A 115,343-nucleotide genomic window follows, 5' to 3' on the forward strand; every position below is an offset into this window, starting at 1 on the left:
TGACTGCTGCGTTGGACACGGTGCGGTTTGTTCCCCCGGTGGATCCCAGGGCTGATTTCAGATTGGGGGAGTCGGATGTTTCACCGTCGGCGTCCCCAACGAAGTGAGGAAGGTGTGATCCCAACCCTGAGCCGCTGGTCGAGCCGAGGGAGCTCGGCCCTGGACGAGCCGCACGGAGGGGGCGTGAACGATGCCCCGTCTTCTGAGGGTCTCGTCAGAGATCCCCTGTTCCGGGGTGCGATCTGTGGATGGAGGAAGTGCGTGAAAGCAGCAATGAACAATGCTCTGATCTCAGCGCTCTGTGTGGCTCTGCTGGCCGGCTGTGGAGGTTCACCTGAGCCGGTGCCGAGCCAGGAGTTCGACGACGTGGTGGCTCTGGAGCCGCCCCCGGGGTATGAGTTCATCGCGGTGGGCGACAGCGAGCCAGTGCATGACTGGGAGATCAGATTGTCATCGGACTGGCCTGATCTGATCGACTACGACCCTGGTGTCGGGGCCGGGATGGTGATCCAGTCGGGGATGGGGGATCGTGATCCCTTGAAGCCCAGCATGGGGCGGTTTGATGAGTTCTGTGCTGAGGTGGCAGCTGCCGTTCCGCTGGAGGAGGGGGTGTCTCGGGTGGAGGCGTTGCCGCGTCGGTTGATCGATGATGGTCCTGCGTGTGGGTTGGCCTGGCAGCAGGGTGAGGGTGAGACCGCCCAGGTGGTGATGCGGTGGGACCTGTGTCGTCGTGACGGCTGCTGGCGGATCGTGATCAAGGGAGCGGAAGGGCGTGACCATGTGCGGGGCGAGTTCTTGACCTCGCTGGAGACGCTGCGTTTCGTGCCCCGGCCGGTGGTCGGGGATGACGTCGTGGTGCCGTCACCGGAGCCGTCGCCGTCCGCGACGAAGAGCTGACATCGATGGAGGTTGGAAGCATGACCGAGCTGTACGTGCCGCCGGGGGATCTGGGGCGGCTGGCTGCTGCGTTGCACGTCAGCGTCGACGAGCTGGGGAAGGTGGACCAGATCGCGACCCCGAGCCCGGAGGCGGTGATGCCGGGGGGCGAGGCTGGTCGTCTGCTGCGGGATCGCTGCGCGCTGTTCGAGGTGCGGGTCCGATCGATCGCGCGTCGACTGGAATGGATGGCCGATGACATCGCGGAGGCCGACGCCCGGTTCCAGCAGGCTGACGTCCTCGTCGAGGAGGAGCTGCGTGAGGCCGGGCTGCGGCCCACCATCCCGATGCCCGGCCTGCCGCCGAGCTCGTTGCTGTGAGGAGAGAAGAGAGATGGGACCGAGTTGGCAGGACATCGTCACGTGGCGACCTGAGGCACTCAATGACGCGACGGAGGAGTTGCGGAGGGTGAGCGGTGTCGTCGCTGCACAGACAGACGAGGTGGCGGCGGCACTGGCAGGCTTCCGGTCCACGGGAGAGACGGCAGATGTGGTCCGGGAGCGGCTGCAGGAGCACCAGGAGGTGTTGGCGGATCTCGCCAAGGACGTGGACCGGGCCTACCGGGGAGTGGCGGCGGCGGTGGACCAGGTGCGTGAGGTGCAGCGTCTGGTGGCGGAGGTGCTGGACCATGTGGCGGTGCGACCCCACGTGGTGATCGATGCCCACGGCCACCTGGCGACGGTTGACCTCGGGCTTCCGGGGGAGGACCTGGGGCCGGTGCAGGAGCTGGTGCACCGGGCCCTGGCCTTGGCGGTACAGGTGGACACGGACCTGCTGGTGGCACTGGGTGGGCAGCCGCAGCAGGCCAGGCCCACACCCAGGACGGAGCCGACGAACTCACTGATCGGGCACGTCCTGGAGAGCGGCCGTGCCACACGGCCACCATCGCTCCGGGAGCAGTACCCGGACCTGGAGAGGAGCATCCCACGGCCCCCGGTCGGTGGTTTCAGTGAGCGAAAACTGGGCCCGCAGGACCCGAGCTCGCTGAGCTGAGGCCATCCAGGCGGGTCACCAGTCGTCGTCCTTGTCGGGGTCTGGTGGTGCCGGTGTGAGCGTGGTGACGTCCCCGGCGGCGAAGTGGGAGGGGTCGACGGGTTCCGGTTCGGGGTCGAGCCGGGTGACGTCGTAGCCGACGAGGGAACGTCGGCCTTTTTCCTTCTCCTCGTCCTTGCCTGCGGCGTGTGGGGCGTGCCAAGCACCCGGGGCGGTTCTGGCCCCGGTGGCGCCGCTGGTGTTGGTGGGGGCGGGGGAACCGGCTGGACGGAGGGTGCCGCCGTGGGTGGGTGCTGTCCCCGGGGGGAGGACGCCGACGGGGTGGCCGGGGAGGCTGGCACCGGTGCCCGGAGCGGGGATGGCGCTCAGGCCGCGGGCGGCTGCCGCCGCGGCTCCGGTGGTGAGGGTTCCGTTGACGATGGCGGCGTTCGGTGTGGTGGGTCTGGAGCCACCGAGGGCCGGGTTGTGGTAGTCGTCACGCCAGCGGGGGTCGTCGATGTGGATCCCGGGTGGCAGGTAACCGCCGACGGGGCCCTGTGGGGTGAGGCGGGCGTTGATGGGGTGGGTGAGGGCATCCCTGGGCCATTCGGGGTTCTCGATGACAGGGGTGGGGTCTGGACGGATGCTGCCGCCGGGCCCCGGGACCCACCGCACCGGGGGATCGGTCGGGGAGAGGCCGGGGCCACCCACGACGCTGCCGCGAAGGGGGGTGCCGTCGTCGGTGAGCGGACGGATCAGAGCAGACGAGGGGAGCGCAGAACGTGGGATGGCATGATTGCTTCCCGGAACGCCACTGCGATCACTGGGGGCATGGCTTCTGCTGCCGTTACCCGTGCTGTTGGAACCATCCCCCTGTGCCGGAGAACCAGGACCTTTGATTGGGTCAACTGAAGGAAGCCCGATGAGGAGACCGCTGAAGGCCTCATTGGTCTCGTCGAGGATGGCCAGGGCGGCCTTCTCGCGCTCTTCGTTGCGTTGTCTGGCGACTTCCTGGTTGTGCTCGAGCTGGGACATGTGGACCTCGCCGTTGAAGTCGACCACGTGCAGTTCCTGGACGGCCCGGGTCTCGGCGGGGGTGTTGAGGTGGGTGATGAGCTCACCGAAGCGGGTGTTGGCCTGGGAGATCAGGTCGCGGGCCCGGGTGTACTGGTCGTGGAGGTATTCGGCGTGGTGGGCGCACTCCTGGATCACGGCGATGCGTTCGTTGAGGTAGGTGTTGATGCTGTCGCGGATCTCGCCGATGAAGCCGGGGCTGCGTCGGATGCCGTTGACGGTCTGTTCCAGGGTCGTGAGGGATTCCTGGATCTGCTCGTAGATGGCATGGTCGGGTTGGTCGGCGTGGGCCAGCTCGGCCAGGTCACGCAGCCGCTCGTAGTTGGGGCTCTGTGGCATGGTTCAGACCTCCTTGGGGGCATTGGGGCCGGTGACCGGGACGACAGGGTGAGAGTCGTCCGGGGCTGCGGGTGCTGCGGTGATGGAGAGCTGGAGGGCCTCCTGTCCGGCCTGGATGTCCCCCTCGGTCTCCTCCAGGCGGCTCTGGCAGACCTGCAGGCCTGTGGCGAAGGCGGTGAGATCCTCGGTGAGGGCGTCGAGGCGTGCCTTCACCTCCCCCAGACCCTTCAGGTAACGCTCCTGGAATCCGAGGGGACCGAGCTCACTTTGTCCCCACTGCGGTGCGCCCTGGACGCCAACCAGACCGTCGAACTGCTGGGAGCAGCCCGTGCCCTGATCGTAGGCATCACCCTTGGTGGTGTTGATGGCGCGGTTGGCCTGCTCCTCGTCGTAGCCCAGATCATACTTTCCCATGGTCGTCCCTCTCGGCGTCGAGTCCCCTGCTGCATGATACGGCCTCTGTGGGGTTGCGCGCGACCACATCCAGCAGGCAGGCCCGTGAGGCTCATCGGTGGTAGCGGGGTGAGGTGCCGAAGTGTGAAGTATCTCGGTGGAGGTAGGCGGCGGTGGGGTCGAGGCCTCGGTAGTGATAGGTGGGGTCGCCGATGGTCTCCGGTGGAGGGAGGAGGCCGTCTTTGTAGTCGGTGATCTTGTCGGGGGTGATGCTGGTGTCTCGGCGGTGGAAGAGGGGGTTGGTGTCCTCGAGGGTGGTGGGGTCGGTGTTGAGGAAGGATCTGCTTTGCATGATGCCGTAGCCGTAGTAAGGGTTGGGTTGTTCGCCGACGGGGTGGGCGGTGGCGATGAGGGCGCGGATCAGTTGGTTTCCGGTGGCGTTGGGCCATTTCTGTTTGCCGAGGGCGAGGAGGCCGGTGACCATGGGGGTGGCGAAGGAGGTGCCTTGGGCGGTGGTGATGACGGTGAGGTCGCCGTTGGGGTCGGGGTCTTTGAGGGTGATGTCCTCGCCGGGGGCCATGATGGTGACGAAGTCTCCGACGGAGGAGAATTTGGATCGTTCGATGTCGAGGGTGAGGGAGCCGACTCCGACTATGGTGTTGTAAGATTTCAAATTGGTTGTCACACTGGGACTTCGTTCTGGGGTTTCTTCTCCGCTGTTGCCAGCGCCGACGATGAGAGGGACTCCTAGGCTGGCGGCTCTGATAATAGCTGAGGTCTCATGGGAGTGGACATATGATTCTGCGGAGAGGTTGATGATGTCGGCGCCGTCGTCGAGGGCTTGGTGAATGATGGCGGAGAGGGTGGGGGCTGCGGGGCAGCGTTCGTCGCTGGCTGGGTCATAGGTGGTGAGTGTGGTGTAGTTGATGATGTGGGCGTCTGGTGCCCAGCCCCAGTTGCGGTTTGCGAGGATGCCTGCGATGGCGGTGGAGTGGGATCGTGATTCGGGGGTGTTGGTGTAGTTGCAGGGGTTCTTGATCTCGATGTTGGCTCCCTGGAGTTCGGGGACGGTGAGGTCGGGGGAGCCTTCGATGTAGGCGATGGTGACACCTTTTCCGGTGAGTCCGAGGCTGCGGAACTCGTCGAATCTGGTGAGGGAGGTGTATTTCTGGTCGGTGATGGTGTCCTCGGCGTGGGCTGGTGTGGTGGGGGTGAGGAGCAGGGTGGTGGCCAGGGTGAGGGCTGCCAGGTGCGGGGGTGGCGCATCAGGGTCTCCTTCGGGTTCATCGGTGGTAGCGGGGTGAGGTGCCGAAGTGGGAGCGTGTTGGGTGGTGGTAGACGGCGTCTGGGTCGAGTCCGCGGTAGCGGTAGGTGGGGTCGCCGAGGGTTTTTGTGGGGAGGAGGAGGCCGTCTTTGTAGTCGGTGATCGTGTCGGGGGTGACGTTTTTGTCTCTTCTGGTGAACAGGGGGTTGGTGTCCTCGAGGGTGGTGGGGTCGGTGTTGAGGAAGGGGGAGATCTGCATGATGCCGTAGCCGTAGTAGGGGTTGGGTTGTTCGCCGACGGGGTGGGCAGTGGTGATGAGGGCGCGGATCAGTTGGTTTCCGGTGGCGTTGGGCCATTTCTGTTTGCCGAGGGCGAGCAGCCCAGAGACCATGGGTGCAGACGCTGAGGTGCCTTGGGCGGTGGTGATGACGGTGAGGTCGCCGTTGGCATCGGGGGTTCTGAGGGTGATGTCTTCGCCGGGGGCCATGATGGTGACGAACTCTCCGACGGAGGAGAATTCGGAGCGTTCGAGGTCGAGGGTGAGGGAACCGACTCCGACCACGGTGTTGAGAGATGCCAAGCTGGTTTCGTCCTTGAACCCCGGATTCCGTGCTTCTTCCCCGCTGTTTCCTGCGCTCACGACAACAGGGACCCCCATGCTGGTGGCTCTGATGATGGCTGTGCTCTCGTGGTAAGGGAAGTAGGCTCCTGTGGACAAGTTGATGATGTCAGCTCCATCGTCGAGGGCTTGATGGATGATGGCGGAGAAACTGGGTGCTGCTGAGCAGTATTCGTCAACAGAGGTGTCATAGGAGGTGAGTGTTGTGTAGTTGATGATGTGAGCGTCTGGTGCCCAGCCCCAGTTGCGGTTTGCGAGGATGCCTGCGATGGCGGTGGAGTGGGCTCGTGATTTGGGGGTGTTGGTGTAGTTGCAGGGGTTCTTGATCTCGATGTCGGTTCCTTGGAGTTCGGGGACGGTGAGGTCGGGTGCTGCTTCGATGTAGGCGATGGTGACGCCTGTGCCGGTCAGCCCGAGGTCGTGAAGGGCTTTGATACCAGCGACTGAGGTGTATTTCTGGTCGGTGATGGTGTCCTCGGCGTGGGCTGGTGTGGTGGGGGTGAGGAGCAGGGTGGTGGCCAGGGTGAGGGCTGCCAGGTGCGGGGGTGGCGCATCAGGGTCTCCTTCGTCCGGTGCCTGCCATGGTAGAACAGCTGCGGAGGCGCACCAGCATGGAACCCTCCGGTACTCCGGTCGGGCTGAGGGCGCTCCACGCCCGATTGTCGAGACCTCGTGAGGGTCCACTGATGCTCACACCCCAGCCGATTGTCGTGGATCTGGGTCTGGTCAGAGGGTCTCAACCCGGCTAGTCTTCGCGGTACAACTTCTTCAATGAGGCAGGAGCAGGGATGACAGCAGCTGAGGCGGAGTTGCCGACTCCAGAGGACACACGTTCAGATGCGTACCGGCTGGCGGCCGACCTGCAGGGCTTGGCGAGCGCATCGCGGGCAACCCAGCTGGGGGAGTGGAACGGCGAAGGTGTGCCCGGCTGGGTGGGGGAGGCTGAGGATGCCTACACCTCGTCGATCCAGTACCTCGACGGGAAGTTGAACAGCCTGGTGGCGGCGCTGAACCATGCCGTCTCGCAGGCCTGGGCATGGGGAGATGCCCTGGGTAGGGCGATCAGCGAAATCCCGAAGCTGCACGAGGCCTGGGAAGAGGTGATGATCTGGGAGGCCAAGGAGAAAGAGCGATACAGCCACGCAGTGGAAACAGGGGAGATGGATCCGGGGTTGGCCTGGGTCGGAAAGCAGAGCGTGGAGGAGGAGGCACGCCAGCAACAAAGTGACCTGCGCAAGAAGCACAAGCAGCTGATGCAGGACCTCGACGACGCGGCTGCTGAGCTGGCGGGGCGGGTCAACGAGGCGCGAGCGATGATCCTGCCACCCGAGACGGGGAACTCACGCGACGAGATCGCAAAGAACCTGTTCGATGACGGCTCCATCCTCGAGGCACAGGCCAAGTGGGAGTGGAGCGAGGAGCGGGCCATGGAGATTGCCGAGGAGATCCGGGAGGGAATCGATTCGAGTGACACTCGGGAAGTCAGCAAACGAGTGGAAGAATTCCTCGACAAATACGGAGAGGACCTGGCGGACCCATTGGTTGCCACTGCTCTGGGAAAGTTGATTCCGCCTGATGAGTTGACGAACTACTTCTTGGATACGGTCCACCGTATCGGTGACAACAAAGTGAGTGACCAGTTCATGGGAGCCATCGGGACGGCGATGGTGTTGGCATCGGGAGGCGTGAACCTGTCGGCGGAGGCAGCAGAGAACCAGGACCTGTACCTGCGCTTCGAGAAAGCTCTTCCGGAGACGAGTGACGGCGCTCTCTCAGCCCATGAGAGCTATGCGCAGCAGATGCTTCAGGCTGGCAGGTCAGAATACACGCGGCCATGGTTGACGGGACCTGTTTCCAAGGGATTCGAGGTGATGTCCCAGATGATGGGGCAGGCTGGACTGTCGAACCCGCACCTTGCGATGGGGGACGAACTCCTGCTTGCGAAGGATGACAGCGGCAGTTTCATGCATGATGTGTTACGCCATGATGCAGATGTCATGCATGATCTCCGCCACGGGGCGGAAAAGTGGCACTGGAGCGGGACGCGACGGATTTTTGTTACCTTTGATGAGAGGCTGGAGGACCCGATCTATGCACTGTCAACGTTGATGAATCATCCAGAGGGCTTCCCGGGCAGTCCCAGCGAGGCGATGTTGGAGAAGGAACGGGATCGGTTGGATGCAGTACGCGAGTTCTTGGGTTCCGAAGTTGATGGTGTGGTGTCAGAGCCGATCAACGTGACCGAGCACATCATGGGGGGCAGGACCATGAGCATGTCGTTTCCCTACGGTCTGGGAAGCAGGTACAACTATTCAGGTTTTCCTGATGGTGGCGTGCAGTTCAGCATGGTGGCTGCCGAGGCCGCCTTTCCGGAGTCGGAGGAGGGTTACGATGAGCTGAGCAGCACGGAGCAGGAGGCTTGGCTGCGTCGAGACACGCTCGGAACCACCATCGTGGAGGGTTACGTGCGAGGCTACCAGAAGGGGCTCGATGTCTACAGGCCGTCAGGAATCGGCGACATCGACGGCCAGCTGCCGTATGGGTACGAGAACCAGGCGATGCGCTCAGTGGCGGCTGACGTGATCGGACCACGCAGCAAGGGCATCTCGCTTTCCCTGGGAGGCATCGACCGGATGTCTCCTGGGATGCAGGATGGAGAGAAAGCCCGTCACCTGGTGGTGCTGGACAAGGATACCACGGACAAACTGCGGGGCACCGGTGGGGTGTTGGTGGATCTGGCCTTTGATGGTGCGACTCCTGAGGAGGGAAGTGAGGGTGGCAGCCGCAGGATGACAGCGACGGACAAACTGCTGCTCTGGGCGAGCAACGGCTACGCGGATGATCTGCGGTGGACCATTGACCAGGATGCTCGTCCTGCCAATCCCACAGCAGGGGTTCCTGAGGTGACCCGTTCGTGGACGCCTGTCGTCGAGACTCTCTTCGAGACTCCAGAGGGTGCCTCGGAGCAGCTCCAGGAGATCTTCAAGAAACGCAATGAGACCTGGAAACCGATTGCTGGAGCCGCCGGTACGGTGGGCGCTGGTGCGGCCACCCTCATGACCGGTCCCACTGGAGGGTTCGTCGCAACCTCGGCAGACGCAACGTACCAGTCGATGTTGGACTCCCTCCTGCCCACCGACCAGGACACCACGCCGGGGCAACAGTATGCCCCCACGACAGGTCTGATGATGGGAACACTGGCCACGGTCGCAGCCGAGGAGCTGGACTTCTCCAAGGCGCCCCAGGTGCCAAGTTACTTTTTGAGGCGCAGTGAGCGGTCATCCGAGGTAGTAGGCCCAGGTGAGACCATTCTTCCGGTCAGTTCCATGAGTCCTGAAGCCATGACAGTCTTCCAGCAGTACCTCACGAGCGGCTTGCGCGAGTGGGACTTTGACGAGGCGCTGAGTGTGATGGGGGACAGTGCGGATAGTACCCACACCCAGAACAAGGAAGCGGCTGAAGAGAAATGATGAGCTGTGGAGTGCTGTCGTGAAACAAAAGCGCAGAGATGGTCGAGGTGGAGGTCTGATGCGGAGGGCGAGTTTTCTGTCGCTGGCTGTGGGTTCTCTGGCGGCGACTCTTGGGCCGGGGGTGTGGGGTCATCTGTTCGGGGAACCTGAGGTGGATCGGGGTTCTTCGAGGAATCGCGAGCTGATTGAGATGCCAACGGAGTTCGCTGACACCTTTTCCGTTGATCTGGTGGAGGGGTGGGTTTCTGAGATGTACCCCGATAAAGCGGGTGCTTTCTGTTGGGTTTGGGATGCGGTGGACACCGTTCCAGATCCTGGACCGGCCTTGAAGATCGAGCACATCCATAACTCGACTGCGGAGCATATCAATTCAGCGCGGCATTCTGAAGTTCCAATGCTGAGCTATGACGAGGTTGTGAGGCAGCGGAGCGCGATGTATGGATCAGGCGGTTACAGGGGTTTTGTGCTCATGCCTGAGCGGATCATCGGGGGTGAGGCCGCCGTTGGGATGGGCTACCGTAGTGTGGCGGTGGGGCGTAGAGTGGTCAGGGTTGAGTACTATATCATTCGGCATGATGGCCTGTGGGTCTTCACCTTGTTCTCCGGGATCAATCGAGATGTGATTGATCCTGACACGTATCGAGTGTTGGACACGTTTCATTGGACCGGGCCGTATGTTGAGCCTTCTCCTGAACCCAGTGCCTCTGAGGATGAGTGAGGTGTACCCGGTGGAGCATCAGGGCCCTGGGACAGGTGTGTCTGCCCGTCGCCGGGTCTCGACAGGACGGCTCGCTGGCGCCCACGGCCCGCTGTCGGCCAGTGTGAAGGCTGGTCCTGCGCACACAACTCACGAAAGGAAGGAACATGACTGACCTGGAGTTCTCTCGCGAGGCCGTCGGGGTCAAGGCCAAGCAGAACTGGCACGACTCCGAGACCTTCGCCGTCATCGGCGGACAGGCAGGGCGGCTCGACCCCGTTCCGGCGTTCGTTGACCTGCCGGTCATCCCGGCAGGCGGCGTCGCCTCCCTGCGCAAGACGTTCAGCACCTTCTGCCTCGACATGGAGAAGGTGCTCATGGAGTTCTCCGACGCCTGCGCCATCCTCGGCTCCGGGACCAACAGCGCCGTCAGCAACATGGACGACACCGAAGAGACCACCTCCGAGCAGTTCATCGAGCTGAGCCGTCGCATGGGCGGGGTTCCCAGCTGACATGATGGACCCCTGACCGCCACTGGCCCTGGGAGACACGATGAGAACCATGCTGCGCAGGCTGATCGCCACCGGAGTGACCCTCCTCACCGTCGCCGGGTGCACCCCCGGCGACCCGCCCTCCGACCCGTCATCACCCGCGTCGACCACCCCCACGGCCTCCCCCGAGGACACCAGACCGCCCATCGAGCAGATCATCGACGTCCCGTTCAGGATGGACCACAGCGTCCTGCCCGACGGAGTCACCGAATCACCCACCTGGGGCAGCGTCACCCTCAACGGCGATGGCACCGTCGTCGGTGATGAATGCCTGACCTTCATCTCCAACCCCACCCACTGGAGGCGCGACGGTGACATCCTGAAGTTCTGCACCAGTGAGGACTGCGAGTTCTGGTCGGAGTGGACGGTGCGCAAACCCGAACAGGAGGAAGGGAAACCAGCGGTCTTCGAGCTGGTCTTCGCCAACGCCAAGGACGACCAGGGCAACGAGATCATCCGAATCCTGCGCGCCAAGCAGTGAGACTCACCGCAGCAGGTACAGGGCCGAGACGACGGTGAGCACCAGCACGATCCGGTTGAACCAGGTCTGGTTCAACCGGCGGAACACCGCCCGCCCCAGCCACGTCCCGAGCAGCACCACCGGGGCCAGCACCAGCAGCGGCACCACCATCTCGGCCCGGAACAGCCCCAGCCCGGCGGAGAACGGCAGCTTCGCCACGTTGACCAGGAAGAAGAACCACGCCTGGGTCCCCATCAACCGGGCCATGTCGAAACCGGCCGCCATGAAGTACAGCACCATCACCGGTCCCCCGGAATTCGCAGCCATGGTCGTGAAACCCCCGAGCGTGCCGTAAGCGGCACGACCCCCGGTCCCCGTCACCACCAGCGAGTCCAGCCCCCGTCTGATCCCCCACACGGTCAGGCCGGTCAGCGCCAACAGGATCACCCCGATGGTGCGACGCATCACGACGTCGTCAACCCAGGCCAGGAACAGCGCCCCCAGCACCAGCCCGGCCACCACCGTCGGCACCAGACGACGCAGCGCCCTGAAATCGGCCTCCCGGCGGTAGGCCCAGATGGCCACCAGATCCCCGGTCAGCAGCAGCACCAGCAGCATCGCCGTCGACTCGCGGGCGGGCAGCACCGTCGCGAACAGGGCGACGGCCAGAGTCGCCAGCCCGGGCAACGCGGTCTTCGCGATCCCGACCAGCAGCGCCCCCGCCACCAGTGCCGGCCACACCACCTGGGAGTCGATCATGTCTCAGAAGTTTCCGGTGCCGCTCGGCTGGTTGGTGAACCGGCTGTAGTGGCCCTGGAAGAGCGCGTCGATCCGGTCGAGCTGCCCGTTGCGGTGCTTGAGGATGTGGAAGTTCGCCAGTCCGCGTTCCTCGTCGGCAGGGTTCTCCTTGTACATCTCGGGGCGGTGCAGCATGATGACGATGTCCGCATCCTGCTCAAGCGAGCCGGACTCACGCAGGTCACTGAGCTGTGGGACGCCGTCCTTGCGTTGTTCGGTGTTGCGGGACAGCTGGGACAACGCGATGACCGGCACCTCCAGCTCCTTCGCCAACAGTTTGATCTGCCGCGAGAACTCGGAGACCTCCAGCTGCCGCGACTCCACCTTCTTGCCCGAGGTCATGAGTTGGATGTAGTCGATGCACACCAGTTGCAGGTTGTGGTGCTGTTTGAGACGACGGGCCTTCGCCCGGATCTCCATCATCGTCAGGTTGGGGGAGTCGTCGATGAAGAACGGTTTCGGCATCAGCTGGACGTGCTTGTCGGTGATGCGTTGCCAGTCGGCCTCATCCATCTTGCCGCCACGGATCTTCTGCAGTGGCACCGACGCCTCCGCGCTCAGCACCTTCATCACGATCTCCGTGCGGCTCATCTCCAGGGAGAAGAAGACGGTGGCCAGGTCGTGGTGCAGGGCGGCGGAACGGCACACGTCGAGGGCGAAGGTTGATTTCCCGACGCCGGGACGGGCCGCGACGATGACCATCTGGCCGGGGTGGAGACCGTTGGTGAGTGCATCGAGGTCGATGAACCCGGTGGGGACACCGGAGAGGGCGTCGCCGGAGTTCTGGATGCTCTCCATCTCGTCGACGGTGGGCTCCAGCAGCTCCCCGATGGACTTGTAGTCGTCGCCGGCCCGTTTGCTGGAGACCTCGAAGAGGGTCTGCTGGGCCTCGTCGACGATCTTGTCCACCTCACCCTGACCGGCGTAGCCGAGCTGGGCGATGCGGATGGAGGCCTCGACGAGTCGTCGCAGGATGGCCTTCTCCCGCACGATCTCCGCGTAGTAGGAGGCGTTGGCGGCGACGGAGATGCTGGAGAGCAGGTCGTGGAGGTAGACGGGGCCTCCCACGCGTTGCAGGTCGCCGGTGCGGCCGAGCTCGGCGGCGACGGTGATGGGGTCGGCGGGTTCGCCCTTGCCGTAGAGGGTGACGATGGATTCGTAGATGGTCTCGTGGCGGGGCTGGTAGAAGTCGCGGCCCTTGACCACCTCCACGACGTCGGAGATGGCGTCCTTGCTCATGAGCATCGCACCCAGCACGCTGCGTTCGGCGGGGTCGTCCTGGGGCGGGGTGGGACCGGCGGGTGTACGTTCCTCGTACTCCTCGTACGGCTCTGACATCTGTTCCCTCTCCTCCTCCGCTCGGCCACCAATGTAGACCAGACATCCGATGGGTTCTGCCGGACAGTGCAGCATGCTGTGGAAAACTCTGTGGAACCGTGTGGGAAGTTGTGGGGGCGAGTCCGTGATTGCGAGCCGAGGGTGCGGAAAAGTGCCCTTGATCTGTTACGGAACCGTTATATCAGCAAGGATTGTGGGTAACTTCTGGGGATAACTGTGGAAAATGTGGAAAACCTGGGGGAAGAGTGCAGGGCGGGTGGTGGGCTGTCCGACAGCGCTGGCTGATCGGGTGACCTCGAGGGGGTTGCCGTCGGTGATCCTGTGGCCGCTAGGCTTCATCCGAGGAGGTCGCCGATGCCCACTGCCGAAGAGATGATGCCGTCCCCGGCTGACACCCGCCCACAGATCAGCGTTCTGGTGGCTGATCTCCGCAGGATCGCGAGCCTCGTCGCCACCGGGACGCAGGTGGGTACCTGGGACGGAACGGGCACCCCCGGCTGGGTCGGGGAGGCCGCGGATGCCCACATGGCCTCCATCTCGAAACTGCGCTCAAAACTGTCTCCGTTGGTCAATGGAGTCCAGAACGCGGCCGATGAGGCGGCCAGATGGGCCGAGGCGTTGGGCGCCGTGTTGGACAACAGGATCCCGGAGCTGCACGAGGAATGGAACCACGTCCAACGGGTGGTCGAGGAGGAGCAGCGCAAGGCGGCTGAGGTGCCCTGCAGCCCTGACGGCCACCCGGTCCCCTCCGCCCCGTCGCGAACCGGTGAGATGGACCCATGGGCGCATGCCCGCAGACAGGAACTGCTGGAGGACTACAAGAAGGTCATCGACGAGCTGAACGTGGCCGCACAGGACGCGGCCAAGGCGGTCAAGGTGGCCCGTTCGCTCTTCCTGCCCGATGAGGTGGGGACCTCGCGCAATGAGATCGGTCTGCACATGTTCGAGGACGAGGACTCGATCCTGGAGGCGCAGAACCGGTGGGAACGGGGCGAGGAGATCGCCAAGGAGATCGAGCAACGGTTCGACCAAGGATTCGACAACTCGACGGAACTGCAGGAATTCCTGGACGAGTACGGTGATGACCTCGAAGATCCGTTCGTCGCGACGGCACTGGGCAAGGAGATGACGCCTGATCAGTTGACGAGTGGTGTGCTGCAGAACCTGCGGCACATCCATGATCCGGAACTGTGCAAGGAACTGGTGAGCAAGATGGGTACCTTCCAGGTGCTTGCCGGTGGCGGTACGAATCTGTCCCCAAGGTACGCGGAGAACCAGGAGCTCCTGTTGCAGTTCGAGGATGCTCTGCCGGAAACCCGGGTGGGGGACCTCTCGGCTCACGAAGCCTTCGCGACAAAGATGTTCGAGGCCGGCCGGAAGGAGATCGCCGTGCCGTGGGCACCCCACACGAAGATGAAGGGGACCGAGCTGATCGCCCAGCTCGTCGGTCAGGCCGGGCTGGACAATCCCCACCTCGCCCTGGGTGAACCGGTGCTCAGGGTTGAGGATGAGAAGGACTCCTTCGTGAAGGAACTGCTGCGTCATGATTCCTGGAGACTCCGCAACTACGACGGGACCGAGCGCCGACTCATCTTCCCGTGGCTGGACCCGAAGCTGGAGGACCCGGTGTTCGGGCTGACCACCCTGATGGATCAGCCGGAGGGCGCGGCGACGCATGACAGCGAGGCCGTGCGGCGGCACGAGGCCAACCGTATGGCCGGGCTGAAGAGATTTCTGGCCTCCGAGATCATGGGGGTGGACACGAATGGCGACGGCGTGATCGACGGCGCAGACCGGAAGATCAACATCACCGAGTACATCATGGGCGGCAGGACCGTCAACGAGAGGGAGATCATTCTGGATGGCTCGTTTCAGTCATATTCCGGTTTCCCGGATGGAGGGGTCCAGTTCACGACGGTGGTGGCGGAGGCCTCCCGCCCGGAGTCGGACGAGCTGTTCGATGTGATGTCCAAGGAGGAGCGGGAAGCCTGGCGCGAACGGGATGAACATGCGGTCAGGATCGCCAAGGGGTACCTCTTGGGCTACCAGAACGGGCTGGATGTGTACCGTCCGGAAGGGCGCCACGAAATCGAGGGGCAGCTTCCCTTCGGTTACGAGAACCGGGCTGCCAGAAGCTTGGCTGCAGATGTGATCGGCCCTCATCTCAAGGGGGTCAGCCGGAGCATGGAAACTCCCGTTGGGGCAGGGCAGGATCTGTTCCAGGAGGATGAGGGGAGCAAACGGTACCTCATCGCTCTTGAGGGGGATGACGTGAACCGGCTCCGCGGCACCGAAGGAGTCTTCGCCGACCTGGCCTTCGATGGGGCCTCCGAGTACGGCAAGGCGGCCGAGGACATGGCCCGAGGCAGGATTCCGAGCATCCAACAGCCCTCGGCAGTGGACAAACTGCTGGCGTGGGCTGCCACGGGGTACCAGAAGGACCTCGATGCGTCGTTCGCGGCGGCTCCGGTCCCGTTGGCCGATGATCCGAGATCGAGGATCACGGAGGCCAGCAAGGACTGGACTCACATCACCCACACCCTGTTCACCGCCCCGCAGGGTGCCTCGGCCCTGCAGATGCAGGCGGTCAGCGAGCAGAACGAGATGTGGCGGCAACGGATGGAGACCGGGGTGGTGCTGACCAAGGCGGCTGCCGGGATGTTGAAGTACCCCGGGGTGGAGGCCGTTGCCGAGATCACGGATCATTTCTTGGTGCAGCCGGGGCTGGCTGACGCCTTCCCCGCGGACTTCAGGGCGCAGGACGTGACCAGATCCGGGAGAGGTATGACCGAGGAATTCATGAAGGGCATCCTGATGGCCACGGCAGCCGAAGAGGTGGACTTCTCCCAGGCCAGGATCCCGTTGAGCAAGCTCTACGACTCGGCGAGGGGTGAGATCAAGGTGGTGGACGAGAAGGGCACCCTGTTGCCGTTCGATTCCATGAGCCCCAACTCGCGAGGTCGCTTCTTCGACTACCTGACCCGTGAGCTTGCGGACTGGGAGTTCCAGTATGCGGTGGATGCGGTGAGTGACGAGGTCACCGCTGCGAATCAGGAGCGCCAGTACGTGGTGAGTCATGAGGACGCCAGGCGGGCTGGAGGTCTGGGGGCGCAGGAGCTGGAAGAGGAGGAGGAAGAGTGAGAGGTCTGTGGTTCCGGGGAGTGAGTGTGGCGCTGTTGATTGGGGCCATGCTGTGTCTTGGCTGCGCTCCTGACAGGGAACCCTCGCCTCGGCAGAGTTCGCTTCCTGTGATGCCGACTCCAACCTCCACGTCTGCGCAGATTCAGATGTCGTCGAAGAGTACGGACCTGTACGACGTGGTTATTCCTGAGGGATGGGAATTCAGTCGTTACGGCTACCCATCCAATCCTGCTTTCACGGCCGAGTTGATTGGTGACCCTGCCCCTTCGGCGAGGGTTTTCCTTGAATCTTTCCGTGGTCTTCAGGTTGGCGGGTCAAGGGCCAGTGAAATCAGCCCGGAGGAGGTGTTGGAATTTTATCTCAGCAAGTACTTCGACAAGGGGAGCATGGATCTTGTGGTCCTGCCTGAGCGTGAGATCGGTGGGGAGCGGGCTGTTGGTTTGAGGGTTTGGAGTCAGAAGGAGGGGCACTCGTGGGTGCATGAGGAGTGGTTCGTGGTTCGTCACGACGGGGTGTGGCGTTTCGGGCTGAGTTCTGGCACCTCGCGGGATGTGATCGGGCAGGATGCGTATGCGATTCTTGATTCGTTCAGGTGGACGGGGCCTCAATTGCCTGAGCTGCCGGTGGAAGAGAGTGAGAACTGATGGGGTGGTGTTCTGGATTTGTTGGCGGGCTGGCGCTGGCCTTGTTGGCAGGGTGTTCTGCTGCCAGTTCTGAGAGTGTGTCCTCGCAATCCGCTGCCCTGACGCCGATGCCGACCGCATCGTCTTCGCCGATCCTCGTGTCGTCAAAACAGGCGGACTCGTATGAGGCGGAGGTGCCTGAGGGGTGGGAGCTTGTCAGGTCCAGCCGTGCGGGGGTGGCGAATTTCACCGCGAGGAAGCTCGGTGGGCAGATTCCCTCGGCCTCGGTGGACCTGGAGCACTGGGGCGAGGACTGGGCGCTGGAACGCTACGGTGGGGATCAAGGTGGCGTCTCCAGGCTGAGCCGGGAGAGCGTCTTGGAGCACTACCTGTCAATCTACTCTGACCCCAGATTCACCGATCTCACCGTCCTGCCCGAGCGTGAGATCGGTGGGGAGCAGGCTGTCGGGCTCTCGGTCCGCGCTCCGGCGCCGAGGTCACCAGTGGGCAAGATACTGGGGGAAGAGCTGCAGTGGGAGCAATGGTACGTGGTGCGTCATGACGGGGTGTGGCGGTTCGTCATCAGCTCCGGGCTGGGGCAGGACCGGGCTGACGAGGAGGCCGCGGAGATCCTCGACTCGTTCCGATGGACAGGGCCTGCCGGGTCTCAACCCTCGGCGAGCGAGAGCTGACGTGCTGACAACGATGAACAGGAGATGGCATGAGTGATCTGGAGTTCTCCCGGGAGCGGGTCGGGGTCAAGGCGAAGGAGTCGTGGACCGATTCCGACACCTTCGCCATCATCGGCTCCGAGGCGGGGCGCCTCGACCCCGCGAGTGCGTTCAGTCAGGAGCCCCTCGGGGACAGGCTGGCAGGTGTGGGCGAACTCCGTGCCGCCTTCGACCTGCTGTGCGTCAGTGCAGCGGGAACCATCATGGAGCTCTCCGACGCCTGTGCGGTGCTCGGCTCGGGCACGGACAGTGCCGTCTCGAACATGGACGAGACCGAGCAGCGAAGCTCCTTCGACTTCGAGGAGCTGCATCGGCGCATGTCCGGCGGAGATGAGTTCGAGGGACCTCGATGATCTCCGAGGGACGGTGTGGGACATGCGGTGCACGGGCGCTGTCCACCGATGTGAGCTGCGCCAGGTGCCGTGTCGAACTGCAGGGCTGGAAGGGCCAGTCGGCATGCCTGAACGCCGAGGAGACCCTGAGGGTGGAGAAGAGGGTGCCTCGGCCCTGCAGATGCATGCGATCAGCGAACAGAACGAGATGTGGCAGAGGCGATTGGACGACGGGATGGTGCTGACCAAGGCGGCTGCCGGGATGGTGAAGTACCCCGGGGTGGAGGCCGTTGCCGAGATCACGGATCATTTCTTGGTGCAGCCAGCACTGGCTGACGCCTTCCCTACGGGCTTCAAAGCGCAGGACGTGACCAGGTCTGGAAGGGAAACGACCGAGGAATTCATGAAGGGCATCCTGATGGCCACGGCAGCCGAAGAGGTGGACTTCTCCCAGGCCACGACCCCGCTCATCAGCCTCTACGATTCGGCAGGTGGGAAGATCAAGGTGGTGGACGAGGAGGGCAACCTGCTGCCACTTGAGTCCATGACCCCCAATTCGCGAGGGCGTTTCTTCGACTACCTCACCGGAGATCTTTCGGACTGGGAGTTTCAGTCTGCCGCCGAAACAGTGAGTGATGAGATCACCGCTGCGCATCAGGAGCGTCAGGATGCGGTGCGTCACGAGGAAACCAAGCGGGCGGGAGGCCTGGGTGCGCAGGCGCAGGAGCAGGAAGAGGAGTGAGGAACCTGTCGTGTAGGAGAGTGCTCGGCGCGCTGCTGTTCGTGGCCGCGCTGTGTGCTGGGTGCACTCCTGCCCAGGAGTCTTCGTCTCAGCAGAGTTCGGTGAAACCGCGTCCTACTCCTACGTATGCGCGGATTCAGATGCCCTCTGAGCATGCGGACCAGTACGAGGTGGTGATTCCTGAGAACTGGAAGTCCGACAAGGATGAGTATCCGGACAGCCCGGATTTCATCGCCCAAAGGGTCAGTGATGTGTCTTCCGAAGCAAAGTTTCATCTGGTTCATTCTCCCGGTGGGAAGAGTGGGCTGCGTTCTGAGGGAGGTGATGAGATTCCTCGTGAGACCAGCTTGGAGGAGGAGCTGGATCGTGACATGAAGAGTTATGCTGATCTGGGGGACTCGGTCAAACTTGTGGTGTTGCCTGAGCGTGAGATCGGTGGGGAGCGGGCTGTCGGTTTGAGGGTGCGCTTCATTCATGGGAACTCCTCGTGGCTGCGGGAGGAGTGGCATGTGGTGCGTCATGACGGGGTTTGGGGTTTCAGGTTGACTTCTGGCGCTTCTCGGGATGTGATCGGGCAGGATGCGTATGCAATTCTTGATTCGTTCCGGTGGATAGGCCCGTCGCCGTCGCCGTCGGCTGAGGAGAGTGAGGAATGATGAAGTGTTCCGGTGTGCTGGCCATGATGGTTGCGGTCTTGGTGCTGCTGGGTGGTTGTACGCCCGGTGCGGGGGAGCCTGCCGCATCTGCGCCTCCGACTCAGGTGGCTTCATCCGCCTCGGCCTCGCCGATCGTCAAGCTGTCGGAACAGGCGGACTCGTACGAGGTGGAGGTTCCAGAGGGGTGGGAGCTCGTCAGATCCACTCGGCCGGGGGTGGCGAATTTCACCGCGAGGAAGCTCGGTGGGCAGATTCCTCCGGCTTCGGTGGACCTGGAGCACTGGGGCGAGAACTGGGCGCAGGAGAGCTACGGGGACGAGCAGGGTGGGCTTTCCAACCTGACCAAGGAGACCGTCTTGCAGCACTACCTGTCGATCTACTCTGAGCCCAAGTTCACCGATCTGACCATCCTTGCTGAGCGTGAGATTGGTGGGGAGTCGGCTGTTGGGCTTTCGCTCCGCCCGCCGAAGGTTCTGACAGAGCCAGCACCGGGGCACTGGACAGAGCTGCAGTGGGAGCAGTGGTACGTGGTGCGTCATGATGGGGTGTGGCGGTTCGTCATCAGCTCCGGGCTGGGGCAGGACCGGGCTGACGAGGAGGCCGCGGAGATCCTCGACTCGTTCCGTTGGACAGGGCCTGCCGGGTCTCAACCCTCGGCGAGCGAGAGCTGACGTGCTGACAACGATGAACAGGAGATGGTATGAGTGATCTGGAGTTCTCCCGGCAGCGATCGGTGCGACGGTGATGGTCATCATCGCTGTTCTCATCACAGGAGTGAACTGATGAACGACGAAACACCGGTCAATGACGGCCCTGACAAGTGTGACAAGTGCGGGTTCTACCTGCTCTCCTTCGATGAGCACTGCGGGGAGTGCGAGGCACCGGTTCCGCGGCGCGGATGTGGAAGGCTCCACGATCGTCTCCCCGGCCAGAACCAGTTCCGCTGGGTTCTCGACAGCCGAGGCGCTGGGGTGGACAGCGCCTGCGCGACGGCCGCGTTCCTGTCCCTGCTGCCCTGGCAGCTTCCGCTGGTGGGTCTCTGGGGCCTGCTGGCCTTGTTCGAGGCACTCGCCGCGTTCTGCACGGGCTGTGTGGGGCTGTGGAACGTGAAGGCCAGTGGGCGTGGCGGGAAGGTGCTGGCGGTGCTCGCCCTCATCATCTCAGGGAGTTTCCTGGTGCTGTTCTTGTTCGTGTTGAGCCAAACCGGGACTCCGTCCAGGTCTCGATGAGGCGACCAAGAAGACCCGGAGGATGAACAGGGCCCGTCGGCCGGTCAATGGGTGTCACCTCGACGTGACCGTCTGCACATCAGGGGCCATGAAACCCTCGACATCACCGTCACCCCCTGCCCCGTGTCCGGACCGGGCAGGCCGCCGGGCCCCGGAAACCGGAACGAGCAGGCGAAAGGGCTCGTGGATGGCTTCCCCACCCCTGCCTTACCCCCAGGGGGTATAGTGGGGCGCGTGGAGGAGACCAGGAGCAGCTGCGCGGCACAGCACGGCTACACCGCGGCCAAGGAGGCCTACCTGCGGCGGATGCGCCTCATCGAGGGGCAGGCCCGTGGGGTGGCACGCATGATCGAGCAGGACGAGTACTGCATCGACGTCATGACCCAGATCTCCGCCGTCGCCAGCGCCCTCAAGGCCGTCTCGATGGCTCTGCTCAAGGACCACCTCGAACACTGCGTCGCCGCGGCGGCCCGTGAGGGCGGAGACGTGGCGCAGCAGAAATTCGACGAGGCCATGTCGGCCATCGCTCGACTCGCACGCTGAAACACCCCGGGAGGAACCATGCGAACCACGTACATCGTCAGCGGAATGACCTGCGGCAACTGCGCCAAGCACGTCACCGAGGAGCTGGAGGAACTCGACGGAGTCACCGGCGTCCAGGTGGACTGGGAGAGCGGCAGGACCATCGTCGAGTCCGAGAACCACATCCCCTACGACGCGGTCATCGCGGCCGTTGCCGAAGCGGGCGACTACACCGTCGTCGAGGCCTGACCCGCCTTGACCACTGACCTCACCCAGCAAGAACGCCGGAACCAGGTCGAGATCTCCCTCGACCTCGAGGGCATGACCTGCGCCGCCTGCGCCAACCGGATCGAGAAGAAGCTCAACAAGGTGGACGGGGTGGCGGCCACCGTCAACTACGCCACTGAACGCGCCCAGGTGCTGGCCCCCAGGGGAGTCACCGTCCAGGACCTCATCCAGGTGGTCCAGGCCGCCGGGTACGACGCCCGCCCCACCGCCGAGGAGCCTCGGGAGGAACGGGCAGAGGTGCTGTGGCCCCGCCTGAGGCTGGCATTCCTGCTGGCCGTGCCCGTCATCGCGGTCTCCATGGTCCCGGCCTGGCAGTTCCCGGCCTGGCAGTGGGTGGCGCTGGCCATGACCTGCGTCGTCGTGCTCTGGTGTGGACGCAGTTTCCACGCCGCCACCTGGAAGAACCTCCGCCACGGCACCACGACGATGGACACCCTGGTCAGCCTCGGCACCCTCGTGGCGCTCGGCTGGTCCGTCATCGCCATGACCATCGGCCATGCCGGGACCATCGGCATGAAGCACGGGTTCAGCCTGACACTGGGGCACTCCGACCCGCTCGGCAACATCTACCTGGAGGCCGCCGCCGGGATCGTCGCGTTCCTGCTGCTCGGCCGCTGGATCGAGGCCCGCTCCAAGCGGGAGGCAGGGGCCGCGGTGCGAGCCCTGATGGAGGTGGCCGCGAAGGAGGCCACCGTCTTGCGCGACGGCGTGGAGACCACCGTCCCGGCCGACCGGCTCGCCGTCGGGGACGTCGTCGTGGTCCGTCCCGGTGAGAAGGTGGCCACCGACGGTGAGGTCATCGACGGCACCTCCGCCGTCGACGCCTCCATCATCACCGGGGAGTCCCTGCCCGTCGAGGTGGGCGTCGGTGCCCACGTCGTCGGGGGTTCCGTCAACACCACCGGGCGTCTCCTGGTGAGGGCGACGGCGGTGGGCTCGGCCACGCAGGTGGCGCAGATCGCACGGATGGTGGAGCAGGCGCAGACCGGCAAGGCCGAGGCCCAGCGGCTGGCGGACCGGATCACCGAGTTCTTCGTCCCCGGGGTCCTGCTGGTGGCCCTGCTCACCTGCATCGGACAACTGCTGGCAGGGGCCGGGTTCACCTACGCCCTCACCGCGGCCATCGCCGTGCTCATCATCGCCTGCCCCTGCGCGCTCGGCCTGGCCACCCCGTCGGCCCTGCTCGTGGGAACCGGTCGGGGTGCTGAGCTGGGGATCATCATCCGTGGCGCCCAGGCGCTGGAGAAGGCCCGGGCGGTGCAGACCATCGTGCTCGACAAGACCGGCACCCTCACCACCGGGGTGATGACCGTCCTCGCCGTGGAGCCGGCGCCGGGTCACACCCGCGAGGAGCTGCTGCGGCTGGCCGGTGCCGTCGAGTCCGGCTCGGAGCATCCCATCGCGCGCGCCGTCGTGGCGGCCGCGGGCGAGGCCCTCCCCGCCGCGACGAACTTCGAGGCCCTGCCGGGACGGGGTGTCGTGGCCGAGGTGGAGGGACGCCCGGTCCACGCCGGGTCCCGACGCCTGCTGGCTGACCTCCAGGTCACGGCCCCGGAACGGTGCGGGCCGGTCGGCAGCGAGGTCCTCGTCGTGGCCGACGGTGCACTCATCGGCCGGATCGTCGTCGGGGACAGCCTCAAGCCGGGGGCCGAGGAGGCGGTCACGCAGCTGCGTGGACTCGGGTTGGAGCCGGTTCTGCTCACCGGTGACGCCCGCGAGGTGGCCGACGAGGTCGCAGCGGCCGTCGGCATCACCCATGTCCACGCGGAGGTGCTGCCCGACGGCAAGGTGCAGGTCATCCGCGACCTCCAGGCGGAGGGGCGGCGCGTGGCGATGGTCGGCGACGGCGTCAACGACGCGGCCGCCCTGGCGACGAGTGACCTCGGCATTGCGATGGGGGCCGGGACCGATGCGGCGGCGGCTGCCAGCGACCTGACCCTGGTGCGGGACGACCTGGTGGGGGTGGTCGACGCGGTGCGGCTGTCCCGCGCCACGGACCGCACCATCCGGGGCAACCTGTTGTGGGCGTTCGCCTACAACGTCGCGGCCATCCCGATCGCGGCACTGGGGTGGCTCACCCCCATGATCGCGGGGGCCGCGATGGCGTGCTCCAGTGTCTTCGTGGTGCTGAACTCGCTGCGTCTGCGCACCTTCCGCAGCGCCAAGCTGGGCTGAGAGATTCTCAGGTTTCGTTTGGCTTTGAGGGGGACGTGGCCTAGGATGCTGGGGTCGGGCATCCCCGGCGAAAGTCAGACCAGAGTTCGACCAGGAGTCGTTGATGGCCAAGAAACACATCTGGATCCCCGCAGCCGCAGGAGGACTCGCGTTGACCCTCGTGGGAGGGGCCGCGCTGGCGACCGCCATGCACAAGAACGACGTGTCCCTCGTCGTGGACGGGGTTCCCACCTCGCTGTCGGTCCGTGAGGACACCGTCGGGGAGGTGCTGGAACTCGAGGGCATCAGCGTCGGGGAACACGACGTGGTCCTGCCCGCCACGGATGCCGAGGTCACCGACGGGATGGAGATCAGCGTCCTCTACGGTCGCGAGTTGAGCCTCACCGTCGACGGGGAGTCCCGCACCGTGTGGACCACCGCCCGTACCGTCGAGGAGGCACTGGCCTTCCTCGGCATGGACGCCTCGGATGCGAAGCTGTCCGCGTCCCGCTCCGACGCCATCGGTCGTGACGGCCTGGCGCTGGAGATCTCCACCGCCAAGAACGTCACCCTCACCCACCAGGGGCAGACCACCCCGGTGAAGATCGCCGGCACCGTCGGCGACGCCCTGGCCGAGGCCGGGATCGCGCCCGATGAGGACGACATCCTCACGCCCACCGCCGACACCGTGCTGACCGAGGGCCTCGAGATCAGCGTCGTCGTCGTCGACCAGTCCACCTCCACCAAGGAGGTCGCCATCCCCTTCGAGAAGACCGAGAAGGAGAGTGCGGACCTGAAGAAGGGCAAGAAGAAGGTCGAGACCAAGGGTGAGGACGGTGTGAAGACCGAGACCTACCTGGACGTCTACCACGACGGTGTGCTCCAGTCCTCCACGCTGCAGGGCGAGGAGGTCACCAAGAAGCCCGTCGACGAGGTGACCCTCGTCGGCACCAAGGAGGAGGAGAAGAAGGAGAAGGAGAAGAAGCCGGAGGAGCCAGCTCCCGGCGACGACTCCGGCGGTTCCGAGGACCTCACCCCGGCCACGGGGAACACCTGCAAGGCGTCGTACTACTGGCAGGGCCAGATGACCGCCACCGGTGAGCGTTTCAACCCGAACGACCTGACCGCGGCCCACAAGACCCTGAAGTTCGGGACCAAGGTCAAGGTCACCAACCCGTCCAACGGCAAGTCCGTGGTGGTGCGGATCAACGATCGTGGCCCGTACGTCGGGGGTCGTTGCCTCGACCTCTCCAAGGCTGCGATGGAGACCATCGGCGGCACCTCCGCCGGGGTCATCACGGTCAACTGGGAGATCGTCTGATCCCACAGATCTCCGCGACGGGCCAGCCAACCGGCTGGCCCGTCGTTTTGTTCTGATCTCGCCCGCGGGGGGGGGATGGAATGGGGGCAGAATGCCCCATGACCAGGGCAGGGGAGACGACGTCCGACGAGCAATCCGTGTTGACCCTCCGGTTGCACTGGCTGAGGCCCTTCCTGATCGGGCTCTCCGCGATACTGGGGGCTGCGGGGTGGTGTTCGGGGGCTTGATGATTCTCTCCGGCGGAGACAGCGAGGTTTCGTAGGTGCTGCCCGTGGCCGGGGTGCCCATGACCATCGGGGTGCTGTGTGTCTTGTTCGGTGTTGCCAGGACGTTCGGTCGGGCCATCTCCGTCGTGGATGGGGTGCTCGGCTTCTTGGCAGCGGCAGTGTTCTTCCTCTGGGGACGTGCCAGGGTCCGGGAGACTGTCGCGACCAGTGTGCAGGTGGACCTGGAAGCCGATCCGACGGCGCTGTGGGCGAGTGCGGTGATGGGTTGTCTCGGCAGTGGTTGCTTGTCGTTCATGTTGTTCGTGCTGCAGAGAGCCTCCGAGGTGGGAGTGGTGCCGAGGGAGTGCGCCCGGTGGCGAGGTGCGGCGGCCCTGTTGTGTGGGTCGTGGCGGCCCCGAAGGGTACGGCTGTGGCCTTCGCCAGCTGCATGGCCGAACAACGAATTCCGATCCAGGAGATCGAAAGTGGTGGGATGGGGGGCTGGAGAACGGACCCCCGGCCTTCGAGGCCCTGAGGACCGAGGCCGAGAAAGGCAGTCCGTGGACGGCCTGTCGTGTGCTCGATCCGTGGACGGGGGAGAACGGGACCGTCACACTGGAGCAGTTCAGTGACAAGCATGGAGCCTTGGGAGTTGGGATCTGGCTGAGGGGCGGGGACGCGGAGGAGGCCCTCAAGCTGGTGCGCCCGGAGGGCACCCTGGTGGGAGAGCCGGTCAGACCTGCTGTGCCGCCTGGAACCACCGGGGAATTCATGTGGAGCAACCGCACTCCGCACGGGATCGTCTCCGATTTCCAGTGCCGGAGTCAGACCGGGGCAGGGTTCTCGAACGTCATCGTGATGCACCGGTGACCCGGTGAGGTGACAGAGTGGGCTGCATGATGCGGGACAACGTGGATGGGAGTTCGGTGGTGGCTGCTCGGGTGCCGTTCGTGTGGCCTTTTCTGGTGGGCGTCATCGCGATGTTGTGGTTGTGTGGTGTGGTGTGTTGGGGGTTGGCTGTGGTGACCCGGCCGGGTGACGGGGCTGATCTGTTCGGTTTCTGGGTGCCTCTGGGGTTTCTGGTGTTGTTCGCTGCGGGTGCGGTGGCGGTGGAGCGTTTTGGCGGCCAGTCGTCGTTGTGGCCGGGGTTGTGCTGCAGTCTGGTGGCTGCATTTTTCCTGCTGTTGGTGGTCCGGAGTCTGCTTCGCGATCCGCCTCGGGGGCGGCGTGTCGATGTCGATGCTGATCCGTCGGTGTTGTGGACCGTTCTGGTGGCGGGGTGTATCGGGGTGGCGAGTCTGGTGCTGGCGTTGTTGGTTGTGCTCCGGGCCAGGGGATGGGCTGTGGTTCGGGTGGGGCAGCCCCGTGGGCGGGTGGTGGCTCTGCTGTGTGGGGTGCTGGTGGCGGGTCTCGGTACGGTGGGTGGGGCTGTCCTGGTCCGGGGGGAACTGGCATTGACCAGGGCGGTGACCACGACGGTACCGGATTCCCTGCCGGTGATGGCTCCGGTTCTTGATGTGAAGCAGGCGACGGGGGAGGTGGTGTGGACCCACGAGTGGCCTGAGGCGCAGGGGAATGTTGAGCTGCACGCAGGAGTGCGAGGGCCGATCGCGGCCGACCGTGACACCGTCATCGGGCTCGACGGGGCCACCGGAGAGGTGCTGTGGCGCCATGAGCTCCAGAAGCAGAAAGAGCTGAAGGGCCTCTGGAAGTCCTACGGGGAACCCAGGAAGTTGCTGGTCTCCCTCGACGGCGCCTCCACTGCCTTCCTCATCTGTTCGGAAGACATGGGAAGGAAAAACGACAGGGAAGACGAAGCAGCGCTGGTGGTGCTCGATGCCGTCACGGGCAGGCAGCGGTTCGCACTCAACCTTCCGAAACCGGCGGACCGGAGTGGACGCTGTCACCCACAGGTGGCGATGACCGATCACGTCGTGGTGGTGGACGGCATCGCCCACGACCTGGTGACAGGAGAACAACTCTGGAGCGTGGCCCCTGAACCCGGTTTCGTCAAGGGAGTCAACGGGGCCTCCCATCTGCTGGTGGCCTCGGACGACGATACCACGGTGCTCACGGAACAGGAACAGGAGGCCTGGATCACGGCCTGCTCCTCCTGCACCCTTGGACCGCAGGAGATCGTCTCGGATCAGGACCCGACGGCGGTGCTGGGAAAGGTGAGCCGGGTGGTCACCCACAGAAAACACCACGACGCTCCGATCATGGCGCGGGGCTGGTTGTTGGAGCACGATCAGGCAACGGGTGCCAACAGCTGGTTGAACCTTGACACGCGGCAGCGCATCCCGACAGGGACGATCCCTCAGGCGAACTACTCGGACTGGAAAACCGACACCCTGGCCGTCAGTGCCCCCGATGAGACCCCCGAGGAGGTGGCAGCGGACTCGCGCTGGGCCTTCCACGTGCTCGACCCCTGGACCGGGGAGACGGGCACCGTCATCGATCCCGGGGGCAGTCGCAGTGATGGGCCGCTGGGGGTGGGTGCCTGGGCCGTGGTCTCGTCCTACCACGCCCCCTTCGAGGTGCAGGGACCGGATGGATCAGTGATCGGGGCCCCTCTGGTGGTGCCCGTGCCCTCGGGGTACGAGGAGGACTGGTACCACATCGGCAGCATCCGCACCCCGCACGGGATCGCGACCGGTTTCACGTGGGGGCTGGACAGCTCCGTGATCGTGATGCACCGGTGAGAGGACTACTCTGAGGGTCATGGACGACGGGCACATCAGGGTTGGTGACGACGAGCGGAACGAGGCCGTCGCCAGGCTCCAGGAGTTCCACGTGGAGGGGCGGCTGACCTTCGAGGAACTGGAGGAGCGCATCCAGGCCGCGCTCGTCGCCAGGACCGGGGCGGACCTGGACCGGCTGTTCACCGACCTGCCCGGCGGGGCCGCCTGGCGACAGCCGCTGCCGGAGCCGGTGCTGCCCGTGATGCGGGACCGCTACGGCTCCCCGGACTCGGCCGGGTCACCGGATTCGCCGAACCCTGTCGAGTTCATGCAGGGCTCCCACCATGCTGCACGACAGCACCGGGGGAACGCCATCTGGTGGATCTCGACGGTGTTCGTGTTCGCGGTCATGTTCGGTGCACTGCGTGGCAGAGCATTCCTGTTGATCCCACTGTTCCTGGTCGGGATGGCGATCATGTCCAAGTGGACGAGCACCTCCCGGGCCCGACAGCAGGCATCGACACCCCAGCTCTCCCACCAGCAACGCAGCCAGGTGATGCGTGAGCTGGCCTCGGGCAACACCTTCCAGGCCATCCGGCTCTATCGAGGTTTCACCGGTGCCGACCTGCACACCGCCAAGATGACCATCGACGCCTGGCGCCGCGGCCTGCCGGGGTGACCCGAGGCCGTAGCAGAATGGGCCGGCATGGGGACGTCGCAGCAGGTCACGCATGGACCCACCACGGGGCAGTCGTGGGTACGGCCCACTCTGCTGGGTCTGGGTCTCGGGCTCGGGACCATCGGTGTGGGGCTGATGGTCGTCACCGGTGCCGGTCTCGGACTGCGGAAGGCAGTCACCGATCTCTCCCCGGTGCTCTCGGTCACCGCTGAGGCTCCTGCCACGCTGTCGGGAATGCCCGGGCCGCTCCCGGATGACACGGTGACAGGGGAACTGGTGGCCACGTTCACGTCCTCGGACCTCACCGGGGACGTGCAGGTCAATCCCGGGGCGCGGGGCCCGATCCTGAGTGATGACAACACAGTCATCGCGGTCGACGGTGCGACGGGGGAGCAACTGTGGCAGCACCAGCTCCAGAACTGGAAGGCCCATCTCACACCGGCGGGTCGCCTCATGACGGAGGGGTGGGATGACCGGTTGGTGCTGTCCCCCGACGGAACCGCCGCCGCCCTCGTCGTCCTCGGCGAGCATGAGTGCGTGCTGACGGTCCTGGATGGTCTCACCGGGCAGGTTCGCTTCACCCGCTCCTTCCCTTGCCACAAGGAAAGGATCTCGGTCACGGATCATGTCGTGGTGGTGGGGCGGACCGCCCATGACATCCATACCGGTGAGCAGAGGTGGAGCACCGAGGACTCCCGGGAGTTCCTGCCCGGTACCAACACCTCCTCCCGGCTGGTGGTGCTCCCCGACATCTCGGCGGCTGACGATCCGGTGCCGGGGTGCAAGCACTGCATCGTGACGCCGGTGCCGGTGGTCTCGGACCAGGACCCAAACGAGGTCGTCGCCCAGCTGGATCGAGCGGTCAGGAACCCACCGGAGCAGCAGCTGAAACTGCACCGGGGGTGGACCTTGGTCCATGACCCCTCGGACGGGTCGAACAGCTGGGTCGACATCGAGACCCTGGAGAGCAGGCAGGCTCCTGCCGGCGATCCAGAACTCGTGGGCTCGTACACCGGTTTCCCGAAGTGTTTCGGCTCCTCAGGGCCGGCTCAGGTGCTGGATTCGTGGACTGGCAGGGTCTGGGAAGCCCCTGAGGCGGATGATGGTGTGGGAGATGACCCATTGGCAGACAATGCAAGGGTCTCCCGTCGGTCCGGCACGAAGGAGCTGACCCTCATCAGGGGCGACGGCGAGCCCTTGGTCACCCCGATCCCACTACCTGCCCCGGAGGGGAAGTCGTACAGCTCCGGGTCCTGGGACATCAAGACGACTGTCCGTACCCGCGACGGCGGGGCTACGTTGCTGAGGTGGAAGGGCGAGTCGAACGAGGAACAGCCCATTCTGTTGGCCATCCATCGCTGATCGTCCGGTGTTCTCTGCCATTCCTCAGAGCTGCCCGGGCCTTCCGGAATGGCAGAGAACACCGAACTCACACTGCCCGGTCCGCCACCCGTTCGTAGAGCCGCAGCATCTCATCGGCCTGCGAGGCGATGCTCCACTGCCCGGCCAGGCGCTTCGACGTCGCCGTCGCGTTGCTGCGCCACTGCTCGTCGGGCAGCCGGTTGATGACCCGCATCAACGCCGCCGCGAGTGAGGCCGGGGTGGGGCGGGCCAGCTCACCGTTGACTCCCGGCTCCAGCACCAGCTGCAGACCGGGGTCCACCGAGACGATCGGCAGCCCCGCCAGGGCGGCCTCGTGCAGCACCAGCGCCTGGGTGTCGGTCTGGCTGGGGAACGCGAAGACGTCCGCCATCTGGTAGAACGCGCCCAGCGCGTCGCGTTTCTGCTCACCCGGCAGGATGATGTGTCCCCGGTCACGCCCTGCTGCCAGGATCTTCTTGATCCTGGGGTATCGCTGCCAGTCACCGACCACCATCAGGCGGGCATCGGGGCGCTGCGCGACCACCAGGTCGAACGCCTCCACCAGCAGCGGCAGACCCTTCTCCGGGGCGATCCGGCCGATGTAGAGCACGAGGGGTCCCGGCTCCCGGGGGAAGGGGGGCGGGCCGTCGGGCAGGGGGTCCACCCCGTTCGGCACCACGATGATGTTGGCCTCGGGGGCCAGTTCGCGGCAGCGGGCAGCGGTCTTCGGCGACGGTGAGGTCACCAGGTCGGAGCTGTCCAGCATCTTCTTGCACAGCCCCAGCAGGGTGGCGGTGGAGCGGCCCCGGTCCCCGAACCGGATGGCGGCCTCACGCAGGTCATCGGCGTCGACGATCTCACCGTGGGTGATCCTGGCGAAGGCCATCAGCACCCCACGCAGCAGCGGTAGGACCGCCGAGTAGTGGTCGGCGTAGGCGTCGAAATCGGTGTGCCAGGTCATCAGCAGGGGCTTGCCGAGCCGTTTCGCGGCCCACACCCCGAGCGCCCCGACGGTGCCGAGACCGTGCACGTGCAGCAGGTCGGGGTCGAGGGCCCGGATCTTCTCGATGGTTCTCTCGAACCGGGCACCGCTGGCCACCCTGGTCGGCATGTTCGGGACCCTGACCGACGGCAGCCGGATCTCGACGCGGCCGTCGCGCCCGAGATGGGGGTTGGGTCCCTTGGCCTTCGGGGCCACGACGACGACCTCATGGCCGGCGTCCAGCAGGTTTCCCTCCAGCTGCTGCACGGCGAACATGAGGCCGTTGCTGCCGGGCCCGTAGTTGTCCGTGAACTGGGCCACCTTCAGACGTCGGGTGGCTTGGGGCGGTTCATCCGTCACAGCGCAACTCTAGCCGACGTCCGGTCAGGTCGAGGTGGCTCGGGCAACGCCCGACCCGGCCAGACCCCCGGGGCGGCAACCACCATCCCATCCCACGTGGCATGAATCGCAGATGAAAGACGCCGGGCCGTCGTCACCTGCCACGGACGCTCTGTCGTCCTTCGTCTGCGATTCATTCCTGGGGGCGGCCTGTCAGGAGGACGTGGCGTTCCAGGCGTCGATGAGGGCAGGGAACAGATGACGCGGGTCGTCGCCAGGCATCGGCTCGAGGGCAGTTCCGGTGGCGGTGGAACGGAACTCACCCAGCGGCTCGACGGTGATGGTGAGCTCCCCTTCCCAGCCAAGGCTGCGTACCGCCAACGCGACCTCCTGCCAACCGTGCTGAGAGCCAGGAGCGAGCCTGAGGGTGAAGCGGGTGTCCGCATCCTGTTCGGATATCCTGCGGAAGCTGAGGGAGACGAGGCCGTGATCAAACGCCTCCCGGAGTCGTGGGATCCAGGCGCGTAACTGGGCAGCCGAACCGGTCAGGCCGAGAGAACCGGTGATGTCATCCTCAGGACCGCAGCTGATGAAGAAGTCGTCGGTCCAGGAGGAGGACAGCTCCACCAACGGAAGACAGCGATCCAAGCTGGTCTCGAAATTCACCGCGCGCAAGGAGAACTCGAACTTTCGCAGCTCATCCTCCCTGAGGAGAGCCGGAAGGATGTCGAGTTGATCTCGCTCAACACCTACGAGATTCAGTTGGAACCTCCCCGCCTTCAGCTCACTGATCGCGGATGGACCAGCGAGGGTTTCAGCAGCCAACACGAGGTCAGATTCCTCTGCGAGCACGATGCTGATGTCGCGCACCTCGAGCACCTCCACCCCTACCGAGGTCAACAGCTCGGCTGCTTCCCTGTTCCGGTCCAGAAACGAGTTCATCGCGGAACTCATCGGGTCCTGAGGCGACGACACCGTGCATGCGGACAACACGACGAGAACAAGGGCGGCGACGATGCCACGGAGGGACTTCATGGCAACAGGGTAGTGGTCAGCTGAGGCGAAGTTCCCGATCGCAGGCTGAAACCACCGACGGGTCGTGCGTGATCACCAGGACCGCGCGCCCCGTCGAGGCCTCCCACACATCGGCCATCAGCGCCTCCGCCGTCGCCTGGTCCAGGTGCTCCGTCGGCTCGTCCAGGATCCACAGGTCCCGATCCGCCACCAGCAGCCGCGCCAACGCCAGCCGACGACGTTCACCACCCGACAGGCTCGCCCCGTCCTCGCCCACCAGACGCTCCGGCTCCAACGGCAACCCCGCCCGCGCCAGGGCCCGGCTGATCTCCTCGTTCGAGGCGTCCTTGTCGCCGATCCGCACGTTCTCCGCCACCGACGTGGCGAAGATGTGCGCATCCTGGGCCAGGTACCCGACGCGCCCGCCACGCTCCACCACACCGGAGCGCGGCGGGATCAGCCCCATCGCCGTGGCCGCCACCGTCGTCTTGCCGACCCCGGAGGCCCCCGTCAACGCCACCCGCTCACCCGGGGCGACCCCCAGGTCCAGCCCCTCCTGCACCACCGGGCCACCCGGCCAACCAGCGTTCACCCCGCTCAGCCGCAGCCCCGGAGCCGCCTCACCATCAGGCACCACGTCCCCGGTGCCGACCGGATCGGCCTCCAGCACCTCAGCCACCCGACCCAGCGCGGACCGTGCCCGGGTCCACGTCTGCGCCGCCGACGCGAACGTCGCCAGCACCTCGTGCAGGGCCAGAGGGGTCAGTGCCAGCACCGCGAGGAACGTCGGATGCATGGCCCCGGAGACGACGGCGGGTGCCCCGATGGCCAACCCCGCCACCACGGCGACCCCGGCGGCCACCACCTGCACCGCCCCTGCCACGCCACGGACCCACGCCCCACGCGACTCCTGCTCCCGCAACTCGGCATCGAGCCCCAGCAGACGCTCCAACGCCGGGGCCTCGGCCCCATGGGCCACCAGGTCCGGGGCCGTCCGGGCCACCTCCCGCACCGCGTCCGAGAGCCTGCCCCGGGTCGGCACGGCAGCCGCATCGACGGCGAGACTCGCCCGCTGCGCCCACCACGGCACCACCACCCCCGCCAGCAGGGCCGTCACCAGCAGCACCGCACCCGCCCCGGGCGAGATCACCGCGACCCCGGCCGAGGTCACCGTCACCACCAGCAGCGCCGACGAGAACGGGATCAGCACCCGCACCAGCACATCCGTGACCGCCTCGGTGTCCGCCATCACCCGGGACAACAGGTCCCCGCGCCTCGCCCCGATCAACGTGGTCCGCGCCAGGGCGTCGTAGGTGCGCACCCGCAGCGCCGACTGCATCCGAAGCGCCACGTCATGACCCACCAGCCGCTCCAGGTAGCGGAACACACCGCGTGAGATGGCGAAGGTCCGCACCCCCACCGCCGGGGCCTGCAGGTACAGCACCGGCGGCATCAGGGCCGCAAAACTGATCAACCATGCCGACAACCCCATCAGGGCCACCGACGAGAACGAGGCGAGGAAGGCCAGCAGCACCGCAGCCGCCAGCCGCAGCCGGCCCCGCGGCACCTCCGCCAACAGCGCGGTCACCAACCCCTTCACAGCTGCACCACCTCATCGGCGGCCGCCAACACTGCAGGGCGGTGCGTCACCACCAGGGCCCCCGCGCCCGAGTCCCGCACCGCGCGGATCACCGCCTCCTCCGTCGCAGCATCCAGACCCGCCGTCGGCTCATCGAGCACCAGGAGTCGCGCCCTCGAACCGTGGATCCGAAGCAACGCCCGCGCCACCGCGACCCGCCGTCGCTCACCCGCCGACAACCCCTCACCGTCATCACCCACATCCTTCGAGGCCGGGAAATCCGCCCCCGCCTCACGCAACGCCCGGTCAACCTGCTCATCCGTGGCCCCGGGATGACCGAGCCGCACGTTGTCCCCGACGGTGCCCGCCACCATCCCGGGGTCCTGTGGCACCCACGCCAGCCGTCGACGCCACGCCGCAGGGTCCAGCTCCGCCAGGTCCACACCGTCCACCAGGATCCGCCCGGAATCGGGGGTCTGGAAGCCCAGGACCAACCCCAACGCGGTGGACTTGCCGCACCCCGACGGCCCGGTCAGCGCCACCACCCGACCCTCCGGCACCGTCAGGGACAGCCCTGACACAGCGGGGGAGGCCGCATCCGGCCACGTGAACCCCACCGCGTCGAACCGCACCGACGTGCCCTCCGGCAGGTCGCGGGAGGGCGGGGCGGGATCATCGCCGATCAGGTCCAGCGCCGCCCGCGCCGCCGCCACCCCGTCGGCCGAGTCGTGGAAGTGGACCCCCACCTGACGCACCGGCAGGAACGCCTCCGGGGCCAGGATCAGGATGAACAGGGCCGCCTGGAACGGCATCTCCCCGAAGGCCAACCGGAACCCGACGGTCACCGCCACCACCGCCACCGACAACGACGCCAACAGCTCCAGGGCGAACGAGGACAGGAAGGAGATGTAGAGCACCCTCATCGTCTCCGAGCGGTACTGCTCCTCCGTGATCACCACGCCCTTGCGCTGCGCCCTGGCCCGGGCGAAGGCCTGCAGCGTCGGCAACCCCTGGATGAGGTCGGCGAAGTGGTTCGCCAGCTTGTCGGCCCGGGTGAAACTGCGCTTCGTCGCGGCCTGGGTGGTCCAGCCGATCAGGGCCATGAACACCGGGATCAACGGCAGGGTGAACGCGACGATCAACGCACTCGGCCAGTCCGCCCACAGGATCACCCCACCCACCAGGAACGGCACCGTCGCGGCCAGACCCAGCTGCGGCAGGTACTTCGAGAAGTACCCGTCCAACGCGTCCAACCCCGTCGTGACGATCCGCACCAGCGAGGCCGACGACGCCGTGGGGTGTCTCAGGTGCGCGGCCAGCACGTCGCGCCTGAGCTGCGACTTCACCGTCGCCGACGACCGGTGGGCCAGCACCGAGCTGAACCACCCCAACACCCCGCGCGCGGTGAACGCTCCCAGCAGCAGCACCAGTGTGAGCACCCAGTCCGGCGGCAGCGCCCGGTAGCTGAAGACCACTGTGACGGCGTGGGCCAGCAGCCACGCCTGCACGATCACGAACAACGCCGTCGCCACCCCGACGACGACCGAGGCGGCCAGGTGAGTCCTGGCCGCCCCGGCACGTTTCAGGAGCCTCGGCTCCACCGGTCCTGCCATGAGGTCAGGCTACCGGTCAGGTCAGACAATTCAGTACACGATCCCGTCGGGGATGTTCTTCGTGCTGACCCGGCGGCTGAACACCCAGTAGCTCCATGCCTGGTAGGCCAGCACGATGGGCAGGAAGATCACCGTCGCCCACGTCATCAGGGTCAAGGTGGTCTCCGATGCGGCCGCGGTGAGGATGTTCAACCGCTGGTCGGCGGCCACCGTGACGTCCTGGGTGAAGCCCAGGTTGCCGTAGAGCCGCACGAAGATGCCGGAGAACAGCGCCACGATGGACAGACCACCCAGCACGAAACCCCAGCCCTCCCGTGACCTGTGACCGGTCATGAACACCGACCCGGCCAGGGCCAGCACCGCGACCACGGCCAGCAGCCATCCGACGAGCGTGAAGTCACCGAACTCGCTGTTGGCGGGGTGGAAGGTCTGCTGGCAGAACACGAACAGCGCCATCAGCGCGACCGCGGCCCAGCCGACCCGACGGACGAAGGCCTCGGCCCGGTGCTGGATCCTGCCGCGGGTCTTCAGCCCGACGAAGGTGGCCCCGTGCACCAGGAACAGCACCACGAACAGCACCCCACCCAGCAGGGCGAACGGCCCGAACAGCCCGAAGAAGTCGCCGTTCCACAACAGGTTGTCGTTGGCCAGCCCGATCACGAAGTTCGCGAACCCGACCCCCAGCACCAGGGACGGCAGGAACGACCCGACGATCGCGAACCAGTCGAACATGCGGCGCCACTGCGCATCAGGGCTCTTCGAGCGGTACTCGAAGGCCACACCGCGCAGGATCAGTCCCACCAGGATCAACAGCAACGGCAGGTACAGCCCGGAGAACAACGACGCGTACCAGCCCGGGAACGCGGCGAAGGTGGCGCCACCGGCGGTGAGCAGCCACACCTCGTTGCCGTCCCAGTTCGGGCCGATCGTGTTGACCAGGACGCGACGCTCCTTGTCGTCGCGTCCCAGGATGGGCAGCAGCATCGCCACACCGAAGTCGAAGCCCTCCAGGAAGAAGAAGCCGATCCACAGCACGGCGATGAGCAGGAACCAGATGGTGTTCAGCAGCGGAACACCCGTGAGGGTCGTGGCGGTCTCGAGAAGGAACATGGGAACTGGCACCTCAGTAAGCGAACGACATCGGGGCGTCGGGGTCGGAGGTCACCTTCGGTTCGGTGACATCGGGCAGTCCCTTGACCGTGTAGTGCAGGAACAGTTTGACCTCGATCACCGCCAGCACACCGTAGAGCAGCGTGTAGACGATCAGGGAGAACAGCACCTCACCGACGCTCGCCGTCGGGGAGACGCCAGCCGAGGTCGGCATCACACCGGTCACCAGCCACGGCTGCCGTCCCATCTCGGTGAAGATCCAGCCGAACGAGATGGCGAACAGCGGCATCAGTGGCATCGCGGCCATGAGGGTGGTGAACAGCTTCGACGGCTTCGGGGAGCGACCGCCACGCAGCGCGAACAGCAGGTAGACACCGATCAGGAGCCCGGCTCCACCGAGCGCCATCATGGCGCGGAAGCTCCAGTAGGCGACGTTGACGTCCGGGATGGGGTCGAACTCCTTGCCCCGGGCCTCCAGGTCCGCGATGTAGGCCTTGACGTGCTCGGCGTACTGCTGCTGCAGCTGGGTCTGGTTGCCGTGGTAGTCGACGAAGCCCTGGTTCCGGTACTCCTCGCGGATCGTGTTGATGCCCTTGATCTCGGGAACCCCCGCGATGAACGACAGCACGCCGGGCACCGGGGCCTTGATCTCGACGGCGGCCTCGGTCTGGTCGGCGTTCGGGATGGTGAGCAGCGAGAAGTCGGCGGTGTCCTCGAAGGCACCCTCGGCGGCCGCCAGCTTGTACGGCTGCATGATGGTGATGGCCTTGGCCTGCGCGTCACCGGAGAAGAAGGTCAACCCGGAGGCGACGATCAGGACCCACGCCCCGAACTTCGCGGCCCAGCGGTAGGCCAGCACGTCGTCGGCGGGGACGTCGTCGTTGCCGTTGGCGCGGGCCAGGTGCCATCCGGCGATGCCGGCGATGAGGCCACCGGCCACCATGTAGGAGGCGGTGACGACGTGCGGGATCGCGGACCACAGCAGCGGGTTGGTGAGGATCTCCACGAATCCGCCCACGCCGTCGAGCTCGGCCCGTCCGAGGGCCTCGTTGTACTTCGCGCCGATCGGGTTCTGCATCCACGAGTTCGCGGCCAGGATGAACACCGACGAGATGACGGTCCCGATGGCGGCGGCGTAGATGCACAGCAGGTGGATCTTCTTCGGCAACCGGTCCCAGCCGAAGATCCACAGCCCGATGAAGGTGGACTCCAGGAAGAACGCGATGAGGGCCTCCAGGGCCAGGGGGGCACCGAAGATGTCGCCGACGAAGCGGGAGTACTCGGACCAGTTCATGCCGAACTGGAACTCCTGGACGATGCCGGTGACCACACCCAACGCGAAGTTGATGAGGAACAGCTTGCCGAAGAACTTGGTCAGCCGGAGGAAACGTTGCTGGCCGGTGCGTACCCAGATCGTCTGCATGACCGCCACCAGCATCGACATCGCGATGGTGATGGGCACGAAGAGGAAGTGGTAGACAGTTGTGACGCCGAACTGCCACCGGGCGATTGTGACCGGATCCATGCGCGAAAGCTACTACGGCTGTTCGTGCGACGCAAGATTCGGACTACATGTCCCCTACGCTCAGGCATAGAATGCCGCCCATGGCATCGAGGGGAGAGCTGGAGCACCGGGTGATGGTGCTGCTGTGGGGGGCGAAGCGGCCACTGTCCGTGGCGGATGTGCAGGAGATGCTCGCCCCGCAACGCGAGCTGGCGTACACGACGGTGATGACGGTGCTGGACCGGTTGGCGAAGAAGGGCCTGGCCAGTCGCCACCGCGTCGGGAGGAGCTGGAGGTACGAGGCGGCCGAGCCCCAGGCCGTCGTCCTGGCCAGGGAACTGGGGGAGGTCGTCGCAGGACTGCCGGAGCCCGTCCTGGCCGAGACCCTGAGACTGTTCAACGTGTCGCTGCAACGCCCCTGACGCGCGCCTCTCGCTCGCGTCGCCCCTGCACGTTATGTCATTTCAGTGAGTTTGCGGGCATGTTATGGACGAAATGCATGACTGATGCCCGAAATCCCTATCAATCCACAGCTTTCGTCCTCGATGACCGATGACAGATCCGCGTGCCCAGAGTGTAGGCATGAGGACCACACCACTTCCCCACACGCTCATGGAGCTCGCCACCCAGCAGGCCGGGGTGCTCACCGTCGCCCAGATCACCGCCAGTGGTCTCAGCCACGACGTCATCCGTCGGCTCCGCCGCAACGGCTGGCGTCGCCTCGGGCAGGGCATCGTCTGCGCCATCGAACCGACCTGGGAATCCGCGCTCTGGGCGGGACTGCTCAGGGGCGGCGACGGTGCGGTCGCAGGTGGTGAGGCGGCGCTGCGGCTGCACGGGATCACCCGCGGGGCACCCGCCCTGATCCCGATCTGGCTGCCCAGGGGCAGGGTGCGTCGGCACTTCTGGGTGGGGGAGCACTGGATCCAGTTCTGCCAGGGCAACCGCCCGGGGATGGGCAACCCACGACGCCTCCCGGTCCCCGAGGCGCTGGTGGACCACTCGCTGCGGGTCGGCCAGGACGAGACCGTCGCGGCGGTGACCCAGGCGCTCGCCCGGGGCCGTACGACCTCCCAGGCCGTCGTCGAGGCCTTCACCTCGGCGACGAGGGCTCACCACCGTGACACCGTCATGGACCTGGCCGGCCAGGCCGGTGGTGGGATCCACAGCATCCTGGAATGGCACTACTGGATGTGGGTGGAGCGGGCCCACCGGCTGCCGACCCTCACCCGACAGGACGCCCGGCTGCGCGGTGCCGTCTTCGACGGCAGCTATGCGGAGTACCGGCTGGTGATCGAACTGGATGGTCGGGAGTTCCACGACGACGACCGCGATCGTCGTCGCGACAACCGGACCGTGCTCCGTCTGGGCTGGGCAACGCTGCGCTACGGCTGGCGCGACGTGGTCCAGGAGCCGTGCCGTGTCGCCCGTGAGGTGGCTGATGCCCTGCGGCAGCGAGGCTGGCAGGGGGAGCCGAGGCCCTGCCACCGGTGTCGGAAATGATAGGGATTTCGGGCATCTGTCATGCGTTTCGTCCAGAACATGCCCGAAAACTCACTGAAATGACATAACGTGAGGGAGACGCACGCGTGGGACGGGGCTCAGGGCTGCGACGCGTTGGTGGAGACCCCCGGACGGCCCTCGTGGACGATCTTGCCCGGATTGAGGTGGCGTCCCGGATCCACGCCCTCGAACAGGGTGCGCTGGATGAACACCCCCGCCGGGGAGATGTCCTGCTCCATCCACGGCGAGTGCTCCTCACCGACACCGTGATGATGACTCACCGTGCCGTGGAAGTCCATGAACGACTGCTGGATCACCCGCTTGACGTGGTCGTAGCTGGCCATCGCGGTCTCGGAGTCGTCAGCGATCGCGAACGTGAAGTACTGGCAGGCCCCCGAGTGGTACGAGTGGGACAGGTGACAGAACACCGCACCCCGCTTACCGATCTCCGCCAGTGCCTCATGGACCCGGGCGACGGTGCGCTCATGGATCTCGGCGGCGTACCGCCACGGCGTCGTGGTCTCCGAGACGTCGCAGACCATGCCGTGGTCCAGCATGAAATCCCTGAGATAGGGGGTGTCGTACTTCTTCTGGTCGTACAACGTGCCCGGGCCCTTCCCGACCCCCATGCCGCCGTTGGCCCGCACGATCTTCCCGACCAGCCCCTTGACGTAGGTGACGTGGGCGCGCGACCCCTCGAAACCGATGAAGCTCATCGCGATCTGCTCCAGATCCCAACCCTTGGCCTCCATGAGCTTGCTGATGCCCTTGCTGAGCCACGACGACACCGTCGACGACTTCTTGCCGTTGGCCATGATGTACTGCGTCTCCACCGCGTCCGAGACCCTCGCCATCATGACGTTCGCATCGGAGGAGACGATCTGTTCGCACGCCTTCAACCCGTCCTCGTAGGTGGGGAAGAAGTACGCCTGGATCTCCCGCACCTCCGGGATGCGGTGCACGTTCACCCAGGCCGAGGTGATGATCCCCAAGCGGCCCTCCGAACCGATCACCATCTCCCTGACCGAGGGGCCCGACGACGTCGACGGCAACGGGCGGAGCTGCAGCACCTGACCCGGCATCACCATCGTCAGACCACGGCAGATGTCCGCGATGTCGCCGTACTTGTCGGACTGCATCCCCGACGAACGGGTCGCGATCCACCCGCCCAGCGTCGACCACACGAACGAGTCGGGATGGTGGCCCATCGTCCAGCCGCGCGCCTGCAGCTGCTCCTCCATGTCCGGCCCGAACACACCGGCCTGGATGTGGGCCAGACCCGACTGCTCGTCGATCTCCAGCACCCGGTTCAACCGCCCCATGTTCACCGAGACGACCTGCCGCTGCTCATCCGGCATCGCCTCCAGGGCCGCGACGATGTTCGAGCCACCACCGAACGGGATCACCACCGCATCGGCGTCGACGACCGCGTCGACGACCGCCGCGACCTCCTCGGTGCTGCCCGGGTAGACCACCACGTCCGGCAGCCTGCCGAAGTCGCCGGCACGCACCCGCATCAGGTCACGCACCCCCTTGCCGTAGCCGTGGACGACGCGGGTCTCGTCGTCGGTCTGCACGAAACCTGCCCCACAGATCTCCTCCAGCCGGGACCGCAGCTCGGCACCGAGCTGCGACGGTGGCACGTCGAGTTCGGCCAGGGCTGGGTGCGCCTTCGCGGGAGCGTTGACGTCGACCCCCGTCAGCTTCATCACGAAGGGGGCGAACTTCGGCTTGTCCGCGTGCTGGTAGGCGCGGCCCTCCTCACCCCAGCCCCACCACTTCTGCTGCTTGACGCCGTCGATCATCACTTCTCCTCAGGCTGGGGATCCTCGGGCAGTTCGGTTCGGTTCGCCGCCTCCAGTGCGGCGCTGCGTGCGTACTCCTCCAGGGTGCGGGCCCCGTAGGCGCGGGCCGTGCCGTCATGCAGCTCCAGCACGCGACGGCGCATCCGCTCGCTGAACTCGTGGGCGATCTCCCCGGGGTACGGGGTCATGGGATGGCCGATGATGACGTGCACGCTCGGGCGGCCCTTCGGCAGGCCCTTCTGGGAGCTGGGCCATGCGTCGTGGGCCCCGATCAGTGCGATCGGCACAGCGGGTACCTTCCGCGAGATGCACAACGAGGCGACCCCGTGCTTGAACGGCCCCATCGCCCCGGTGCGGGACCGGCTGCCCTCCGGGAAGATCAGCAGCGGCACGCCCTCGTCGAGCAGCGCTCCCGACAGGCCCCGCACGTTGCGTTTCCCGGGGCCGTCGTCCTTGCCGCGGTCGATGGGGTAGCCGTTGAAGAACAGGGTCATCGGCCCGGACTTCCACCACTTGTCGTAGAAGTAGTCCTGGGCGGCACCTGCAGCCAGGAACTTGGAGATCCGGCGCGGCAGTGCCCCGTAGATCAGGGGGGTGTCCAGGTGGGAGGAGTGGTTGGCGAAGACGACGCAGGCGCCCTGCAGGTCGTCGAGGTTCGACTGCCCGTGGACGTGGACCTTGAGCAGCCGCCACATGGTCGGTTTGAGCAGCAGCATCTGCGCGGCCTGCCGGGCGCTGGCGTTGAAACCGGAGGAGTACTTCCGGTGGTTCTTGGAACGGGCCATCTCAGCCCTTCTTCCGACTGGCGGAGAGCTTCCGGGAGAACCAGCGGATGAAGCCGCGCGGACCGTGGTCGGCGATGAACAGGGCGATCTTCCACTTCAACGTCGGCACGGACTCGACACGACCCTTCGCGGCGTCGGCGAGGCACTCCCTGACCAGTTGATCCACGTCGATCCACACGATGCCCGGCAGGTTGTGGGCCTTGATGCCTGCGCGCTGGTGGAACTCGGTGCGGACCCAGCCGGGCAGCAGGGCCGTGACGGTGACCCCCGTGCCGCTCAGCTCCAACGCCAGCCCGGTGGACCAGGTGCGGGCCCAGGCCTTGATGGCGGAGTAGTTGCCGGTGAAGATCGCTCCCGAGGTGGAGGCCACGTTGATGATCCGGCCCTGGCCGCGGGCCTTCATGGCCCGTCCGGCAGCCCCGCCGAGGATGAGCATCGCCAGACACATCACGTCCAGGGCACGTTCGTGGAGCTCCAGCTGCGAGGGGTCCAGCAGCGACGAGTGCAGACCGAACCCGGCGTTGTTGATGAACAGGTCGACGGGGTGCTCGGTGTCCTCGAGACGAGCCGCGACGGCGAGCACCTGGTCGCGGACCGAGAGGTCGGCCTGGAGCACCTCCACCTCGACGCCGTGGACCTGCTGGAACTCCGCCGCGATGGCGTCGAGCCGCTCGAGGTCCCGGGCCACGAGCACGAGGTCGTACCCCCGGGCGGCCAGTTCGCGGGCGAAGGCGTTGCCGATTCCGGCGGTCGCTCCGGTGATCAGTGCTCGTGCCATGGGGTCAACGGTATCCCCCTTGGTGGGCTGGAGGAAATGCCCATCGGCTCACTGGTGGGGAAGTGACAACTCATCGACCCGCTGCTTGTCGTCATCCCACCCCGATCGGGATGACGACACCTCAGCCCTGGTTCGCGACCCCGAACGGGATGTGGACGGCGGGTGTGCCCTTGAGGCCCTGGAGGTTGCGCTCCTGGTCATCGAAGAAGATGTGAGGACGCAGCACGTCGAGAACCCGTCCCTTGTCGCGGCCACCCAGGAAGAATGCCTCGTCGACCCGCAGACCCCAGGCCAGCAGGCTGTTCACGGCCCGCTCATGGGCGGGCGCGGAACGCGCCGTGACCAGCGCGATCCGCAGCAGGGGGGTGTGCCCCTCGAGCCCCGCCTCCGCAGCCTGGATCCGGTTGAGGCCCTGGAGGAACCCGGCGAGCGGCCCCTGGGGCAAGGGTTCGGTGGACATCGCCGTCTCGTGTGCGGTGAAACGGGTGAGGCCGTCCTCCTGGTAGATCCTCTCCGAGGAGTCATCGGCCAACACCCCGTCGAAGTCGAAGGCCACCCGTAGTTCCTCGCCGCCTTCGTCGTCGACCTGCCCCGCGACGACCCGGCCCGCTGGATGGCCCGCACGGAGGGCGGCGGTGACGTCATCGGCGTGCGAGGTCAGGAACAGCGACATCCCCAAGGAGGGCATGAACTCGAAGGAACTCCTGCCCTCCCGGAACAGGGCGCGGCTGATCGGCAGACCTGCGGTCTCGATGGAACGCATCACCCTCAATCCGGTCTCGGGGCTGTTCCGCGACATCACGATGACGTCCACCGCATCCTGGACCACACGGTTCAGCCCGAGCAACCGCCGGATGAAAGGCTGCGCGGATCCGGCCGGGAGCGGGTCGTCGAGATGTTCCCGCTGATGATGCCGGTACGCCTCCGGTCCTTCCTGCTGGAACACCGCGTCGGACTCGGAGAGGTCGAACAGCGCACTGCTCGCGACCCCCAGCGTCAACAGGGGCAAGATTCAGGCCCCGATCACCCGCAGCGTGTCCTGGGCCATCGCCAACTCCTCGTTCGTCGGGATGACGAGCACCTTCACCGGGGAGTCCGGGGTGGAGATGGCTCGGGGCTGCTTGCTGCGCACCAGGTTGGCCTCCTCGTCCAGCCGCAGACCGAGGTGGGCCAGGCGACGCACCACGGGGCCGCGCACGTGCGAGGCGTTCTCGCCGACCCCGGCGGTGAACACCACGGCGTCCACCCCACCCAGCACCGCGACGTAGGCGCCGATGTAGGAGATCAGCCGGTGGACGTAGACATCCATCGCCAGCCTCGCGTCCTCGTTGCCCTTCTCGATCTCGGCCTCGACGTCACGCATGTCGGTGAACCCGCACAGCCCCGCCATGCCGGACTGCTTGTTCAGCAGGGTGTCGATCTCGTCGACGCTCATGCCCTGCCCCGCCAGGAACTTGAACACCCCCGGGTCGATGTCCCCGGAGCGGGTCCCCATCACCAGCCCCTGCAGCGGGGTCAACCCCATCGACGTGTCCACGGCGACCCCGCCGTCGACGGCGGAGATCGAGGCGCCGTTGCCGAGATGGCACACGATCAGCCGCAGCTCCTCGACGGGACGTCCCAGGAAGACGGCCGCCTGCTTCGAGACGTAGCCGTGGGAGGTGCCGTGGAAGCCGTAACGACGCAGACCGTACCTGTGGCTCAGCTCCTTCGGGATGGCGTAGGTGTAGGACTCGGGCGGCAGCGTCGAGAAGAAGGCCGTGTCGAAGATCGCGACGTGCGGCACGTCCGGGAGCAGGGCCATCGCCGCCTTGATCCCGGCGATCCCCGGCGGGTTGTGCAGCGGGGCGAGGTCCGACAGCTCGGTGAGCTTGGCGATCACCTCGTCGGTGATGAGTGTAGACTCGCGGAAGGTGGAGCCACCGTGGACCGTGCGGTGCCCCACCGCCACGACGTGGTCCAGCGACGGTCCGTGCGTGGTGAACTCGTCGATGACCCCGGTGAAGGCGGCGGTGTGGTCGGGAAAGGGCTGCTGGGTCTGGAACTCCTCGCCGTCGACCTTGTGGACCAGGTTGCCCTGTTCCTGACCGATCCGTTCCACGATCCCGGAGGACAGCGGCTCACCGGCCTCGGCGTCGAACAGCTGGTACTTCATGGACGATGAGCCGCAGTTCAGCAGCAGGATGTGCTTCGACACGTGATTCCCTTTTTCCTGTCTTCGATTTCGTCGACCCGCCGGGCTCAGTTGCTCTGGGCCTGGATGGCGGTGATGGTGATGGTGGAGACGATGTCATCGACCAGTGCTCCACGGGAGAGGTCGTTGACGGGTTTGCGCAGCCCCTGCAGGACCGGTCCGATCGCCACGGCACCGGAGGTCCGCTGGACGGCCTTGTAGGTGTTGTTGCCGGTGTTGAGGTCGGGGAAGATGAACACCGTCGCCCGGCCTGCGACCTCGGAGTCCGGCATCTTCTTCGCCGCGACGACCTCGTCGACGGCGGCGTCGAACTGGATGGGGCCCTCCACCTTCAGCTCCGGGGCCTTCTCCTTCACGATGCGGGTGGCCTCCCGCACCAGGTCCACGTCCTCGCCGGAACCGGAGTCCCCCGTCGAGTAGGACAGCATCGCCACGCGCGGCTCCACACCGAAGTTGGTGGCGGTCTCCGCCGAGGAGATCGCGATGTCGGCCAGCTGCTCGGCGGTCGGGTTCGGGTTGACCGCGCAGTCGGCGTAGACGACGACCCGGCTGGACATCGACATCAGGAATGAACCCGAGACCACCGAGACCCCCGGCTTGGTCTTGACGAACTCCAGCGACGGACGGATGGTGTTGGCGGTCGTGTTGACCGCGCCCGAGACCATGCCGTCGGCCATGCCGAGGTGGACCATCATGGTGCCGAAGTAGGACAGGTCGGTGAGTCTCTCCCGCGCGGTCTCGATGGTGACGCCCTTGTGGGCACGCAGTTTCGCGTACTCGTCGGCGAACCGCTCCACCAGTTCCGGGGTGGTCGGGTTGACCAGTTCCGCCTTCGACAGGTTGAGGCCGAGCTCCGCGGCCCGGCGCGCGATGACGGCCGGGTCACCCAGCAGGATGATCTCCGCCACGCCGCGTTGCAGCACGATGTCGGCGGCCCGCAGGATGCGGTCGTCGGTGGACTCCGGCAGCACGATCCGCTTCAGGTTGCGACGCGCCATCTGCATGAGCTGGTGCTCGAACATCGTCGGGGTCCGGATCTCGGAACGCGGCAGGTCGATGGCCTTCAGCAGCGCCTCCTCGTCGACGTGCCGGTCGAACAGGTCCCGGGCGACCTCCACCTTGCGCGGGGAGGAGGTGGAGATCCCGTTGACCCCCTGGAGCACGACGGCGGTGTTGAACGTGTCGAGGTTCGTGCGGCCGATCGGCAGGTCCACCTCGGAGGAGCTGAGCAGGTCGGCGACACTCCTCGGCACCTCGAAACCGCCGGTCATGATGATGGAGGCGAGCGGCCCGTGGCTGGAGGAGCGGTGCGCCATGATGAGCGGCGGCAACAGGTCCAGGCGGTCCGCCGGGACGATCACCGTCGCCTCCCGGGTGAGGAAGTCCAGCACGTTCGGCAACGTCATGCCGGCGACGATGGTGTGCAGCGACTCCTTCGCCAGGAACTCCGGGTTGCCACGCCACAGCTCCGCATCGACGGCGGCGAACTGTTCCCCGACCGACGGGGCGGGCAGCACCGGCTCCCCGGGGAAGACGGAGACGGCCACGTCGCGGACCTCGTGCAGTGCGGTGGCGAGCTCCTCGGCCCGGGCCCGGTCAGCGCGGGTCGCCATGATCCCGACGACGGTGTTGTCGCGGGACTCGAAGACCTCGATGGCCTCCTCCGCCAGACGACGCATCTCCTCGATGCTGCGGTCGGCGGCGCGGCACACGTAGATGACGGGTGCGTTGAGGTTGGCGGCGATCTGGGCGTTGCTGTCGAGTTCCGTTCCCGTGGTCAGGTCCGCGAAGTCGGAGCCGATGATCACCGTCACGTCGTGACGCTCGGCCAGTGCGGCGTGCTTCGCGACGATGAGGTCGAGGCTCGCCGCCGGATCGGCGGCCCAGTCCTCGTAGGTGACACCGACCGAGTCCTCGGCGGTCTGGGCCGACACCGCCTTGGTGTTCAGCAGGGCGGTGGTGATGGGGTCCGCTGTGAGGGAGGGCACCAGGGGGCGGAAGAAACCCACCGATTTGACCCGGCGGGCAAAGAGATCCACAACACCCAGCGCGATGGCGCTCTTGTTGACCTGACGCTCCGATGCGGCGATGAAAACACTCTTGGTCACAGGGCCAGCCTATGCGATCCTCGACGTCCGGGCAGTCCCGGGGCCGGTGCGGCGTGTGAACATTCGGACAACACCCGCTGAAACGGTGCACGTGGGGGCTGGGCTGGGATACCTTGGAACCCAGCCCGACGAGGTGCGTCGGGATGATGCTCGAAGGAGAGCGATGACGCGTATCGAGACCGATCTGCTCGGGTCCCGGGAGATCCCTGACGACGCCTGGTACGGCATCCACACCCTGCGGGCCGTCGAGAACTTCCCCGTCTCGGGGCAGCAGGTGAGTTCCTTCCCCGAGCTGATCCGGGGGATGGTGCTGGTGAAGAAGGCGGCCGCCCTGGCCAATGTGCAGCTGGGGGCGCTGCCGGGTGACATCGGCAAGGCGATCCTCGGTGCCTGCGACGAGGTGCTGGAGCAGGGCCGCTGCATGGACCAGTTCCCCATCGACGTGTTCCAGGGCGGGGCGGGCACATCGGTGAACATGAACACCAACGAGGTGCTGGCGAACCTGGCCCTGGAGCGGCTGGGGTTGCCGAAGGGACGCTACGACGTCGTCGATCCCAATGATCACGTCAACCGGAGCCAGTCCACCAATGACGCCTATCCGACGGGGTTCCGGATGGCGCTGGACGTGAAGTTCGGGCGGCTGGTGACCGCGGTCCAGGCCCTGGCGGAGGAGTTCCTCGCCAAGGGACGGGAGTTCGCGGGGATCGTGAAGCTGGGACGCACCCAGCTGCAGGACGCGGTGCCGATGACGTTGGGGCAGGAGTTCACGGCGTTCGGGGTGACCCTGGCGGAGGAGGTCCGGCACCTGGAGTACGCGCGAGGGTTGCTGCTGGAGGTGAACCTGGGGGCGACGGCGATCGGGACCGGCTTGAACACCCCGCCCGGGTACCGTGAGCTGGCGGTGGTGCACCTGGCGCGGGTGGCGGGTCGTCCCGTCGTCGCGGCCCCGGACCTCATCGAGGCCACCTCCGACACCGGTGCCTACGTGATGGCCCACGCCACCTGCAAGCGGTTGGCCTGCAAGCTGTCGAAGGTGTGCAACGACCTCAGGTTGCTGTCGTCGGGGCCGAGGGCCGGGTTGAACGAGATCAACCTGCCCGAGATGCAGGCGGGCAGCTCGATCATGCCGGCGAAGGTGAACCCGGTGATCCCGGAGGTGGTCAACCAGGTGACGTTCAAGGTGCGGGGCAACGACGTCACCGTCGGGTTGGGGGCGGAGGCCGGGCAACTGCAGCTCAACGCGATGGAACCGGTGATCGCGCAGGCGAGCTTCGAGTCGGTCGGGCTGCTCAGCTCCGCGTGCGACGTGCTCCGGGAGCGTTGCGTGGCGGGGATCACCGCGAACCGTGAGGTGTGTGAGCGGTACGTGAAGGACTCGATCTCGGTGGTGACCCTGCTCAACGACCACATCGGCCACCGGGCCGGTGACGAGGTGGGCAGGGAGGCCGCCGCGACCGGGCGGACGGTGCGCGACATCGTCGTGGAACGGGGCCTGCTGGACGAGGCGACGGTGGATCACCTGCTGTCGTTCGAGAACCTCACGCTGAACTCCCACTGAGTCGACCGGCAGGAATCGCAGGCGAGAACCGCCGTCGGCCGGTGGCGTCCTCCGCCTGCGATTCGCGCCGGACCGCGCCCGCAGGGGAGGGTCCGGGTGCGGCCCGGTGCAGGTGGGGGTGGTCCGTCGAGGTGGTTCAGGCCATCAGGAACCGGGCGTAACGCTCCTCGAGGCGGCTCGGGTCCGGGTGCTGCGTCCTCGCCCGGGGCAGGATCTCCAGCCGCTTGCCGTGGACGCCCTGGATGCCACCCGCCAGCATCCAGCCGTCCTGCTCGGCCAGGACGTCGTCGCGCACGTGCAGGGTCAGGTCCGGGCGGATGCCCAGGATGTTCGCGTCGTAGGCGGCGTGGTGGATCTTGCACAGCGAGATGCCGTTGGGCACAACGGCGTTGCCGCGGGGCAGGCCGTCCTCGATGATGTGGGCGGCGTCGAGCAGCTCGGTGTGCCTGAGACGGCAGATGCTGCACCTGCCCTCGTAGGCGAGCAGCACCCGGGCGCGGAAGACCGGCTGGTGCAGGCGCTGTTTCGTGATCCGCTCCGCCCAGGCCCGTCGATCCGGTTCGGTCATCCCCGGGGTCAGGTCTCGTTGAGCGGCGTCGAGGGCGAGGGTGAACTCGTGCCGGGCCGGATCGTCCCCGATGACGTGGACCGGGTAGATCGCCTGGTAGCGGGCCTTCGCGACCCCGACGAACCAGATCAGTGGCAGCCGGTCCAGCATCGCGCGTCGCAGCGCCACGTTGTCCGGGGCCTCGGGGTCGGTCCCCTGGTACTTGTAGCGCTGCAGCCCGTCGGGGCCGATCGTGTCCTCGTAGGGTGGGTTCTCCCCGTCGGGGGTGTGGACGGTCTTGATGGACAGGGCCGCGCCGAGCCCTTTCGGGGCGCGGATGCCGCGCACCCGGTCCACCAGCGGGATGCGCACCCCGTCGAACTCGAAGGAGGTGAGCCAGGTGAAGTCCACCAGCGGGGACGGATGGGCGTCGAGCCACCTCATCGCGGCTTCGCGAAGCTCGATCTCCGGAAGGGCCATGGGCCCAGGGTAGCGTGGAGGTCACCCGGTCGTGTGGTGAGATCAGCTCCTCCCCGTCGGCCGTCCGGGCCGCGACGACATGGCTGCTGAGAACCGGATCGGCGCGCTGCCCGGCCACATGGTGGTGAACCGGCATGGTCGTGTGATGCGTCCCGGGGTCGCTGGTGGAACAATGTCCCCATGCAATCCCTGCCTGCCCTGCTCGACTCCCGGCTGCGTGCCCTCACCGGCATCGACCCGGAGATGCGTCCCGCCACCAAGCCCCAGTTCGGCCACTTCCAGTCCAACGTGGCGCTGCGTCTGGCGAAGGAGCAGGGACGTCCCCCGCGCGAGGTGGCGACGTCGATCGTCGAACAGCTCGACGTCAGCGACATCTGTGAGCCGCTCGAGGTGGCGGGCCCGGGGTTCATCAACTTCCGGATCCGCGCCGACGTCCTGGCCCAGGCCGCGACGACGGTGCTGGAGGACCCGCACCACGGGCTCAACCGCACCGCGCACCCGCAGCGGATCGTCATCGACTACTCGGCGCCGAACGTCGCGAAGCAGATGCACGTCGGTCACCTGCGCACCACCATCATCGGCGACTGCTTCAACCGGTTGCTCACCGCGCTCGGTCACGAGGTGATCCCGCAGAACCACATCGGGGACTGGGGCACCCAGTTCGGGATGCTCGTCGAACACATCATGGAGCACGACATCGACGTCGCCGAGCTCGACCTGGCCGGTGCCGAGCAGCTCTACAAGGACTCCAAGAAGCACTTCGACGACGATCCCGACTTCGCCACCCGCGCCCGCGCCCGCGTCGTGAAGCTGCAGGGCGGCGACGAGGAGACCCGGGCCATCTGGAGGCAGCTCATCGACGTCTCCCTCAAGGGCTTCAACGCCGCCTACCAGCGGCTCGGGGTGCTGCTCACCGATGAACACCTGGCCGGGGAGTCCACCTACAACGACGCCCTGCCCCAGGTGGCGGCCGACCTGGAACAGCGTGGCATCGCCGTCGTCGACGACGGGGCCCTCGTGGTGTGGGTGGAGGGGTTCGACGCCCCCATCATCATCCGCAAGTCCGACGGCGGCTACGGCTACGACGCCACCGACATCGCAGCCATCCGGTACCGGATCACCGCGCTGAAGGCGGACCGGATCATCTACGTCACCGATGTGCGCCAGTCGCAGCACTTCCAACAGGTCTTCGGCGCGGCCCGCAAGGCCGGGTACCTGCCCGACGACGTCCGGGCCCAGCACGTGGGCTACGGGATGGTGCTGGGCCCGGACGGCCGCCCGTTCAAGACCCGCGACGGTGGCACGGTCTCCCTGACCTCGCTGCTCGACCTCGCCGAGCAGGAGGCTGCACCGGGCATCGCGCTGGCGGCCATCAAGTACGCCGACCTGTCCGGGGCGCTCCACAAGGACTATGTCTTCGACGCCGAGCGCATGGTGCAGACCACCGGCGACACCGGCCCCTACCTGCAGTACGCGCACGCCCGGACCTGCCAGATCCTGCGGAAGGCGGAGGCCGAGGGCTACGGCTGGGGTGCGGTCGTCGTCATCGACGAGCCCGCCGAGCAGACCCTGGCGCTGCTGCTCAGCCGTTTCGGGGAGGTCGTCGACGAGGTGGCGGCGAAACTCACCCCGCACAAGCTGTGCGGCTACCTCTACGACCTGGCCGGTGCGCTGTCGGCGTTCTACGAGGCCTGCCCGGTGCTCAGGTCCGAGGGCGAGGTCCGCTCGTCGCGTCTGGCACTCGTCGCCGCGACCCGCGCGGTACTGGCCACGGGCCTCCAGCTGCTGGGTATCGAGGCGCCCGAACGCATGTGAGTGTGGTACGGGGCGTCGGGTGACATCACCCGACGCCCCGTACCGTTGAGTTTCAGTGTCCCGGGTGCTCGTTCGCGTCGCGGGCGGCCAGGGCCGCACCGATGATCCCCGCGCGGTTGCGCAGCACCGCCGGGACGATGGGGGTCTTCAGGTCGAGCAGCGGCAGGAACTTCTCCGAGTCCTTGCTCACCCCCCCGCCGACCACGAAGAGATCGGGGGAGAACAGCATCTCCAGGTGGGCGTAGTAGGGCTGGAGCCGTTCCTTCGCCCACACCTTGTAGCTGAGCTTCTCGCTCTCCTTGATCGACGAGGCGGCCCGGGTCTCCGCGTCGTGACCGTTCAGCTCCACGTGGCCGAGCTCGGCGTTCGGGACGAGAACGCCCCGGTGGATCATCGCGGTGCCGATCCCCGTCCCCAGGGTGGTCATGAGCACGAGTCCCTCGTTGCCCTTGGCGGCTCCGAAGTGCACCTCGGCCAGCCCGGCACCGTCGGCGTCGTTGACCAGGGTCACGGGGCGGCCCAGCGCGTCCTGGAAGAACTCGTCGGCCTGCAGGCCCGCCCACGACTTGTGGAGGTTCGCGATGAACGGGATCCGGCCGTGCACGACGGGGGCGGGGATGGTCAGTCCGATGCGGGAGTCGGTGCCGATGTGGTCGGTGAAGTGCTCGCAGATCTGACCGACGACCTCGGCAACGTTCTGGGGGCTGGACTTGCTCGGGGTGGGGATGCGGAGTCGGTCGACGGCGAAGTCGCCCTTGTCGAGATCCACCGGCGCTCCCTTGATGCCGGAACCACCAACGTCGATGCCCAGGATGTTCATGCGGCACAGCCTAGTGGGTCGGGGCCGATGTGGACCACCGGGCCCGACCCTTCATCGAGGACGACGGCGCTCCAGCCAGTCCTGCAACCGGGTGCCGAGCCGGTTCCGCAGCGATGGCGGCCGTGCCGGTCGCAGGTCGCGGGTGTGGGTGAGGGGGTCGTCGGTCAGCAGGATGCCGGGCCCCAGGATCATCGACGGGTCGAAGGTGTGCTTGACCTCCCGCATCACCTCGAACAGCTCGTCACCGAACTGGTCGAGCATGAACGGTGACATCGCCCGCCCGGTGCCGTGGCGGGCCCGGAGGCTGCCGCCACTGGCCCGGATCAGGGCCACCGAGTCGCGCCGGTAGCGGCGGAACCGCCGTCTGCTGGCAGCGTCGTCGAGATCGAGCACCAGTGGGTAGTGGATGCAGCCCTGTGGGGTGACGGTCATCTCGGGGACGTCGAGGTCGTACCTGACCAGCAGTTCCTTCAGCGCCCCGACGACCTCGTCGAGGACGTCACCGGGCACGGCGAAGTCCTCCAGCAGCACGTGCCCGGGAATGCGGCGGCCGAGGGCGTGGTACGGCGCGGCGAGGTCACGGCGTCGCTGCTCGGGTGCGTCGGGGACGGTGCGGAAGGTGGCCTCGGCGACGAAGCCGAGGGTGCCCTCGCTGCCGATCAGCAGGTGGCGGGCCATCTCGACGGGGGAGGGGAACTCCAGCAGGGCGTCGATCCGGTACCCCATCGTGTTGGGGAGGGCGAACTGCTGCTGCACCTCCTCCCGGGTCTGCGGGCGTTCCAGACGACGGCGGAGGGTGAGCAGGCCCTGCACCAGGTGAGGGTCGGTCAGGCGGAGGGTGACCTCGGCGTTCTTCTGGGCGGTGTCCAGCACCACCCCGGTGGGCAGCGCCACCACGAGGTTCTCCAGGGTGTCCCACACCCGCTGTCCGGTCAGTGGCGCCAGGGTGTCGGCATCGGTCGCGACCAGGCCACCGATCGTCGCCGTGCGGGCGCTGGCCAGCTGTGGGCCGAGGCGACGTCCGTGGCGGGCGAGGCGGGCGTTGACCTCGGCGAGGGTGGTGCCGGCCCCGGCCCGGACCCGCTCTCCGTCGTCGAGGACCGTGACCTGCCGGAAGGACCGGGAGACGTCGACGACGACGTGTGGGGTCTCCGCCTGGCCGGACAGGCTGCTGTGACCGCCCCTGAAGACCAGGTGGCCGCGGTGCTCCCGGGCCCAGGTGAACAGGTCGAGGACGTCCTCGATGCTGCGTGGCCGGGCGATCTCGGCCGGTGTGATCCGGAAGGGGGAAGGGGAGGGGCGTGGCCGACCGGTCATGCGCTGCACGATGCGCCGGGGCAGCCCTGTCCTCACCTGAGAACCGTACCCCGTCGACCCGGCTCCGTGCGGAATCGCGGTGAAGTTGCGAGTGTCACACCGGTATCGGCTAGACTCGGGCCGTCGTCACGACGAGCGCGGGCGTAGTTCATCGGTAGAACGGAAGCTTCCCAAGCTTCAGAGGCGGGTTCGACTCCCGTCGCCCGCTCCAGTTGCTCCATCCTCCCAACCCCTCTCCGGCAGGGCCGGAAGGCCGATCGGCCACCCCGAAAATGTCTTCTGGCCAGCGGCGATACTACCGAAAGTGAACCTTCGTCACGAAGTGCGCAGTTTTGGTGAGCGATTTGTGGGAGCGCTTCCACAAGATGCGTGATGACGTGGAAATCGACTGCCTGCGGCGGTTGGATGGAGCCCTGACCAGCTAGGAGGAAGGAGTCGAGGTGATCCATCGTTTCTCAAGGACAGCCCTCGTGCTCATCAGTGCCCTGGCCGTGGGAGCGGCCACTCTTCCGGCCCACGCGGACCAGGACGTGCCGGCACCCGGGACCAACACCGTCGAGACCCTCATCGAGGACATGACGCTGGAGAACGAGATCGTGCTGGGGAAGCCGAATGGCTCCAGTCCGGGACGGCAGTACCGGGGGGTCAACGCCATGGGCAACGACCCGCGGGGCACCAACACGCCGGGCTACTGGCGCGACGCCCTGGTGGACCCGGACTACGGCGACGACGACCTGTGGACCGCGATCTCCCCGTGGATGTTCATCGAGCCGACCGATGACAACGAGGCCGTCAACACCCGGGTCCACATCGGACAGATCCGGCTCAACATCCTGCGCAAGTCCACGAACCGGTGGCACACGGTCCAGATCCACAGCCTCGACGGGGCGCTGTACCCGGTGCACCTGACCGGCAACCAGGTCGAGGTGCCGAGCCTGCGCCGCGTCGGCAACGCCATCGAGGTGCTACCCCCGACCAAGTCCAAGGACGGCCTCTACCACGGCTGGGGTCAGCTGGTCGGCTACCCGACCTGGGACATCAAGGCCGTCCACGTCAAGGTCGACGCCAAGCTCGTCGTGGGTGAGGAGTCGCTGCCCGATGACCGTGACCGGGCCCAGTACCTGATCCAGGTCGGGGCCGACTACTACCCCAACAAGGAGGCCCGGGTCGGTGACGCGAAGCTGCAGCTCTTCGATCCCGAGGACCCGACGAACAAGGAGGCGTACTACTCCTACCTGCCGGGGGTGGGGCTGTCCCGAGCCAAGCTGGTGACGAATCAGTGGCGCACCTTCAACTTCGTGACCCTCAACGAGGCGAAGGCCGAGGTGGCCCCGAACAAGGGCATCGACGCAGCTGAGCTGCGACAGAACCCGCCGCCGCTGAACTGATGCCGTCATGACCTCGCGGGGCCGCTCGTCGAGCGGCCCCGCGGTGCTGTTCCCGACTGGCTGAAAGGTCAGGCCAAAAGTGATCCCCGATCGCCTCCCACCCCTTGACAAAAGTCGATTCCTGTGTCAGCCGAATAGTTTTCGGTGGTCTTGTTGAGGTAGCTTCGGTGCTTCAAGGTCGGCATGCTCTGACATCCGGAGCGGCCAACGCGAATCGACTTCGGAAGGTGCAGGCATGGGATTCAGGTCTCCGGCACGCGGAGGGAGGGGGGCGATCGCCAGAGCGGCGGCCGTCGTCTCGGCGGTGGCCGTCGCCATGATGGGGGTCACGCTTCCCGCTCAGGCGGCGGACAACCCGGACATCGAGTTCTCCAACCCCACGTTGACCAAGATCGACACAGCGGGAGATCCGGTCAACGACGGCTCCAGGCTGACGCTGGACAGTGGGCAGGACCGCGTCAAGCTCGACGTGGCCTGGTCCCTGCCGAACGGGTCGCCGCTGAACGCCGGGGACTCCTTCACGGTGACCCTGCCGCCGGAGATCAAGGCGGCCCTGACCACCGCGGGCGGACTCGGCAGACCTGAGCTGAGGATCGACACCACCGGTGACAGCCAGACCGACACCACGGTGGGTTCCTGCGAGATCCGGGCGTCCAGGTTCACCTGCACCTTCGACGAGAAGGCCGCAGAACTCATCGGGGCCTCCTTCCAGAACTTCCGCGGCAACATCGGGGTGCAGCTGCAGGCCCAAGCGGCCACTGCCGCCGAGGAGGTACCGTTCACCTTCAGCGGCCGGACGGGCGTCGTCAACGTCGACCTGCCGGGCACCGGCGGGATCGGGGCGGCGAAGCCGAAGAACCCGTACAAGTTCAACCCCGGGCAGTTCGCGAAGGGCTCCAGCGGTATCGGACCCGCCAGCAACGACATCTCCTTCAACCTGGGACTGTCGACCAGTTTCGCCACCAGCAAGTCCTTCGCCTTCATGGCCCGGCAGGCCGGCAGGACCCTCACCTTCGACGGCCGTGAGCAGACCCTGGAGTTCACCGACACCATCGGCTCGGGGCTGAAGTTCGACGACCCGGCGAACTGGAAGCTCTCCTTCCTCGACTCGGCGGCCACGGACACCGACGCCCCCGACGTGGTGCTGGCCCCGGGGGACGGGACCCCCACCACGACGGAGAAGGGCACCTGGACGCTGCGGGTCACCCCTGGTGAGGTGACCCCCGACGGTCAGGTGGCGAAGATCGCCATCACCGGTCCGTTCGCCGAGAACACCAACTACAGCCTGACCTACAAGGGACTCCCGCTGACCCCGGGCAAGCTGAAGCCGGGATTCAAGTACGAGAACACCTTCACCTACGACGATGCCGACGTCACGGCCACCTACTCGCGTTCCTTCGGGTCGGCCTTCACCTCCGATGTGGCGATGGCCCCCGACTTCGGCAGCTTCGCGATCACGAAGTTCGTCGGTGGGCCCGGTTCTGCGCTCGTGGAGCAGGGAACGCCGTTCACCGTCAACGCGACCTACGCCCTGCCGGACCAGCGGACCGCCGACTCCTACCCGGGCTGGACCGCTCCCGGGACCGTGAACGCGGCGAGGACCGGCGGTGAGGTCACCCTGACCGCGAAGGTGGGGGAGAAGGTCACCTTCTACGGTCCCACCGCCGCCACCACCTTCCCGACGGGAACCACGGTCACCTTCTCCGAGCTGACCAACCCGGCGGCCGCCCCGGCGGGGTACGCCTGGGAGAGCTTCTCCTTCACCGTCAAGGACCAGCCGGTGGCCGAGGTGGTCATCGGCAACCGGCAGGTGGCCACCGTCGACCTGACCAACCGGTTGAAGCGGCAGACCACCGGCAGGTTCTCCGTCACCAAGACGGTGGCGGGGCTGACCGGTGGGGCCACGGCTCCACAGAGGTACACCTTCCACTACGTCTGCAACGACCCGGCGGCGACCGAGGGTGACCTCGAGGTGCCCTCCAACGGTGACGCCGTGGAGTCCCCGGAGCTCCCGGGCGGTACCGAGTGCACCGTGACCGAGAAACTGGACGGGACCGAGGTGGCCGGACACCGACTCACCCCGGCCCCGGAGCAGTCCGTCACCATCGAGGCGGGCCGGAGCGTCGCGGTCGAGGCGACGAACACCTACACCCCCACCACGGGCGGTCTCACCCTGACCAAGAAGGTGGTCAACGATGACAACGCGACGCTCCCGGCGGACTACACCTTCACCGTCACCTGCGGTGCCGAGGCCCCCGAGACCGTGAAGCTCGCCGCCGACGGCACCTGGACCTCGAAGGCCCTGGCCGATGGGACCGAGTGCACCGTGGTCGAGGACACGGCCGCGGCCGAGGTCCCCGGGTACGGCCTGGTCTCCGAGATCGCGACCTCCCCGGTGCGGATCGTCGCGGGTCAGACCGCCGAGGTGGTGGCCACCAACACCTACAGCCAGCAGGTCGGGGCGTTCCAGGTGGTCAAGACCGCGACGGGGGCTCCCGGGGCGCAGACCAAGGACTACACCTTCAACTACACCTGCGGCGCTGAGCAGGGAAGCCTGACTGCCAAGGGCGACGGCAATCCCGTCGAGGTCGGGGCCACCTTCCCGGTCGGCACCGAGTGCACCATCACCGAGGACGCCGCCTCGGCCGCGATCGAGGGCCACGACCTGGCCCAGCCCGAGGCGCGGACCGTGACCATCGCCGTGGACCCGGTGCGCGCGGAGTTCGTCAACACCTACACCCGGCAGGTGGGGACGTTCCAGGTGAAGAAGACCGCCACCGGTGCCCCGGGCGTGACGGAGAAGAACTTCACGTTCACCTACTCCTGCCAGGTCGACGGAGCGCCGGTCGAGGGCAGTGTGATCGCCAAGGGTGACCAGGTTGCCGTGAAGGCCGACCGGACCTTCCCGGTCGGCACCCGGTGCACCATCACCGAGGACCCGGCCTCCGCAGCGGTCGACGGCCACGGCCTGGATGCCCCCGCGCCCCAGACCGTCACCATCGAGAAGGAACCGACGGTCGTCGAGGCAGCCTTCGTCAACACCTACGTCAAGAACTTGGTCTCCGTGGGTGATCACGTCTGGTTCGATGCCAACCACAACGGCATCCAGGACGACGGTGAACAGCCGGCCGTCGGGGTCACGGTGGTCCTCAAGGACACCGACGGCGCCGAGATCATCGCGACCGAGAGCGGCACCGACGGGTCCTACACCTTCTCGGACCTGATTCCGGGCAAGGAGTACGTCATCGAGTTCACCCGGCCGGGGAACACCGTCTGGACCGTGCAGGACGCCGGTGACGACGACGCCAAGGACTCCGACGTCGACGCGGACGGGATCATCAGGTTCACCGCCCCGGCCACCGGTGACAACCGGGTCGGTCCGGGTGAGGCGGATGAACCGAGGCTGGATGCGGGTCTGGTGAGGCTGGTCTCCATCGGGGACCGCGTGTGGTTCGACGTGGATCGCGACGGCAGGCAGGGCGATGCTGAGCCCCCGGCCAAGGACGTCAAGGTGACCCTGGTCGACGGCAACGGCCGGACCGTCGCCGCGACCGCGACCGATGCGCAGGGTCACTACGGCTTCAAGGACCTGATCGCAGGTGCCGCGTACAAGCTGATCCTCGAGGGCCCGGACGGTGCGATGTGGACCGTCAAGGACGTCGGGGCCGATGAATCGGACTCCGATGTGGCCCAGGACGCCGCCCGGGGCAATGTCGGCACCATCGAGTTCATCGCCCCGGCCGAGGGCAGGAACGAGCTCGGTGCGGACCGGACGGACGATCCGTCGCTGGACGGTGGCCTGCTCCAGTACAACCTGGTGCTGACCAAGAGCCTGACCACGACGGGAACGGTGCGTGCGGGTGACGAGGTGACCTTCGAGCTGACCCCGCGCAACGAGGGTCCGGTGGACGCACTGGCCGGGTGGTCGGTGCAGGAACTTCCCCCCGTCGGGCTGGTCATCAACGACATGTCGGGTGAGGGCTACAACTGTGACACCCCGAATCTCACCTGTGTCAGTGACGCGGCCCTGGGTGCCGGTCAGTCCGCCAAGCCGATCAGGGTGACCGCCCAGGTCAGGAACAACTTCGCCGGGTCGACCCGCAACGTCGCCTACGTGCTGCCGCTGGAGACGGATTGGCTCCCCGAGACCAATGCCCTGGTGGTCCCGAAGCCGAATCCGGGTGACCCGGAGAACCTGACCCTCGACACCGCCGCCACGGCCACCGACAACGACGCCCACGCCGATGTCACCGCGGAGGCGCGGATCTCGGTCGGTGACTTCGTGTGGCTGGATGCCAACCGGAACGGTCTGCAGGACGACGGCGAGGCTCCCGTGGCCGGGGTCACGGTGACCCTGGTTGATGCGGATGGTGCCGATGTGGCGGTCACCAGGACCAATGCACAGGGGTACTACTGGTTCAACAACCTCGCCCCGGAGAAGACCTACACCTTGAGGTTCGACAAGCCGGAGGGCTTCGACTGGACCGTCAAGGACGAGGGGGACGACCTCTCGGACTCCGATGTGGATGCCGCCGGTACGGTGGGGTTCACCACTCCGGCCAGGGGCGAGAACCAGGGTGGTCCGGACGTCACCGACGTCCACTGGCTGGATGCGGGCCTGGTGAAGGTTGAGGTACCGACGCCGCCGACCCCGACGCCGGACCCCATTCCGACGCCGCCGGCACCCACGCCGACCCCGCCGGCACCCACGCCGACCCCGCCGGCACCCACTCCGACGCCGCCCGTGGGCCCGACGCCCACTCCCGCGCCATCGGTGGAACCGACGACGCCTGCGCCTACGCCGCCGGTGGTCTCGGACAGCCCGTCCCCGACCGCTGCGCCGACGGCAGGTCCGAGCAGGCCGGGCGACCCGGTGAGGCCCGGTAGGCCGACGCCTCCGGTCAAGCCGCCGGTCCGGCCGGGGCTGCCGAGGACCGGTCGCTGAGTCGACACCTGAAGGACCGTGGGTCCGGGATCATTCCCGGACCCACGGTCCGTCGTGTCCCTGGCGGACCAAGGACGCCGGGGCGTCCCCCGTCGACGGTGAACCGTTCCTCCCCGACGATCCCTGCCCGGGTCCCGAGGCCGGACCAATGCGCGATCAAATTGAGCGATCAACCATGCCTGGTGGGGCCTGAACTCCGGGTCGGCCGGGGCCTGTCGGACGAAAGGATGTCATCCGATTGGCCTTTGGTGATCTGCATGCTGTAACTTTCGGTCAGCAAGACGGTGGCTTTCGGCGTGCCCGGACCTGACGAGTGGCCAAGCCATCCCTGACTCGGAAGGTCTCTCAATGAGATTGATCTCTCATGCGCGCGGTGTGAGGAGGATGGTCGCCAAGGCGGCCGTCGTCCTGGGAGCCGCAGCAGTTTCACTCGCGGGTGTCGCGCTCCCGGCCCAGGCCGCCGACAACCCGAACATCCAGTTCTCCGACGCGTCGCTGACCAAGATCGACACGTCCGGCAATCCCGTCACCGACGGATCCAACCTCACCCTGGACGACGGCAACGACCGCGTCCGGTTCGACGTCTCCTGGGCACTTCCCAAGGGCTCCCCGCTCAATGCCGGGGACTCCTTCACGGTGACGCTGCCGAAGGAGTTCAACTCCCTCCAGACCACCGCGGGTGGGCTCGGCACCCCCGAGCTCACGGTCGACCTCGACGGCAACGGCACCCCCGAGACCGTCGTCGGCAGCTGTGTCATCGAGCCCTCGAGCTTCACCTGCACCTTCACCGAGGAGGCCGCGAAGCTCGTCGGTCAAGGTGGTGCCTTCGAGAACTTCTCGGGCAACGTCAGCATCCAGCTCAGGGCCCGCGCCACCACCACCTCGGAGGAACTCCCGTTCACCTTCAGCGGACAGCCGAGGACGATCAACCTCGACCTGCCCGGTGAGGGTGGCATCAAGGCGGCGAAGCCGAAGAAGCCGTACGAGTTCACCCCCGCGCACTTCGCGAAGGGCGCCAGCGGCATCGGCTCCGGCAGCACCGAGATCAGTTTCGTGATCGGCCTGTCGACCAGTGAGGCCTCCAGCCACTCGCTCGCCTTCCGCGCCAAGCAGGCCGGCAAGGCCCTGACCTTCGACGGTCGCGAGCAGACCCTGGAGTTCACCGACACCATCGGATCGGGCCTGAAGTTCGGGGAGCCCTCTGACTGGAAGCTCTTCTTCGCCGACTCGAAGGCCACGGACACCGACGCCCCCGACGTGCCACTGGCCTCCGGCGACGGTGCGCCGACCACGTCCGACAAGGGCACCTGGACGTTCTCGGTCAGGCCCGGACCGGAGGGGCCCGACGGTCAGGTGGCGAAGCTCGCCATCACCGGGCCGTTCGAGGCCGATGCCAACTACGTGCTGGCCTACAAGGGCCTGCCGGTCGATGGCGGAAAGCTGAAGCCCGGTGTCAAGTACGAGAACGTCCTCACCTACGACGACGCGGACGTCTCCGCGAAGTACTCCCGCTCCTTCGCCGCGGCCTTCACCGCCGACGTGAAGATGGATCCGGCCTTCGCCTCCTTCGCCGTCACGAAGTACGTGGGTGGCCCCGGTTCCTCCCTCGTCCCGCAGGGAACGGAGTTCACCGTCAAGGCCTCCTACGAGCTTCCCACCGTGGGAGGCACCCAGCAGACCGTGGCCTCCTACCCCGGATGGCAGGCCCCCGGCACCGTGAATGCGGCGAGGACCGGCGGTGAGGTCACCCTGACCGCGAAGGTGGGGGAGAAGGTCACCTTCACCGGTCCCACGGCGGGCAAGGCCTTCCCGGCCGGTACCGTCGTGAAGCTGGCCGAGCTCGAGAACCCCACCGCCGCCCCGGATGGTTACCTCTGGGAGAGCTTCACCTTCACCGTCAACGACCAGGAGGTCACCACGCTGACCCTGGGCAAGGGTGAGGTCACCTCCGTCGACCTGACCAACCGTCTGAAGAAGGCCCCGGTCGGCAAGTTCTCCGTCATCAAGAAGGTCGAGGGACTCACGGGTGGGGCCACGGCTCCGGCGGAGTTCACCTTCCACTACGCCTGCAACGACCCGGCGGCGACCGAGGGTGACCTCAAGGTGCCCTCCAACGGCACCCCTGCGGAGTCCCCGGAGCTTCCCGACGGCACGAGGTGCACGGTGACCGAGAAGCTGGACGGGGCCGAGGTGGCCGGACACCGACTGACCCCGGCCACGCCCCAGACCCTGGTCGTCGGCGCCAACGTCGACATCGAGATGGTGGCCACCAACACCTACACCCGCACCCTCGTCTCCATCGGCGACCTCGTGTGGCTGGATGCCGACCGTGACGGCACGCAGGACGACGGTGAGGCCCCGGTTCCCGGCGTCAAGGTGACGTTGGTCGACGAGCAGGGCAAGACCATCGGCGAGACCGTGACCGATGCGCAGGGTTACTACGGGTTCAAGGACCTGGCGGCCGGTGCCGGGTACAAGGTGATCCTCGAGGCCCCGGAGGGGCATCAGTGGACCGTCAAGGACACTGACTCGAACGGTGCGGATGCCAAGGACTCCGACGTGGTCCAGGACGCCGTCAAGGCCAACCTCGGGACCATCGAGTTCACCGCCCCGCTCGATGGCCGCAACGAGCTGGGAGTCGACAAGGCCGATGATCCGACCCTGGACGGTGGCCTGGTGAAGGTGGAGGCACCCAGCACCCCGGCACCCAGCACCCCTGCTCCGAGCACGCCTGCTCCGAGTGTGCCCGCGCCGAGCACCCCGGCACCCAGCGCTCCTGCCCCGAGCACGCCCGCTCCGAGCACGCCTGCTCCGAGTGTGCCCGCGCCGAGCACCCCGGCACCCAGCGCTCCTGCCCCGAGCACGCCTGTTCCCAGCAAGCCTGTTCCGAGCAAGCCCGTGATGCCGCCGGTGAAGCCCGGTCTGCCGAAGACCGGTCGCTGATCGCGTGATGAGGCCGTGGACCCAGGAGCACTCCTGGGTCCACGGTCCTTTTCCATGCCGTCACAATGGGTGCATGAACTCCGTCACCGGACCGGATCCGCGCTTCCCGGGGCTGCGTCCCGGCTGGTCCGCGGTCCCCGAGGTCATCCGCTGGGACCAGGACCTGCTCGTCGCCGTCGAGGTGCGGCTGGAGGATGCCGCCCGCGAGACGGTGGACCGGTGGATGCTCAGCATGACCCCGGACCCGGAGGGCTCGGTACCGCCGACGACCCTCGCTCTCATCGGGGGAGTGGCGGTGTGGCGTCGGGAGGACCCCGAAGGGATCGTCGTCTCCCTGCTTTCCGGTGGCGAGGACGGCCTCGACTCGGTGGAGTGGACGTGGGAGGAACTCGTGACGGCCTGCGGCCCGGGCCGCTGGGAGCAGCGGATCTACCATGAGGACGATGTCGCGGCCGCCGACGTCTTCCACAGGGAGGGCCGATGAGTGAGCTGGCTCGGCTCCAGCAGTGGTACCTGGACCAGTGCGACGGCGAATGGGAGCACGGCTACGGCATCACGATCGACACCCTGGACAATCCGGGCTGGAGCCTCGAGATCGAACTGACGGGCACGTCGGCGAAGCTGGAGGTGGGGCGGGAACTCAACCTCGACCGCGACGATGACGACGACTGGTACCGGATCTGGGTGCACGAGGATCAGGATCGCGGGACCCTCTCCCTGCTGGCCGCGTGCGGACCGCTCAACCTGACGGAGGTCATCGAGATCGCCCTCGAATGGCTGGAGTGACCGCATCCCGTCCCGGAGGATCATTCACCACCCAGGAACCGCTGGCCGAGTTCAAGAGGCCCAGCGCCCCGGAGCCGAGACCTCACCCGAGCTCCTTCAGGTCGTCACCGGGGACTCGACACGGGTCACTCACCGGCCGGTGTGAGCAGCGAACACACAACCCACAGAACAACCCTCCCGGGACACGTGACATGTCGCCTGCCTTGGATGGGGTTTGCCTGCCCTGTTTGGAATTGCCTGTCTTGTTGGACAGGCAATTCCAAACAGGGCAGGCGTTTCCTCCTCAAGACAGGCGAACCCGTCACAAGGCAGGCGAACCAGATCGGCCAGATCGCGACCGGATCGTGTCTCAGTGGGCCGCGAGGGTCCGCTCGACGGTGGCGCAGGACGGGCTGTAGACGTGCAGCACGACGCTGGTGTGGATGTTGCTGAGCCGCACCCGGCAGCCGTTTCGCAGGTCCCAGCAGGCATGACTGCGCTGCGGCTGCTTCCCGACGCTGGCCTTCCCCCACAGCTGGTTCAAGGCGCCGAGGGCCAGGGTGTGGGCGTCGTTGAGCAGCATGGCGTGGTCGCTGGTGGGTTCGGCCATGGCGTCAGTGATGCGGAGGCTGACGATGTCCACCTCCTCGCCGCCTCGGACCAGCGTCACCTGCGGATGGTTCAGACCGTGGTCGGTGATGACGACGCCGTCGTCGTCCAGCCGCCAGCCGAGCGAGAGACAGACCCGGTGGGCCTCGTCGAGGCCGAGCGGCCAGGGCTGGTCCACCCAGCTCGTGGCGATGCGGGTCACCTCATCGGTGGGGATCATGGTCATCACCGGGCCTCCTCGGTGCTGGGCAGGGCGGGCAGCCTCGGTGGGGAGTCGAGGTGGAAGCGCGACAGCTGGATCCTGCCATCGGTGCTGACCAGCACGTGGTCGTACTGGATCGTGACGGCACCGTCGGCGACGGCGGCCCGCAGCGCCTCACCCGCGGGACCGGACCGGCCGATGAGATCGACCAGGGCCGGGGCGAAGCGGTCGTCATGGTCCAGCAGGTGCTGCAGGTAGGGGCCGGTGCCCTGCTCGTAGCGCGTGCCCCGGATCGTGACGGTGGGGGTGGTCTCCCCCTCGATCGAGGCCTCGTAGAAGCTGACGGTCGGGGGATCGAGCAGGACCCCCACCATGCCGAGTCGTCCAGAGGCGGGCCGCGACGCCTCCTCGAGGAGGGGGGTCTCGTGGCGGGCCCGGATGAGGGCCGAGGTCGCCCGGACCTTCAACCCGGCATCGGCCTCCTTGAGCGCGGCCGCGGAACGGCGCTCAGCTGTGAGGGCGTTCAGGAGCTCCACCGACTTCTCGTACGGCAACTGTCCCTCGTCGACCAGCCGCATCACCTGGTCAAGCGTCTCATCCATGGACCCCAGTCTAGGGCGCGGTCCACACGCACCCACCGATGGGCACGAACCGCCCCTGTGACCCGCTCCGGCAGAACCTGCCGGTCGTGCACACCCACCTGGACGTCCGCAATGGCGGGATGAGCGACGGTGGCCCGCCCCGGAACCGGGACGGGCCACCGTCGCTCCATGCTCAGGCCTCGGCCTTGATCCTCCTGCCCAGGACCTCCAGCAGGTCGATCGCGGCCTCCGGGATGTTGGTTCCCGGCGGGTAGATCGCATCGGCGCCGTTCTCACGGAGCTCGTCGAAGTCCTGGCTCGGGATCACCCCGCCCACGACCACCATGATGTCCTCACGGCCCAGCTTGTCCAGCTCACGACGCAGCTCGGGCACCAGGGTCAGGTGACCGGCCGCCAGCGAGGAGGCACCCACGACGTGCACGTCGGACTCGACGGCCTGCCGGGCGACCTCCTCCGGGGTCTGGAACAGCGGGCCGACGTCGACGTCCATGCCGAGGTCGGCGTAGGCCGTCGCGATGACCTTCTGGCCACGGTCGTGACCGTCCTGGCCCATCTTCGCGATGAGGATGCGGGGACGACGCCCCTCCTCCTTCTCGAAGGCCTCGACCAGCTCGCGGGCCCGCTTCACGCTCTCGGAGGTACCGGATTCCTTGTTGTACACACCGGAGATGGTACGGATCTGGGCGGTGTAGCGCCCGAAGACCTTCTCCAGGGCATCCGAGATCTCACCGACGGAGGCCTTCGCGCGGGCCGCGTCGATGGACACCTTCAGCAGGTTCCGGTCGGGATCGGTCGGATCGGGGTTCGCAGCAGCCCACGAGACGCGCTCCAGCATCTCCTGGGTGACGGCCTCGTCGCGCTCGGCGCGCAGCCGCTCCAGCTTCGCGATCTGCGACGCCCGCACCGCGCGGTTGTCGACCTTGAGGACCTCCAGCTCGTCCTCGTGCTCCAGCTGGAACTTGTTGACCCCGATGACGGGCTGGCGGCCGGAGTCGATCCGGGCCTGGGTACGGGCCGCGGCCTCCTCGATGCGCATCTTCGGGATGCCCTGCTCGATGGCCTTCGCCATGCCACCGGCCTGCTCCACCTCCTGGATCCGCTCCCACGCCTTGCGGGCGAGCTGCTCGGTGAGCTTCTCGACGTAGGCCGACCCGGCCCACGGGTCCACCGTCTTCGTCGTGCCCGACTCCTGCTGCAGGAACAGCTGGGTGTTGCGGGCGATCCGCGCGGAGAAGTCCGTCGGCAGCGCGATCGCCTCGTCGAGGGCGTTGGTGTGCAGCGACTGCGTGTGACCCTGGGTGGCCCCCATCGCCTCGATGCAGGTCCGCACCACGTTGTTGTAGACGTCCTGCGCCGTCAACGACCAGCCGGAGGTCTGCGAGTGGGTGCGAAGGCTCATCGACTTCGGGTTCTTCGGGTCGAAACCGCGCACCAGGCGCGCCCACAGCATGCGGGCCGCGCGCATCTTCGCGACCTCCATGAAGAAGTTCATGCCGATGGCCCAGAAGAACGACAGCCGCGGCGCGAAGGCGTCGACGGTGAGCCCGACGGACTCGCCCGCACGGATGTACTCCACACCGTCGGCCAGCGTGTAGGCCATCTCGATGTCCGCCGTCGCCCCGGCCTCCTGCATGTGGTAGCCGGAGATGGAGATGGAGTTGAACCGCGGCATGTTCGCGCTGGTGTAGGCGAAGATGTCCGCGATGATCTTCATCGACGGCTGCGGCGGGTAGATGTAGGTGTTGCGGACCATGAACTCCTTGAGGATGTCGTTCTGGATGGTCCCCGCCAGCTGTTCCGGCTTGACGCCCTGCTCCTCGGCGGCGACGACGTAGAGCGCCAGCACCGGCAGCACCGCGCCGTTCATCGTCATCGACACCGACATCTGGTCGAGCGGGATGCCGTCGAACAGTTGCCGCATGTCGAGGATCGAGTCCACGGCCACACCGGCCATGCCGACGTCACCGCTGACCCGCGGGTGATCCGAGTCGTAGCCGCGGTGCGTGGCCAGGTCGAAGGCGATCGACAGACCCTTCTGACCGGCGGCCAGGTTGCGGCGGTAGAAGGCGTTCGACTCCTCGGCGGTGGAGAAACCCGCGTACTGGCGGACGGTCCACGGCTGGTTGACGTACATCGTCGCGTAGGGGCCACGCAGGAACGGGGCGATGCCCGGGCGGGTGCCCAGGAAATCCAGCCCGGCCAGGTCCTCGGAGCCGTACAGCGGCGGCACGAGGATGTGCTCCGGTGTCTGCCACCCGGCGGAGTGTCCGACGTGGTGGAAGTGGTCCTCGAACTGGGTCTTGGCGTCGGCGGGGATGCCCTCGCCGCTCAGCGGGACCTCGTTGAAACGGGGAATGGTGGTCATCTCTCAGGCCTCCAGCTTGTCCAGGGTGGCGGCGAGCAGCTCCACCACGTTCATACCGTCGAAGACGTTGCCGTCCACGACCTCCTTGATTGCGGCCTCGTCGGCACCCAGTTCCTTGAACTGGCCGGCGACCCGGACCTCCTCGGCCCCGGCCTCCTTGAGGGCCCTCGCGACGGTGAGTCCGTGCTCGGCGTAGACCTTCGCGCTGGAGCACAGCACCGCGATGGTGGTGTCCGCCTGCTTCAGGGCCTCGACGAAGACCTGCGGGTCGGTGCCCTCCGCGATGACGGTGTCGATGCCGCCGACGTGGTACAGGTTCGAGGTGAAGCCCTCCCGGCCACCGAAGTCACGGCGGGTACCGAGGCAGGCCAGCAGCACCGTCGGGCGCTTGGCCGCTGCGGCCGAGCGGTCACGCAGTGCCTCGAAGACCTCGGAGTCGCGCACGAACGGGATCCCTCCCAGCTCCGGGGCCTGGGGTCGGGGTGTGCGCTCCAGCAGCTCCTCGGTGTGGTTCGGGAACATCGAGACGCCGGTGAGCGGCAGCTTGCGCGTCGCCAGGAGCGCTGCGCGCGCCTCGTTGGTGGCCGCCAGCTGGGATGCGACGACACCGTCGGCGACGGCCTTGGCCATGCCCGCTTCGTCGAGCTGGCCGAACAGCTCCCAGGCCTTCTCCGACAGCTGCTGCGTCATGGACTCGACGAACCAGGCCCCACCGGCGGGGTCGTTGACCCGGCCGATGTTCGACTCCTCGGCCAGCAGGATCTGGGTGTTGCGGGCGATGCGACGGCTGAGGTCGTTCGGCAGGCCGATCGCGGCGTCGAGCGGCAGCACCGTGATGGTCTCGGCCTGGCCGACGGCTGCGGCGAAGGCCGAGATGGTGCCGCGCAGCACGTTGACGTAGGCGTCGTCGCGGGAGGTCTCACGCAGCGAGGTGACGGCGTGCTGGACCGCGCCCCGGTGTTCCGGGCTGACCCCCAGCACCTCGCCGACCCGGGCCCACAGGGCACGCAGCGCGCGCAGCCGGGCGATGGTGATGAACTGGTCGGTGTTCGCGGAGACGCGGAAGGCGATCCTGTCGAACGCCTCGTCGACACCCAGGCCGAGCTCGGTGAGGGCCCGGACGTACTCGACGCCGGTGGCCAGTGCGTAGGCCAGCTGCTGCACGTCGCCGGCCCCCATCGAGTCGTAGCGCCAGGCGTCGACGACGAGCGGCCTGAGGCCGGGGAACGGCTTGGCGAGCTCGACGGCCTCCGCCACCACCGACTGGTCGGGCAGGCCACCGTTCATCGCGGCGAAACCGATGGGGTCGATGCCGAGGCTGCCGCGGATGTTCTCCTTGCCAGAGGCCTTCAGCACCTCGACCAGGGCGCGGGCGGCGGCCAACTCGTCGGTGTTGGACGACACGTGCACCGGGGCCAGGTCGAACAGGACGTCACCCAGGACGTCCGAGAGCTTGTCGGCGGGCACCGCGTCGGGGTCGATCCGCACCCACACGGCCGAGGTGCCGCGTTCCAGGTCCTCGTCGACGGCCCTGCGGGCGGCGGCGACATCCGGGTCCTCGACGAGCTGGGCGATGAACCAGCCCTCGTCCATCTCGCCGGTACGTACCGTCGTGCCACGCGTGAAGGGGGCGACACCGGGGTAGCCGATCTCCTCGGCCCCGTCCTCCAGCGTGTAGAGGGGCTTGATGACCAAGCCGTCGACGGTCGTGCTGGTCAGGCGCTTGTAGGCCTGCTCGATGCTCAGTTCCTTGCCCTCCGGGCGCTTCCGGTTGAGGACCTTCAGCACCTCCTTCTCCCACGCCTCAAGCGTCGGGGTGGCGAAGTCGGCAGCCAGGCTGAGGTCGGCTGCGCTTGATTCTTCTGCGCTCATGCTCTCCATCCATATCGGTCTGACGAGCCCCGGAAGGCGTTCCGGGACACCGGGTCCCAATGAGTCAACACTAGCCCAGTGGTGCAGTTGTGCGTCGCGGGGGTGAGCTTTTGGAGACCGGGTCCCGCCCTGCAAGGGCAAATGGTCCAACCAATGGGGTTCGGCGGGCGACAGGCGGTGTGGTCCGTGGGGTCGGCCGCTGGGGCGGCTGCATGTATTGTGTCGTGGCGACGGAAATTATCGAGAGGGCGACAATGAGCGGACTTCATGAGGTGCGGGCCGACCACGACCGCGACACCATCGTCATGTACCAGGCATACTCCCCGGTGATCGCCGACGCAGCCCTCAGGGCTGGCCAGTTCGTCGCCCCCTTCAGCTTCCACCGGATGACCTGGATCAAACCTTCGTTCCTGTGGCTCATGCACCGAAGCAATTGGGGGCGCAAATCCGGCCAGGAACGGATCCTGGCGGTTCGGATCACCCGCAGCGGATGGGAGGGGGCGCTGGGCAAGGCCGTGCTGACCGACGCCCACCCGGACGCCCTGTCGGCCGCCGAGGTCCACGTCCAGTGGGACCCGGAACGTTCCCTCAGAGGAGCGGCCCTCAACCACTACAGCATCCAGGTCGGGATCAGCCGCCACCTCATCCGCACCTTCGTCGACGACTGGGTGGTCGGGATCACCGACCTCACGGGTCGCGCCCGAAGGATCGCCGACCTCGTCCAGGGTGGCCGCGCCGCGCAGGCCACACGGCTCCTGCCGCCCGAGAGGCCCTACCCCCTGCCCGAGGACATCCTTCGACGCATCATCCCGGGTCAGGGGTCCAGGAGGGCCAAGGGGGCCACGACCACGCCGTCCGGCCGACGGTAGGCGTGAGGGCCGGTGGTCACCACCACTCGATTGACCAGTCGGTCGCCGAGCTTTGACCGCAGCCAGTTGAGATGCCGGACGTCGTGGTCGCTCACGCTGCTCGCGAGCTTCACCTCGACGGCAACCACGCGTCTGTTCTGTCCCTCGACGATCAGGTCGATCTCCCGGGTGGTGTCCTTCGTGCGCAGGTGCCCGATCCGTGCATCGACGACGTCGGCGTAGACGTGCAGACTCTGCGTGGTCAAGGACTCGAACAGCGCACCGAGCCAGGTGCTCGTGGCACCCACCGTCCGATTGTCCTCGCCCCTGAGCAGCCCATCTCGGAGCGGCGGGGGTCGTGCACCAACTGGCGGGTTGCTTGCGCGAAGTCGCGATGTCAACGCTGCCATCGAAGCAGAACGGCGATTCGTGCCCGGTGGGGGCGGGAGCGGGTTCGGGTGGGGCGGTTGGTGGGGCGGGTCAGCGGGTCTGCTGGCCCCAGTCCTCGATGGTCCAGCCGTCGGCCATCGAGCCGTTGAGGACGATCCAGGCGGTGTTCTCCAGCGGCGGGGCGTTCTCGATGCCGAACTCCGGCTGCTGGGCGAGTCCCCACACCCGCAGGGCCGCGCCGTGACTCACGATCGCCGCACAGGCGTGACCCCGTGCCTCGACCTCGGTGACCGCCGTGGTGAACCGGGTCATGAACTCCCGGGCCGACTCACCGCCCTCCAGCCTCGAGTCCACGTTCGTCGGGCTCCAGGAGGCCAGTTCCGCGACGTAGGTGCTCCAGTCCGGGCTCATCTCCTCCACACCTGCGCTGATCTCCTGCACCCCGTCGATCACCTCGACCTCGAGCCCCAGGGCCTCGCCGAGCGGAGCGGCGGTCTGCTGGGCGCGGGTCAGGACGGAGGCGAACACCGCCTCGATGGGTTCCTTGGCCAACCGGTCGGGCAGGGAAGCGGCCTGGGCGTGTCCCCGATCCGTGAGCGGTGCCCCCGGGAAGGCGGTGTCGAGGAGGTGGTCGACGTTGCTCTGGGTCTCACCGTGCCGGATCAGGATCAATCGCATGGAGTGATGGTAGGCCCTGCCGAGGGTGCCCGTCGGCCCACCGGTCTCGACATGTCGGAAAATCGACTTCTCGACCTCGGCGTGCCTCGTCGCGGTGGGGACACGCGAGGTGACCCCGCGTCCAGCCCTTCGACGATTCACGAAAGTTAACCACCCTGCGCCGCCGTCCATGAGGATGACACGCGAAATTCCGGCGTCATCCGTTTGGCCGGGAGGGCGGATTCAGGGCGCGTTCAGGGCCTCGGGGCAGCCAAGATGTCCTTGCCAGACATACAACTTTCATCATCCCGAGGGGCAGGTGTCCTGCCCCGGGGAAGAGGGGCAGGGGGAATACAGACCATGGCTCATCGCACCTACAGTCCGCGGGTTTCCATCGTCATTCCAACCAAGAACGAGGCGCGCAACCTGGAGGTCCTCATCCCGGACCTCCCCGATGTCCACCAGGTGGTGCTGGTGGACGCCAACTCCACCGACGACACCGTGGACGTGGCCCGACGGATGCTGGACAACCTCACCGTCGTCCAGCAGACCCGCAAGGGCAAGGGCAACGCCCTGGTGTGCGGGATGCACGCCGCCACCGGTGACGTCATCGTCACCCTCGACGCCGACGGCTCGGCCGACCCGTGCGAGATCGAGTCCTTCGTCCAGGCCCTGGTCGACGGCGCCGACTTCGCGAAGGGCTCGCGCTACCTCCCCGGAGGGGGCTCGGTGGACCTCACCCTGTTGCGTTCCACCGGCAACCGGTGGCTCAACCGCATCAGCAACCTGAGGCTCGGCACCCACTTCACCGACCTCTGCTACGGCTACAACGCCTTCTGGCGGGACATCCTCCCCGCCCTGAAACTTCCCGACCCGGATCAGCCGACCCCGGTCGACGGCAGTGGCATCTGGGGTGACGGCTTCGAGATCGAGACCCTCGTGGCGGTCCGGGTCGCCCAGGCGGGACTCGCCGTCACCGAGGTGCCCAGCTTCGAGCTGGACCGCATCCACGGTGAGAGCAACCTGCGCACCTTCGCCGACGGGCAGCGCGTGCTGCGCACCATCGCCGTCGAGACCCACCGGGGTGGCCGTGCCAAGCCGAGCCGACTGGTGACCGCCCCCGCTCGGCACCACTCGCCGGACTGCCGCCTGCGCACCCGCGACTGGGAGTCCACCACCTCCGCCATGGCTGCCTGAGGCCCTGATGAGCCACAGCGTGACCATCGTGGTCTGTGCCTACACGCTGGAGCGCTGGACGGACCTCCAGGAGGGGGTCCTCACGGCCGCCACCCAGCTCCGGGAGTCCGGGCGCGAGGGCCGGGTGCTGGTGACCGTCGACCACAACGCCGACCTGCTGGCCCGCGCCCGGCAGCTCCCCGACCCGCTCGTCGAGGCGGTGCCGAACGCCCGCCGTCGTGGTCTGTCCGGGGCCCGCAACACCGCCATCGAGATGATCGACACCGACCTGGTGGTCTTCCTCGACGACGACGCCACCCCGGAGCCGGGATGGTTGGCCGCGCTGCTCGCCCCGTTCGACGACGAGTCGGTCATGGTCACCGGCGGGGCGGCCGTGCCCCGCTGGCCCGACGGGGCGAGGCGTCCCCCGTCGCTGCCCGCCGCGACGGGGGAGCGGGGGGAGCTGGACTGGGTCGTGGGCTGCTCCTACCGGGGCATGCCCACCGGGCTCGCCCCGATCCGCAACGTCATGGGCTGCTCCATGGCCTTCCGCACCGAGGTCTTCGCCACCGCAGGGCTGTTCGGTGAGGACCTGGGGAGGGTGGGGAAGGTGCCCTACGGCTGCGAGGAGACCGAACTGTGCATCCGCGCCCGGATGAGCCACCCCGAGGGCCGGATCCTGTTCGAACCCGCCAGCGTGGTGCGCCACCGGGTCAGCCCGGACCGGCTGCGATGGAACTACCTGTGGCGTCGCTGCTACGCGGAGGGCATCTCCAAGGCGGCGGTGACGGAACGCACCTCCCGTCAGGTGGCCCTGGCCGCCGAGATGAGCTACACCACGAAGGTCCTGCCACGCGGCGTGCTGCGTGAGCTGGGCTCCGTGCTGCGCACCGGGGCACGGGGGCTCGGTGGTGCCCTGGCGATCGTCTCCGGACTGGTGGTCACCACCGTCGGTTACGTCGTCGGCCTGGCGGTGATCCGGAAGGACCGCTCCGCCTTCGTGGTCGAGCGACCCGCCCGGGGGTCGGTGTGATGACGACATGTCGACTGTGTGGTGCCCGGGCGCTGATGTCCGTGCTGGATCTCGGGGCCAGCCCGCCGTGCGAGTCGTTCCTGACCAAGGAGCAGCTCGACCTGCCGGAGGTCACGTATCCGCTGCACCTGAGACTGTGCCGGGAGTGCCTGCTGCTGCAGATCCCGGCACTGATCACACCGCAGGAGACCTTCGGCGGCGACTACGCCTACCTCTCCTCCTTCTCCACCTCCTGGGTGGAGCACGCCCGCCGTTTCGTGGACCAGGCCATCGTCCGGCTCGGACTGAGCCCCGATGACCTGGTGGTGGAGGTGGCCGCCAACGACGGCTACCTGCTGCAGCACGTCGTCGCCGCCGGGATCCGGTGCCTCGGCATCGAACCCAGCGTCAACTGCAGCGAGGCCGCCCGGGCGAAGGGGGTGCCGATGCTCCGGGCCTTCCTCGACGAGGAGGTGGCGGCCCGGGTGCGGGCCGAGAACGGCCCGGCCAGGCTCGTCGTGGCCAACAACGTCTGGGCGCACATCCCGGACATCATCGGCTTCACCCGTGGCCTGGCGGGGCTGGTGGACCGCGACGGCTGGGTCTCCATCGAGGTGCACCACGCCCTGTCGCTGATCACCCTGGCGCAGTTCGACACCATCTACCACGAGCACTTCCAGTACTGGAGCGTGCTGGCGGCCGGACGTGGCCTGGCCGCGGGTGGGTTGCGACTGGTGGACGTGGAGCTCCTGCCCACCCACGGCGGCTCCATCCGGTTGTGGGCGGTCCGTGAGGACTCCCCGCACCAGGAGCTGCCCTCGGTGGCGGAGGTGGTGGCGATGGAACGCGACGCAGGACTGGACCGCCCCGAGGGGTATCTCGGCCTGGCGGAGCGGGTGGCGCGCATCCGTGACGACCTGGTCGCCCACCTCGTCGAGGCCCGGCGGCAGGGACGTCGTGTCGTCGCCTACGGGATGCCGGGGAAGGGCAACACCCTGTTGAACTACTGTGGCATCCGTCCTGACCTGCTGGCCTACGGAGCCGACATGAACACCTTCAAGCACGGCCGCTACGCCCCGGGTTCCCGGATCCCGGTGGTGCCGCCGGAGCACCTCGTCGAGGATGCCCCCGACGACGTGGTGGTGCTGCCGTGGAACCTGCGGCAGGAGATCACCGCCCAACTCTCCGCGACGCTGCGGCCCGGGACCCGGCTGGTGTTCCCCGTGCCCCACCTGGAGGTGGAGGAGGTGGCACCGCGATGAAGGTGGTGCTGTTCTGCGGTGGTCACGGCATGCGGATGCGCGGCTGGGACGGTGAGGGGTTGCCGAAACCCCTCCAGCTCGTCGGGGACCTGCCCCTGGTGGTCCACGTGATGAGCCACTACGCCAGTTACGGGCACACCGACTTCGTGCTGTGCCTGGGGTACGCGGCCGACCAGGTGCAGCGCGCCGTCGACGAGGTCGTCACCAGACGGCCGGAGTTCGCGACCTGGCGGGTCAGGCACGTCCACACCGGGGAGGACACCAGCATCGGGCAGCGGCTGTGGCAGGTCCGTGACCACGTGGCCGACCAGGAGATGTTCTTCGTCAACTACTCCGACGTGTTGAGTGATGTCAGCCTCGACGCGATGGTCGCGCAGATGACCGCGGCACCGGAGGCGAGGGCCATGATGCTGGCGGTCAGGCCCCGGGCCTCCTACCACGTGATCCACCTCACGGCCGAGGGGCGGATCGCCTTCCTCAGCGAGATGGGGGATGTCTCGATGTGGGTCAACGGCGGTTACCTGATCCTGCGGCCCTCCTTCCTGGACGAGCTCTCCGACGGGGCGGACCTGCTCGAGGCCTTCGGCGTGGTCACCGAGGCGGGACACGCCCTGGCGCACCAGCACGAGGGGTTCTGGATGCCCGCGGACACCTTCAAGGAGCGGGCACACCTGGATGAGATCTGGACCGCTGGTCAGGCCCGCTGGGCCCGTCGGATGGAGATCGTGTGATCCTGCCGGAGATCGACCACCTGGCCCTGGTGGGGGCGCACTGCGACGACATCGCCATCGGTGCCGGGGCCACCGTCGCGATGCTCGGCCGCGCCCGTCCCGGGCTGCGGGTGACGGCGCTGGTGCTGACCGGGGCCGACAGCGAACGCGAGGCCGAGGAACGGGCCGCGCTCACCGAGCTGTGCGACGGTGCGGACCTCACGCTCACCGTCGCGGACCTGCCGGACAACCGGCTGCCGGGCCACTGGCTGGCGGCCAAGCAGCAGGTGGTGGCGCTCAGGGACGCGGGGGAGCCGGACCTGGTGATCTGCCCCCAGCCGGGGGACGCCCACCAGGACCACCGCCTGGTGGCCGAGCTGTGCGCCCAGACCTTCCGTCGCCAGCCGGTGTGGGGCTACGAGATCGCCAAGTACGAGTCGGACCTGCCCGTCCCCACCACCTTCGTGGCCGTCCCCGAGGAGTTCGTCCGCCTCAAGGTGGATCTCATCACCCGCTGCTATCCCAGCCAGGCACACCATCCCTGGTTCGACGCCGAGGCCTTCACCGCGCTCATGCGGCTGCGTGGCATCCAGTGCAACCGACGCCACGCCGAGGCCTTCGTCGTGCCGAAGACCCTCGTCCAGATCGGAGCCCAGTCATGAAAGTCCTGCTCACCGGCCACCAGGGGTACCTCGGGACCGTGATGGCCCCGGTGCTGCGACGTGCCGGTCACGACGTCGTCGGACTGGATGTCGGATGGTTCGCCGACCGTGTGCTCGGGCCCGCCCCCGACGACCCGCCCGGCCTGCGGGTGGACCTGCGGGAGGTCACGGCCCGGCAGCTGGAGGGTTTCGACGCGGTGATCCACCTGGCGGCGCTGTCGAACGACCCGCTCGGCAACCTCGCGCCCGGGATCACCTACGACATCAACCATCACGCGGCGGTGCGGCTCGCGGCGGCGGCGAAGCAGGCCGGGGTGGGACGGTTCCTGTACTCCTCCACCTGCAGCGTCTACGGCGCGGCCGGGGACCGGCTCGTCGCGGAGGACGCGACGCTCGCGCCGGTCACTCCCTACGCGGTGAGCAAGGTGCGGGTCGAGGCGGAGCTGGACGACCTGGCGGATGCCTCCTTCTGCCCCGTCTCGCTGCGCAACGCCACCGCCTTCGGTTTCTCCCCCAGGCTGCGGGCCGACATCGTGCTGAACAACCTCGTGGGACACGCCCTGCTCACCGGTGAGGTGCTGGTGCTCTCCGACGGCACGCCGTGGCGGCCACTGGTCCACGCCGCCGACATCGCCGAGGTGTTCATCGCGGTCCTGGCCGCGCCGACGGACCTGGTGCGAGGAGTGAAGATCAACGTCGGGAGCGAGGCGGGCAACGTCACCGTCGCCGAGATCGCCGAGGCCGTGGCCGCCGAGACCGGGGCGGGGGTCCGCATCACGGGTGAGGCGGGCAACGATCCCCGCTCCTACCGGGTGGACTTCTCACTGCTGCGGCGGCTCCTGCCCGGGCTGGGTGGGTTCCGTTCCATCACCGACGGGGTGAAGGAGCTGGTGGCCGCGTACCGCGAGCACGGGATGACCCGGCAGCGTTTCGAACGGGACTTCGTGCGGCTGGCCCGGATCAGGGAGCTGCGGCAGGCGGGCCTGCTCGACGACGACCTCAGGGCGGTTCCGTGACCACACCACCGGCACGGTGCCTGCTCTGCGGTGGCGATGACCTGGAGATCGTGCTGGACCTCGGCGAGCAGCCGTCGGTCCGGCACTGGCCGCTGCCCACCGACCCGCTCCCGGACCCGACCCATCCGCTGGCGCTCGGGCTGTGCCACGGCTGCGGTCTGGTGCAGCTGGAGCGCGACGACACCGTCGGGGCGGAGCTCCCGGTGCCCGAACCGCGGGCGGTGGTGGACCAGGCCCGGCAGGCGGTGGCCGACCTGACCCGGCTCGGCCACCTGCGGGGACGACGCACGGTCGTGGAGTTCCCGTCCCCCCACGGCGGGAGCTGGTTGCCGCACCTGCCCCTGACCCCGACCGAGGGACCCGCCGACCTGCTGGTGGACAACTTCGGCCTGATGCACGTCACCGACCTGCCCCGGGCGCTCCGGCAGCGCGCCTCGGCACTGGCCGACGGGGGCCTGGCGGTGTTCCTGATCCAGCCGCTCGGCGACATCGTGCGCACCCGTCAGTGGACCACGGTGCGGCACGGCCATCCCGGCTACTTCTCCCTCACCACCCTGGCGACGGCCCTGCGCACCGTCGGGCTGTTCCCCACCGAGGTGCTGCGCTACCCGCTGTACGGGGGCGTGGCGCTGGTGCTGTGCAGCCGGGACGGCCGTCCCGACGCGGAGCTGGCCCTGGCCATGGCCGCGGAGGAGGGACTGGCCACCCGGCAGGGGTTGGCCCCGCTGGCCGACGAGGTGACGCGGCAGGTCACACGACTCCGTGACTTCCTCACCGCACGTCGTCGTACCGGGACCCGGCTCCACGCCTACCCGGCCGCGTCGAAGGCCGTGGCGGAGCTCGCGATGGTGGGGGAGGCGGCGGCCGCCGTCCTCGCCGTCGGGGACGCCGCCCCCGCGAAGCAGGGGCGCTGCCTGCCGGGCTCCCGCATCCCGGTGGTCAGTCCCGAGGAGCTGCTCGCCGCCGATCCGGACGAGGTGCTGCTGTTGCTGCCCGAACTCCACCTGGAACTCCGGGAGACCTTCCCGGAGCTGGCCGACCGTCTCGTGACCCTCGACGAGGTGGTCATGGACGGAGACCACCCATGAAACGCTCTGGACACGCCAAGCAGAACCGTACCCGTCAGGGGCCGCCACCTCCCGGCCCGGCGGCCGGTCCCGGGCAGGCCCCGGCGGCCACCCAGCCGCCCCCGCCCGGACCCGTCACGAGCAGACCGACGAGGGCCTCTGACGCGCCCGAGCCGGAGATGCACCCGGCCGCCATCGTCGAACCCGCGGAGGCGACCGAACTCCGGGTGAACCGGGTGTGGCTGGGGCTGGTCGTCGCGATGCTCGGTGCCTGGGGGGCCGTCGGCACCCTCATCGGGGTCGAGGGAGGCCTCTGGGGGGTCGTCATCGCCGTCGCCCTGCACACCGTGCCGGGTGTCGCCATCGGGGTGATGGCCCAGTTCCGGGGCACCGACCTGGTGCTCTCCTGGCTGATCGGCAGCGTCGGGGTGCTCATCCTGGTCAGCCTGCCCGCCGCCCTGACCCACCTCTGGTATCCCCGCCCCATGGCCGCACTCATCCTGCTGGTCTCGGCGGGGGCCGCGATGTGGGGTGCCCGGCAGGAGTCCGCCCGGTTCCGGCTCTCCCACGTCGGTCTGGCGATGCGGTACTTCTTCCTCGGGCCGACGGGACTCGCCACCGCGGGTTTCGTCATCGCCGTCGCCACCGCCGCGTCCCGTCCCCAGCTCCCGGCACCCCACGGGGCCGCCATCGCGGCGGGACCCGTCTGGTTCCTCGGGCTGGCCGTGCTGGTCGTCGCGGTGTGCTGGTCGTTCTCCCGCACCAAGGGGCTCGGCTGGACCGTCGTGCTGCTGTCGATGGTGGCCCCGGTCAGCCAGGCCTTCATGTACGGCACCCCGACGGTGCAGGTCGCGGCCAGACACATCGGGGTGACCGAACTCATCATCCAGCAGGGTGGCCTGGACCGCACCCAGGGCATCTACCAGGCCTACGCGGGGCTGTTCTCCTCCGGGGCCCTCGTCCAGCAGGCCGCCGGCTGGGCCGACCTGCTGGGCTACGCCGCATTCTTCGGCGCGGCCTGGGCAGGGGTCAACTGCCTCGTGGTCGCCGCGTTGGCCAGGTACTTCGTCGACGAGGAGCGGGCCTGGTGGGCGGCACTGGTGTTCGCCCTCGGCTCCAGCCTGACCACCAGCTTCTACGCCCCGCAGGTGATCGGGTTCTCCTTCGTCACCGTCGCCTTCCTGGCGCTGCTGCGCAACACCGCCGGGTTCACGTGGTCCCGGGTGTGGTTGGCGCTGCTCATGGCGGTCGTCGTGGCCCCGACCCACCAGCTGAGCCCCTTCATGGCGGCCCTGGTGTGCGGCGCGCTGGTGTTCGCCCGGTTCATCAAGGGCTGGTGGACCCCGCTGCTGCTCGTCGCCCCCGCCACGGTGTGGGCGCTGCTGAACCGGGGGGTGCTCACCCGGTACGTGGAGGTCGACGAGCTGTTCAACATCCTGGCCAACTTCCGCTCCCCGGAGCGGCCGATCTCCACCGCCCTGACCCCGGACCTGACGAACCGGCTGACCTTCCTCGTGCCGTCGGCCGCGCTGGTCGGGATCGGGGTGGCGGCTCTGGTGGCGCTGGTGCGGTACCGGGGCCGGATGACGCTGGGGTTGCTGCTGGCCGCGGCGAGCCCCATCGGGTTGTTCTTCGCCTCCTCGTACGGCTCGGAGGGCATCTTCCGGGTGGCGCTGTTCAGCCTGCCGTGGCTGGCCATCCTGGGCTCGATCAACATGCCGACGACGGGGCGTCGGTTCTGGTCCGCCCCGTGGCACCCGGTGCGCAACCTCGTCGTCGTGGTGCTGACCAGTGTGTTCGTGCTGGGCACCACCGGGATGGATCAGACCCGGGTGATCAACCGTCACCACGTCGCCGCGATCCAGTGGCTGGAGTCGGAGGTCACCGACCAGGACCTGACCTTCACCCTCGGCTCACAGCTGGCCGAGCCGCTCCAGATCTCCGGGCGTCAGCAGTACTACATCGCCCGGGACCTGCTGCTGCGTGACACCTCGCACCCCATCTACCCGGCGACGACGGGGGCCGCCTACGACCCGGAGGAGGATCTCGACCTGTTGATGGGGCTGTGGCTGGCCGAGCCGGGGGAGCGACGTTTCGTGCTGGCCACCGACATGATGAAGAAGTTCGACGAACGGTACGGTCAGCAGCGTGTGGCCGACCAGACCCGGCTGGAGGAGGCGCTGCGGGCCCGACCGGGGGTGAGCGTGGTCCACGAGGGCCCCGGGGTGACCATCTACCAGCTGCCCGAGGGGGGTGCCCGATGAGTGCCGCAGTGGTGCTGATGGCCCACGACAAGCCGCGCCTGCTGCAGCGGATCGTCACCGCGATGGCGGAGCTGCCGGTCTTCCTGCACGTCGACTCCCGCGTGCCGCAGGAACGTTTCACCGAACTCACCGCGGGGCTGTCGGAGCGGGTGTCGCTGGTGGAGCGGCACGCCTCCGACTGGGCGACGATGGATCTGGTCATGGCGGAACTGGCGGGGTACCGGGCGGCGTTGGAGGCCAGCGATGCCGAGCACCTGATCCTCATGACCGGCTCCGACTACCCGCTGGCCCCGGTGACCCGGATCGTCGACCGGCTGGGCCGACTGCGAGGGGTGTCCTGGGCGGAGACCAAGGCCCTGCCCCTGTGGTACTGGGGGCCGATGGGGGGCTACGACCGGTTCATCTTCCGCAACCGGGTGCAGGACCGGAAACGGGTGTGGCACCTCGTGCCGAGGCGCTGGTTGCGGGGGATCCGACCCACCGGGGGGTCGCAGTTGAAGATCCTGGCGCGGCACCACGCCGAACGGCTGCTGGAGCTGGTGGACCGTCGCCCCGAGATCGTGGAGTACTTCGCGACGACCTGGATCCCGGACGAGGTGATGATCCCCACCCTGCTGAACTCCCCGTCGTTCGGCATGGACTGGGAGTCCAGCCACGTGCGCGGCAGGCACGCCTGGTACATCGACTGGGGCAAGGCCCCCAGCCCACACCCGGTGGAGCTGGGGATGGGGGACCTGGTGGCGATGCAGGCCGCCCGCACCCGCGACGTCGCCCCGGCGATGTTCGCCCGGAAGTTCAGTGAGGGCTCCTTCGAGGTGCTGGACCGCATCGAAGAGCAGATCTGGCCGCTGCCGTGAAGGCGGCCAGGGCCCGGGTGGGGCAGACCTCCGACCTGTTCGGTCGGGGGATGCTCTACGTCCTCATCTGGTCGATGCAGATGATCGTCGCGACGGTGGTCTCGCCGGTCCTGACCCGGATCTTCGGCCCGCCCGGGTTCGGCGCGTTGTCGGCGGCCATCGCGTTGTTCCAGCTGCTCATCGTCGTGACGGTGCTCGGGCTGGACCAGGCGCTGGTGGTGCAGCGCGTCGAGGACGAGGACGCCACCTCGGCCCGCAACCTCATCGCGGCCGGGATCACCATCGAGTTGACGGTGGTGGTCGTGGCGGCGCTCACCGCGCCGTGGTGGGCCCCGGTGCTCGGGTTCAGCTCGTTGCCCCTGGTGTGGCTGACCCTCGGCTGGGTCGCGCCCGGCGCGGCGGTGATGCTGTTGCTGTCCCTGTTGCAGGCCGAGGATCGGCTGGCCCGGTTCGCCACCGTCTCCCTGTTCTCCACCGTCGGTGGTCAGGTGCTGGGGCTGGTGCTGGTGTTCGGCTGGGAACGCACCCCGGAGGTCTACGCGCTGGGTGGGGTGATCGGGCAGGCGATCGCCCTGGTGCTGGGCCTGCTGTGGGCCCGCCCCCGATTCGCCGGGGTGGCGGACCTGGTGACGTTGCGGCGGGGACTCAGGCTCGGGGTGCCGTTGGCGCTGACCGCCCTGTCGGCCTTCCTGCTCAACGCGGGGGACCGATTCATCATCCAGCGGTTGCTCGGTCAGGAGGAGGTGGCCCGCTACCAGGTGGCCTTCACCGTCGGCAACGTCGTGGCCCTGATCCTCACCTTCACGAACCGGGCGTGGCTGCCCAGACTGGGCCGGGTCGCCGATGAGCAGGAGCGGTGGCGGGTGATCGCCAGTTCCCGGGACGGGTTGTTCCAGCTGGTCTCCTGGGCGGTGATCGGCATCACGGTGGCGGCCCCGCCGCTGCTGGCGCTCTTTGCCCCGGCCAGTTACCGCCAGGAGAGCCTCGTCGCGGTGGTGGCGCTCGTCGGTCTGGCGGCGTTCCCCGTCGCGGCCGCGGCCGCCAGCAGCCAGATGCTGGTCACCATCCGGTGGTCGACCCCGTTGGCCTGGGCCTCGGCATCGGCGGTGCTGGTGAAGATCGTGCTGACCTTCGTGCTCCTCGGTCCACTCGGCATCGACGGTGCCGCGCTCGCCACCTTCTGTGGTCTCCTCACCCAGGCGGTGGTGCTGCGGTTCGCGGTGCTGGGCCGCTATCCCCGGGTGCCCACGGGGACCGGGGTGTGGCTGCTCGTCGTGGTGACGGTGCTGCTGTGCGGGGCCTCGGTGCTGGCCCCGCAGACCATGGGCTGGCAGATCGGCCGGTTCGTCCTCGCGTGCCTGTGTCTGGTGCCCTTCGCCGGTGCCCTCATCCGGCTCCAACGCGCGGGCGACCCGGACCCTTCGCCCAGTACCACTGCCGCATCGCCCAGGCGCGCCATGTGAGCCTGGCCGTCAGCGGGGACAGCCAACGCTCGACGCGGGGGATGTGGTTCCTGGGGTCGGTGGCGACGGCGTGGAGGAAGCTCAGGTGGTCGGCCAGCTGCTGGCGGGTGTGGTGGGCGGAGAGGGACTCCGGCCACATGCGGAACGAGGCGAGGCTCTCCGGGGAACCGAACAGGTCTCCCCGGGTGAGCAGCCTGAGCCACAGGTCGATGTCCATGTCGTAGACGCGGGAGCCGTCGAATCCCCCGACGGCGTCGAAGTCCGCGCGACGGAACATCACGCAGGCCGGTTCCCCGACCGGGTTGATGCCGTAACGCAGGGTGGTGCGGGCCACGTCGATGCCGGTGCGTCGTCCCAGCAGGTGGGGCAGCCCTGCGGCGTGGGTGAGCACGGTGCCGGAGGCGTCGATGAAGTCACGACGCGAGGCGGCCAGGCTGATCTCGGGGTCCTCCAGCACCGCGGCCTGTGCCGCGAGGCAGTCGGGGCCGATCAGGTCATCTGCGCAGACGATCTTGACCAATTTTCCCCGTGACGCCAACACGGTTTCCTGCCAGTTCTGGGGCAGTGGAACCGCGTCGTCGACCCGGATCAGCCGAATTCGTTGATCATTGAACGATTTTGTGATGGCGGAGGTGTCATCGGTCGAGCCGTTGTCCCGGACCACGACCTCGAAGTCGTCATAGTCACTAGCCAGCACTGACTTCAAGGTGGCCGCCAGGGTGGCCGCCCCTTGGTGGACCGGTATGCAGACCGAGATGTTCGGTGTCTTCGTCATCGGGTTCCAGCTCCTCTGCCCCTCGGAGTTTGCCGCAACAGTGATTAACCAAAGTCCATGGTATCGGGTCCGGGTCCAGCTGATCGATCGGACGACATTTGTCGGTTTGGCTGTCCTCGGTGCTGGGTTAGGGTGGCGGCCGAAACAACCTTGGGAGGGACATGCACAGGAGAATTCTTGTTTCCATAGCCGCACTGGCGGTGACCTCGGCAGTTGCCACGGTCGCCATCAGCACCACAGGTGGGTCGAGTGTCGCCGAACCCGTGGTCGAGCCCGTCGCGAGGACGGCACCCTCGGCCACCTCGGCGTCACCTGCCCGGAGTGCGTCATTGGAACCGGAATCTGAACCGGAACCGGCGGTCGCCGAGCTGCCGTACGCACCGAGCGAGGCCGTGCCCGTCACGGACGGGCAGCAGGATGTCGGCACCGAGCAGGCGACGGCGGAGGGGACCGACGCGTCTGCCACCGAGGCCGAACCATCGGAGCCGGCACCATCGCCACGGCCGAAGGAACAGGGTGATCAGAACAGGACCAGCCGGGCGCAGAACGTCGTCCAGCGGGAGAACGTCACCGCCGGTGCCGGGAGTGGTCAGGGCAGGGAGTCCGCGGAGATCCCCGGCTGGAGGATGGACTACTTCGAGGGCTTCGAGGGATCGATCGAGGACACCGGCTGGGAACGCTACGGGTGGGGCAACCCGGCCGTGGGACAGGGTGCGATGGGATTCCGTGCCATCGAGAACACCTTCACCTCGGGTGGGGAGATGCTGGTGCGCACCAAGTACGAGAACGGTCAGTGGAGTGCGGGAGGTGCGTCCACCAAGCAGGTGTTCACCGCCTCGCGTGGTCGCTGGGAGGTGCGCGCCCGGATGCCCCAGGCGAAGGGGATCGGGTACGTCTTCCTGCTGTGGCCGAAGGACGAGGGCTGGCCGCCGGAGATCGACTTCGCCGAGGGGCGGGTCAACGGCCCGGAGGTCATGGGGGTCTACCACTGGGATCCTGACAACAAGCAGGAGCACCGGTTCTTCGACAACCACAGCATGCACGACTGGCACACCTACGGCGTGATCGTGGAGGAGACCGAGATCATCTTCACCATCGACGGCCAGGAATGGGGCCGGATCGAGAAGAACTGGATCACCGACAAGGAGATGTTCCTGGCGATCCAGACCGGCGCGATGGACCCGAACGGCTCCGAGGCCCAGTACGAGACGGTGCCGAACGGCGTCCCGGGTCCGGAGACCCCGGGGCTCTCCGACGTCCAGATCGACTGGGTGGCCCACTACACCCGCGGATAGGACCCGACACAGCACACCGGGCGGGAGGGAGGAGCCTCGGCTCCTCCCTCCCGCCCGGTTGCATCGTGTCCGGCATGATCCGCAGCGCGACGGACGTCACCTCAGCGGCAGGTGGCCCGGGCCGTGGTCGCAGTGGCGGCGAGGTGTCGTCGCCCCGCAGGGGTGCTGCTCGGTCCGGCGATTCCTCATGCCTTGACATGGCCCCTTCTTCATATGAGACTGAGTATCAGTCTCATATGAAGAAGGGGCCATGGACGGCATCCCGACCCCGCACCGAAGGAACCGCTGAAGGGAAGACCATGGAAGAGCACATCGACGTCATCGTCATCGGCGCCGGGGCCGCGGGTCTCAGCGCCGCCCTCCTCCTGGCACGTTCACGTCGCCGCGTGGTGGTGGTGGATGCGGGTGAACCGCGCAACGCCCCCGCCCAGCAGATGCGGGGTTTCCTCTCCAATGACAGTCTTTCCCCCCGGGAGTTCCTCACCCGAGGACGGGCCGAGGTGGTGGCCCATGGTGCGACCATCCTCGACGACCGGGTCGTCTCGGTCGGTGAGGACCGCACGGTTCACCTGGCATCCGGCAGGTCGTTGCAGGCCCGCCGGGTCCTGGCCGCCTCCGGGGCGGTCGACGTGATGCCCCCGCTTCCGGGTGTCGCCGAACGCTGGGGCCGCGACGTGCTGCACTGCCCCTACTGCCACGCCTACGAGGTGGCCGAGCGCGACTTCGCCGTACTGGGCGTGAACCCGGGGGCGGTCCACCATGCGTTGCTGCTGCGTCAGTGGAGCAAGCAGGTCACGTTGTTCAGCCACACTCAGCAGGTCTCCGACGAACAGCGGGCGATGCTGGATGCCCGTGGTGTCCACATCGTCGAGGGCGAGGTGGAGGGCGTCGTCGTCGAGGATGACATGCTGCGCGCAGTGCGTGTGGCAGGTGCGGTGCACCCCTGCGAGGTGGTGTTCCTGCCGCCTGGGATGCGTCCCCGCGACGAGTTCCTGACGGGTCTCGGCTGCGATCGTGACGATCGGGGATTCCTGCGTGTCGACGAGTACTGGCGCACGAGCGTGAACTGGGTGTACGCGGCCGGCAACAGCACTGATCCACGCGCACAGGTGATCACCGCCGCGGGCCAGGGGTCGGCGGCAGGATTCGCGATGAACCACGATCTGACGATGGAGGATGTGGCCCTGGCCGTGGCCGCCGACACCGGCGACGTCACCACGCCCGCCTGAGCCCTGGAGGAGCCTTGATGCACCCGAAGCTGTCCGAAGCCCTCGACCATGATCAGCTCACGGCGATGGCCGCCCCGGACCACTTGGTGGACTGGCGGCTGCTGTTGAGTCTGGAGGCCGTTCACGGGGCGGGTGTCCTGGAGCGGATACCGGGCGACGTCGATGAAGTCGCAGCCGACCTGGGCCTGGATGCCGACGCCGTGGCCGCGTGTCTGCAGGTGCTGGTCGCCTGGGGGGTTCTCCGTCGTGACGGTCGACGCTTCACCTGGGACGAACCCAGGCTGACCGAGGACGAGGTGACGGTGCTCGCGCAGCACGGGGTCTGGATACGACGCTGGGCGGCGAATCTGGGGCCCCGCCTGCGTGACCGTCACGCCACGTCACCGATTGCCCCGCAGGGGCTGCCCGCACCGGTGGGGCTGAGGCTGCTCCACCTGGCCACCAGGGGTGCGGTGGCCCCTGTGACCGCGCTGTGCTGGGAGGCGCTCGGTACCCGGGCAACGGCCGAGCGCCCCCGTGTCCTCGATCTCGGGGGTGGTCATGGGGCGTACTCGTTGGCGCTGGTCGAGCGAGGTGCTGCCGTGACGCTCCAGGACCTGCCACCGGTGATCGAGCACCTGCGCACGAGGCCCGAGTTCGAGCCGGTCACCCTCGTCGCGGCGGACATGCACCGGGAACTGGCCGGTGACCACGTCGACCTGGTGCTGTTGTCGACCGTGACGAACATGTTCGATCCTCCCCGCGTCGCGACCCTGCTGCAGCGGGTCGCCGAGGTGGTGACTCCCGGCGGGGCGGTGGTGATCGTGAGCCATCTGCGGGAGCGCGGCCCGGTCGGAGCGGCCTTCGGTGTCCAGATGCTCGTGGCCACCATGGGAGGCGATGCCCATGGTGAGCAGGACTACCGGGGGTGGCTGGAGGATGCCGGACTCGTCGTCGAGAGCGTGGATCAGCTGACCGATTCACCCCTGTGCGTCCTGGTGGCCCGCAAGTCCTGATGATGGGCGAGGAGACGTTGCAGCTCAGCGACCACTCGTTCCGGGTCGGGCAGCGCGGGATGGCGGTGGATCTCGCCGGTCACGATGTCGTGGGCCTCCTCCCACACCGGGTCCACGACATGGTGACCGTCGGCGCGCAGCTGTTCGACGTTGCGTCGTACCGCGGGTTTCTCCCACATGGCGGCGCCCATGTGAGGGAAGAAGACACTTGGCCGTGGCGACGAGAGGATCACCGTCGCCAACCGGTTGGGGGCTGCGCCGTGGGCGGCCACGGCCAGCATGTGGGCGGTTGCGGGAAGAACGACCACGAGGTCATGGTCACCCGCGAGCCGGGAAGGCCGATCGGTGGGCCAGTCGACGGGATCCTCGCCGTGGACGACGCGCTCTGCCGACAGCCGCAACATCTGAGGGGGGACGAACTGGGCTGCGGTGTGCGTCATGACCACGGTGATGGTTCCCCCGAGTGTGGCGCGAATCATGTCCAGGTGGGCGGGAACGCGCGACGCGGCCATGGAGCCGGCGACGCCGATGAGAAAACGAGGAGACCCACTCGAATGAGAATAATTATCACTCATGATGAGAGTTTGACTGCTGTCCCGGGACGGAATCAAGTCGGGAGAATGACCGATGGCCAAAGGCCGCGAATCACGGCTGTTCGACGCCCCCATGACAAGGAACAGGGGATAGAATCCCGGGCGTGGATGCAGCCGATGTGAAGTCCGACCTGTCCGAAATCCTCTACACCAGCGACCAGATCGCCGCGCGTCTGGCCGAGATCGCCGCGGAGATCGACCGCGACTACGCAGGCCGGGACGTGCTGCTCGTCGGGGTCCTCAACGGGGCCATCATGGTGATGGCCGATCTGCAGCGGGAGATGACCTCCCACGTCGAGATGGACTGGATGGCCATCTCCTCCTACGGCTCCGGCACCCAGTCCAGCGGCGTCGTCCGCATCCTCAAGGATCTGGGGACCGACATCGAGGGCCGCCACGTCATCGTCGTGGAGGACATCATCGACACCGGGCTGACGCTCAGCTACCTGATGTCCAACCTCGCGAGCCGCAACCCGGCCAGCCTGGAGATCATGGCGATGTTCCGCAAACCCGCCGCAGCGAGGATCGAGGTCCCGGTCAGGTACGTCGGCTTCGAGATCCCCAACGAGTTCGTCGTCGGCTACGGCCTCGACTACGCCGGGCGGTACCGCAACCTGCGCGACCTGGCGATCCTCGCCCCGCACGTCCACCACTGAGCACCGGCCCCGAGGCCCTTCGCCTGCGATCCGTCCACTGTTGGGGTGCGCTGGTAGTCTTTCAGCGCTCGACCTCTCACCTTCAAGGGGACTGAAAGACCTTGCAGAAAATGTTGAAGAGCCCCATGGGGTGGCTGACGTGGATCATCCTGCTCATCCTGCTCGGCTCGATGGCCATGCAGCTCGTCTCCGGGGTGTTCGGCTTCAAGGACGTCCCGATGAACGAGATCGTCGCGACGTTGAACGGCGACGAGGCACTCAAGGAGGTCGTGCTCGTCGACGGTGAACAGGTGATCCAGATCACCACCGCCTCCGGGGAACGCCTCCAGTCCAGCTGGGTCGGCCGCCAGGTCGACGAGTTCGTCGAGATCCTCAAGCAGCGCAGTTCCGCCGGAACCCTGGAGAAGTGGGTCTCGAGGAACCCCACCCCGAGCTTCCTGTCCTCGATGCTCTACACCTTCCTGCCCATCCTGCTGCTCGTCGCCGGGTTCTTCTTCGTGATGCGGATGGTCGGCGGTGGTGGGGCCGGTGGGCCACTGAGCTTCGGCAAGTCGAAGGCGAAACTGGCCAGCAAGGACATGCCGAAGACCACCTTCGCCGACGTGGCGGGTGTCGACGAGGCCGTCGAGGAACTGGAGGAGATCAAGGAGTTCCTGGCCGAACCCGCGAAGTTCCAGAGGCTCGGTGCGAAGATCCCGAAGGGGGTGCTGCTCTACGGCCCACCCGGGACCGGCAAGACCCTCCTGGCGCGCGCCGTCGCCGGGGAGGCCGGGGTGCCGTTCTTCTCCATCTCCGGCTCCGACTTCGTCGAGATGTTCGTCGGTGTCGGTGCCTCCCGGGTGCGTGACCTGTTCGAGCAGGCCAAGGAGGCCGCACCCGCCATCGTGTTCATCGACGAGATCGACGCCGTCGGTCGTCATCGTGGCGCCGGGATGGGTGGCGGTCACGACGAACGGGAGCAGACCCTCAACCAGTTGCTGGTGGAGATGGACGGCTTCGACGTGCGCGGCGGGGTCATCCTCATCGCCGCCACGAACCGGCCCGACGTGCTGGACCCGGCGCTGCTGCGTCCCGGACGCTTCGACCGGCAGATCGCCGTCGAGGCCCCCGACCTGTCGGGACGCGCCCACATCCTGCAGGTCCACGCCTCCGGGAAACCGCTGGCCGGTGACGTGGACCTCGACCAGGTGGCGCGTCGCACCCCCGGCTTCTCCGGGGCGGACCTGGCGAACGTGCTCAACGAAGCCGCGCTGCTGGCGGCCCGCCTGGGACTGGAGGTCATCGGGCAGCCGCAGCTCGACGAGGCCATCGACCGGGTCATCGCAGGGCCGCAGAAACGCACCCGTCTCATGAACGACCGGGAGCGGCTGATCACCGCCTACCACGAGGGTGGGCACGCCCTCGTCGCGGCCGCGATGCCCGGCAACGACCCGGTGCAGAAGGTCACCATCCTGCCGCGAGGGCGGGCGCTCGGCTACACGATGGTGATGCCCGACGACGACAAGTACTCCCGCACCCGTGGCGAGCTGCTGGACCAGATGGCCTACATGCTCGGGGGCCGGGCCGCGGAGGAGCTGATCTTCCACGACCCCACCACCGGGGCGCAGAACGACATCGAGAAGGCCACCAAGGTGGCGCGCGCGATGGTGACCCAGTACGGCATGAGTGAACGGGTCGGGGCCGTCCAGCTGGGCGGTGGCGACTCGGAGCCGTTCATGGGGATGCGTGGCGCGCAACCCAGCAAGGAGGTCTCCGAGGCCTCGGCGGCCGTCATCGACGAGGAGGTCGCGAAGCTCATCAACGCGGCCCACCAGGAGGCCTTCGACGTCCTGGTGGAGAACCGGGAGGTCCTGGACGAGCTGGTGCGCCAGCTGTTCGCGAAGGAGACCCTCAACAAGGCGGAGGTCGCGGAGGTGTTCAAGCCGTTGAAGCGACGCCCCCGTCGCCCGGCCTGGACCGGGTCCGATGCCCGGATCCCCTCGACGGTGCCTCCGGTGGAGGTGCCACCCGCGATGATCCCGCCCCGCGCGACCCCGACCCCACCCGTGCCGCAGCCGAACCCGACCCCGCCCGCTCCGGGGCAGTGGGGGCCACCCTCCCCCGGGGACCGTCGGTGAACAACATCGACGAGCCCCGCGTCGCGGCCGCCGTGCGGGAGATCCTGCTGGCCGTGGGGGAGGACCCGGACCGCGACGGTCTGCAGGAGACCCCGCAGCGGGTGGCCCGGGCCTACGCGGAGCTGTTCGCCGGGCTGGGGCAGGACCCGTCGGAGATCCTGGCCACCACCTTCGACATCGACCACGAGGAGCTGGTGCTGGTGCGTGACATCGGGCTCACCAGCTGCTGCGAGCACCACCTGCTGCCCTTCACCGGGGTCGCCCACGTGGGCTACATCCCGCGGGCGGGCCGGGTGACGGGGTTGTCGAAGCTGGCGCGGCTGGTGGACGTCTACGCCCGCCGCCCGCAGGTGCAGGAGCGGCTCACCTCCGAGGTGGCCGACGCCCTGGTGGAGCACCTCGGCGCGCGAGGCGTGGTCGTGGTGGTGGAGGCCGAGCACATGTGCATGACGATGCGAGGGGTCAGCAAGCCGGGCAGCCGGACGATCACCAGCGCGGTGCGGGGTCAGCTGCGTGACCCGGCGACCCGGGCGGAGGCGATGAGCCTCATCCTGGGCAGGTGAGCACCGTGACGACGGTGGTGATGGGGGTGCTCAACGTCACCCCGGACTCGTTCTCCGACGGAGGGCGCCACGACACGCTGCCGGCCGCCGTCGCGCACGGCCTGCGTCTGGCGACCGACGGGGCGGCGTTGGTCGACGTGGGGGGCGAGTCCACCCGACCCGGTGCCGGACGGGTCTCGCTCGCACAGGAACTGGCGCGGGTGGTCCCGGTGGTCGAGGCACTGGCCGCCGAGGGGGTGGCCTGTTCCGTGGACACGATGCGCGCCGAGGTGGCCGAGGCGGCGGTGGCGGCCGGGGCGGTGCTCGTCAACGACGTCTCCGGTGGCCTGGCCGACGAGCGGATGCTCAGGACCGTCGCCGAGCTCGGGGTGGACTACGTCGCGATGCACTGGCGCGCCCACTCCGCCACCATGCAGCGGCACGCCGACTACGACGACGTGGTCCCCGACGTGCTGGCCGAGACACTGGCGCGTCGCGATGCCGCCGTCGCCGCGGGGATCGCCCCGGAGCGGATCATCCTGGATCCCGGCATCGGTTTCGCCAAGACGGGGGAGCAGAACTGGGAGCTGCTGCGCCGTCTCGACCTGTTCCGGGCCACCGGGCACCGGGTGCTGGTGGGGGTGAGTCGGAAACGGTTCCTGGGGGAGCTGTTGGGCCGCGACGACCCGCAGGAGCGGGACCAGGCGACGGCGGCGGTCTCGGCCTGGTGCGCGCTGCACGGGGTCTGGGCGGTGCGCACCCACGAGGTCCGTGCCCAGCTGGACGCCATCGCGGTGGCCCGGGAACTCCGCAGCGAGCAGTTCCCCTCCCCGCCCCGGGGCTCGTGACCTCCTCTGCGCTGGCCGTGCCGGGGTCCCTCCCTCTCGGGAGGGGCCTCGTGATGCCCGGGGTTGGAGGCGCGGGTAAGCTTCAGCCACGATCCCCATGTGTCAGTTGAGGAGGTGAGGGGCATCGACGTCATCGCCATCACCGGGCTGTCCGCCGTCGGGTTCCACGGGGTGTTCCCCGAGGAGCGACGTGACGGGCAGCGTTTCGTGGTGGATGTCGAGCTGGGTCTTCGGATCGACACGCGTCGTGACGACCTGGCGGCCACGGTGAACTACGCCGAGGTCGCCGACGTCGTCCGCCGGGAGATCGAGGGCGAGCCCTGCCAGCTCATCGAGACCCTCGCCGGGCGGATCGCCGACCGGTGCCTGGCCGCACCGCCGGTGCAGCAGGTCCGGGTGACGGTCCACAAGCCCGAGGCCCCCGTGCCCCACGACTTCACTGACATCTCAGTCACGATCACCAGGAGCAGATCATGAGCAACGGCCCCTTCGACATCGACGTCGACACCCTCGGCAACCTGCGTCCCATCTCGAAGGTGGTGCTGTCACTGGGGTCCAACCTGGGTGACTCGGAGGCGATCCTCAAGGAGGCCGTCGACTACCTGGCCGAGACCCCGGGACTGATCCTGGTGGACATCTCCCCGGTCTACGAGACCCGACTGGAGGGGGATGGCCCGGAGCAGCCGGACTTCCTCAACCTCGTCGTGGTGGCGGAGACGACGCTGGAGCCGATGATGATCCTGGACCGCACCCAGGCCATCGAGGAGAGCTTCGGCCGGGAGCGCACCGTCCGGAACGGACCGCGCACCCTTGACATCGACATCATCATGGTCGGCAAGCGCATCTCCGAGGAGAGCATCGAGCTGCCCCACCCGAGGGCCCACGAGCGGGCCTTCGTGCTGGTGCCGTGGCTGGACATCGATCCGACCGGGGAGATCGCGGGCCAGGGGAGCATCGCCGAGCTGGTGGAGGACGTGGACGTCTCCGGGGTGAGGCGGCGCGACGACATCGTCATCACCAACCCCACGCAGCGTTGACGAAGCCCCCGAAACTGGCCCTGACCACCAGCCGCGAGGTCGGTCTGGCCGCATTGGCGGGTGCCCTGGCCGGGATCGTGCTGCTCAGCGTCCTCGCCGCGTTCAACACCTTCCCACCGATGGTGCCGTGGAGTCTGCCGGGCATCCTCGCGGCCCTCGCCGTCGCCGTCCACTGGTACGCGCGTGGTCTGGCGTCGCGGTTGGAGGAGAAGCGGGTCGGCCCCCAGGAGGCGGTGGCGGCCTTGGTCGCGGCGAAGTCCATGATCATGACCGGGGCGGTGCTGGCGGGCGGGCACGCGGTCTACGTGGGGCGCTCCCTGCTGCACCTTGCGGCGGAGGCCCCCGCGGCCCGCTCCCTGCGAGGTGTGGTGACCATCGTGGTCTCGGCGATCTTCAGCTGGGTGGGGTCGCACCTGGAACGGCAGTGCGTGGCGGACGACGATGACGACGAGGGCGCTCCACCGGCCGGGGAGCAGCCCGCCGCCGACCCGGCCTGAACCGAGGCCGTGGGCCGAGAGGATGACACGCCGGTCGGCGTTTCTGCGTTCCTCGGCGTGTCAACTGGCCCTAACCTGTGTCCATGGCCGGACGACATGCAGCAGACAGTTCCAGGGAACGCACCCTCGCACTCACCATCCTGGGGGTCGGTTCCCTCATCGTGGTGCTCTCCCTCTTCGGTGGGGTGTGGCTGGTGCGTGCCGGCGCGATCCTCGCCGTCGGCATGGCCTTCGCCGCCGTGTTCGTGGCGTGGAGTGAGCTGCGCCGGGAACGTGCCGAGCACCAGACGGAGGTGCGCCGTCAGATCGCGTTGCGGAAGGAACAGGCGCAGAAGCACCACGCCGACTCGGTCGAGATGATCGAGCGCTTCAACGGCCGTGCGGAGAAGCTCCAGCAGGTGATCGAGTCCCTGCGCCGCCAGCTGGGTGCCGCCAACTCGGAGCTCAGCTCGATGCGAGGCAACGCCGTGTGGCTGCGCAGCGAGGTGGCGGAGCGTCAGGCTCGCATCGATGCCCTGCAGACACGCATCACGGAGCTGGAGGCCGAACTGGAGGAGTCCATCGCGGAGGCGACGGAGAACGTCGTCGAGCTGCCGCGGCCCGCCCAGGCGCCCGCCGAGGACCTCTGGGGTGAGGACGAGGACCCGACGATGGTCGACCTCGGCCGGATGTCCGCCATCGTCCGCAAGGAGCAGCTCCGCAAGCAGGCCTGAGGCCCCACTACTTGTCCAGATCCCCGACGGCGTATCCCAGTGATGCGATCCCGTCGGGGATCTGTGCCGGGTGCAGCCCGATGAGGGCGTGCTCCATCGCAGCGACGTTGTGGAAGGTGGGGGTGCGCAGGGCGAGCCGCCACGGGGTCTGACCGCCTCGTGAGACGAGCAGGGCCGAGGCCAGGCCCCACGGGGCCTCGATCTCGGCCAGGTGCTTCCCCTCGGGCACCTTGAGGCGTCGTGACAGCCGGGTCTCGACGGGGCCGTCGGGAGCTGCCGCCAGCAGGTCCTCCACCATCAGGGTGGAGGTGTGGACCTCCTCGGTCAGGATCGCCAGACGGGAGTGGGCGTCGCCCTCGGTGCGCAGGGTGGTGGGTCGGAACACCTCGGGCCGGGCGAGGGCACCCCGGACGCGCAGGTCCAGGTCGATCCCGGCGGCGCGGGCGGCCGGGCCGGTGACCCCGTAGCGGCGGCAGTCGTCGGCGGTGAGCACCGCGACGCCACGGAACCGGTCACCGCTTGCGGCGAGTCGCTCCGCCACGCCGTCGGCGATGGTGCGCAGGCGGGGCAGGGCATCGGCGACGGCGTCGAGCCAGGCGGGGGGAGCATCGGTGGCCATGCCCCCCACGCGGCTGAGCATCGGGTGGATGCGGTTGCCGGACAGGGCGACGAGCAGTTCCCGCACGGCATCGACCCCGTGCCAGACCCGTTCGTCGACGATGCCGAGGAAGGCCAGGTGCGAATGGATGCGGGCCAGTTCGGCCAGCAGGGTCCGCAGCCAGGTGGCACGTGGGGGTGGGCTCAGCCGCATCGCCTGCTCGACGGCGAGGGTGATGACCAGCTCGCCGGTGCTGCTGGAGAACCAGTCGTGACGATCGCCGAGCATGATGAGTGAGCGGTAGTCACGAACTTCAAACAACTTTTCGGCACCGCGGTGCAGCCAACCAGGCTCGATTCTGACCTTTTGGACGACGTCATCGGAGATGTCCAGGTCAAAAGTCACCACGCCGGTCAGGGCCGGATGGCGCGGTGGCAGGGGGAGTTCAGTTCGACCCGGGAAGGGAATGCCGCCGACAAAGGCTGCCAAAGGTTGGTTCATCCCAATGCTTCCTTTTCTTCCATTTCAGGGTATGGTGGTCCTCGTACATGTCCAACGCAATTCCAAAGTTGCTCAGACCAAGAATTAAGGAGTTCCCCTCATGGCACGTGAGGTCCAGATCTTGCTCAAGGATGATATCGACGGCACCGAGGCAGAGCGCAACGTGGGCTTTTCGCTGGATGGTGTCGAGTACGAGATCGACCTGAGCAAGGCCAACATCGCAAAGCTGACCAAGGCCATGGAGCCCTGGATCGCCGGTGCCCGCCGGGTGCGCAGCAACAAGCCGCGCGGCAATCGTCGTCGGGCAGCCGCCGAGGGGCCCAGCACCAATGACGTCCGCATCTGGGCGCGTGAGAACGGCTACGTCGTGAGCGACCGGGGTCGCATCCCGGCCGCCGTGATGGCTGCCTACGAGGCGGCTCACTGAGCCCTGTCGACCCGCTGGGCCTCGCAGACGTGCAGGAGGGGCCGGGAGCGCATGCTCCCGGCCCCTCCTGCGTCCTGTCAGTCCCCGGTGCCGGGAAGTCCGGGGCGGCTCGGTGCGGGGTGCGCCGGGATGCCCCGTGTCGCGCCGGGGGACGGTGTGGGGGCAGCGGTCGGTGCACTGCTCGGTGCCGGTGCAGTGGTCGGGCCGGTGCTGGGGCCAGGTGATGGGTTGGGGGTCGGGGCGGGTGTCCGCCTCGGGGTGAGCAGGTAACCGACGGTGCCCTCCGCGGTCCTGGCGGTCCCGACGATCTGCCCTGCGCCGTTGATGTCCCGGGCGTCCTGCAGGGTCACTCCCTCCGGCAGGGTGACCAGGGTGTTGAGGTCGACCGGGGTGCCGTCACGCCAGGCGACGGCGGCCCCACCGAAGCCGGAGTTGCCCTCGAACCTCGACGCGGTGCCGACGATGAGCCCGGAGGTGTTGCCGGCGGTCGCGGTGACGTGCGGGAAGCCCTCGATGCCGGGGTCGGTCAGGGTGGTGAGGGTGCCGTCGCGCCAGGTGGCGGCCACGGCGTGCTTCCGGGGTTTCACGGTGCCGACCACCAGGCCGGAGTCCAGGATGCCGGCGGGGGAGATGCCGGGGCCGTGGTCCTCGGGCTCCCAGGTGATGGGGCGACCGTCCTGCCAGATCGTGAGGAGACTCTCGCGGTGGGAGTGGTCGCCGTGCGGGACGTCCACCCAGCTGACCCCGGCCACCCATCGTCCGTCGGGTGAGATGGCGGCTGCGCGGTAGCTGCTGAGGGTGCCCTCGTCCGGGCTGGGAGCGGCCAGCGCGGTGGGGGTGGTGCCGTCGATGACGTAGGCCACACCCATCGCGCCGTCATGGGCGACCCCGAGCACACGGCCGGTCTCGGCGATGTCGACGGCCACGCCACGCCCCAGTGGGGAGACCGAGGGCAGCTGGGCCACGGAGTCCTTGGTCCAGGCCACGGGCACGCTGACCCCGGCGGCGTCGAAGGCCTCACCGGCGACGGTGGTGGTGGCGGAGAGGTCGAAGCCTCGGCCGAAACGGGAGTCGTTGAGCTGGGGCAGGGCGGTGGCCCGGGTGGTCCCGGTGGTCCACAGCGCCGCCTGCTGCGGCTGTGCGGCGCTGCCGGGACGGGTGATGCCGGTGACGTCACCGGACTCGTTGATCCCGTACGCGGCCGCGACGGTGTGGCCGTCGGCGGGCTGGAGGAGGGTGAGGGTGTACTCACCGCTGTCCGGCTCGTCGGCGTGCGAGGTGTGTGCGCCGGTGAGGGTGCAGACGAGTGCCAGTGTGCTGCACAGCGCCAGCCGGGAGAGCCCCGGTCGGGCGGTGGGCGGGGTGGGGGACACGGAACCTCCTTGAATATTGAGAACGAGTCTCACTATAGGGGATGTCGTCGATTCGGACGACCCCGGCTGACTGGACTGAAGAAATGTTGGTGTGGGGAACTAAGCTGGTGCGAGTGGGGTCGACGCGGGCGCGTCGTACGCCACAGGAGGGAAGAGAATGTTCGAACGGTTCACCGACCGCGCACGGCGCGTCATCGTCCTGGCGCAGGACGAGGCGAAGCTGCTCAACCACAACTACATCGGTACCGAGCACCTGTTGCTGGGCCTGATCCATGAGGGTGAGGGCGTGGCCGCGAAGGCGCTCGAGTCGCTGGGCATCTCACTGGAGGCGGTCCGTCAGCAGGTCATCGAGATCATGGGCCAGGGGCAGCAGGTGCCCACCGGGCACATCCCGTTCTCGCCACGGGCGAAACGGGTGCTCGAGCTGTCACTGCGTGAGGCCCTGCAGATGAACCACAACTACATCGGGACGGAACACATCCTGCTGGGTCTGATCCGGGAGGGAGAGGGCGTGGCCGCGCAGTCACTCCTCAAGCTCGGTGCGGACCTCAACCGGGTGCGTTCCACCGTCATCCAGCTGCTGGCCGGGTACCAGGGCAAGGAGGCCTCCATGGCCGGTGCCCCGGAGGCCGGGCCGGAGAAGTCCAGCTCCCAGGTGCTGGACCAGTTCGGCCGCAACCTCACCCAGGCCGCCCGGGAGAACCGCCTGGACCCGGTGATCGGTCGGGTCAAGGAGATCGAGCGGGTCATGACCGTGCTCAGCCGACGCACCAAGAACAACCCGGTGCTGATCGGTGAGCCCGGTGTCGGCAAGACCGCCGTCGTCGAGGGCCTGTCCCAGGCCATCGTGCGCGGTGACGTGCCCGAGACCCTGCGCGACAAGCAGATCTACACGCTGGACCTCGGCGCGCTGGTGGCGGGTTCCCGCTACCGGGGTGACTTCGAGGAGCGCCTGAAGAAGGTGCTCAAGGAGATCAAGACCCGCGGCGACATCATGCTGTTCATCGACGAGATCCACACCCTCGTCGGGGCCGGGGCCGCCGAGGGGGCCATCGACGCGGCCAGCATCCTCAAGCCGATGCTGGCCCGTGGGGAGCTCCAGACCATCGGTGCCACCACCCTGGACGAGTACCGCAAGCACATCGAGAAGGACGCGGCCCTGGAGCGCCGGTTCCAGCCGATCCAGGTGGAGGAACCCTCCGTCGCGCTCACCGTCGACATCCTCAAGGGGCTGCGGGACCGGTACGAGGCACACCACCGGATCACCATCACCGATGAGGCCCTGGCTGCCGCCGCGATGATGGCTGACCGCTACATCCAGGACCGGTTCCTGCCCGACAAGGCCATCGACCTGATCGACGAGGCCGGGGCGCGGCTGCGCATCCAGCGGATGACCGCACCGCCGGACCTGCGTGAGTTCGACGAGCAGATCGCGAAGCTGAAGATGGAGAAGGACGCCGCGATCGATGCGCAGGACTTCGAGGCCGCGGCACGACTGCGTGACGACGTGACCCGCATCCAGGCCCAGCGTGCGGAGAAGGAGGAGGCCTGGAAGCAGGGCGACTCCGACATCCCGGCGGTGGTCGGTGAGGAGGAGATCGCGGTGGTGCTCTCCGGCTCCACCGGCATCCCGGTGTTCAAGCTCACCGAGGAGGAGTCCGCGCGGCTGCTGCGCATGGAGGAGGAGCTCGGCAAGCGTTACATCGGGCAGGAGGACGCGGTCAAGGCACTGGCCCGATCCATCCGCCGTACCCGCGCCGGGCTGAAGGACCCGAAGCGTCCCAGTGGGTCCTTCATCTTCGCCGGGCCGTCGGGTGTTGGCAAGACCGAGCTGACCAAGGCGCTCACCGAATTCCTGTTCGGTGACGAGGATGCACTCATCACACTCGACATGTCCGAGTACTCGGAGAAGCACACCGCGTCCCGGATGTTCGGTTCCCCGCCCGGTTACGTCGGATACGAGGAAGGCGGTCAGCTCACCGAGAAGGTGCGGCGCAAGCCGTTCTCCGTCGTGTTGTTCGACGAGATCGAGAAGGCTCATCCGGACATCTTCAACTCGCTGTTGCAGATCCTCGACGAAGGCCGACTCACCGATGCCCAGGGTCGCGTGGTGGACTTCAAGAACACCGTCATCGTGATGACCACGAACCTCGGTTCCCGTGACATCAGCAAGGGCGTCAATCTCGGCTTCTCGCGGGCCGGGGACGAGGCCACCAGTTACGAGAAGATGAAGGCAAAGGTCTCCGACGAACTGAAGCAGCACTTCCGCCCGGAATTCCTCAACCGGGTGGACGAGGTCGTGGTGTTCCATCAGCTCACCCAGGCCGACATCGAGCGGATCGTGGACCTCATGGTGGCGCAGATCGAGACCCGTCTGGCGGACAAGGACATGGGCATCGAGCTCACCCCGGCCGCCAAGACCCTCATCGCCCGTCGTGGCTTCGATCCGGTGCTGGGTGCTCGTCCCCTGCGTCGCGCCCTGCAGCGCGACATCGAGGACGTGCTGGCGGAGAAGATCCTCTTCGGGGAGCTGTCCGCCGGGCAGATCGTCCAGGTGGACGTGGCCGAGGAAGGGGCCGAACTGCCGTTCCGGTTCACCGGTGTGGCGAAGGAACCCACCCCGCCGCCTGCCCCAGAACACGCCGAGGGCTGACCCCCTCTGCTCCTGCTGGGCGTGCACCGCACGGTGCACGCCCAGTTGCGTCCCACCGGGTTCCCGGCTGCGACCCTCAGCGCTGTCCGCGGGCCGCGTCCAACAGCCACCGACGACCACCCCGGCACGAGTCGCAGGGGCAGGAGATCAGACCGTCCGGGGTTGCTGACCCACCGGGCCCGGTGCCCCGCGGGGAACCGGCCCCGGGCTCGCTCAGGAGTTGACCGGGGTGCTGTCGGTGACCTCGGTGCGGGAGGCCAGGTGTGCGGCGGGGGCGGCCGCGAGGGCCCCGAGGGGGAGCGCCAGCAGCAGGAACAGCAGGAAACCGCCCCAGGGGATGGACAGGATCGAGTAGCCGCGGTGCAGCAGCACGTGGCGCACACCCCAGCCGCTCAGGACCCCGAGGACGGTGCCCAGCCCCACGCCGAGCACCGACAGCACGGCACCCTCGGCCAGCAGCATGATGCCGATCTGCCTCCCGTCGGCCCCGATCACCCGGAGGGACCCGTACTCGCGTTCACGGTCCATGACACTCAACGTCAGCAGCAGGGCGATCGCCAGCAGACCACCGAGGAAGGCGAACCGGCCCACCTCCTGGAACGCGTTCACCCCGTTCTTGATCTTCTCGGCCCGCTCCGCACCGAGCTGCGCCGGGGTCACGACCTCCAGCAGCGGGTTGCTGCCGAACACGGGCTCGAGCTGTCGTGAGAGCTCCTCAGGGCTCCCCTGGGCGGTGAAGCCCACCCACGTGTCCCACGGATCGAGGCCGCGCTCGGCGATGGCCTCCCGGGTGGTGACGGCCTGGGCGGGCTGCACGTCACCGGCCACGTCGAAGATCCCGACCACCCGCAGGGCAGCAGGTTTCCAGTTCACCTTGTAGTTGAACAGGTCCGAGAGCTTCAGCCCGGTCGCCTGGGCGTACGTGGCCGAGACCATCACCTCGTTGGGGCGTTCCGGGAGCCGCCCGGAGAGCAACGTCGTGGTGAAGATGGCCTGGAAGTGCCCGGGCTCGGCAGCCGCCACCTGCACAGGACCATGGTTGGTCTCGACGTCGTAGATGCCGACGGCGGTGACGTCGCTGACGCCGTCGACCTTGGCCACCTCGGCGGCGATCGCGGGGGTGAAGTGGTGACCGCGCTCGTTCCGGATGAGTGTGGTGGCGGCGAAGCTCTGCGGTACCCGTTCGGAGGCGGTGCGCTCCCCGGAACTGGCCACCACCGTCGGGGCAGTCAGCAGCACCGTGCCCACCAGCATCGCCGAGACCCCGAGGGACAGCCGCCTGGGATGCCCGGTGGCCTGGCTGGTCGCCACCTTCGCCAGCCCACCGAAGGGACCGGTCAGGAGATCCCCCAACCAGTGCATCACGGGCTGACAGATCAGGGCGGAGCCGATCACCGCGCCACCCGTCAGCGCGATGGCGCCGAAGAGGGCCCAGGCCAGCGGCATCGGCAGGGCAGGATCCAACCGGAGCATGAGGAGCAGCAGGAAGCCCACGGCCATCAACCCGAGACCGGTCCAGGCCTCGTCCCCGAGCCACCTCGGCGGCTGCCCGGAGATCCGGGCCGTCACGGGGTACGCGCGTGAGGCCGCCATCGCGTGCGGATGTGCCCCGACGAGGGTGCACGCCACCGCGATCAGGATGGTCAGCAGGAAACCGACGAGGTCCAGACCCACCAGGGGACCGATGTCCAGCCCGGTGGCGAGGGCGCTGCCGTGGATCCACCCCTGGAGCAGCAGCGCCGCCACGGCACCGACGAAGGCCCCGACGGCGGAGACCGCAGCCGCCTCGGTCATCACGCTGGCCCACGTCTGACGACGGTTCGCGCCGAGCACCCGCACCTGGGCCAAGGCCTGCCGCTGCTGCCGTGCCAGGCGACCGAAGGTGGTGCTGGTCAGGATGATGGCCACCGCCGCCAGGAAGATCCCGGCCCCCGTGAACGTCGCCTGGGCGGTGGTCAGTGCCGGGTGGAGCCAGAACCGGGTGGCGCGGTCGATGGCCGACGGGGACTCGGCGGAGTAACCGAACGGCACGATCTTCTGGACCTGGGAGGCGATGTCGGCACGGTTCGCGTCCTCGGCGAGGTGCAGTGCCACCGCGTTCCACTCCTGCTTCCCCGACACGAACAGCTGCCGGGCCTGTTCCAGCCCGAACAGGACGAACGAGGCGGAACCGGAGTCGTGTCCCTTGACCTTGATCACCCCGACGACCTTCGCGGTGAGGATCGTGGATGCGGAGTCGTGGACGAGCTGGACCTCCTCGTCGAGGGAATGGCCGCTGTCCCTCAGGGTCCGTTCATCCAGCACCACCTCACCCGGTGCAGCCGGGGTCCGACCCGCGGTGAGCTCGACGGTGCTGTGCTCCGAGTCGTCGTGGAGACCGCTCACGGTGGGGGCGATCGCGGAGGAGATGACGGTGCCGTCGTCGGACATGACCTGGACGCCCCGACCGAGGATGCGGGGGGTGACGGAGGCCACCCCGTCGAGCTGGGAGATCTCCTGGATCATCTCCTGGGACAGCAGGACGTTGGGCAGGGCGGATTCGTCCTCGACCTTCAGCCAGGTCGTCGGCTGCACCATCAGGTCCGCCTTGCCCTGCTCGGCGAGGGCCTCGGCGGTGACCGAGACGGTCCGTGACAGGGACAACGACAACCCGATGAGGGTGGTCATCACGGCGACGACCGTGGCCAGCAGGGCTGCCCGACCCAGCCGTTCGGGGAACGAGTGCCAGCTGAGCTGCCTCATCAACGACTCCTGCGCAGCTCTGCCAGTCGTTGTGCCAGCCCCATCGCCGAGGGACGGTTGATGTCGCTGACCAGTTGTCCGTCGAACATCATGAGCACCCGGTCCGCCCGTGCCGCGATGGCCGGGTCGTGGGTGGCGAGCAGGATGGTGACGTGGAAGTCGTTGACACAGCGTCGGATGAAGTCGAGCAGGGCCTGGCTGGGCTCGTTGGCGAGGTTCCCGGTGGGTTCGTCGGCCACCACCAGTTCGGGACGTGGCAGGAGCGCCCGGCTGACCGAGACCCGCTGCTGGAGGGAGGCGGGAAGCTCCCCGGCGGGGGAGTCCAGCAGGTTCTCGAGCTCAGCGGCCCTGACCAGGGCGTTGAACCAGGCGTCGTCGGGGCGCCGCCCGGCGATGGACAGCGGAAGGTTGAGGTTCTCCCGGACCGACAGGGTGGGGATCAGGGTGGGGAAACGGAAGGCGACACCGACGGTGTTGCGACGCAGCCTCGTGAGCTGCTGCTCCTTCATCTCGGTCACCTTGTGCTCACCGATCCAGGCGGCTCCCGAGGTGGCGGACTCCAGCCCGGCCATGCAGTTGACCAGTGGGGTCTTCCCGGAGCCGGAGGGGCCGAAGATGGCTGTCAGCTGCCCCTTCCGGATCTGCATGGTGACGTCCTTGACCGCAATGACACGCCCGGGACCGACGGGATAGGACTTCGTCAGTTCCAGCGTGCGAGCCGCGACCGCCTGTTTGTCCATTGCTTCACCTCTCCTCCAGGTCAGCACCTGTGCGCATCCACCGTAGCGGCCTTCGGGGACACTGCGCCAAGGTTGCTCAGCTTCGTGCTCCGGGGCGGCTGAAGGCGGTCTCGGTGATGCGGGCCAGGGCGTCCCGGATCTGGCGGGCCCGGGCCGAGCCGATGCCGTCGATCTGCAGCAGCTCGGCGACGGAGGCGCCGAAGAGTTCCTGGAGGGAGAACTGGTTCACCAGTTTCGTCACGATCCCGGCGGGGAGGCGTCCGACGGAGCCGAGCAGGCGGGAGCCCCGGGTGGTGAGCTGGGTCTCGAGGTAGGCGTTGCTGCCGAATCCCAGGTGCTCGGCGACGAGCTGCGTGCTGAGGAGCTCCTCGGTGGAGAAGTTCGCGAGGGGCTCGAAGGTGAACTGCTCCGGTTCGTCGAGGTTGTGGGCGTAGTCCTCGGCCAGCTGGGCGGGCAGACCGGTGAACTCGGTGACCAGCTCCGCGTGCTGCAGCGAGACCAGGCGGCCCTCGATGCCGAGGATGTCGATGAGGAACTGGGTCTCGCCGGACAGGCGTTTGGTCATCTCCAGCCGTTGTGCCACCTGGGCCAGGTCGCGCAGCGTCACCTGGGCCCCCACTTCGAGCGCGTTGAACTGGTGCAGCACGTCGTCCAGCCGGGCGACGAATCGGGACAGGGTGGCCAGGGTCTGGTTGGCGCGGCTGATCATCTGGCTGGAGGACTCCAGCACGTGGCGGTGGCCGTCGAGGAACAACGAGATGGTGGACATCGACGCGGAGACGGTGACGACGGGGACCCCGGCGGCCTGGGCGGTGCGGTCGGCGGAGCGGTGGCGGGTCCCGGTCTCGGCGGTGGGGAGTTCACCGGCGGGCACGAGGTGGACCCCGGCGGCGACGATCTGGCTGAGGTCGTTCGAGAGGATGATGGCCCCGTCCATCTTGGCCAGCTCCCGCAGGGCTTGGGGCGTGAACTCCACACCCAGCTGGAAGCCACCGGTGGAGACCTGCTGCACCCTGGTGTTGTTGCCGAGCACGATGAGTGCCCCGGTGCGGCCGTGCAGGATCCGGTCCAGCCCGGCACGCAGGGGGGTACCCGGTGCCAGGTGGCGCTGGTACTGGCGCAGCCGCTCCCACTTCACGCTGTCCTCCTCACACGAACTGTCTCAAATCTTAGAGGCTGCACCAACAGGTCCTCTTCCCGGGCACGAACCGCCGTTCCGCTTCTGTGGCAGCGTTGACATCGCCGGCGCGTCGCGCAAGCAGGACGGCGGTTCGTGCCCGCGAGAAGGAGGAGGAGAAAGAGAACAGGGAGGGGGAGCTCAGCGCGATCCGCTCAGGCCCAGGGTGGCCAGGGCCTGGGCCAGGGAATCGACCTCCACCACCTTCAGGCCCGCCAGCCTCGGCACCTTCACCGTCACGTCCCGTGAACCCTGCGGCACCAGGGCCAGCTCGAAGCCGAGCCGGGCCGCCTCCGCCAGGCGACGCTCCGTGCCCGGCACCCGTCGCAGATCACCGGCCAGCCCCACCTCGCCCAGCGCCAGGATCCGTTTCGGGTGCTGCCGGTCCAGGGCCGCCGAGGCCACCGCCACCGCCACCGCCAGGTCCACCGACGGGTCCGTCACCTTCGCCCCACCCACGGTGGAGGTGTACACGTCGAACTGCGACAACGGCAGCCGGGCCTTGCGCTCCAGCACCGCCAGCACCATGGCGATCCGCGAGGAGTCCAGCCCATGGGTGGCGCGCTTCGGTGAATTCCCGGGAGACGGTGCCACCAGGGCCTGCACCTCCGCCAGCAACGGACGACGACCCTGCAGTGTCACCGTGACACAGGTGCCCGGCACCGGGTCGGTGTGTGCGGTGGTGAACAGCCCCGACGGGTCCGGCACCTCGACGATCCCCGTCTCCGACATCTCGAAGCATCCCACCTCATCGGCCGGGCCGTAGCGGTTCTTCGTGGCCCGCACCATCCGGAACCCGGAGTGCCGGTCCCCCTCGAAGGTCAGCACCACGTCCACCAGGTGCTCCATCGTGCGCGGCCCCGCGATGGTCCCGTCCTTCGTCACGTGGCCGACGACGAGCACCGCCATGTTCCGGTTCTTCGCCACCCTGGCCAGCGCCGCCGCGACCTCCCGCACCTGCGCCGGGCCACCGGGGGTGCCCTCGGTGCCCGTCGCGGAGATGGTCTGCACCGAGTCCACGATGAGCAGCGACGGCGAGACCTCCTCCACGTGCCCCAGCACCGTCGCCAGATCGTTCTCGCTGGCCAGGAACAGGTCATCGTGCAGGGCTCCGGTGCGGGCCGCCCGCAGCTTCACCTGCGAGGCCGACTCCTCACCGGAGACGTACAGGGTGGTCTCCCCGGTGCCCGCCCACTTCGCGGCGACATCGATGAGCAGCGTCGACTTGCCCACCCCCGGCTCCCCGGCCAGCAGCACGACGGCACCGGGCACCAGACCGTCGCCCAGCACCCGGTCCAGCTCGGCGATGCCGGTGGGTTTGCGGCGGGCGTCATCGGTGGCCACCTCCGAGATCCGCTGAGCGGAGCGTGTCGGTGCCGCGGCGGCGACCTTCGTGAGCTTCGCCGCCCCCCGCTCCACGACACTGCCCCACGTCTGACACTCACCGCACCGCCCCACCCAACGGGGAGTGGTCCAGCCGCATTCGGTGCAGTGGAAGGAGTCCTGTTTCGCCATGTCGAGAACTGTAGGGGAGCCGACCGACACATCCCGGGGTGATGCCCCGGGGCTCAGATGACGACGGTGCCCCTGGACGGTGAGGTGAAGGTCACCTCGATCATGCCCGGCTGACCGTTCGGGGCCACCATCTCGAGGCTGACCCCGTCGAGGTCCCGCTCCACCGGCACCCCGAGCCAGTCGGAGAGCCGCTCGGCGGAACCGGAGATGCACATGGCGGACACCCGCACATCGGAGGTCAGGGCGCTCGGGAGCAGCGGGGCCTCCGAGACCCACTGCACGAAGTACGGCAGCTGCGGGTCCGCGATGAGGCCCTGGATGCCGAGCTGGCGCCACTCCAGCCTCCGACCATCGGGGAACTGCCGGGCCCCCGGCACGGAGGGCCGCTCCAGCCGGTCCTCGTACCGGGTGATGTCATCGACGCTGACCACCCAGCCCAGCCAACCTCCCCCCATCTCGGAGCGGGTGCGCACGGCCCGCCCGAAGGGGGCCTTCTCAGCGGCCGGGTGGTCGAGCACCTCCACCACCTCGATGTAGCGGGCATCGGCCAACGGGATGATGTGATTCCTGGTCCCGAAGCTGGGATGGAAGCCGCCATCCTTGAAGTCGGCCCCCAGAAGGTCCGCTAGGCGCATCGCATCAGCTCTGATGCCATCGGGGCCGCTGGCGAAGATCATGTGGTCGACGTGCATGCCCTCATTCTGCCCACACCCGAATGGCCGAACCCAATCGGGGTGGCCCGTTCACGGAACCATGGCCGTAAGGTTGACCTGTGCCCAGCCCTGAGGTCCTGCTCTCCACCACCGCGGTGTTCCCCGAAGCCACCTCGGCCGCCTTCGCGTTGGCCGCCGAGCTCGGCTACGACGGTGTCGAGTTGATGGCAGGGGCTGACGCCGCCAGCCTCGACGAGGAGGTGATCGCCCAGTTCAGCGACGCCCACGCCGTCCCGGTCCGCTCCGTCCACGCCCCGACCCTGCTCATCACCCCGAGCGCCTGGGGTCGCGACCCGTGGGAGAAGCTGCGGCGTTCCGCCGAGGCGGCCAGGCGGCTCGGTGCGGACATCGTCGTGGTGCACCCACCCTTCAGGTGGCAGCGCGGCTACGCCGACGAGTTCATCGACGGCATCCGGGAGCTCAACCGCACCTCCGGGGTGACCTTCGCGGTGGAGAACATGTTCCCGTGGCGCACCTTCGCCGGCGAGTTCATGGCGTACAGTCCCGGCTGGGATCCCACCGAGCTGGACTACGACCACCTCACCCTCGACCTCAGCCACGCCTCCACCGCCAGGCAGCGTTCCCTCGACCTCGTCGCGGCCTGGGGTGACCGCCTGACCCACGTCCACCTCACCGACGGCAGCGGCTCCTTCAAGGACGAACACCTCCTGCCCGGGGAGGGCGACCAGGAGGCCTGGCGGGTGGTGCGGGACCTGGCGCACCGGGGCTATGAGGGCCACGTCGTCCATGAGGTCTCCACCAGGCGTGCGACCTCACGGGAGGAACGGGCGGAACTGCTGGCCGGGCTGCTGGCGCGGACCCGTCGAGAACTCGCATCGAGGGATGCGGAGGGGAGTGAGGAATGAAGGCCGTCTCGACCTGGGTGTGGTGGCTGATCCGTCGGTCCTGGCTGTCCCGGCGTGCCGCCGAGTCCCAGGCGCTGTTCGACCTGGCATGCAACTACGTGGCCGGGCAGGACGTGAGCGACGCCGTCGCCGTCGCCAGGACGTTGCGCAGGCAAGGGCTGCTGCTCGGTTTCACCCATCTGTCCCGGCACGACTCGGAGTCCGACACCCCCACGATCCTGGAGCGCCTCCTCGAGGCCCTCGGTGACGACGCGGTGGGCGCGGAACTGTCGGTCAAGCCGTCGTCGGTGGGGCTCCGGGACTCGGTGATGAACTCCCGGGCGGTGCTGCGTGACCTCTGCGGGGTGGCCGAGGCCCACGGCGCCCACGTCACGCTGGAGATGCAGCGCCCCCAGGAGTACGACGACACCCTGGCGCTCTACCGGCACGTGCGGGAGGAGCACCCGATGCTCGGCATCACGATCCCGACGAACTTCCACGTGGCGGAGCGGGAGTGCCTGCGGCTCGGGGCCGACGACGCGCGTGTGCGCCTGTGCACCAGCACCTACCCGGCAGGTCGTGACCTCGCGATCACCTCCGAGCGGGAGAAGTCGCTGGCCCTGGTGCGGTGCCTGCGGATCCTCATGGACTCGCCGGGGTACCCGATGCTCGCCACGCATGATCCACGGATCATCGAGATCGCCCATGCCCTGGCGCACCGCAACGCCCGCACCGCGGAGACCTTCGAGTTCCAGATGTTCCACGGGGTCAGGCCGCTGGAGCACCGACGCCTGGCCGACATCGGCTGGCGGTCCCGTACCTGCATCCCCTTCGGGAAGGGGTGGTACACCTACCTGGCCACCCGCATCGCCGCGCGTCCCCGCACTTTCTGGGGGTACGCCCGGGCGATCCTCGACAAGAGGTGAATCCGCTGCAAACGTGCGGAGCGTTGCACCTGGCAGCGATGCCATCGGAAACGCGCCGCACGTTTGCAGCGGAATCAGGGTGAACCGAGCGGATTCCCGGGGCGTGGCAGAATGGGTCGGTGCGTTTTCCGGGGCTTCGTGCCGCTCTCGAGTCCGACCCGGCGATCCGGGCCACCCTGCGTGACGCCCAGGTGGTGGGGGCTGAGGCCCGCGACATCACCTGTGCCTCCTCCTTCTTCGCCATCGCGACGGCGCTCATCGCCGACGGGTCCGGCCGGACCGTCCTGCTGGTGACCTCCACGTTCCGTGAGGCGGAGGCGCTCACCGCGGAGGTCGCGGGCCTGCTGGGCGAGGACCGGGTGGTCTACTACCCGGCGTGGGAGACCCTCCCGCACGAGCGGCTCTCCCCACGTGCCGACACCGTCGGAAAGCGGCTGGACGTGCTCAGGCGACTCACCTCACCGAACCCGCCGCAGGTGGTCGTCGCCCCGGTGCGGTCGCTGCTGCAGCCGCAGGTGAAGGGGCTGGCGGCGATGCAGCCGGTCACGGTCACCGTCGGGCAGGACCGTGATCTCACGGCCCTGCTGCAGGACCTGGTGGGGGCGGCGTACCACCGGGTGGACCTGGTGGAGCGGCGCGGTGAGTTCGCGGTGCGCGGCGGGATCGTCGACGTCTTCCCACCCACCGCCGACCACCCGGTGCGCATCGACTTCTTCGGTGACGAGGTCACCGAGATCCGCCCCTTCTCCGTGGCCGATCAGCGTTCCACGGGGGAGCAGCTGGGCAGCATCATCGCCGAGCCGTGCCGGGAGCTGCTGCTCACCGACGCGGTGCGGGCCCGCGCGAAGGACCTGCTGGGGCAGCACCCGCAGCTGGGTGACATGCTCACGCGGATCGCCGAGGGCCATGCCGTCGAGGGGATGGAGGCCCTCATCCCGGTGCTTGCGGACGGGCTGGAGCTCATCACCGACGTGCTGCCGCCGACGTCGCTGGTGCTGGTGGCCGCCCCCGAACTGGTCCGGACCCGGGCCGCCGAGCTGGTGGCGACCTCGCAGGAGTTCCTCACCGCGTCCTGGGCGGCGGCCGCCAGCGGCGGCACCTCACCCATCGATCTCGGGGCCTCCGCGTACCGCAACCTCGGTGATGTCCGGGAGCACACGATGGGGTGCGGCCACAAGTGGTGGAGCCTCAGCCCGTTCACCGTCGAGGTCGCGCCCGACGAGAACCTCGATGCCGACTCGGTGCACTCCCGGCTGCTCGCCGTCGCCCCCACCGAGGACTTCCGGGGTGACGTGGCGGCCGCCGTCGCACACATCCAGCAGCGGATCAGCGACGGCTGGCGGTTGCTGATCGGTGTGGAGGGCAAGGGGCTGGCGAGCCGGATGGTGGAGATCCTGGCCGAGCACGACATCCGAGCCCGGGTCACGGACCTGTCAGACGAGCCTGGGGCAGGGACGGCGCACGTCGTGCTGGGGACGTTCGGGCGTGGTTGGCGTGACGACGAGGCGAGGCTGGAACTCATCACCGCCGCGGAGTTGTCAGGGCAGCAGAGCACCGAACGGGGTGCACGGAAGCTGCCTTCCCGCCGTCGCAACACCATCCAGCCGCTGGAACTGAAGGCGGGGGACCCGATCGTGCACGAGGTGCACGGGGTGGGGCGGTTCGTGGAGCTGATCCAGCGGACGGTGCAGGGATCGGTGCGGGACTACCTCGTCATCGAGTACGCCCCGAGCAAGCGGGGGCAGCCCGGGGACCGGCTGTACGTCCCGATGGATCAGCTGGACCAGCTGACGCGCTACGTCGGCTCCGAGACCCCGGCGCTGGACAAGATGGGCGGCTCCGACTGGGCCAAGCGGAAGTCGAGGGCGCGGAAGGCCGTCGGCGAGATCTCCGCCGAACTCATCAAGCTGTACGCGGCCCGGCAGGCCACGAGGGGGCACGCGTTCGGCCCGGACACGGCGTGGCAGCGGGAACTGGAGGACGCCTTCAGCCACGTCGAGACCCCCGACCAGCTGGCCGCCATCCAGGAGGTCAAGGCCGACATGGAGAAGGTGGTCCCGATGGACCGTCTCATTTGCGGCGACGTCGGGTTCGGCAAGACGGAGATCGCGGTCCGGGCGGCGTTCAAGGCCATCCAGGACGGCAAGCAGGTCGCGGTGCTGGTGCCGACGACGCTGCTGGTCAGCCAGCACCACCAGACCTTCGCCTCCCGGTTCGCCGGGTTCCCCGTGCACATGGCGCAGCTGTCCCGGTTCCAGAGCGACGCGGAGGCGCGCAAGGTGCTGGAGGGGCTGGCCAGCGGGCGGGTCGACCTCGTCATCGGCACCCACCGGCTGCTGTCGAAGGAGGTCGAGTTCAAGGATCTCGGACTGGTCATCATCGACGAGGAGCAGCGGTTCGGCGTCGAGCACAAGGACCGGTTGAAGGAGTTGCGGGTCAACGTCGACGTGCTGTCGATGTCGGCCACCCCCATCCCGCGAACCCTGGAGATCGCGATCACGGGGATCCGGGAGATGAGTGTCATCGCCACCCCGCCGGAGGAGCGGCATCCGGTGCTGACCCTCGTCGGGCCGTACGACAACGGCCAGGTGCGGGCCGCGATCCGTCGGGAACTGGCACGGGAGGGGCAGGTGTTCTTCGTCCACAACCGGGTGGAGTCCATCGACAAGGTGGCGGCGGAGCTCAGGGAGCTGGTGCCGGAGGCGCGGGTCGCGACGGCGCACGGGCAGATGGGGGAGGCCCGGCTGGAGCAGGTGATGCTGGACTTCTGGGAGCGTCGTGCCGACGTGTTGGTGTGCACGACGATCGTCGAGGCGGGTCTCAACATCCAGACCGCCAACACCCTCATCATCGACCGGGCGGACACGCTCGGGTTGTCGCAGCTGCACCAGCTGCGGGGCCGGGTGGGGCGGTCGTCGGAACGCGGCTACGCCTATTTCCTGTACCCGAGGGACAAGACGCTCAGCCAGACGGCCCACGAGAGGTTGTCGACGATGGCCGCGCACACCGATCTGGGGGCGGGCATGTCGATCGCGATGCGGGACCTGGAGCTGCGCGGCGCGGGGAACCTGCTGGGCGGCGAGCAGTCGGGGCACATCGCCGACGTCGGCTTCGACATGTACCTCAGATTGGTGGGGGAGGCCGTCGCGAACTTCCGCGGCGAGGACACCGAGCCGGAGCCGACGATGCGGGTCGAGCTTCCGGTGACCGCGCACCTGCCGGACGAGTACGTCGCCTCGGAGCGGCTGCGGCTGGAGATGTACAAGCAGATCGCGGAGGTGCGGACCCAGGCGGATGTCGACCAGGTGCGCGAGGAGCTCGTCGACCGGTACGGTCCGCTGCCGGAGCCGGTGGAGCAGCTGCTGGCGGTGGCGGAGCTGCGCAACCGGGCCCGTGAGTTGGGGGTCCATGAGATCGTCGCCCAGGGCAAGGTGATCCGGTTCGAGCCGGTCACGTTGCCGGATTCGCGCCAGGTGCGGCTGGGAAGGCTCCACCCGGGGGCGGTCCACAAGAAGGCGACCTCCCAGCTGCTCATCCCGAAGCCGACCGACGACCCGGTCGCCTGGGCCAGGGCGGTGCTGGATCACATCATCGGCTGAGTGGACAGCCCGGCCCCTCTGCTCTTCCCCTACCCGACCCCTCTGCTCTCCTCCACCCACCGCCCGCCCACTGGGCACGAATCGCCGTTTTGCTTGCGCGAGACCCGCGGTGAAACGTTTCAGGACAAAGCAACCTGCCAGTTCGTGCACGGGGGTGAACGGAGGGGAGCGGGGCAGAATGTCGGGTGCCGTAGTTCTTTTGGACAGTTGTTGTTCGACGGTTGGGGTCGGCGAGGCGGTAGGCCCTAGTCTCTTGCCCGACGACACGCTTCACGACATCAGAGGTGATTCATGAAGGGCAGAACCATCCGGGCAGCCGCAGTGCTCGCGGCCTCGGTCCTCCTGCTGGCAGGCTGCAGCGCCAACCCCAAGCAGGGCGGCAACGAGATCACCAACGCCAAGGAGGCGCTGGAGCAGGCGGAGCATGAGTTCCGAAAGCTCTACAACGGGAACACGGACTACGACACCGTCGCCGAGGACGCCAAGTGCTTCTACGAGAAGGTGGACAAGGAGTCGGTGGGTGACATGCTCTTCTGCGGTCCGGTGAAGGAGCTGGGCCAGCCGGGAAACTGGCTGCGGGTCCGCACCTTCGGAAATCCCGTCAATGCAAAGCTCGAGCTCACGGAGTTCACCCCCGTCGACATCGCTGATCCAACAGGAGAGCTGTCCCGTCCCGACGGCGCCAAGCCCGGCAATCCCGCTGATCTCGCTGATCCGCCCGGCCCGGCGACCACGCACAAGGACTTCGCCGTGCTCGTGCCCCTCAGCAGCGTTCCGGTCCTGGAGCTGCAGCGGCTGGAGAACCCGGCCACGCTGAAGCAGCCTGCGGTGACGGCCACCGTCACTGCTTCGACCACCCTGGAACGGGTGCCGGGCGAGGTCCTGGCAGCTCTCGACGAGGAGCTGGGGGACTCGCCGGAGCTGCCCCACCGGCCTGCTGATGGCCAGCAGCTCGGGGCGTGGCAGGTCGACATCGCTGATCCCGTGGACCTGGCACCGAAGTTCGACGCAGAGTACAGCTGGGACAGCCCCAAGGAAGGCCGAGAGGCAGGGGCGAGTTTCCACGTCGAGGCCGGTGGCAAACGCATCACGGTGCGCAAGCCGAAGGAGCAGCAGAGCGGATGGGGCGCCAAGAAGGACGACGGTGAGCTGAGGTTCCCCTGCGAGCGGGCCGCCTGTGGTTCTCCCGAGAAGGGTACCTACCTGCTGGTCGTCTCAAGTGCCACGGTGGAGGGGGCCACCCTGGTCGCCACGACGGATGGCCAGACCGAGGCGCTGCCCTTGGCGGGCGGTGACGTGAGCACCGATCACTCCACGATCCTCTACGAGCTGGACCCTCCCAGCATCGACGGCGGACTGAGCTACACGGAGAAGAGCTTCGTCGCGGTGACGGCCGCGGAGCGGCAGAACGAGTACGACAAGAAGGACATCACCGTCACCTACGGTTTCAAGTCCTCCAAGGCATACCTGACGGCCTTCGACGCGGTGCATGGTTGGTCCCCGGCAGGTGAGGCGTGGCTCGTGCTCGCTCTGGGGGATGTGAAGGTCCGCGCCAATTCAGACAGCACCGCCTCAAAGGATATGGAGGTTGCGAAGTCGTGGAGTGTCACCGTGGATGGCGCCATCATCCAGGCCGAGCCAACCGAGTACATTGATCGGATCACCTTCAAGGTTCCTGCAACAGCACGGAAGTTCCAGGTGACGGTCACCCCACACCTGAATCTTCACTGGACTGCGTTACATGGCTCTGGCGTCTCGACTCAGACCAAGGATGTCGTCGCTCCGGAGCCGATCTCCTTCGACCTGACGTTCTCGTGACGGTGGCCCAGCGGATATGCTCGGAGGCGAGTAGCAAGGAGAGATGCACATGAAGCTCGCTGTCCGACTGGCCGTGCCCGCGTTGGCCGTCGCCGCCCTGGCCGGGTGTTCGCCCGCACCGTCGACGGCTGCGGTGGTGGACGGGGTGACCATCACCCAGGTCCAGGCGGCGGAGGGGGCCGCGGCCTGCAAGGAGACCTTCCCGCTGGTGACCGAATCCGTCGCGGTGCAGGCGCTGGTCTACCGGGAGCTGGTGTTCAAGGCCACTCAGAACCTGGGTACGCCCCTCGAGGAGGCGAAGCTGAACGACATCATCAAGCAGAACCCGGACATCGCGAAACTTGAGGACGGCAAGTGCTGGACGGTGGTTCAGGGGCTCTTCCTGCTGGACGAGCTTCCGGTGGAGCGGACCACCCCCGAGGCGCAGGAGGCCCTCCGGCAGATCCCGTTCGAGGTGAACCCGCGCTACGGCTCCTTTGATCCGACGCAGGGTTGGGACAAGGTCGGCGGCTCGCTGTCGGTGCTCTCGGAGAAGTAGTGGCCGACCGGGGGGAGCTCGCGCGGCTGCGTGAGGTGACCGACACCCTGCGGGTGCAGTGCCCGTGGGATGCGCGACAGACCCACCGTTCCCTGCTGCCGCACCTGGTGGAGGAGACCTGCGAGGTCATCGACGCCGTCCTGGCGGGCTCCGATGCGGAGCTGCGCGAGGAGCTCGGCGACCTGCTGCTGCAGGTCTACTTCCATGCCCGGATCGCGGAGGACGAGGGCCGCTTCGACCTCGACGACGTCGCCGCCGGGATCGCCGACAAACTGATCTCCCGTCACACCTGGGTGTTCGGTTCCGAGGAGGTGCCCGACGACCTGCGCGTCACCTGGGAGCAGCGCAAACGCGCCGAGAAGGGGCGCACGTCGTCGCTGGAGGGGATCGCGCAGTCGCTCAGCTCGTTGTCGCGCACCCAGAAGGTGATCTCCAGGGCCCGCGCCCACGCCGTCGCCGTCGAGCTGCCGGATGAGCCCATCACGGCAAAGGAGGTCGGGCAGCAGGTCCAGACTCTGGTGGCCCGGGCCCAGGCCAGTGGGATCGACGCCGATGTGGCCGTCCGTGAGGCGCTGCGGGACCTCGAGGCCCGCATCGTCGAGGCCGAGAGCTGAGCCCCACCCCAACTCCTGCCCCTCTCGCCCGGCTTCCCCACCTCTGCCGCCCCACCCCCGCTTCCCCCTGCCGTCCCGCCCCGCTTCCCAACCGAGCACGAATCGCCGTTTTGCTTTGTTGGCAGCGTTGACATCCGCATCTCGCGCAAGCAACCTGCCAGTTCATGCTCAGGGCGACGGCGGATGTGCGGCCTGCGCTGGAGTGCGCCGGAGGACGGCCCGGATGGTGTGGAGTGTTGACGGCCACTCCTCCATGAGTTGGCGGTGGGTCACCCTGAGTGTGACATACCCCCGGAGCAGGGCCTCCCGATCCCGACGGCGGTCGTTGTCGAAGCTGTTCGGGTCCTGATGCCACTGGCGGCCGTCTGCCTCCAGGATCATTCTTCCCTCCACGAGCAGGTCCACTCGACCGACGCCTGGGATCACGACCTGCGGGGCTGATCGGATACGGCTTCTGGCAAGCCGGAATCGGAGCACGCTCTCAAGCGGCGACTCCGCGGTCCCGGTTGCCAGCTGCAGGGCCTGGTTGACCCGTCGCCCTGCTCCCTGCAGGAGGGAGTGCAGCTCGGCTCGGGTTCTCAGGCGACACTGGAGGGCGCTGTCGAGGGCGACGACGAGCTGTTCCGTCGTGTGGTGCCGCGCCATCGAGACCAGGGCCTGGTCCAAGGACTGGGCCAGGTGCCGCGACGTTGCCTCCCCGCGTTCGCAGATGAGTGCCCCCTCCGGGATGGGGCGGGTGCGACGTCCATACCGGGGCAGCTGC

The 115,343-nt window shown here is 67.8% G+C and carries 98 protein-coding genes, 1 tRNA gene and 1 pseudogene (1 of these 100 running past the window's edge); 63 read left to right on the forward strand and 37 right to left on the reverse strand.

The window, feature by feature from the left end; all coding sequences use genetic code 11:
• The first annotated feature begins 273 nt into the window (after window positions 1-273).
• From EII34_RS06325 to EII34_RS06335, 3 genes are read left to right on the forward strand one after another with little or no spacing between them, the layout of a single operon-like run.
• Window positions 274-897: a hypothetical protein gene (locus EII34_RS06325; protein ID WP_124844072.1), complete on the forward strand. Its 624-nt coding sequence runs from the start codon at window positions 274-276 to the stop codon at window positions 895-897.
• 20 nt (window positions 898-917) lie between these two features.
• The gene (locus tag EII34_RS06330) at window positions 918-1,256 is read left to right on the forward strand and encodes a hypothetical protein (RefSeq protein WP_124844074.1); all 339 of its coding nucleotides are present in this window, start codon (window positions 918-920) and stop codon (window positions 1,254-1,256) included.
• A 13-nt stretch (window positions 1,257-1,269) separates the two neighbouring features.
• On the forward strand, window positions 1,270-1,929 hold the full coding sequence (locus EII34_RS06335; protein ID WP_124844076.1) for a hypothetical protein: 660 nt from the start codon (window positions 1,270-1,272) through the stop codon (window positions 1,927-1,929).
• Window positions 1,930-1,944: 15 nt separating this feature from the next.
• Here the strand turns inward: EII34_RS06335 and EII34_RS06340 are convergent, their stop codons facing one another.
• From EII34_RS06340 to EII34_RS06355, 4 genes are all read right to left on the reverse strand, one after another.
• Window positions 1,945-3,321, reverse strand: coding sequence for a hypothetical protein (locus tag EII34_RS06340; RefSeq protein ID WP_124844078.1), 1,377 nt, complete (start codon window positions 3,319-3,321; stop codon window positions 1,945-1,947).
• Between the two features lie 3 nt (window positions 3,322-3,324).
• The gene (locus EII34_RS06345) at window positions 3,325-3,735 is read right to left on the reverse strand and encodes a hypothetical protein (protein WP_124844080.1); all 411 of its coding nucleotides are present in this window, start codon (window positions 3,733-3,735) and stop codon (window positions 3,325-3,327) included.
• Window positions 3,736-3,826: 91 nt separating this feature from the next.
• Window positions 3,827-4,963, reverse strand: a complete 1,137-nt coding sequence (locus EII34_RS16485) for a S8 family peptidase (RefSeq protein ID WP_311767283.1) — start codon at window positions 4,961-4,963, stop codon at window positions 3,827-3,829.
• Window positions 4,964-4,997: 34 nt separating this feature from the next.
• A complete protein-coding gene (locus tag EII34_RS06355; protein WP_124844084.1) occupies window positions 4,998-6,281 on the reverse strand; it encodes a S8 family peptidase in 1,284 nt (427 codons plus the stop codon).
• A gap of 104 nt (window positions 6,282-6,385) precedes the next feature.
• Here EII34_RS06355 and EII34_RS06360 point away from each other — a divergent pair, with 104 nt between their 5' ends.
• The 4 genes from EII34_RS06360 (at window position 6,386) to EII34_RS06375 (ending at window position 10,796) form a co-directional block, all read left to right on the forward strand.
• Window positions 6,386-9,067, forward strand: coding sequence for a hypothetical protein (locus EII34_RS06360; RefSeq protein ID WP_124844086.1), 2,682 nt, complete (start codon window positions 6,386-6,388; stop codon window positions 9,065-9,067).
• A gap of 19 nt (window positions 9,068-9,086) precedes the next feature.
• A complete protein-coding gene (locus tag EII34_RS06365; RefSeq protein WP_185711209.1) occupies window positions 9,087-9,785 on the forward strand; it encodes a hypothetical protein in 699 nt (232 codons plus the stop codon).
• 146 nt (window positions 9,786-9,931) lie between these two features.
• Window positions 9,932-10,276, forward strand: coding sequence for a hypothetical protein (locus tag EII34_RS06370; protein WP_124844090.1), 345 nt, complete (start codon window positions 9,932-9,934; stop codon window positions 10,274-10,276).
• A 40-nt stretch (window positions 10,277-10,316) separates the two neighbouring features.
• Window positions 10,317-10,796, forward strand: coding sequence for a hypothetical protein (locus EII34_RS06375; protein WP_124844092.1), 480 nt, complete (start codon window positions 10,317-10,319; stop codon window positions 10,794-10,796).
• Between the two features lie 3 nt (window positions 10,797-10,799).
• On the opposite strand, the gene EII34_RS06380 is transcribed toward EII34_RS06375, so the two are convergent.
• On the reverse strand, window positions 10,800-11,534 hold the full coding sequence (locus EII34_RS06380; protein ID WP_124844094.1) for a sulfite exporter TauE/SafE family protein: 735 nt from the start codon (window positions 11,532-11,534) through the stop codon (window positions 10,800-10,802).
• 3 nt (window positions 11,535-11,537) lie between these two features.
• On the reverse strand, window positions 11,538-12,911 hold the full coding sequence (gene dnaB / locus EII34_RS06385; RefSeq protein ID WP_124844096.1) for a replicative DNA helicase: 1,374 nt from the start codon (window positions 12,909-12,911) through the stop codon (window positions 11,538-11,540).
• Between the two features lie 354 nt (window positions 12,912-13,265).
• Between dnaB and EII34_RS06390 the strand changes: the two genes are divergently transcribed.
• From EII34_RS06390 to EII34_RS06465, 16 genes are all read left to right on the forward strand, one after another.
• Window positions 13,266-16,052, forward strand: a complete 2,787-nt coding sequence (locus EII34_RS06390; RefSeq protein ID WP_124844098.1) for a hypothetical protein — start codon at window positions 13,266-13,268, stop codon at window positions 16,050-16,052.
• Between the two features lie 110 nt (window positions 16,053-16,162).
• Window positions 16,163-16,696 (forward strand): hypothetical protein, encoded by a 534-nt coding sequence (locus tag EII34_RS06395; protein ID WP_124844100.1) that lies wholly within the window; start codon window positions 16,163-16,165, stop codon window positions 16,694-16,696.
• Between the two features lie 173 nt (window positions 16,697-16,869).
• Complete coding sequence (locus EII34_RS06400; protein ID WP_124844102.1) at window positions 16,870-17,367, forward strand: hypothetical protein; 498 nt, start codon at window positions 16,870-16,872, stop codon at window positions 17,365-17,367.
• 29 nt (window positions 17,368-17,396) lie between these two features.
• Window positions 17,397-17,759 carry a hypothetical protein gene (locus EII34_RS06405; RefSeq protein WP_124844104.1) on the forward strand — a complete coding sequence of 121 codons (363 nt, stop codon included), beginning with the start codon at window positions 17,397-17,399 and terminating at the stop codon, window positions 17,757-17,759.
• A gap of 103 nt (window positions 17,760-17,862) precedes the next feature.
• The gene (locus tag EII34_RS06410) at window positions 17,863-18,480 is read left to right on the forward strand and encodes a hypothetical protein (RefSeq protein WP_124844106.1); all 618 of its coding nucleotides are present in this window, start codon (window positions 17,863-17,865) and stop codon (window positions 18,478-18,480) included.
• A 140-nt stretch (window positions 18,481-18,620) separates the two neighbouring features.
• On the forward strand, window positions 18,621-19,136 hold the full coding sequence (locus EII34_RS06415) for a hypothetical protein (RefSeq protein WP_124844108.1): 516 nt from the start codon (window positions 18,621-18,623) through the stop codon (window positions 19,134-19,136).
• Between the two features lie 215 nt (window positions 19,137-19,351).
• Complete coding sequence (locus EII34_RS06420; protein ID WP_124844110.1) at window positions 19,352-19,807, forward strand: hypothetical protein; 456 nt, start codon at window positions 19,352-19,354, stop codon at window positions 19,805-19,807.
• Between the two features lie 111 nt (window positions 19,808-19,918).
• Window positions 19,919-20,365, forward strand: coding sequence for a hypothetical protein (locus tag EII34_RS06425; protein ID WP_124844112.1), 447 nt, complete (start codon window positions 19,919-19,921; stop codon window positions 20,363-20,365).
• 234 nt (window positions 20,366-20,599) lie between these two features.
• Window positions 20,600-20,908 carry a metal-sensitive transcriptional regulator gene (locus EII34_RS06430; protein ID WP_124844114.1) on the forward strand — a complete coding sequence of 103 codons (309 nt, stop codon included), beginning with the start codon at window positions 20,600-20,602 and terminating at the stop codon, window positions 20,906-20,908.
• A gap of 18 nt (window positions 20,909-20,926) precedes the next feature.
• Window positions 20,927-21,136, forward strand: coding sequence for a heavy-metal-associated domain-containing protein (locus tag EII34_RS06435; protein ID WP_124844116.1), 210 nt, complete (start codon window positions 20,927-20,929; stop codon window positions 21,134-21,136).
• Between the two features lie 6 nt (window positions 21,137-21,142).
• Complete coding sequence (locus EII34_RS06440) at window positions 21,143-23,350, forward strand: heavy metal translocating P-type ATPase (RefSeq protein WP_260425064.1); 2,208 nt, start codon at window positions 21,143-21,145, stop codon at window positions 23,348-23,350.
• A 103-nt stretch (window positions 23,351-23,453) separates the two neighbouring features.
• Window positions 23,454-24,650 (forward strand): septal ring lytic transglycosylase RlpA family protein, encoded by a 1,197-nt coding sequence (locus EII34_RS06445; RefSeq protein WP_124844118.1) that lies wholly within the window; start codon window positions 23,454-23,456, stop codon window positions 24,648-24,650.
• Between the two features lie 851 nt (window positions 24,651-25,501).
• Window positions 25,502-25,726: a hypothetical protein gene (locus tag EII34_RS06450; RefSeq protein WP_124844120.1), complete on the forward strand. Its 225-nt coding sequence runs from the start codon at window positions 25,502-25,504 to the stop codon at window positions 25,724-25,726.
• A gap of 26 nt (window positions 25,727-25,752) precedes the next feature.
• Window positions 25,753-27,558: an outer membrane protein assembly factor BamB family protein gene (locus EII34_RS06455; RefSeq protein WP_124844122.1), complete on the forward strand. Its 1,806-nt coding sequence runs from the start codon at window positions 25,753-25,755 to the stop codon at window positions 27,556-27,558.
• Window positions 27,559-27,577: 19 nt separating this feature from the next.
• Window positions 27,578-28,216 carry a DUF1707 SHOCT-like domain-containing protein gene (locus tag EII34_RS06460; RefSeq protein WP_221620218.1) on the forward strand — a complete coding sequence of 213 codons (639 nt, stop codon included), beginning with the start codon at window positions 27,578-27,580 and terminating at the stop codon, window positions 28,214-28,216.
• 27 nt (window positions 28,217-28,243) lie between these two features.
• Window positions 28,244-29,578 (forward strand): outer membrane protein assembly factor BamB family protein, encoded by a 1,335-nt coding sequence (locus EII34_RS06465; RefSeq protein ID WP_124844124.1) that lies wholly within the window; start codon window positions 28,244-28,246, stop codon window positions 29,576-29,578.
• Window positions 29,579-29,645: 67 nt separating this feature from the next.
• Here the strand turns inward: EII34_RS06465 and EII34_RS06470 are convergent, their stop codons facing one another.
• The 6 genes from EII34_RS06470 to EII34_RS06495 all read right to left on the reverse strand — a co-directional run bounded on the left by EII34_RS06470 (window position 29,646) and on the right by EII34_RS06495 (window position 37,740).
• Window positions 29,646-30,920: a glycosyltransferase gene (locus tag EII34_RS06470; RefSeq protein WP_124844126.1), complete on the reverse strand. Its 1,275-nt coding sequence runs from the start codon at window positions 30,918-30,920 to the stop codon at window positions 29,646-29,648.
• Between the two features lie 192 nt (window positions 30,921-31,112).
• The gene (locus EII34_RS06475; RefSeq protein WP_124844128.1) at window positions 31,113-31,934 is read right to left on the reverse strand and encodes a hypothetical protein; all 822 of its coding nucleotides are present in this window, start codon (window positions 31,932-31,934) and stop codon (window positions 31,113-31,115) included.
• A 16-nt stretch (window positions 31,935-31,950) separates the two neighbouring features.
• On the reverse strand, window positions 31,951-33,513 hold the full coding sequence (gene cydC, locus EII34_RS06480) for a thiol reductant ABC exporter subunit CydC (protein WP_124844130.1): 1,563 nt from the start codon (window positions 33,511-33,513) through the stop codon (window positions 31,951-31,953).
• Window positions 33,510-35,105 (reverse strand): thiol reductant ABC exporter subunit CydD, encoded by a 1,596-nt coding sequence (gene cydD, locus EII34_RS06485; RefSeq protein WP_124844132.1) that lies wholly within the window; start codon window positions 35,103-35,105, stop codon window positions 33,510-33,512. The genes cydC and cydD overlap by 4 nt, the downstream gene beginning before the upstream one ends.
• 30 nt (window positions 35,106-35,135) lie before the next feature.
• Window positions 35,136-36,215 (reverse strand): cytochrome d ubiquinol oxidase subunit II, encoded by a 1,080-nt coding sequence (gene cydB, locus EII34_RS06490; protein ID WP_124844134.1) that lies wholly within the window; start codon window positions 36,213-36,215, stop codon window positions 35,136-35,138.
• A 13-nt stretch (window positions 36,216-36,228) separates the two neighbouring features.
• Window positions 36,229-37,740 (reverse strand): cytochrome ubiquinol oxidase subunit I, encoded by a 1,512-nt coding sequence (locus EII34_RS06495; protein WP_124844136.1) that lies wholly within the window; start codon window positions 37,738-37,740, stop codon window positions 36,229-36,231.
• Between the two features lie 80 nt (window positions 37,741-37,820).
• Here EII34_RS06495 and EII34_RS06500 point away from each other — a divergent pair, with 80 nt between their 5' ends.
• Window positions 37,821-38,141 carry a BlaI/MecI/CopY family transcriptional regulator gene (locus EII34_RS06500; RefSeq protein WP_260425065.1) on the forward strand — a complete coding sequence of 107 codons (321 nt, stop codon included), beginning with the start codon at window positions 37,821-37,823 and terminating at the stop codon, window positions 38,139-38,141.
• 160 nt (window positions 38,142-38,301) lie between these two features.
• Window positions 38,302-39,222 (forward strand): DUF559 domain-containing protein, encoded by a 921-nt coding sequence (locus tag EII34_RS06505; protein WP_124844140.1) that lies wholly within the window; start codon window positions 38,302-38,304, stop codon window positions 39,220-39,222.
• A gap of 98 nt (window positions 39,223-39,320) precedes the next feature.
• On the opposite strand, the gene EII34_RS06510 is transcribed toward EII34_RS06505, so the two are convergent.
• The 6 genes from EII34_RS06510 to pta form a co-directional block, all read right to left on the reverse strand.
• On the reverse strand, window positions 39,321-41,027 hold the full coding sequence (locus tag EII34_RS06510; protein ID WP_124844142.1) for an FAD-binding oxidoreductase: 1,707 nt from the start codon (window positions 41,025-41,027) through the stop codon (window positions 39,321-39,323).
• Window positions 41,027-41,812 (reverse strand): lysophospholipid acyltransferase family protein, encoded by a 786-nt coding sequence (locus EII34_RS06515; protein WP_124844144.1) that lies wholly within the window; start codon window positions 41,810-41,812, stop codon window positions 41,027-41,029. The genes EII34_RS06510 and EII34_RS06515 overlap by 1 nt, the downstream gene beginning before the upstream one ends.
• 1 nt (window position 41,813) lies before the next feature.
• Complete coding sequence (locus EII34_RS06520) at window positions 41,814-42,590, reverse strand: SDR family NAD(P)-dependent oxidoreductase (RefSeq protein ID WP_124844146.1); 777 nt, start codon at window positions 42,588-42,590, stop codon at window positions 41,814-41,816.
• A 121-nt stretch (window positions 42,591-42,711) separates the two neighbouring features.
• Window positions 42,712-43,590, reverse strand: coding sequence for a 5'-nucleotidase (locus EII34_RS06525; RefSeq protein WP_260425066.1), 879 nt, complete (start codon window positions 43,588-43,590; stop codon window positions 42,712-42,714).
• A 12-nt stretch (window positions 43,591-43,602) separates the two neighbouring features.
• Window positions 43,603-44,787 carry an acetate/propionate family kinase gene (locus EII34_RS06530; RefSeq protein WP_124844150.1) on the reverse strand — a complete coding sequence of 395 codons (1,185 nt, stop codon included), beginning with the start codon at window positions 44,785-44,787 and terminating at the stop codon, window positions 43,603-43,605.
• 44 nt (window positions 44,788-44,831) lie between these two features.
• Entirely contained in the window at window positions 44,832-46,892 is a 2,061-nt protein-coding gene (pta, locus tag EII34_RS06535) for a phosphate acetyltransferase (RefSeq protein WP_124844152.1), read from the reverse strand.
• A 163-nt stretch (window positions 46,893-47,055) separates the two neighbouring features.
• On the opposite strand from pta, the gene aspA reads away from it, so the two are divergent.
• Window positions 47,056-48,450: an aspartate ammonia-lyase gene (aspA, locus tag EII34_RS06540; RefSeq protein ID WP_124844154.1), complete on the forward strand. Its 1,395-nt coding sequence runs from the start codon at window positions 47,056-47,058 to the stop codon at window positions 48,448-48,450.
• Between the two features lie 136 nt (window positions 48,451-48,586).
• On the opposite strand, the gene EII34_RS06545 is transcribed toward aspA, so the two are convergent.
• Entirely contained in the window at window positions 48,587-49,477 is an 891-nt protein-coding gene (locus EII34_RS06545; RefSeq protein WP_124844156.1) for an HNH endonuclease, read from the reverse strand.
• 180 nt (window positions 49,478-49,657) lie between these two features.
• Between EII34_RS06545 and argS the strand changes: the two genes are divergently transcribed.
• Entirely contained in the window at window positions 49,658-51,292 is a 1,635-nt protein-coding gene (argS, locus tag EII34_RS06550) for an arginine--tRNA ligase (protein WP_124844158.1), read from the forward strand.
• A gap of 52 nt (window positions 51,293-51,344) precedes the next feature.
• Here the strand turns inward: argS and ppgK are convergent, their stop codons facing one another.
• Both ppgK and EII34_RS06560 read right to left on the reverse strand, forming a co-directional pair.
• Complete coding sequence (gene ppgK, locus EII34_RS06555; RefSeq protein ID WP_124844160.1) at window positions 51,345-52,112, reverse strand: polyphosphate--glucose phosphotransferase; 768 nt, start codon at window positions 52,110-52,112, stop codon at window positions 51,345-51,347.
• 51 nt (window positions 52,113-52,163) lie between these two features.
• Window positions 52,164-53,465, reverse strand: a complete 1,302-nt coding sequence (locus tag EII34_RS06560; RefSeq protein WP_124844162.1) for an FAD-binding oxidoreductase — start codon at window positions 53,463-53,465, stop codon at window positions 52,164-52,166.
• 101 nt (window positions 53,466-53,566) lie between these two features.
• Here EII34_RS06560 and EII34_RS06565 point away from each other — a divergent pair.
• The 6 genes from EII34_RS06565 to EII34_RS06590 all read left to right on the forward strand — a co-directional run bounded on the left by EII34_RS06565 (window position 53,567) and on the right by EII34_RS06590 (window position 63,491).
• Window positions 53,567-53,640, forward strand: a tRNA-Gly gene (locus EII34_RS06565).
• Between the two features lie 229 nt (window positions 53,641-53,869).
• Window positions 53,870-54,817 carry a hypothetical protein gene (locus EII34_RS06570; protein WP_124844164.1) on the forward strand — a complete coding sequence of 316 codons (948 nt, stop codon included), beginning with the start codon at window positions 53,870-53,872 and terminating at the stop codon, window positions 54,815-54,817.
• A gap of 235 nt (window positions 54,818-55,052) precedes the next feature.
• Complete coding sequence (locus EII34_RS06575; RefSeq protein ID WP_124844166.1) at window positions 55,053-59,762, forward strand: SdrD B-like domain-containing protein; 4,710 nt, start codon at window positions 55,053-55,055, stop codon at window positions 59,760-59,762.
• A gap of 348 nt (window positions 59,763-60,110) precedes the next feature.
• Window positions 60,111-62,705: a DUF7926 domain-containing protein gene (locus tag EII34_RS06580; RefSeq protein WP_124844168.1), complete on the forward strand. Its 2,595-nt coding sequence runs from the start codon at window positions 60,111-60,113 to the stop codon at window positions 62,703-62,705.
• A 73-nt stretch (window positions 62,706-62,778) separates the two neighbouring features.
• On the forward strand, window positions 62,779-63,189 hold the full coding sequence (locus EII34_RS06585) for a hypothetical protein (protein WP_124844170.1): 411 nt from the start codon (window positions 62,779-62,781) through the stop codon (window positions 63,187-63,189).
• Window positions 63,186-63,491, forward strand: a complete 306-nt coding sequence (locus EII34_RS06590; RefSeq protein ID WP_124844172.1) for an Imm53 family immunity protein — start codon at window positions 63,186-63,188, stop codon at window positions 63,489-63,491. The genes EII34_RS06585 and EII34_RS06590 overlap by 4 nt, the downstream gene beginning before the upstream one ends.
• 349 nt (window positions 63,492-63,840) lie before the next feature.
• Here EII34_RS06590 and EII34_RS06595 read toward each other — a convergent pair whose 3' ends face one another.
• The 4 genes from EII34_RS06595 to mutA all read right to left on the reverse strand — a co-directional run bounded on the left by EII34_RS06595 (window position 63,841) and on the right by mutA (window position 69,129).
• Window positions 63,841-64,305, reverse strand: coding sequence for a DUF6301 family protein (locus EII34_RS06595; protein WP_124844174.1), 465 nt, complete (start codon window positions 64,303-64,305; stop codon window positions 63,841-63,843).
• A complete protein-coding gene (locus EII34_RS06600; RefSeq protein ID WP_124844176.1) occupies window positions 64,305-64,883 on the reverse strand; it encodes a hypothetical protein in 579 nt (192 codons plus the stop codon). Before EII34_RS06600 ends, EII34_RS06595 begins: the two co-directional genes overlap by 1 nt.
• Before the next feature lie 172 nt (window positions 64,884-65,055).
• Window positions 65,056-67,248 carry a methylmalonyl-CoA mutase gene (scpA, locus tag EII34_RS06605; protein ID WP_124844178.1) on the reverse strand — a complete coding sequence of 731 codons (2,193 nt, stop codon included), beginning with the start codon at window positions 67,246-67,248 and terminating at the stop codon, window positions 65,056-65,058.
• Between the two features lie 3 nt (window positions 67,249-67,251).
• Window positions 67,252-69,129: a methylmalonyl-CoA mutase small subunit gene (gene mutA / locus EII34_RS06610; RefSeq protein ID WP_395858077.1), complete on the reverse strand. Its 1,878-nt coding sequence runs from the start codon at window positions 69,127-69,129 to the stop codon at window positions 67,252-67,254.
• Between the two features lie 245 nt (window positions 69,130-69,374).
• Here mutA and EII34_RS06615 point away from each other — a divergent pair, with 245 nt between their 5' ends.
• Window positions 69,375-69,989: a DUF4291 domain-containing protein gene (locus EII34_RS06615; protein ID WP_124844182.1), complete on the forward strand. Its 615-nt coding sequence runs from the start codon at window positions 69,375-69,377 to the stop codon at window positions 69,987-69,989.
• On the opposite strand, the gene EII34_RS06620 is transcribed toward EII34_RS06615, so the two are convergent.
• Entirely contained in the window at window positions 69,935-70,378 is a 444-nt protein-coding gene (locus tag EII34_RS06620) for a DUF4143 domain-containing protein (protein WP_124844184.1), read from the reverse strand. The two genes, EII34_RS06615 and EII34_RS06620, sit on opposite strands and share 55 nt — an antisense overlap.
• Before the next feature lie 70 nt (window positions 70,379-70,448).
• A complete protein-coding gene (locus EII34_RS06625; protein ID WP_185711210.1) occupies window positions 70,449-71,036 on the reverse strand; it encodes a histidine phosphatase family protein in 588 nt (195 codons plus the stop codon).
• A gap of 339 nt (window positions 71,037-71,375) precedes the next feature.
• Between EII34_RS06625 and EII34_RS06630 the strand changes: the two genes are divergently transcribed.
• The 10 genes from EII34_RS06630 to EII34_RS06675 are packed head-to-tail and all read left to right on the forward strand — an operon-like array spanning window position 71,376 to window position 82,504.
• On the forward strand, window positions 71,376-72,212 hold the full coding sequence (locus EII34_RS06630; RefSeq protein ID WP_124844188.1) for a glycosyltransferase family 2 protein: 837 nt from the start codon (window positions 71,376-71,378) through the stop codon (window positions 72,210-72,212).
• Between the two features lie 19 nt (window positions 72,213-72,231).
• On the forward strand, window positions 72,232-73,224 hold the full coding sequence (locus EII34_RS06635; RefSeq protein WP_185711211.1) for a glycosyltransferase family 2 protein: 993 nt from the start codon (window positions 72,232-72,234) through the stop codon (window positions 73,222-73,224).
• Window positions 73,224-74,465 carry a class I SAM-dependent methyltransferase gene (locus EII34_RS06640; protein ID WP_124844192.1) on the forward strand — a complete coding sequence of 414 codons (1,242 nt, stop codon included), beginning with the start codon at window positions 73,224-73,226 and terminating at the stop codon, window positions 74,463-74,465. Before EII34_RS06635 ends, EII34_RS06640 begins: the two co-directional genes overlap by 1 nt.
• Window positions 74,462-75,196, forward strand: a complete 735-nt coding sequence (locus EII34_RS06645) for a sugar phosphate nucleotidyltransferase (protein ID WP_124844194.1) — start codon at window positions 74,462-74,464, stop codon at window positions 75,194-75,196. Before EII34_RS06640 ends, EII34_RS06645 begins: the two co-directional genes overlap by 4 nt.
• Window positions 75,193-75,837 (forward strand): PIG-L deacetylase family protein, encoded by a 645-nt coding sequence (locus tag EII34_RS06650; RefSeq protein ID WP_124844196.1) that lies wholly within the window; start codon window positions 75,193-75,195, stop codon window positions 75,835-75,837. The genes EII34_RS06645 and EII34_RS06650 overlap by 4 nt, the downstream gene beginning before the upstream one ends.
• On the forward strand, window positions 75,834-76,853 hold the full coding sequence (locus tag EII34_RS06655) for an NAD-dependent epimerase/dehydratase family protein (protein ID WP_124844198.1): 1,020 nt from the start codon (window positions 75,834-75,836) through the stop codon (window positions 76,851-76,853). The genes EII34_RS06650 and EII34_RS06655 overlap by 4 nt, the downstream gene beginning before the upstream one ends.
• A complete protein-coding gene (locus tag EII34_RS06660; RefSeq protein WP_124844200.1) occupies window positions 76,850-77,941 on the forward strand; it encodes a methyltransferase domain-containing protein in 1,092 nt (363 codons plus the stop codon). The genes EII34_RS06655 and EII34_RS06660 overlap by 4 nt, the downstream gene beginning before the upstream one ends.
• Entirely contained in the window at window positions 77,938-80,184 is a 2,247-nt protein-coding gene (locus tag EII34_RS06665) for a hypothetical protein (RefSeq protein WP_124844202.1), read from the forward strand. Before EII34_RS06660 ends, EII34_RS06665 begins: the two co-directional genes overlap by 4 nt.
• Complete coding sequence (locus tag EII34_RS06670) at window positions 80,181-81,041, forward strand: beta-1,6-N-acetylglucosaminyltransferase (protein WP_124844204.1); 861 nt, start codon at window positions 80,181-80,183, stop codon at window positions 81,039-81,041. Before EII34_RS06665 ends, EII34_RS06670 begins: the two co-directional genes overlap by 4 nt.
• Entirely contained in the window at window positions 81,038-82,504 is a 1,467-nt protein-coding gene (locus EII34_RS06675) for an oligosaccharide flippase family protein (RefSeq protein ID WP_260425067.1), read from the forward strand. The genes EII34_RS06670 and EII34_RS06675 overlap by 4 nt, the downstream gene beginning before the upstream one ends.
• Here the strand turns inward: EII34_RS06675 and EII34_RS06680 are convergent.
• Complete coding sequence (locus tag EII34_RS06680; RefSeq protein WP_124844206.1) at window positions 82,428-83,279, reverse strand: glycosyltransferase family 2 protein; 852 nt, start codon at window positions 83,277-83,279, stop codon at window positions 82,428-82,430. The genes EII34_RS06675 and EII34_RS06680 overlap by 77 nt on opposite strands.
• Window positions 83,280-83,479: 200 nt before the next feature.
• Between EII34_RS06680 and EII34_RS16490 the strand changes: the two genes are divergently transcribed.
• The 3 genes from EII34_RS16490 (at window position 83,480) to EII34_RS06695 (ending at window position 86,798) form a co-directional block, all read left to right on the forward strand.
• Window positions 83,480-84,574, forward strand: coding sequence for a glycoside hydrolase family 16 protein (locus tag EII34_RS16490; protein WP_260425068.1), 1,095 nt, complete (start codon window positions 83,480-83,482; stop codon window positions 84,572-84,574).
• 299 nt (window positions 84,575-84,873) lie between these two features.
• Window positions 84,874-85,803: an NAD(P)/FAD-dependent oxidoreductase gene (locus EII34_RS06690; protein WP_124844208.1), complete on the forward strand. Its 930-nt coding sequence runs from the start codon at window positions 84,874-84,876 to the stop codon at window positions 85,801-85,803.
• A 17-nt stretch (window positions 85,804-85,820) separates the two neighbouring features.
• On the forward strand, window positions 85,821-86,798 hold the full coding sequence (locus EII34_RS06695) for a class I SAM-dependent methyltransferase (RefSeq protein WP_124844210.1): 978 nt from the start codon (window positions 85,821-85,823) through the stop codon (window positions 86,796-86,798).
• Here the strand turns inward: EII34_RS06695 and EII34_RS06700 are convergent.
• Window positions 86,750-87,373: a flavoprotein gene (locus tag EII34_RS06700; RefSeq protein ID WP_124844212.1), complete on the reverse strand. Its 624-nt coding sequence runs from the start codon at window positions 87,371-87,373 to the stop codon at window positions 86,750-86,752. The genes EII34_RS06695 and EII34_RS06700 overlap by 49 nt on opposite strands.
• 122 nt (window positions 87,374-87,495) lie before the next feature.
• Here EII34_RS06700 and hpt point away from each other — a divergent pair, with 122 nt between their 5' ends.
• The 8 genes from hpt to EII34_RS06740 all read left to right on the forward strand — a co-directional run bounded on the left by hpt (window position 87,496) and on the right by EII34_RS06740 (window position 93,801).
• Window positions 87,496-88,047 (forward strand): hypoxanthine phosphoribosyltransferase, encoded by a 552-nt coding sequence (gene hpt / locus EII34_RS06705; RefSeq protein ID WP_124844214.1) that lies wholly within the window; start codon window positions 87,496-87,498, stop codon window positions 88,045-88,047.
• A gap of 125 nt (window positions 88,048-88,172) precedes the next feature.
• On the forward strand, window positions 88,173-90,164 hold the full coding sequence (gene ftsH, locus EII34_RS06710) for an ATP-dependent zinc metalloprotease FtsH (protein WP_260425069.1): 1,992 nt from the start codon (window positions 88,173-88,175) through the stop codon (window positions 90,162-90,164).
• Window positions 90,161-90,727, forward strand: coding sequence for a GTP cyclohydrolase I FolE (folE, locus tag EII34_RS06715; RefSeq protein ID WP_185711212.1), 567 nt, complete (start codon window positions 90,161-90,163; stop codon window positions 90,725-90,727). Before ftsH ends, folE begins: the two co-directional genes overlap by 4 nt.
• 20 nt (window positions 90,728-90,747) lie before the next feature.
• A complete protein-coding gene (gene folP, locus EII34_RS06720) occupies window positions 90,748-91,554 on the forward strand; it encodes a dihydropteroate synthase (protein ID WP_124844393.1) in 807 nt (268 codons plus the stop codon).
• A 99-nt stretch (window positions 91,555-91,653) separates the two neighbouring features.
• Window positions 91,654-92,031, forward strand: coding sequence for a dihydroneopterin aldolase (gene folB, locus EII34_RS06725; RefSeq protein WP_221620220.1), 378 nt, complete (start codon window positions 91,654-91,656; stop codon window positions 92,029-92,031).
• The gene (gene folK / locus EII34_RS06730; RefSeq protein ID WP_124844220.1) at window positions 92,028-92,591 is read left to right on the forward strand and encodes a 2-amino-4-hydroxy-6-hydroxymethyldihydropteridine diphosphokinase; all 564 of its coding nucleotides are present in this window, start codon (window positions 92,028-92,030) and stop codon (window positions 92,589-92,591) included. The genes folB and folK overlap by 4 nt, the downstream gene beginning before the upstream one ends.
• A complete protein-coding gene (locus EII34_RS06735) occupies window positions 92,588-93,088 on the forward strand; it encodes a DUF3180 domain-containing protein (protein WP_124844222.1) in 501 nt (166 codons plus the stop codon). The genes folK and EII34_RS06735 overlap by 4 nt, the downstream gene beginning before the upstream one ends.
• Before the next feature lie 83 nt (window positions 93,089-93,171).
• Window positions 93,172-93,801 carry a hypothetical protein gene (locus tag EII34_RS06740; protein ID WP_124844224.1) on the forward strand — a complete coding sequence of 210 codons (630 nt, stop codon included), beginning with the start codon at window positions 93,172-93,174 and terminating at the stop codon, window positions 93,799-93,801.
• 7 nt (window positions 93,802-93,808) lie between these two features.
• Here the strand turns inward: EII34_RS06740 and EII34_RS06745 are convergent, their stop codons facing one another.
• A complete protein-coding gene (locus EII34_RS06745) occupies window positions 93,809-94,720 on the reverse strand; it encodes an NADH-quinone oxidoreductase subunit D-related protein (protein WP_185711213.1) in 912 nt (303 codons plus the stop codon).
• Window positions 94,721-95,000: 280 nt separating this feature from the next.
• On the opposite strand from EII34_RS06745, the gene EII34_RS06750 reads away from it, so the two are divergent.
• Window positions 95,001-95,327, forward strand: coding sequence for a histone-like nucleoid-structuring protein Lsr2 (locus EII34_RS06750; RefSeq protein WP_124844228.1), 327 nt, complete (start codon window positions 95,001-95,003; stop codon window positions 95,325-95,327).
• Between the two features lie 77 nt (window positions 95,328-95,404).
• On the opposite strand, the gene EII34_RS06755 is transcribed toward EII34_RS06750, so the two are convergent.
• Window positions 95,405-96,700: a hypothetical protein gene (locus EII34_RS06755; protein ID WP_124844230.1), complete on the reverse strand. Its 1,296-nt coding sequence runs from the start codon at window positions 96,698-96,700 to the stop codon at window positions 95,405-95,407.
• 157 nt (window positions 96,701-96,857) lie between these two features.
• Here EII34_RS06755 and EII34_RS06760 point away from each other — a divergent pair, with 157 nt between their 5' ends.
• Complete coding sequence (locus EII34_RS06760; RefSeq protein ID WP_124844232.1) at window positions 96,858-99,353, forward strand: ATP-dependent Clp protease ATP-binding subunit; 2,496 nt, start codon at window positions 96,858-96,860, stop codon at window positions 99,351-99,353.
• A 213-nt stretch (window positions 99,354-99,566) separates the two neighbouring features.
• Here EII34_RS06760 and EII34_RS06765 read toward each other — a convergent pair whose 3' ends face one another.
• From EII34_RS06765 to EII34_RS06785, 5 genes are all read right to left on the reverse strand, one after another.
• Window positions 99,567-102,095 (reverse strand): FtsX-like permease family protein, encoded by a 2,529-nt coding sequence (locus EII34_RS06765; protein ID WP_124844234.1) that lies wholly within the window; start codon window positions 102,093-102,095, stop codon window positions 99,567-99,569.
• On the reverse strand, window positions 102,095-102,835 hold the full coding sequence (locus tag EII34_RS06770; RefSeq protein ID WP_124844236.1) for an ABC transporter ATP-binding protein: 741 nt from the start codon (window positions 102,833-102,835) through the stop codon (window positions 102,095-102,097). The genes EII34_RS06765 and EII34_RS06770 overlap by 1 nt, the downstream gene beginning before the upstream one ends.
• Window positions 102,836-102,911: 76 nt before the next feature.
• Window positions 102,912-103,973 carry a DNA integrity scanning diadenylate cyclase DisA gene (disA, locus tag EII34_RS06775; protein ID WP_124844238.1) on the reverse strand — a complete coding sequence of 354 codons (1,062 nt, stop codon included), beginning with the start codon at window positions 103,971-103,973 and terminating at the stop codon, window positions 102,912-102,914.
• A gap of 180 nt (window positions 103,974-104,153) precedes the next feature.
• Window positions 104,154-105,527, reverse strand: a complete 1,374-nt coding sequence (gene radA / locus EII34_RS06780) for a DNA repair protein RadA (RefSeq protein WP_124844240.1) — start codon at window positions 105,525-105,527, stop codon at window positions 104,154-104,156.
• Between the two features lie 53 nt (window positions 105,528-105,580).
• Complete coding sequence (locus tag EII34_RS06785; protein ID WP_124844242.1) at window positions 105,581-106,219, reverse strand: VOC family protein; 639 nt, start codon at window positions 106,217-106,219, stop codon at window positions 105,581-105,583.
• An 80-nt stretch (window positions 106,220-106,299) separates the two neighbouring features.
• Between EII34_RS06785 and EII34_RS06790 the strand changes: the two genes are divergently transcribed.
• The 6 genes and pseudogenes from EII34_RS06790 to EII34_RS06815 all read left to right on the forward strand — a co-directional run bounded on the left by EII34_RS06790 (window position 106,300) and on the right by EII34_RS06815 (window position 114,580).
• On the forward strand, window positions 106,300-107,106 hold the full coding sequence (locus EII34_RS06790; RefSeq protein ID WP_124844244.1) for a sugar phosphate isomerase/epimerase family protein: 807 nt from the start codon (window positions 106,300-106,302) through the stop codon (window positions 107,104-107,106).
• Window positions 107,103-108,011 carry a proline dehydrogenase family protein gene (locus tag EII34_RS06795; protein ID WP_124844246.1) on the forward strand — a complete coding sequence of 303 codons (909 nt, stop codon included), beginning with the start codon at window positions 107,103-107,105 and terminating at the stop codon, window positions 108,009-108,011. Before EII34_RS06790 ends, EII34_RS06795 begins: the two co-directional genes overlap by 4 nt.
• 119 nt (window positions 108,012-108,130) lie before the next feature.
• Window positions 108,131-111,556 (forward strand): annotated as a pseudogene (gene mfd, locus EII34_RS06800) (transcription-repair coupling factor); the annotation flags it as partial.
• 345 nt (window positions 111,557-111,901) lie between these two features.
• Window positions 111,902-113,428, forward strand: a complete 1,527-nt coding sequence (locus EII34_RS06805; protein WP_124844250.1) for a hypothetical protein — start codon at window positions 111,902-111,904, stop codon at window positions 113,426-113,428.
• 49 nt (window positions 113,429-113,477) lie between these two features.
• Complete coding sequence (locus EII34_RS06810) at window positions 113,478-113,966, forward strand: hypothetical protein (RefSeq protein WP_124844252.1); 489 nt, start codon at window positions 113,478-113,480, stop codon at window positions 113,964-113,966.
• The gene (locus tag EII34_RS06815; protein ID WP_124844254.1) at window positions 113,966-114,580 is read left to right on the forward strand and encodes a nucleoside triphosphate pyrophosphohydrolase; all 615 of its coding nucleotides are present in this window, start codon (window positions 113,966-113,968) and stop codon (window positions 114,578-114,580) included. Before EII34_RS06810 ends, EII34_RS06815 begins: the two co-directional genes overlap by 1 nt.
• Before the next feature lie 168 nt (window positions 114,581-114,748).
• On the opposite strand, the gene EII34_RS06820 is transcribed toward EII34_RS06815, so the two are convergent.
• Window positions 114,749-115,343 carry the 3' portion of an endonuclease domain-containing protein gene (locus EII34_RS06820; RefSeq protein ID WP_124844256.1) on the reverse strand. It continues 254 nt past the right edge of the window, so only the last 595 of its 849 coding nucleotides appear in the window; the start codon falls outside the window, past its right edge — the gene reads right to left on this strand; the stop codon is at window positions 114,749-114,751.

Origin of the sequence: Arachnia propionica (assembly GCF_003859805.1) — a bacterium.
Taxonomy (GTDB): domain Bacteria; phylum Actinomycetota; class Actinomycetes; order Propionibacteriales; family Propionibacteriaceae; genus Arachnia; species Arachnia propionica_C.

Excerpts from the sequence above, each read along its gene's own strand:
- EII34_RS06325 (WP_124844072.1), top strand. The coding sequence starts at position 274 with ATGAACAATGCTCTGATCTCAGCGCTCTGTGTGGCTCTGCTGGCCGGC.
- EII34_RS06330 (WP_124844074.1), top strand. The coding sequence starts at position 918 with ATGACCGAGCTGTACGTGCCGCCGGGGGATCTGGGGCGGCTGGCTGCT.
- EII34_RS06335 (WP_124844076.1), top strand. The coding sequence starts at position 1,270 with ATGGGACCGAGTTGGCAGGACATCGTCACGTGGCGACCTGAGGCACTC.
- EII34_RS06340 (WP_124844078.1), bottom strand. The coding sequence starts at position 3,321 with ATGCCACAGAGCCCCAACTACGAGCGGCTGCGTGACCTGGCCGAGCTG.
- EII34_RS06345 (WP_124844080.1), bottom strand. The coding sequence starts at position 3,735 with ATGGGAAAGTATGATCTGGGCTACGACGAGGAGCAGGCCAACCGCGCC.
- EII34_RS06360 (WP_124844086.1), top strand. The coding sequence starts at position 6,386 with ATGACAGCAGCTGAGGCGGAGTTGCCGACTCCAGAGGACACACGTTCA.
- EII34_RS06370 (WP_124844090.1), top strand. The coding sequence starts at position 9,932 with ATGACTGACCTGGAGTTCTCTCGCGAGGCCGTCGGGGTCAAGGCCAAG.
- EII34_RS06375 (WP_124844092.1), top strand. The coding sequence starts at position 10,317 with ATGAGAACCATGCTGCGCAGGCTGATCGCCACCGGAGTGACCCTCCTC.
- EII34_RS06380 (WP_124844094.1), bottom strand. The coding sequence starts at position 11,534 with ATGATCGACTCCCAGGTGGTGTGGCCGGCACTGGTGGCGGGGGCGCTG.
- dnaB (WP_124844096.1), bottom strand. The coding sequence starts at position 12,911 with ATGTCAGAGCCGTACGAGGAGTACGAGGAACGTACACCCGCCGGTCCC.
- EII34_RS06390 (WP_124844098.1), top strand. The coding sequence starts at position 13,266 with ATGCCCACTGCCGAAGAGATGATGCCGTCCCCGGCTGACACCCGCCCA.
- EII34_RS06395 (WP_124844100.1), top strand. The coding sequence starts at position 16,163 with ATGCCGACTCCAACCTCCACGTCTGCGCAGATTCAGATGTCGTCGAAG.
- EII34_RS06405 (WP_124844104.1), top strand. The coding sequence starts at position 17,397 with ATGAGTGATCTGGAGTTCTCCCGGGAGCGGGTCGGGGTCAAGGCGAAG.
- EII34_RS06410 (WP_124844106.1), top strand. The coding sequence starts at position 17,863 with ATGCCTGAACGCCGAGGAGACCCTGAGGGTGGAGAAGAGGGTGCCTCG.
- EII34_RS06415 (WP_124844108.1), top strand. The coding sequence starts at position 18,621 with ATGCCCTCTGAGCATGCGGACCAGTACGAGGTGGTGATTCCTGAGAAC.
- EII34_RS06425 (WP_124844112.1), top strand. The coding sequence starts at position 19,919 with ATGAACGACGAAACACCGGTCAATGACGGCCCTGACAAGTGTGACAAG.
- EII34_RS06435 (WP_124844116.1), top strand. The coding sequence starts at position 20,927 with ATGCGAACCACGTACATCGTCAGCGGAATGACCTGCGGCAACTGCGCC.
- EII34_RS06445 (WP_124844118.1), top strand. The coding sequence starts at position 23,454 with ATGGCCAAGAAACACATCTGGATCCCCGCAGCCGCAGGAGGACTCGCG.
- EII34_RS06455 (WP_124844122.1), top strand. The coding sequence starts at position 25,753 with ATGATGCGGGACAACGTGGATGGGAGTTCGGTGGTGGCTGCTCGGGTG.
- EII34_RS06460 (WP_221620218.1), top strand. The coding sequence starts at position 27,578 with ATGGACGACGGGCACATCAGGGTTGGTGACGACGAGCGGAACGAGGCC.
- EII34_RS06465 (WP_124844124.1), top strand. The coding sequence starts at position 28,244 with ATGGGGACGTCGCAGCAGGTCACGCATGGACCCACCACGGGGCAGTCG.
- EII34_RS06475 (WP_124844128.1), bottom strand. The coding sequence starts at position 31,934 with ATGAAGTCCCTCCGTGGCATCGTCGCCGCCCTTGTTCTCGTCGTGTTG.
- cydD (WP_124844132.1), bottom strand. The coding sequence starts at position 35,105 with ATGGCAGGACCGGTGGAGCCGAGGCTCCTGAAACGTGCCGGGGCGGCC.
- cydB (WP_124844134.1), bottom strand. The coding sequence starts at position 36,215 with ATGTTCCTTCTCGAGACCGCCACGACCCTCACGGGTGTTCCGCTGCTG.
- EII34_RS06495 (WP_124844136.1), bottom strand. The coding sequence starts at position 37,740 with ATGGATCCGGTCACAATCGCCCGGTGGCAGTTCGGCGTCACAACTGTC.
- EII34_RS06500 (WP_260425065.1), top strand. The coding sequence starts at position 37,821 with ATGGCATCGAGGGGAGAGCTGGAGCACCGGGTGATGGTGCTGCTGTGG.
- EII34_RS06505 (WP_124844140.1), top strand. The coding sequence starts at position 38,302 with ATGAGGACCACACCACTTCCCCACACGCTCATGGAGCTCGCCACCCAG.
- EII34_RS06510 (WP_124844142.1), bottom strand. The coding sequence starts at position 41,027 with ATGATCGACGGCGTCAAGCAGCAGAAGTGGTGGGGCTGGGGTGAGGAG.
- EII34_RS06515 (WP_124844144.1), bottom strand. The coding sequence starts at position 41,812 with ATGGCCCGTTCCAAGAACCACCGGAAGTACTCCTCCGGTTTCAACGCC.
- EII34_RS06520 (WP_124844146.1), bottom strand. The coding sequence starts at position 42,590 with ATGGCACGAGCACTGATCACCGGAGCGACCGCCGGAATCGGCAACGCC.
- aspA (WP_124844154.1), top strand. The coding sequence starts at position 47,056 with ATGACGCGTATCGAGACCGATCTGCTCGGGTCCCGGGAGATCCCTGAC.
- EII34_RS06545 (WP_124844156.1), bottom strand. The coding sequence starts at position 49,477 with ATGGCCCTTCCGGAGATCGAGCTTCGCGAAGCCGCGATGAGGTGGCTC.
- argS (WP_124844158.1), top strand. The coding sequence starts at position 49,658 with ATGCAATCCCTGCCTGCCCTGCTCGACTCCCGGCTGCGTGCCCTCACC.
- ppgK (WP_124844160.1), bottom strand. The coding sequence starts at position 52,112 with ATGAACATCCTGGGCATCGACGTTGGTGGTTCCGGCATCAAGGGAGCG.
- EII34_RS06575 (WP_124844166.1), top strand. The coding sequence starts at position 55,053 with ATGGGATTCAGGTCTCCGGCACGCGGAGGGAGGGGGGCGATCGCCAGA.
- EII34_RS06580 (WP_124844168.1), top strand. The coding sequence starts at position 60,111 with ATGAGATTGATCTCTCATGCGCGCGGTGTGAGGAGGATGGTCGCCAAG.
- EII34_RS06585 (WP_124844170.1), top strand. The coding sequence starts at position 62,779 with ATGAACTCCGTCACCGGACCGGATCCGCGCTTCCCGGGGCTGCGTCCC.
- EII34_RS06590 (WP_124844172.1), top strand. The coding sequence starts at position 63,186 with ATGAGTGAGCTGGCTCGGCTCCAGCAGTGGTACCTGGACCAGTGCGAC.
- EII34_RS06595 (WP_124844174.1), bottom strand. The coding sequence starts at position 64,305 with ATGACCATGATCCCCACCGATGAGGTGACCCGCATCGCCACGAGCTGG.
- EII34_RS06600 (WP_124844176.1), bottom strand. The coding sequence starts at position 64,883 with ATGGATGAGACGCTTGACCAGGTGATGCGGCTGGTCGACGAGGGACAG.
- scpA (WP_124844178.1), bottom strand. The coding sequence starts at position 67,248 with ATGACCACCATTCCCCGTTTCAACGAGGTCCCGCTGAGCGGCGAGGGC.
- mutA (WP_395858077.1), bottom strand. The coding sequence starts at position 69,129 with ATGGAGAGCATGAGCGCAGAAGAATCAAGCGCAGCCGACCTCAGCCTG.
- EII34_RS06615 (WP_124844182.1), top strand. The coding sequence starts at position 69,375 with ATGAGCGGACTTCATGAGGTGCGGGCCGACCACGACCGCGACACCATC.
- EII34_RS06620 (WP_124844184.1), bottom strand. The coding sequence starts at position 70,378 with ATGGCAGCGTTGACATCGCGACTTCGCGCAAGCAACCCGCCAGTTGGT.
- EII34_RS06625 (WP_185711210.1), bottom strand. The coding sequence starts at position 71,036 with ATGCGATTGATCCTGATCCGGCACGGTGAGACCCAGAGCAACGTCGAC.
- EII34_RS06630 (WP_124844188.1), top strand. The coding sequence starts at position 71,376 with ATGGCTCATCGCACCTACAGTCCGCGGGTTTCCATCGTCATTCCAACC.
- EII34_RS06640 (WP_124844192.1), top strand. The coding sequence starts at position 73,224 with ATGACGACATGTCGACTGTGTGGTGCCCGGGCGCTGATGTCCGTGCTG.
- EII34_RS06645 (WP_124844194.1), top strand. The coding sequence starts at position 74,462 with ATGAAGGTGGTGCTGTTCTGCGGTGGTCACGGCATGCGGATGCGCGGC.
- EII34_RS06655 (WP_124844198.1), top strand. The coding sequence starts at position 75,834 with ATGAAAGTCCTGCTCACCGGCCACCAGGGGTACCTCGGGACCGTGATG.
- EII34_RS06665 (WP_124844202.1), top strand. The coding sequence starts at position 77,938 with ATGAAACGCTCTGGACACGCCAAGCAGAACCGTACCCGTCAGGGGCCG.
- EII34_RS06670 (WP_124844204.1), top strand. The coding sequence starts at position 80,181 with ATGAGTGCCGCAGTGGTGCTGATGGCCCACGACAAGCCGCGCCTGCTG.
- EII34_RS06680 (WP_124844206.1), bottom strand. The coding sequence starts at position 83,279 with ATGACGAAGACACCGAACATCTCGGTCTGCATACCGGTCCACCAAGGG.
- EII34_RS06690 (WP_124844208.1), top strand. The coding sequence starts at position 84,874 with ATGGAAGAGCACATCGACGTCATCGTCATCGGCGCCGGGGCCGCGGGT.
- EII34_RS06695 (WP_124844210.1), top strand. The coding sequence starts at position 85,821 with ATGCACCCGAAGCTGTCCGAAGCCCTCGACCATGATCAGCTCACGGCG.
- EII34_RS06700 (WP_124844212.1), bottom strand. The coding sequence starts at position 87,373 with ATGAGTGATAATTATTCTCATTCGAGTGGGTCTCCTCGTTTTCTCATC.
- ftsH (WP_260425069.1), top strand. The coding sequence starts at position 88,173 with ATGGGGTGGCTGACGTGGATCATCCTGCTCATCCTGCTCGGCTCGATG.
- folP (WP_124844393.1), top strand. The coding sequence starts at position 90,748 with ATGGGGGTGCTCAACGTCACCCCGGACTCGTTCTCCGACGGAGGGCGC.
- folK (WP_124844220.1), top strand. The coding sequence starts at position 92,028 with ATGAGCAACGGCCCCTTCGACATCGACGTCGACACCCTCGGCAACCTG.
- EII34_RS06740 (WP_124844224.1), top strand. The coding sequence starts at position 93,172 with ATGGCCGGACGACATGCAGCAGACAGTTCCAGGGAACGCACCCTCGCA.
- EII34_RS06750 (WP_124844228.1), top strand. The coding sequence starts at position 95,001 with ATGGCACGTGAGGTCCAGATCTTGCTCAAGGATGATATCGACGGCACC.
- EII34_RS06760 (WP_124844232.1), top strand. The coding sequence starts at position 96,858 with ATGTTCGAACGGTTCACCGACCGCGCACGGCGCGTCATCGTCCTGGCG.
- EII34_RS06765 (WP_124844234.1), bottom strand. The coding sequence starts at position 102,095 with ATGAGGCAGCTCAGCTGGCACTCGTTCCCCGAACGGCTGGGTCGGGCA.
- EII34_RS06770 (WP_124844236.1), bottom strand. The coding sequence starts at position 102,835 with ATGGACAAACAGGCGGTCGCGGCTCGCACGCTGGAACTGACGAAGTCC.
- radA (WP_124844240.1), bottom strand. The coding sequence starts at position 105,527 with ATGGCGAAACAGGACTCCTTCCACTGCACCGAATGCGGCTGGACCACT.
- EII34_RS06785 (WP_124844242.1), bottom strand. The coding sequence starts at position 106,219 with ATGCACGTCGACCACATGATCTTCGCCAGCGGCCCCGATGGCATCAGA.
- EII34_RS06795 (WP_124844246.1), top strand. The coding sequence starts at position 107,103 with ATGAAGGCCGTCTCGACCTGGGTGTGGTGGCTGATCCGTCGGTCCTGG.
- EII34_RS06805 (WP_124844250.1), top strand. The coding sequence starts at position 111,902 with ATGAAGGGCAGAACCATCCGGGCAGCCGCAGTGCTCGCGGCCTCGGTC.
- EII34_RS06810 (WP_124844252.1), top strand. The coding sequence starts at position 113,478 with ATGAAGCTCGCTGTCCGACTGGCCGTGCCCGCGTTGGCCGTCGCCGCC.